This is a genomic window from Rubrobacter taiwanensis, from assembly GCF_004337705.1.
Classification (GTDB): domain Bacteria; phylum Actinomycetota; class Rubrobacteria; order Rubrobacterales; family Rubrobacteraceae; genus Rubrobacter_C; species Rubrobacter_C taiwanensis.
Genome location: NZ_SKBU01000015.1, coordinates 78,852 through 194,194, shown reverse-complemented (window position 1 = coordinate 194,194; position 115,343 = coordinate 78,852). Strand labels below are relative to the sequence as shown.

The window sequence follows — 115,343 nt, the reverse complement described above, 5'->3', positions numbered from 1 at the left end:
GCGCTCCTGGAAGCGTCCGCGGCGCTCGCCCGGGGATGCATCTCCGAGATAGACCTCGAATCCCAGACCGGTGTCCATCCCCGCATGGGCGCGCTGGACGTGCTGCCCTTCGTGCCGCTGGAGGGGGCTTCCCTGGAAGATGCCGCCCGTCTCGCGCGCGCCGCCGGAGAGTGCCTGGGCAGGATCGGAATCCCGGTCTACCTCTACGAGCACGCCGCCACGGCTCCGCACCGGCGCAACCTGGCCGACGTGCGGCGCGGCGGCTACGAAGGGCTCCGGAAGCGCATGCGCGATCCCCGCTGGCGGCCGGACTTCGGGCCTCAGGAGGTGCCGCGCTGGGGAGCGACGGCGGTGGGGGCGCGGCCGTTTCTTGTGGCGTTCAATGCCTACCTGGAGTCTGATGACGTAGAGGTGGCGCGCGAGATTGCCCGCCGCATCCGGGAGCGGGACGGCGGGCTGCCCGCCCTCAAGGCGCTCGGGCTGCTCGTGGAGGGCAGAGCGCAGGTCTCCATGAACCTCACCGACATAGAGCAGACCGGGCTGCACCAGGCACTGGAGGCCGTGCGGCTGGCCGCCCGGGATCTGGGCGTGGGCGTGCACTCCACCGAGCTCGTCGGGCTCGCACCCTTAGACGCGGTGGTGGCCGCGGCCCGGCACTATCTGGGGCTGCGGCGTCTGGAGCGGGGGAGCATCCTGGAGGTGCGGCTCTGGGAAGAGGCGGGTTTTGGTGCCTCTGGCCCGGGGTACGTCAGAGAAGATGAGGGCAACGCTTCATGACAGGATAGAGGTGTGAGAGATGACCGAGGCAGACACCATCCAGCTGCTCAGAGACCGCCTCACGCGGCATCCGGGACCGGTGCTCTCCGTGTATCTCAGCACCAACAACGCCATCCCGGAGAACCAGAAGGGCGGCTACCTGCTGCGGCTCAAGGAGGGGCTGAAGAACAGCGGAGTTCCGAAGGCGCTGGCGCGGCGGGTGCTGGAGGCCGTGGAGGGCGAGCGTCCGAAGGCCCGGACGATGATCCTCTTCGCGGACGAGGACGATCTCTTTGAGGCCTACCGGTTGCAGATCGACCTCCCCGAGAGCATCCGGTGGGGCGACCCCTTCGTAGCCCCGCTGTTCATGGCGCTGGACGAATACGAGCGGTACGGGGTCGTGCTGCTGGACGGCGAGAAGTTCCGCTTCTTCGTAGCCTCGCTCGGCGACATAGAGGAGCCGCTGGACGCGTCCAACCCCGTGGTGACTTCCGACTGGCGGGAGCTCACCATCTCACCCTCCTCCCAGACGCCGCGGGGAGGGGCCGACCGGGACTCCTTCGACGACCGGGTCGAGGAGCACGTGCACCGCTTCTACAACGAGATGGGCGAGACGACCCGGAAGCTCATCGGCCAGCACAACATCCGCCGCCTGATACTGGCCGGTCCCCGGGAGCGGACGGCCGGGTTCCGCCGGACGCTCCCGCAGGACGTGGAGAAGCGGGTGGTGGCCGACGCCTCTATCCCGACCGACGCCTCCGAGAGCGAGGTGCTGGAGCGGCTGAGCCAGCTGCGGGAGCAGATCGAGCGCGAGCACGAGGAGAGGATGCTGGACGAGGCCCGGGAGAAGGGTGTGCGGGGGTTGGACGCCACCCTGAGCGCGCTGCAGGAGGGGCAGCTCTACGTCCTGCTCATGCCGTGGCCCGTCGAGGGCGAGGTGCGCTGGGATGATGCCACCGGGATGGCCGTGACCGACCTCTCCCGGGAGAGGTCGCCCTACAGCGGAGGGCCGACCCGGGTCCGGCCGCTCGCCGATGTGCTTCTGGAGCTGGCGGAGAAGCGGGGGGCCCGTGTGGAGTTCGTGCGCGGCGAGGCCGCGGAGGAGGTTCTGCGCGGGGAGTTTGGCGGGCTCGCGGGCTTGCGGCGCTTCTAGGTCGCCTCTTCGGCGCCGACCTGCTAGGCTTAAAGCGGCAGACGGTGGTATCTGAAGAATAGGATACGGGAGCAATGACGTGAGCGAGCGCAGGGTGGTCGCCGCGGCCGTCCAGATGTCCTCGACGGTGGACAAGCAGGAGAACCTGCGGACCGCCGAGCGGCTCATCCGGGCGGCCGTGCTGGAGGGCGGGGCCGAGCTCGTGGCGCTACCTGAGCTCTGGAGCTGTCACGGGCTGGAGAGCGTCTACCGGGAGAACGCCGAGCCCGTACCCGGACCCACGACGGAGTTTCTGAGCCGGCTGGCGCGCGGGCTTAGGATCTACCTGCTCGGGGGCTCGATCCTGGAGGGCGAGCCCGGTGCGGAGCGCCTGCACAATACCTCAACGCTCTTTGCCCCGTCCGGGGAGCTCGTGGCTATATACCGCAAGATCCACCTCTTCGACGTGAAGGTGGGAGACCGGGAGTACCTGGAGAGCGCTGGCATGGCTCCGGGGCGCGAGATCGTCGCCGCCAAGGCCGCAGGTACGGTACTCGGGCTCACGGTCTGCTACGACCTGCGCTTCCCGGAGCTCTACCGCATCCTGGCCCTGCGCGGGGCCGAGGTGCTGCTCGTCCCTGCTGCCTTCACGCTTCAGACCGGAAAGGATCACTGGGAGCTCCTGCTGCGCGCCCGGGCGGTGGAGAACCAGGCTTACGTGGTAGCCCCGGCGCAGTGGGGCCGGAAGCAGGACGGGCGCTGGACGTACGGGCGCTCCATGATCGTGGATCCCTGGGGCACGGTGCTCTCCACCTGCCCGGACCGGGACGGCTACGCGCTGGCCACCCTGGATTTTGAGTATCTGGAGCGCTTCCGGCGCGAGTTCCCGGCACTCGCCAACCGCCGTCCGGAGACCTACGCCTGGGAGTAAGGGGGAAGAGGAGTGAACTGGTCTAGGATCGGAGGATGGATCGGGATCGCCGCCCTGATAGCCATCGCCGTGGTGCTGCTGATGATGATCTTCTTCGGCGGGGTCCTGGCCTGAGCGGGTCCGGCGGGGTCAGATCCAGATCGCGGCCAGTCCGTAGGCTGCCACCCCCACCAGCACGGTGATCCCCAGGTTCTGCCAGCGGACGGCCGCCAGGCAGGTGGGGACGAGGGCCACCAGCCCCCGGAGCAGCTCCCGCCAGAGATTCGGGGTCTCCGGGTCCGGGACCACGGAGATCACGAGCAGCGCCGCTATGACGGCGGGCCCGACCAGGCCCAGCGTCCGGTCGAGCCCCGAAGGGGTATCGCTCCCCTCCGGGTCCCGGCGGCGCAGCGCCGCCGAAAGCGGCAGCAGCCGGGCCAGGTAGGTCCCCGCCCCGACCACCAGGAAGAGCAGCCACAGCTCCGCGTTCACCGGTGGCTCCTCTCCAGGATCAAAGCCGCCGCCGGGCCCAGGACGCCGGCGGCCAGCACGCTCCAGCCGCCGAGCCCGGCGAGGTGCAGGACCAGAGCCGTTGCCGCGCCGGCGGCGGCCGCGGCCAGCTCCCGGCCGGGCCGGAGGAGCACCGGGACCAGCAGGGCGGCGAAGATGGCCGGCAGGGCGAAGCCCAGCGCCGGTGCCAGCGAAGGCATCAACTGCACCACCGTATCGCCCCCGGCGGCTCCGGCCCAGGTCCCGAGCGCCCAGGAGACGTACGCCCCCGCCTCCAGGCACAGGAGCCAGCCGAACCTCACCGGCTCCCCGGAGCGCCCGGAGGCCACGGCGAAGACTTCGTCCGTGAGCCCGAAGGCCGCCATCAGGGTCCGCCCCGTCCCGAAGCCCCGCAGGCGGCGGGCGAGGACCGGGCCGTAGAGTACGTGCCGCAGGCTGAGCAGGAGCGCGGTCGCCGCCGCCGTCGGGCCCGGGGCTCCGCCCGCGATCAGGCCCACCAGCGCCAGCTGACTGGCGCCGGAGAATATGATCAGGGACATGCCCACGGCCTCGACCACGCTCAGTCCGGCCTCCCGCGCCGCCACCCCGAACGCGACCGCCGCCGGCAGGTATCCGGCGACGATGGGCAGCGCCGCCCGGATGCCGGCGGCGATTTCCCTTCTGGTGTCGGGTTTCGCTCTCACACCGCGTTACGGATATTCGGGGCGGAAGACGGGGCCTTGCATACCTCCTCAGTCTAGACGAGAGACGCTGCGCCGACCACGGTCAGGACCGCCAGCGAGACGAGGACCGGAGGCGCGATCGACCGCACTATCTCGGCTTCCCGTCCGGCCATACCCACGGCCGCAGCTGCGAGCACCACCCTCTGGGGCGCCAGCATGCTCGCGTGGCTTCCCGCCACGTTCTGCAGCGCCGCGAGCGTGAGAAGGGAGGCATCCCCCGCCCGGGCCGCCTCTGCCTGGAAGGGCATGAAGAGTGCGTTCGAGGCCGCGTTGGAGCCCGTGAGCGCCCCGCCGAGAGCGCCCACGGCCGGTCCGAAGGCCGGGTACAGGCCGCCCAGCGCCGCCGCCGCTCCACCGGCCAGCAGCGCCGCCGCACCCGAGGCGGCCATGATCTGGCCGGCCAGCACGAACGCCAGCACGGCTCCGGCGACCGGCAGCCACTGCCGGAGCGTATCACCGAGCGCGGAGGTCGCTTCGGCGCGCTTGAGGCCGAGCAGGAGAGCCGCGAAAGCGGCGGAGACGAAGAGCCAGATCGCAGGCCCCGAGAAGGCGGGACCAAGCCCCTCCAGCGCTCGTTCCACCGGAGGAACGCCGCTGGCGGAGACCAGGAGCGCCAGCAGCAGCCCGTACGGAGCCAGCGAGCGCCGGGGGAGGGGCAGCTCCCGCAACCGGCTCCGGCGCGGCAGGAGGAAGGCGGCCACCGCCACCAGTCCTCCCGCCGCCCCGGCGAGCTCGGGGACCAGGTACAGGCTCGTCAGCAGCGTTCCGGCGCCCGCCGCAAGCCCGAGCCCCGCCGCCTCAGCTCCGTTTCGCCGGAGACCGGAGAAGCCCCCGGCCATCATGACCGCCGCCAGTCCGTATACGGGAAAGAGCGGCAGGTTCAGCAGGGCGCTGGCGTCCGAGAGCTCCCCGAACTGCAGCCCCGCCAGATCCGCCCCGACCACCGTGCCCACGCCCAGAGCTCCCCACGGCACGGCGCACTGGCCCCAGCTCGCCAGTGCCGCCGTGCGCACCCGGGAGAACCCTGCGGCGAGCAGTACCGGGGCTGAGATCACGACCGCCACCCCGAAGCCCGTTACCGATTCGAAGAACGGGGCCGCCCCGACCACGACCACGAGCGCCAGCGCCCCCCGGTCCGGCTCCAGCCGTCCCAGAAACTCCGAGACCCGGTCCACCGCTCCGGTCCGCGAGAGGACGTTGAAGAGCAGCAGCCCGCCGAAGAGCACGTACAGCACGTTTGCCGCGGTCCCCAGGCCGGACCACGCGGCCTCCCCCAGCCCCGCAGCCGTCAGCGCCGGACACAGAAGCGCGCCTCCCAACGCCGCCGCCAGCGCCGCCCCTCCCGCTCGCGTCGCCGGCCACCGCAGCACCAGCAGCGCCAGAGCGGCGATCAGGAACGGAGCCCCCGCCGCGACATATCCCGCTATCTCCTGTATGGACGGCACAACCGGAAAGGGTACATTAGGGATGCCGGTAGCGGGGAGGCCCCTCCTTGACGGAGGGCCGTTCGCGGGGTATAAATCCCGGTGTTGGGGAGTAGCCCTCCGCTACGGCGGAGGTGACCGGTCGTCAGTACGGAGCCTCCGGCTCCCGGCCGGCACCTGTAACCGGGAGTTACAGCGGCGAGACCACCGCAGGCAAAACCGGCCGCGGTGGCCTCGCTTTTTCGTGCGACGCCGCGGCCCGTCACCGGAGAGGAGATGGGCTATGTCGATTGAAGTTGCACCTGCTGGGCCGGGGGTGAGGGAGCGGTGACGTTCCCGGTCTGGGCCTGGGTGGCGTTCGGAGCCTTCGTCCTGCTGATGCTGGCGCTGGATCTCTTCGTCTTCCACCGGGATGCGAAGAAGGTTTCTTTCCGCGAGGCGACGCTGCTCAGCGGGTTCTGGGTGGCGCTGGCGGTGATCTTCGGCGGCTTCGTGTGGTGGTGGGCCGGTCCGGTCACGGCCGGCGAGTACTTCACGGGCTACGTGCTGGAGAAGGCGCTCTCGGTGGACAACGTCTTCGTCTTCGCCCTGATCTTCGCCTACTTCGCCGTTCCGCCGGCCTACCAGTATCGCGTGCTCTTCTGGGGCGTGGTCGGGGCGCTGGTGATGCGGGGCATCTTCATCCTCATCGGCGCGGAGCTTCTGGAGCGTTACGACTGGATCGTCTACGTCTTCGGAGCCTTCCTGATCTACACCGGGATAAAGATGGCCCGGCACCGCAGCGGGGAGGTGCATCCCGAGCGCAACCCGGTTCTGAGGCTGGTGCGCCGGCTGCTGCCGATGACCGGCGAGTACCGTGGCCAGCGCTTCTTCGTGCGCGAGCGCGGCAAGCTGCTCGCCACGCCGCTGTTCGCGGTGCTCGTGGCCGTCGAGAGCACGGATCTCGTCTTCGCCGTGGACTCCATACCCGCGATCTTCGCCATAACCCGGGATCCGTTCGTGGTCTGGACCTCCAACGCGTTCGCCATCCTGGGCTTAAGAGCGCTGTACTTCATGCTGGCCGGCATGATGGAGCGCTTCATCTACCTGAAGGTCGGGCTCTCCATCGTGCTGGTCTTCGTCGGCGTGAAGTTCATGCTCTCGGATATCGTCGGGAAGTTCCCGATCTGGATCTCCCTGCCGTTCATAACCACCGTGATAGCCGCTTCGATCCTCTTCTCCCTCTACAGGACCCGGAGGCGCTAGTCGAGCGTGTAACGGCCCGTGGCGAGCTGGTCCAGGACCCGCCGGCGCGCCGCAGAGACGTCGGCGCCTCCGGCATAGAGCTCATCCAGCGGGCGGAGAGCGTCGCGTGCGCCTTCGGGGAGCCCGGCTCCGGCAGGCACCACCCGGCGCGTGCCGTCCGGCAGCTCTGCGAGCGTCTTGCGGCCGCTCATCTTGCCGCGCTTGGCGCGGGGGCGGCCCTCGACCTCCACGATGTCTAGCGAGTAGTCCACCATCGGCGCGGCGGCGATGGGGCCGCCGATACCGTAGGCGTCGCAGACGGGGTTCAGCTCCAAGATCTCCTCCACCCCGATCCCCCCCGAAGCGAAGAGCTTGACGTGCTCGAACCCCCGGCTGTCCAGCTCCCAGCGCACCTCGCGCATCAGATCCGCGAAGTTGCCCCGGCGGTTGCCGGGCGTGTCCAGCCGGACGGCGAAGATGCTCTCCGGGATGGCCTCGGCCGCAAGAACCGCCCCGAACTTTTCATCGTCGAAGGTGTCGATGAGAATGGTGCGGGGTACGGACTCGTCCACGATCTCATCGAAGGCCCGGGCCATCTCCGCCGTCGAGCCCAGTATCAGTGCCAGCGCGTGCGGGGTGGTGCCCGTGGCCGGGATGCCGAGCTCCTTCGCTGCCAGCTCGACCGCCACCCCGTCGCAGCCCCCGAGATAGGCGGCGCGCTCTATCATGAGGCTTATGGCCGGGTGCATCCGGCGGGCTCCGAAGGAGATGAGGCGCCGCTCCCCGGCCGCTAGCCGGCAGCGGGCCGCCGCGGTCGCCACCCCGGAGGCCTGACAGAGGAAGCCCAGGATCGCCGTCTCGTGCTCGGCAAACTCCCCGTACGGGCCGTTTAGCGTGAGAACGGGCTCGTGCGGGCGGCAGATAGTGCCCTCCGGGACCGCCCGGGCCTCCAGCTCCAGGCCGTCCAGCAGGTGCGCCACCTCGTCCAGACCGGCGACCACAAACCACTCGTCCGGATCTGCGGACTTGAGGGTTACCTCGGCGTGGACGTGCGTGCGGTCCATGTTGCGGGCCTTCAGGATCTGCATCGTGCGGTGGAAGTAGACGTCCGCGACCTGAGCGGTCTTTATCTCTTCTTCGCCGGCTATGTGGAATCTGAGATCTGCGCTCAAAACCTCTCCGTCCTTCTCGCTTTCGCCGCGCACATAATAGCCGATAGCGGACCCGGAGGGGCGCCCGGATTCCGGGCCGGGAAGATCGGGTAAGGATGGCGCACCGGAAGAGATCCGAAAACGGAGGTGATAGCCGTGCTGCAGGGGATTCTCCTGGGAACGGTGGCCGGAGCCGCCGGCACGGTGACCCTGAACGCCACGACCTACGCGGATATGCTCGTCCGGGAGTCGCCCGGCGAGCAGCGTCCCGGCGGAGGTGGCGGCCCGGCCGGCCGCCGGGATCGGCGTGGACCTCTCCGGGGAGCAGGGAGGGGAGGCTGCTCAAAACCGCCAGAGCGGGCTCGAGACGCTCTTCGGGATAGCCACCGGATTGGGTGTGGATGCGGCCTACGGGCTCGTGACGGCCGCGGTCTGCGAAGTTCTGCGATGAGATGAGAGTGGCTTTGCCACAGGCCGCCCCAAGGCTGGGAGGGGAGCGACCGTGGACCAGCTCAATATAGCCCTGGTCGCCATCGGCGGGGTGGTGATGGTGATCGGGTTGCTCTCAAACCCGATCCGGCGCTCCTTCCTCTCGACCCCCCTGATAGCCCTGCTGGCGGGAGTGCTCATCGGCCCCCTGGCCTTCGACCTGCTGGAGGTGTCCCGGTGGGGGGATCAGACAACCATCCTGGAGCAGGCCACCCGCGTGACGCTGGCGATCTCACTCATGGGCGTGGCCCTGCGGCTGCCCGAGAAGTTCCCCTTCCACAGCTGGCGCTCCCTGGCGGTTATGCTCGGGCTCGTGATGCCGCTCATGTGGCTCGCGAGCGGCCTTCTGGCTTACCTCATCCTGGGGCTGCCGCTGCTGGCTGCGCTGCTCCTAGGGGCCGTACTCACCCCGACCGACCCGGTCGTCTCAAGCACCATCGTCACCGGCGAGGTCGCGGAGCGGAACCTGCCGGATCGCCTGCGGCACCTGCTCTCCGGCGAGTCGGGCGCCAACGACGGGCTGGCCTACCCCTTCGTCTTCCTGCCCATCCTGCTTCTGGCCCACCCGCCGGAGGAGGCCCTCACGCACTGGCTCGTTCACACCCTGCTCTGGGAGGTGGGTGTGGCCGTCCTCTTCGGAGCCGCTCTCGGGTATGCGGCCGGCCGGCTTGTGGAGTGGGGCAAGGCCGAGCATACCGTGGAGCAGACCTTCTTCCTGGCCTACACCCTGGCGCTCTCCCTCGTCGTGCTCGGAAGCGCGAAGCTCATCGGCAGCGACGGCATCCTTGCAGTTTTTGTCGCCGGGGTGGCGTTCGACCTGGTAGTGAAGGGGGACCGCGAGCCGCAGGAGCGGGTGCAGGAGGTGGGGACGCGCTTCTTCATCCTGCCGATCTTCGTGCTGCTCGGAATGAGCCTCCCCTGGGAGAGCTGGCTGCGGTTGGGATGGAGCGGCGTCGCGCTGGCGGTCGCGGTGCTACTGCTCCGCCGGCTGCCGGCAGTGCTGGCGCTGTGGCCTCTGGCCGGCCAGATCCGGGGCTGGCGGGATGCGCTCTTCCTGGGCTGGTTCGGTCCCATAGGCGTCGCGGCCCTCTACTACGCGAACCTCTCGCTGCGCGAGACGGGGCTGGAGGCGGTCTGGGCAGCGGGGAGCCTGATCATCTGCGCCTCGATCCTCGTTCACGGCGTTACCGCAGCTCCTTTGACCCGGCTCTACGGCCGCTCGCGCGAGAAAGAGGGGCCGTAACTCCTGACCCCCCGGCTTTCGGGGTCGGCGAATCCGGCAGGGGTGAAACTGCGTATAATTAGCCGGCTATGGACGAGCTGGGCGTGCGGGCGAGCTTTGCGGTGGCTGCCGGGACTCCGTACGCGGCGCGGGCGGCGGCGGAGGTCTACCGGGCCGGCGGGAACGCCGCGGACGCCGCCGTGGCCGCCGCGGCGGCGGTGAGCGTCACCGAGCCTTTGATGAGCTCCATCGGCGGGGGCGGTTTCGCCACCGTCCGCGCGCCCGGGGGCTCGTGCGAGGTCATAGACTTCTACGACTGCATGCCGGGGAAGGGGCTGGACCCCTCCGCGTTCGGGGCCGGGGGAAAGCCGGAGACGATCCGGCTCAAGTACGGTCACGGGATAGACTCCACCGTCGGGGCGGCCTCCTGCGCCGTGCCGGGCGCGCTGCGGGGGTGGGAGCTGCTGCAGCACCGCCACGGGAGGCTGACGCTCCGGGAGGCTCTGGCTCCTGCCGCGCGGCTGGCGCGGGAGGGCTTCCGGCTCTGCAAGACGAGCGGCATGTGGCTGGAGGTCGCGGCCGAGCTGCTCAAGCTCACCGGGGAGACCCGCAAGAACTTCTACAACGGCGACCGGCCCTACCTGGAGGGCGAGTTCGTGCGCTTCCCCGACCTTGCGGATACCTTCGACGCCGTGCGGGAGCTCGGCGCGGACCTCTTCTACCGGGGCGAGCTCGCGCAGCTCATCTCCGAGTATATCCTGGCGCGGGGCGGGATCATCACCGCCCGGGACCTGGCCGAGTACGAGGCCGTCGTGCGCGAGCCGCTCACCTTCAGGTACCGGGGCCGCACCGTCTACACCAACGGGCCTCCCTCGGCGGGCGGCGCCACGCTGGTGCAGATGCTGAACGTCATCTCCGCCTACGATATCCCGCGGCTCTCGCAGGAGGAATTCGTGCGCATCCTCTCCGGCGCGATGCGCCTCGCGCTGCACGACCGGGCCTCGGCCTACGTGGAAGCGGACGAGATCGCCGAGGTCGCCGAGCGCCTCACCAGCGACGAGTACGCCCGCGTTCAGCGGCAGCGGATCTTCGGCCCCGCCCAGACCACACACCTCTCCTGCATGGACGCCGGGGGGCTGGCGGTCTCCATAACCCAGAGCATGGGCTACGGGTCGGGGATAACGATTCCGGGGACCGGGATCTGGATGGGCAACACGCTGGGGGAGCCGGAGCTGAACCCCAAGGGCTTCCACGCCCTCAAGCCGGGCCAGCGGCTCGTCTCCAGCATGTCCCCGACCATCCTGATCACCGAAGAGGGAGATATGGTCGCGCTCGGCTCGCCCGGTGCATCCCGCATCCCAACCGCCATCCTGCAGGTGCTCATCAACGTCTTCGACCGGGGTATGGCGCTCAAAGCCGCCGTCGAGGCCCCGCGCTTCCACGCCGAGGGCCGCCTGTTTGCCTACGAAGCCGGAGCGCCCCGCCTGGAGCCGGAGGGAGGGATCGAGTACCTGGCCTACGAGGAGCCCTCCATGTACTTCGGGGGCGTCAACGCCGTGCGCCGCACCCCGCAGGGCACCTTCGAGGCCGCCGCCGACTCCCGCCGCTCTGGCGGTGTGGACTTCGGGTAGGGCGAAAGAGGGATTCTGCTATCCTGCGCAGCGGCATTCGTGCCTTCCGGAGAGCTTGTGAGGTGTGACCGTGCGTGAGATGAGGGATGTGGAGATACTGGGCGTGCCGATGGACCTCGGCCAGGATCGCCGCGGGGTGGACATGGGACCGAGCGCGATCCGCTACGCGCGCCTGCGGGGTGCGCTGCGGGAGCTGGGGCACCGGGTGACGGACCTGGGCAACGTAGAGGTGCCCATCCCGGAAGTGGTCGAGGAGGACGAGCGGGCGCGGCACCTGAGCGCCATTCTGGAGGTGTGCGAGCGGGTCGCGAAACGGGCGGCGGAGACCGTCTCCCGCGGGGCATTCCCGGTCTTTCTCGGCGGGGACCACTCCATCTCCATCGGGACCGTCTCCGGCGCTGCGGAGGCCGGGCGGACCGGCGTGCTGTGGGTGGACGCTCACGCGGACTTCAACACGCCGGAGACCTCGCCCTCCGGCAACATCCACGGCATGCCGCTGGCGGTCCTGACGGGCCGGGGACACCCCGAGCTGGTGAGCATCGGGGGTGAGGGCGGCAGCGTGAGGCCCGAAGACGTGGTTCTGCTGGGCGTGCGCTCCATAGACCGTGAGGAGCGCGATCTCCTTCTGGGGTCCGGAGTCCGCGTATACACCATGAAGGAGATAGACGCCTACGGGGCGGCGCGGGTGGTGCGGCAGGCGATCTCGGACCTCGCGCACCTGGAGCGCGTCCACCTCTCGTTCGACCTGGACGTCATAGACCCGGAGATAGCGCCGGGTGTTGGGACCCCGGTGCGAGGTGGCCTCACCTACCGCGAGGCGCACCTGCTGATGGAGCTGCTGAACGAGGCGGGAATCGTCACCTCGCTAGACATCGTGGAGGTGAACCCCATACTGGACGTCAGGAACGGAACGGCCGCTCTTGCGGTCGAGTTTGCCGCCAGCCTCATGGGCCGCCATATAATAAGCGTCCCGCGCTAGACGGCTTTGCTCCGGCGCCTCTACAGGCACCCTCACGTCCTGAGGGGGAGCGGGCTGCACGTAGCGCTTCTCTGCCTGATAGTCATCCTGGGTTCTGTGCTCCGGTTCTGCGGCCTCGGCCGCGAATCGCTCTGGAACGATGAGCTCGCAAGCTGGCTGATCGGCAACCAACCCACCCTGAGCGGGGTGCTGGACGAGGTCGCCGCGGACATCCACCCCCCCGGCTACCAGATACTGCTGTACTACGTCCAGCAGCATCTCGGGGAGACAGAGTTCCTGCTGCGGCTCCCTTCGGCCCTGGCCGGTGCGGTTGCGGTCCCGCTCACCTACCTGCTGGGCCGCAGGATCTACTCGGGCCGCGAGGGCCTGATCTCCTGCGCCATGATGGCCGTCATGTGGGCCCCGATTTACTACAGCCAGGAGGCCCGCGCCTACTCGCTCCTGCTGCTCGCCGTCCTGGCCGCAGCTTACTTCTGGGTCCCGCTGGCCCGGAGCCTGATCGAGGGGCGGATTCCGGAGCTCACCACGGTCTTCGGGTACATCTTGTGTGCCGCCGCGGCCTGCTACCTGCACTACTTCGGGCTGCTCTTCGTGGCGCTGCAGGGGGCGGTGGCCGCTCTGCCGGCGCTCCGGAACCTCAGGGGGCTCGCTCTCGCTCTGGCCATCTACGGTGCTGTGGCTCTAACCTACCTCCCCTGGCTGCCGGGGATGCTCTACCAGCTGGAGGTCTCGTCCGAGCGGGGAGGGTGGATACCCGCGCCCGAACCCGCCGCCGCACCGGACTTCGCACGGTTCCTGTTCAACGGTTCGGCGTGGTTGCTGGCCGTCGCGCTGGCGCTGTTCGGGTTTTTGCTGGCGCGCAGCCTCCTTTCGGCCGCTAAAGAAGGGAGGGTCGCCGATCTGCCGCGCTCCCCGGGCCTGCTCCTGGCGCTCTGGCTCTCAGGACCGTTCGTCATCGCGTATGCGGCCTCCGTCCTGTTCTCCCCGATCCTGACCGAGCGCAACCTCATCATCTCGCTCCCGGCCGCCTGTCTGCTGCTCGCGCGCTCCGTAACCCGGCTGCCGGGGGGCGCGATGGGACAGAGCGCGGCCGCACTCGGGCTGGCGGGCGTGTTTTTGGCGCACCTGATCTTCTCTTTAGACTACTACTCCGAGCCGCAGAAGACGCAGTTCCGCGAGGCTGCGGCCTACATAGCCGCAAACGGCATGCCGGGCGAAGCGGTCGTCGTGGGGTGTGCTCACCGTCTTGAGTACTTCAACTACTACTTCGAGCGTGGCGGCTCCCCGCTGCGGGTTCGGTTGTGGGGCTGTCGGGAGGAGCAGCTGAGGGGACTCTTCAGGACGCTTGAGGACCGGGAACCGCGGCAGATCTGGTACATCCGCGCCGACCGGCTCCCGGAGGAGGGGGTTGTGCGCGCCCTGAGGCGCGAGCTGGAGCCGGCCGGTCACAGAGAGTTCGAAGGTGCGGAGGTGTGGCTCTTCAAGGAAGGCGGCTGAGCCGGGGCTATCCGGCGTAGCACAGGCCGCCCCGCTCCAGCGGAAACTCCGCCGGGCATCCACCGCCCGGCATCGCGGGTACCGGGCCATCCCCGGGGCCTCCGGCCTCCAGCAGCCGGTCAGGCTGGCGGTACTGGTGCCGCTCGGGCGTCTGGACGGGGGTGACGGTGGTGTACTGGTCGTACTGGGGCGAGGCCGGAGAGAGGCTTTCGGATCCCCTCCCGCGGCCGGTGCAGTCCTCGACCTCCACGGACCACTCCGCGTTCGCGGAGAAGATCTCAAGGTAGAAGCGTCCCGGGCCCTCGTTCACGAAGGTGGAGTCCGAGCCCGCTCTCTCCTGAGAGGCCGAGGTGATGAACTCGTCATTCTCGTCATACACGGTTACGTCGAAAACCACGCCCTGACTCCCGTCTCCGGTGACGGTGCCGGCCGTGGTGGTGTAGGAGATCCGGAACGAGTCTCCGGTTATGTTGAAGACCGGCGTCGTCTGGTTGCCCGTGCCCGTGAACGTCTGCACAGGCGTGCACTGCTGTTGGGCCTGGGCCGATGCGAACAGCCCCGGCAGGTTGAATGAGACGGGGTTCCCGCGCTCCACCTCCCAGGCCACGCGGCCGGTGACCGCGCTCAGGAGCACCAGAGTCAGGATGGCCGCCTTCAGCGCCAGATGTTCGCGGTTCAAGACTCACCCTCCCTCTGTGGCATGTATATCCATTCTACCAGAGCCCGGTACCGGCATGGGTTCCTTTCAGCCTCCGGCCGGATACAATATCCGGGCTTCAGCTCATGCGAGTGATCACGGACATCCGCGGCTCCGGCCCGAACCTCCGGGTTCTGGTTCTTCTCTGCCTGATAGTCATTCTGGGTTCCGCGCTCCGGTTCTACGGTCTCGATCGCGAATCGCTCTGGACCGACGAGCTGGCCACCTGGCACACCGGGAGCCGTGAGAGCGTCTCGGAGGTGCTCTCGGTGGTCTACGACGGCGGAGAGGGCTCCCACCCGCCCGGCTACTACGTCTTCATGCATTTCTGGCAGCAGCTCTTCGGAGACTCTGAGTGGGTTTTACGCTTCCCGGCGGCGCTGGCGGGCGTGCTGACGATACCGGCCGTCTTCCTGCTGGGGCGGCGCCTGTATTCGGACCGTGAGGGTCTGATCGCGGCTGCCCTGACGGCCGTTATGTGGGCCCCGGTCTACTACAGTCAGGAGGCCCGGATGTACTCCCCGCTCATCCTCTTTGCGGTCCTGACGGCGCTGTTCTGGCTCGAGGTCCGGCGCGGGCTGGAGGAGGGTCGCTTCCCGCGGGGGGCCGCTGCCGGGTACGCGCTGAGCGCCGCGGTGGCGGCTTATCTGCACTACTTCGGGCTCTATCTGGTGGCGATGCAGGGGATCTGGATGCTCCTGCTCTTCGCCTTCCGGGGTCGGGCGCTGCTCCGGGTGTTTGCCCTCTATGGCTCGGTGGTGCTCCTGTACCTGCCATGGGCGCGCCAGACTGCCGAACGCCTGCTGTTCGGCAGCAACCAACCGATAGCCTGGCTGGACCGGCCGGATGCCGGCCGGCCGCTCGAGTTTCTAGAGTTCCTGTTCGGCAGGTCCGAGATGATCGCCACCGCCGTGCTGGCGCTGCTCGGGTTTCTGCTCCTGCGGGCCCTCTACGACGGCGCTCGCGGGTTTGCCGGCGGGGAAGGGGCAGACGTTCGCGGCTTCCTTGCCTCGCCGGGCGTGCTGCTGGCGCTCTGGCTGGCCGTGCCTTTCGCCGGGGCCTACGTGCTCTCCCTGCTCGGAGACCCGGTGCTCCTCTTCCGCACCCTGCTCATCTCGGCCCCGGCGGCGTACCTGCTCACGGCCCGGGCGCTGGCGCGCCTGCCGCTCCCGGCCGGAGCGCAGGCCGCCGCTACGGCTGCCGCGGCGGCGCTGCTCGTTTTGCACCTGGTGTTCTCCATGGACTACTACTCCGAGCCCGACAAGCACCAGTACCGGGAAGCAGTCGCCTACATGGCCGGGAATACCCCCGTTCCCGAAGAGACGGTCGTTGTAGGGTGCGGCTACCGGCTGGACTATCTAGAGTACTACTTTCGGCGAGAAGGTCTGCCGCTGAAGTTCGCGCACCGGGCGTGCAGCGGGGAGCATCTGCCGGGGGCCATGGAGGCGATCTCCGAGAGGAACCCCCGGTGCGTCTGGTACGTCAGGGCGCACATGCGGCCCAACTGGCGGGTCATCGGGAGCCTGGCGAAGGAGTTTGAGCTAGAACGGGTCCACCGCAAGAAGTTCAAGGGGGTTGAGGTGTGGATCTTCCGGAGCGAGAGGCTCCCCGGCGATCTCGCCGGGGAGCGGGGCTCGCCCGGCAAGCCCGGTTAGTCCCTGCCGCGCCGCAGCGCCCAGCTCATCCGCCAGAAGCCGTAGGCGATCAGGACGACGCCGAAGACCAGATTGAGCGCCGGGGAGAGCCCGATGCCGGAGGCTGCGAAGAGCAGCAGGCCCACCCCGAGCAGGATGGTGATCGTGGACGAAGCCAGGCTCAGGCGCCGGAAGATCCTCTCTCTGCGCTCCGGGTCTTCGGGCACGCGGCGCTCCTTAACCCCTGCTCAGCGCGTCGGCGACAAGCTCGGCGACCTGGCTCGGGTTCTCGGCGGCCGGGATGCCCACCCGCCGCAGGGCCTCGCTCTTGGCCTGGGCGGTAGACTCACCACCGGAGACTATGGCGCCCGCGTGACCCATCGTTTTGCCCTCCGGGGCGGTGAAGCCCGCTATGTACGCCACTACGGGCGTCTGCATCTCGCGCCGGATGTACTCTGCGGCGCGCTGCTCCGCGTCGCCCCCGATCTCGCCGACCATGACCACGCACTCGGTCTCGGGGTCGGCCTCGAACTTCTTGAGGATCTGAATGAAGTCGCTGCCGATGATGGGGTCGCCGCCGATCCCCACCGCCGTCGTCTGGCCGATCCCGCGCTGGGTCAGCTCGTTTACGATCTGGTAGGTCAGCGTCCCGCTGCGGGAGACGATCCCCACGTTGCCGGGGGTGAAGATCTCGCGCGGCATGATGGAGACGTTAGCCTTCTCCGGCGAGAGCACGCCGGGGCAGTTCGGCCCGATCAGGGTCGCCTCGTTCTCCGATATGTAGTTCGCCACCCGCATCATGTCGTGCACCGGCAGGCCCTCGGTGATGCAGCAGATGGTCCTGATACCGGCGTCCAGCGCCTCGAAGATGGCATCGGCCGCAAAGGGCGCGGGGACGAAGATCACGCTCGTGTTCGCTCCGGTCTCCTCCACCGCTGCTGCGACGGTGTTGAAGACCGGGACCTCATCCCGGAACTTCTGCCCGCCTTTGCCGGGCGTGACGCCGGCCACGACCCGGGTGCCGCTCTCCAGCATCCTTCCGGCGTGAAAGCCGCCCTCGCGGCCGGTTATGCCCTGGACCAGTACCTTGCTGCTCTCGTCTACGATGATCGCCACTCTCTACCTCCCCTGGGCCAGCTCCACGGTGCGCCGGGCCGCATCCAGCATCGTCTCCTCGGTGTGCACGTTCTCCGGTGCGTTCTGCGCCAGAAGCTCCCGGCCCTCCTCGGCGTTCGTGCCGTCCAGGCGCACCACGATCGGCAGCTCCACGTCCACCCGGTCCAAGGCGGCGAGCAGGCCCTTGGCGACCTCGTCGCCGCGCGTGATGCCGCCGAAGATGTTGAAAAACACGCTCCTGACCCGCTCGTTGGAGACCACGATCTCGAGCGCGGTCGCGATCTTCTCAGCATCCGCGCCGCCGCCCACGTCGCAGAAGTTGGCGGGGGAGCCTCCGGCCTGGGCCACCACGTCCAGCGTGCTCATAACCAGGCCCGCGCCGTTGCCCAGGATGCCTACGTCACCGTCCAGCTTCACGTACTGGAGCCCGACCTCTTTGGCGCGCCGCTCCTGCGGGTCCTCGGCCTCTACGTCTCGAAGGCCGGCGAGATCCTCGTGCCGGTACAGGCTGGAGTCGTCTATGGTCACCTTGGCGTCGAGCGCGATCACCTCTCCCTCTTCGGTGACGGCCAGGGGGTTGATCTCCACGAGGCTCGCGTCGCTGCCGCAGAAAGCTTCGTAGAGTCCGTTCAGCACCCGGCCCAGCCCCTTGGCCGTCCCGCCCTCCAGGCCGGAGGCGAAGGTGATGCGCCGGACCTGATACGGCAGCAAGCCCAGCAACGGGTTGACGTGCAGCCGGACTATGGCCTCCGGGTTCCGCTCGGCAACCTCCTCGATATCCACGCCGCCTTCGGTGGAGAAGAGGATCAGGGGCTTCTTCTCCCGGCGGTCCACCGTGATCGAGAGGTACAGCTCCCGCGCTATCTCCGCCCCGGACTCCACGAGTACCCGGCGCACCCGGTGGCCCCGGATATCCATGCCCAGGATCTCGCGCGCCGCCCGGGCGGCCTCCTCGGGACCGCCGACCACCCGGATACCGCCGGCCTTACCGCGCCCGCCGGTCAGAACCTGCGCCTTGATCGCCACGGTGCCGCCGAACTCTCCGGCCACCCGGGCGGCCTCCTCAGGGGTCTCGACGACCCTGCCGCGCAGGGTCGGGATGCCGTAGCTTCTTAACACTTCCTTCCCTTGGTATTCGTAGAGATCCAAGCCTTCCCTCCGCTGAAGATCGCCGGTTGCCGTCCCGGATTATACGGAAGAGTGTGTGCTTCCGCTTCCCGCTATACTTCTACCCGTGAATGCCCGGGAGCTCTCATCCCTGAGCGCCGCCGCCGGTTTTCCCGTCTTCCACGTCGGGGCTGTGGGCTCGACGCAGGACTGGGTGAAGGCGCGCCTCGCCGAAATCCCCCCGCCCTTCGCGGTTCTGGCCGACCACCAGACCGCAGGCCGGGGCCGCCGCGGCAGCCCCTGGTACGACGAGCCGGGGGCTTCGCTCATCCTGAGCGCCGCCCTGAACCTGAGCGGCCTGCCGTTCCGCCCGGAGCTTTTGCCGCTCGCCGTCGGGCTCGCCGTGGCGCGGGAGCTGGAGGGGCTCGGTGTGAAGGGGGTGCGGATAAAGTGGCCGAACGACATCCTCGTCGGCGGGGAGAAGATCTGCGGCATCCTGGTGGAGACCGTGTTCTCCGGCGGTTTGCGGGTGGCCGTGGCCGGCATGGGGCTGAACGTGGACCGGGCGCCCTTCGGCACGTGCCTGCGGGAGCACGCTCCGGACGCCGACCGCCTGCAGCTGGCCGGTGACCTGCTGAGCGCTCTCCCGGAGTTGGGGTTCGATCCCGCAGCGTACGCCGCCCGGGACTACCTGCGCGGCCGGCGGGTGCGGGTGGGCGAGGTCTCCGGCGAGGCCGCCGGAATAGACGCGTCCGGGGCGCTCGTCGTGCGGCGGGATGAAGGGGGTTTCGAGCGCGTCCACGCCGGCGAGGTGCGGGTGGAGCATTGGTAGGGCTCGGAACGCTCATCAATATCGTCGCCGTGTTGGTCGGGGGCGGCCTCGGGGTCTTCGTCGGGAGGCGGCTCCCGGAGCGGATGCGCCGGACGGCCATGCACGCCATCGGGCTGGTGACCGTGCTGATCGGGGTCTCCTACTTCCTGGATTTCAGCAATCCCCTGGTGCCGCTGGTGAGCGTCGTCGCGGGTCTCGTGATCGGGGAGGCGGTCGGGATCGAGGACCGCCTCCGGGCCTTCGGAGACTCGCTGGAGCGGCGGTTCTCCGGCGGCAAGAGCCCGGTCAGCCGGGCGTTCGTGACCACGAGCCTCCTCTTCTGCGTCGGGCCGCTTACCGTGCTCGGCTCGCTGCAGGACGGCCTCACCGGGGACTACGGCCTGCTGGCTCTCAAGAGCTCGCTGGACTTCGTGGCCTCCCTCTCCTTCGCAGCGGTTCTGGGGTGGGGCGTGATGCTCTCGGCCGGGACCGTGCTCGTGGTGCAGGGGAGCATCACGCTGGGGGCGAGCTTCGTGCAGGGTCTGATCTCGGAGGCCATGATCTCCGCCATGGCCGCCACCGGCGGCGTTCTCATCCTGGGGCTGGGGCTCGGGTTGCTGGAGATCCGGGAGATCCGGGTCGCCAACATGCTCCCCGGGCTCCTGGTGGCCCCGGTGCTGGTGGCTGCGGCTCCGCTGTGGCCGTTGTAGAGTAAGGGAAGTACGTTTCCTGTAAACTCTTATGGACCCGCTAGCGTGTGTGAGGTGATGTGATGGAGAGCAGGCAGGAGAGCGCGAACCGGCGCCGGATCTCCGGCACCCCTCTGGACCTGCGGTACGATGTCAATCCGCGGGGCATCCGGGAGGTGGTCATAGACTACGGCGAGGAGACCCGGGAGGTCTGGCGGCCTCAGGGCGAGAAGCGGGAGTTCGAGGCCTACGAGCTCTTCCAGATGGCCACCTACCTGAAGGATCTGGCGGTTCAGCAGCGTCGCAAGCAGTAGCGAGGGAGGCACGGTTGGCGAGGTATCTGCACGGCATAAAGTGTGATCTCGAGGGGGCTCCGAACCCCTCTTCCATCAGGAATATCCGCAAGATAGTCGTGCGCTACGCCGACGGCGGCGAGATGCACTTCGAGCCCGAACCGGGGCTCGACTCGCTCGGGGAGGACGAGATTCTGGAGCTCTCCAAGATCTTCTTCAAGGCCGCCGAACGCGTCGAGTGGGCCGAGCACACGGGCAAGGGCTGACAAGAAGTGAAGAGAGCCCCCGCGGGGGCTCTCTCATTACCGGGCTATTCAGAATCTCTCCACGACGGTCTTGGCCTGCATGTGCAGCGGCAGGTAGTCGGGGCCTCCGGCCTTGGAGTCGGTCCCGCTCATGTCGAAGCCGCCGAAGGGCTGCACCCCGACCAGCGCGCCCGTGATCTTGCGGTTGAAGTAGAGGTTGCCGGCCTTGAACTCGTGGCGGGCGCGCTCCAGGTGCTCGCGGTCTCCCGAGTACACACCCCCGGTCAGACCGTAGGGGCTGTCGTTGGCGATGCGCAGGGCCTCGTCGAAGTCGCGGGCCCTGATGACCGAGAGCACGGGACCGAAGATCTCTTCCTGCGCTATCCTGGCGCGCGGGTCCACCTCAGCGTAGACGGTGGGCGGTATGAAGTAGCCTTTCTCGGGGCTGTTGGGGTCTTCGCCCAGGACGCGCTCGCCCTCCCCCTTGCCGATCTCTATGTAGCCTGTGACCTTCTCGAACTGCGGCTCGCTGATGACCGGTCCCACGAACACCTCCGGGCTCTCCGGAGCGCCGACGTTCAGCGCCCGCGCCTTCTCCACGACCTTCTGGAGCACCTCGTCGTAGACGTCCTGGTGGATGATGGCGCGCGAGGCGGCACTGCACTTCTGGCCCGCATAGCCGTAGGCGCTGATGATGAGGTCTTGAGCTGCGCTCTCCAGGTCTGCCGAGGCGTCCACGATCATGGCGTCCTTGCCGCCCATCTCGGCGATGACGCGCTTGATCCAGCGCTGAGCGGGTCTCTGGCGGGCGGCCAGCTCGTTGATCCTGAGCCCTGTCCTCATCGAGCCGGTGAACGAGATGAAGCGCGTCCGGGGGTCGGAGACGAGGTAGTCGCCGATCTCGGAGCCGTAGCCCGGGCAGAAGTTGCACACGCCCTCCGGAAGCCCGGCTTCGCGGAAGATGTCTGCCACCTGCGCCCCGATGACCGATGTGTACTCCGAGGGCTTCATCACGATGGTGTTGCCGGTGACGATGGCCGCGCTGGACATCCCGGTGAGGATGGCGGTCGGGAAGTTCCAGGGGGCGATGATCACGCCCACCCCGAGCGGCTGGTAGAAGTACCGGCTCTCCTCGCCCGCCACGGAGTAGACCTCCTTGCCGTCTTTGAGCCGGAGCATCTCGCGAGCGTAGTACTCCAGGAAGTCGATGGCCTCGGCGACCTGTGCGTCGGCCTCGGCCCAGGGCTTGCCGCCCTCGTATACCTCCCAGGCCAGCAGCTCGAACCGGCGGCGCTTCATGATCGCCGAAGCCTTCAGCAGTATGCGCGCCCGGGCCTCCGGATCGCTCCGGCTCCACCACTCGAACGCCCGGGTGGCCGCCTCGAGCGCCCGGTCGGCCTCCCGTTCGGTGGCGCGCCCCACGCGGCCCACCACCTGCGGGGGATCGGCCGGATTCACGGAGACGATCTCGCCCTCGGTCTCGACCGGCTTGCCCCCGATGATGAGCGGGTAGCTCTCTCCTAGCCGCTCCCCGACCTTCTTCAGGGCAGCGCGCATCTTCTCGACGTTCTCTTCGTCCGACCAGTCTAGATAGGGCTCGTTTCTGTAGGGCGGGAGTCCCATCTTCCCGTTCCTCCTTGTTAGGAATACCGCAACCTGTCTCAAGTGTTATTTTACAGGTGTGTAACTGGCAGCGGGCTTCACGTATGAGGAGCGTATCGGATGCTGAAGCGCATATACCATCTGGGGTACGCCGTAGAAGACCTGGAGGTCGCCGCCCGGTTCTACCGGGAGAATCTGGGGGTAGAGATAGAGGAACCGGAGGAGGTAGAGGAGCAGGGCATCCGGGCCGCGATGTTCCGGGTGGGGGACTCGGCGGTCGAGCTGGTCGAGCCCACCTGCCCCGACTCGCCGGTCGGGAAGTTCCTGCGAAAGCGGGGGGAGGGCTTCCACCACGTGGCGTTCGAGGTGGAGGATCTGGAGGCGGCGCTGGCCGAGCTGAAGGAGCGGGGCGTGGAGCTCATAGACGAGAGGCCGCGGGTAGGGGTGGGCGGCTCGAAGATGGCCTTCATCCACCCCAAGGGCGCGCACGGGGTGCTGACCGAGCTCGTGGAGCTGCCGGAGAAGGAGGCGTAGCTGTGGGCAGGAAGACCGGAGACGAACGCAGGACGGAGTCCGGCATCGAGATAAAGCCCGTCTACCGGCCCGGGGACCTGGAGGACTTCGACTACGAGGAGAGGCTGGGCGATCCCGGCGAGTATCCCTACACCCGCGGGCCGTACCCCACCATGTACCGCGGGCGGCCCTGGACCATCCGCCAGTACGCGGGGTTCGGCACCGCGAGGGAGACCAACCGGCGCTTCCGCTACCTGCTGGAGCGTGGCCAGACCGGGCTTTCGGTCGCCTTCGACCTCCCCACCCAGATGGGCCGCGATTCGGATCACTACCTGGCTGCCGGCGAGGTCGGCAAGGTCGGGGTGGCCATAGACGCGCTGCCGGACATGCGGGATCTCTTCGAGGGCATCCCCTTGAAGGAGGTCTCCACCTCCATGACCATCAACGCCACGGCCGCCATCCTGCTCTTGCTGTACTCGCTCGTCGGCGAGGAGCAGGGTGCGGACCCCGCAGAGCTCGCCGGGACCACGCAGAACGACATCCTCAAGGAGTACCTGGCGCGGGGCACCTACATCTACCCGCCCGCGCCCTCGATGCGCCTTACGACCGACATGTTCGCCTACTGCGCGCGGGAGATGCCGCGCTGGAACACGATCTCAATCAGCGGCTACCACATCCGGGAGGCGGGCTCCACGGCGGTGCAGGAGCTGGCCTTCACGCTAGCCAATGCAATAGCCTATGTGGAGGGCGCGGTGGAGGCCGGGCTGGAGGTGGACAGCTTCGCCCCGCGTCTCTCGTTCTTCTTCAACGCCCACAACAACCTCTTTCAGGAGGTCGCCAAGTACCGGGCGGCACGGAGGATGTGGGCGAAGATCATGAAGGAGCGCTTCGGGGCCAGGGATGAGAAGAGCATGAAGCTGCGCTTCCACACCCAGACGGCGGGCTCCTCGCTCACCGCCCAGCAGGCAGAGAACAACATCGTAAGGACCGCCGTGCAGGCGCTCTCCGCCATTCTGGGCGGCACGCAGAGCCTGCACACCAACGCATTTGATGAGGCGCTGGCGCTGCCCTCGGAGCGGAGCGCGACCATAGCGCTGCGCACGCAGCAGATCCTGGCGCACGAGGCCGGGCTCATGGACACGGTGGACCCGCTGGCCGGCTCGTACTTCATCGAGGCGCTCACCGACGAGCTGGAGGAGAAGGCGTGGGAGAAGATCCGGGAGATAGACGAGCTCGGCGGGGCCGTGCGCGCGATCGAGGAGCGGCACATGCAGCGCGAGATCGAGGAGGCTGCCTTCCGCTACCAGCAGGAGATCGAAAAGGGCGAGCGCGTGGTGGTCGGCGTCAACCGCTACGTAACCGAAGAGGAGGATCTGGACGTAGAGCTGCACTCGGTGGACGAGGCGATCCGCGACCGGCAGATCGAGCGCCTGGAGGAGCTGCGTGCCGGCCGCAGCGAGAAGGAGGTCCGGCGCGCGCTGGAGCGGGTGAAGAAGGCTGCCGCGGGCGAGGAGAACCTGCTCTACCCGATGAAGGACGCTCTGGCCGCTTACGCGACGCTCGGCGAGGTCTCCGACGCTCTGCGCGAGGTCTTCGGGGAATACCGGCCGTAGGCCGGACTCCCCGGGCTGGTGTGGTAAGATCGAGACGCATTCCTGATAGGCGAGCTGAAGCGGAGGTCTGGCACAAGATGGGGCTGTTTGGCTGGCGCCGACGGAAGAGGGAGGACCGGCGGCCGGAGCATCAGGACGCAGCGGGGGATCCGGTCGGCGGGGCGGCTTCGCAGGGGCGACCGGAGCCACTCTCGGAGGCCGGCATCCGGGAGGCGCTCAAGGACGTACGCGATCCGGAGATCGGGCGCGATCTGGTCTCGCTGAACATGGTCCGGGAGGTCCGGATCGAGGGCTCGCGCGTCACCGTCGGGGTGGCGCTCACCACCGGGGGCTGTCCCATGCAGCACCGGATCACGCAGGACATCCGGGACCGGCTGAGTGAGATCGAGGGCGTCGAGGATGTTGAGGTGGACTTCGGCGTGATGACCGACCGGGAGCGGCAGAACCTCTTCAGCACGGTGCACGGCGGTCCGGACGAGCTGGCCCCGGCCTTCCGGGACGAGTCCAGGACGCGTGTGATCGCCGTGGTCTCCGGCAAGGGCGGCGTCGGGAAGAGCACGGTGGCCGTCAACCTGGCCGCCGCGCTCAAGAGCGCCGGGCACTCGGTCGCCATCCTGGACGCCGACGTATACGGATCCTCGGTGCCGGTCATGCTCGGCTCGCGCGAGCGGCCGAACGTGGTGGAGGGTGTGATCTTCCCGGTCGAGGCGCGCGGGCTCAAGTTTATCTCCATGGGCAACCTCGTTGAGGAGGGGCAGGCCATAATCTGGCGCGCCCCGATCGTGAACAAGGCGCTAACCCAGCTGATGCGCGACGTCTACTGGGATGAGCCGGACTTCGTCGTGGTGGACATGCCGCCCGGCACCGGGGACGTGGCGCTCACCATCGCCCAGCGCATTCCGAAGGCCGAGGCGCTGGTGGTCACCACGCCGCAGGCCGACGCTGCCCGCGTGGCGGTGAAGGCCGGCAGGATGGCCGTTCAGGCTCACCTGAAGGTCATCGGGGTGGTCGAGAACATGAGCTACGCCACCTGCCCGGACTGTGGCAAGGAGCTGCAGATCTTCGGGGGCGACGGTGGCCGTGCGGTGGCCGGAGCACTGGAGGTGGACGTGCTGGGGCGCATCCCGATCCTGCCAGACGCCTCCGGCGAGCCCGGCAACGCTCTCTACCCGGAGGATTCCGGGCCGGGCCGGGCGTTCGCCGAGATCGCGCACCGGCTCGCCGGGATGAAGGCCCGCCGGCGGCTCAGGGTGCTGTAGTCGGTACTCCGGGAGTGCGGCTTGGACGTCTTTGAGGCCATAGAGACCCGGAGGAGTATCGGGAGGGTCCGGCCGGACCCGGTGCCGCGGGAGCACATAGAGAAGATCCTGGAGAGCGCCGTCCACGCTCCGAACCACAAGCTGACGGAGCCGTGGGAGTTTCACGTCTTCGTGGGGAAGGGCCGGGGAGAGCTGGCCCGGGCCCGGGCGGAGCTGGCCCGCATCCGGGCGGCGGCGGAGGGAGAGGACGGGGAGATGGCGGCCGGCCGCATCAGCCGGGAGCGCAAGAAGGCCTTCCGGGCCCCGGTGGTCATCGCGGTCATCTCCAAAGCCGGCCGGGACGAGGTGGAGACGCTGGAGAACTACGGGGCCTGTTGCGCGGCTATCCAGAACATGCAGCTCGCCGCCCACGCGCTCGGGCTGGCCTGCATGTGGCGCACCGGGCCGCCATCCTATGATGATTACATGCGAAAGTTCTTCGGTCTTGGCAAGGGGGATGTTATCGCCGCCTACCTGTATATCGGCTACCCGGACATGCCGCTCGTGCGTCGGCGCAGAACCCCGGTTGAGCAGAAGACCGTCTGGCATGAAGAACCGGAGCGTTAGCCGTTCGGTGCGCCCCGGGAGGAGGTATGCGTTGCTCGTCAACATGATGCGGGAGGATCTTATATGCGCTTCATAGTCCGGAGGCTCCTGATTCTGGCCCTGCCGTTCATCTGGCGCAAGTTCAAAGAGCGCCGGAGGCGGCGCTAGCCCTCGAACGGGACGCCCTTGAACCCGCCCTTCTCCGTGCGCAGGATGCGGGCTACGGCGAGGGTGGGTTCGTGGTAGAGGAAGACGGGCAGCCGCCGGCGCTCGGCTTCGGAGAGGATCTCGGCCCGGTTGCGGCGGGCGGCCTCCGGGTCGGTGTCGGCGCTGCTGATCAGGTCCGGATTCAGGAAGATGTTGCTCGGGGCCAGATCCCCGGTGAAGAGGGCGGCCTCGCCCCCGGACTCTATCCAGACTATCTGGTGTCCGGCAGCATGTCCCGGCCGCACCTCCACGCGCACGCCGGGGACTATCTGCACATCTCCCTCCAGAAGCACGGCCCAGTCCTCCTCTGCGGCGTGCCGGGCGGAGGCGGCTACCTCGCGCCGGGGATGTCCTGCGGGCATCCCCGCGGCTTCCTCGAGTGCCGCTCGCTGCAGGTAGACGGTGGCGTTCGGGAAGTGGCGCTCCTGCAGGGCCCAACCCGCGTGGTCCGGGTCGAGGTGGGAGAGGACGATGTGGGTTACATCCTCGGGTTCGTAGCCGGCCTCGCGCAGGCTCTGCGGCAGACTGCGCTCGCGCCGGAGGGTGTAGCTCTCCTTCAAGCCCGGTGGGATCTCCGGTCCGAAGCCCGCATCCAGCAGCACGATGTGCTCCGCCGTGACGGCCAGAACGGGTTGCAGGGCGCCCCGGATCCTGGCCCGCAGGCTGTCGTCACCTAGCAGGTTCCCTGCGGCCGTGGTGAAGATGCCGTCCTCCAGCGCGCGCAGCTCTACCTCGCCGATTCTCAAGCTTTCTCTCGCCAAGTCTCCCACCGCCTCGCCGTAGTTTTCCGCGCCCGGAAATGATAACCCCGGGGTTCGCCCCGCACTATATTGACACCGCCCTCTGAGGCGGATTAACTTAAAGCAGGCCGGGAGAGAGGGGAGAGAGGTTGCAGCCCGGTAGATGGATGCTTCTGATAGCTTTGCTGGTCCTCCTCGGAGCGGTCGCCGTTCGGGGTGAGAGCGCGCGGGCGCAATCGTACGATGCCGAGGAGCTGCGTTTCCTGGAGCTGATCAACGAGTACCGCCAGACCAACGGCCTCGACCCCCTGCTTCTCTCCGACACGCTCTCGGTCGCCGCCGAACGGCATTCGGAGGACATGGGCCGCTACGGCTTCGTGGCCCACGACACGCTGGCCAGCTCTTACTACCCGGCCGGGACGAAGTTCCACGAGCGCATGGCCGCCGAGGGATATGCGTACAACACCTACAAGGCCGAGAACATCGCGGCCGGGTTGAGGACCGCCGGGGAGGTCTTCGCGGGCTGGCGCGATTCTCCGGGGCACGACGCCAACATGCTGGACCCGAGGCACCGGGTGATCGGGATCGGGCGGGCGTACGTGCCGGGGTCGCGCCACGGCTGGTACTGGACCACGAACTTCGGTGCCGAGGCCGATCCCTCGGTGCGGGGACGGGCGGACGGCGCTCTGGACCCTGCGGATTGGGTGCAGCGCTCCGCGGGAGCCCGCGAGCTCATAGCGGACGGCAGGGCGCATCTCGGGGGCTACGCCGCCGGGCGGGATGTGTTGCAGCGGAGGGTGGAACTGCCCGGGGACAGGCCGCGTCTCTCCTATCGAGTGCGCGTCGCGGGCGGTGAAGAGAGCTCGGGCGAGCTGCGGGTTCAGATCCTGAACCGCAGGGGAGAGCGCCTGGCCACCCTCAGGGCCTACGGCGCGGAGGACGCCGGGCGGGTCATAGAGGAGGACATCGGGCTCTCCAGATTCGCGGGCCGGGAGGTCGTGCTGAGGTTCGAGGCCGTCACCGGGGAGGGGCCCGCCGCCCGCTTCGTGCTCCACCGCGTACGGGTGGGAGCGCCGGATCTTGAGAGCGAGCCGCAGCCCGCTGAGGAGGAGCTAATCATCAGCCGCGACTAGCGGCGATCGCGCGCAGCGTGCGCACCAGAGCCGCCGGGTGCCTGATTAGGCCGTAGACCGCGGTATCCCCGGTGAAGCTGGCCACCAACGTCCGGCGCAGTTCAGGGTCCTTCTCGCACTCCTTGAAGAGGGGCTCCATCATCGAGAGGCTGGGCACCAGGTTGGTGAGCGCGTACCCGGAGAAGTGCTCGCGGGCGCGCTGGCGCCGCAGCTGGCGCTCGTAGCCCGAGAGCAGCCGGGCGGAGAAGTCCCGGCGGGCGTGTGCCTCGTAAGCCCAGGAGGCTGCCAGCCGGCCGCTCTCGAGGGCGTACCCCACGCCCTCGCCGCTGATGGGGTGGATCATGCTCCCCGCGTCTCCGGCCATCATCACGCCCTGTGCGTAGCGCTTCGCGCCCCACATGCCCATCTTTAGCGACCAGCTCCTGGGCAATCCTTCGGGCTCGGCCCCGGCGAGCTGCCGCCGGACTTCGGGCTCTTGCAGGAAGCGGTCGTAGATCTGGTGCAGGGTGTGGGGGTGGCGGGCGAGCGTCTTCGTCGAGACCCCGGCCCCGACGTTGGCGCGGCCGTCGCCGAAGTAGAAGATCCAGCCGTACCCCGCTCCGTGCTCGTTCATGTCCTTGGTGATGAAGACCTGCAGGTATTCCCCGTCCGGATTCCGCACGTTCCGGAAGTACTGCCGCCGTGCAACGGCGTTCTGGCGGGCCTTTAGCCCCTCATCCTGGCAGAAGCCTCCCCCGGAGCCGTCGGCCACGATTACGAGCGGGGCTTCGTAGCGGACGGCTTCGCCGTTCGCCGCGGCCTCAAGTCCGGTAACCTCCCCCGCGGCCGAGCGCGTAAGCCCGGTGGCCCGCACGCCGGCATGGAAGGCTGCGCCGGAGCTGCGGGCCCGCTCCAGGATCTTGGCGTCGGTCTCTTCCCGCGGCACCACGTACCCGTACGGTCCGTGCAGGGTGGTGGGGCAGAGCTCCCGGAAGGCCGCCGTGTGGGTGTGGATGGCGAAACCCTTGAACCTGCCGTGCGCCGGTTCATCCAGCCAGTCGCCGAGGCCCATGAGCCGGAGCTCCGAAGCCGCGTGCGGCATCAGGCCGTCACCGCAGGGCTTGTCCCGGGGAAATTCCTGACGGTCGAGCAGGATCACGCTCAGCCCCGCCCGGGCTGCGTAGTAGGCGGCGGAAGACCCGGCGGGCCCCGCTCCTACCACCAGTACATCAGCACGCTCGGTCAAGTGGCTCGCACCCCTTCTCCATATCTGCCGCAACGAACCGGACTCTACCTAGAAACCCTCATCGGAGGTGACGCTCATGTAGGCGATGTCGACGAGGGGCACGCCGCTCTCCAGCGCCCGCTCGACCGAGCGGTGCAGGGCCTCGGCAGCGACCCCGGCGTCCGGAAGGTGACCGTCCAGCAGCCGGGCGGCGCGGGCTATCTCGTAGAAGGAGAACCGGCGGTGCTCGCCGGTGAGCCGCTGAATCGCCTGCAGCACCTCCGGCCGCAGCGAGACGAGCTGTTCCAGCCGCCAGCGGATCTCGTCCCCCGTAAAGCTGAGCGTCTGGTAGAGGCGGGCTATCTCCGAGACGGCGATGAGGGCCGCCGGCTCCTTCTGCAGGCGGCCGACCGTGACCTCGTCCAGGTACCGCCGGACGGTTATGCGGGCCAGCGAGAGCCGGCCGGCCTCGGTGTCTTCGCCCCTCAGCGGCCGGAACCGGTCCGGGAGGCCGGTCCCCGACAGGCTGCCGGGGGGCAGCTCTTCATCCCCGACGAAGACGCGTGGCGTGTGGCCGCCGGCGTAGTAGGAGATCTGGCGTACCAAGGTCCCGAGCGCGCATGTAGATTCGGGAGCCCGGATCTCGACCCACCGCCGCACCGTGCCGGAGTACAGCCGCTCCAGCGCGCGCCAGGTGGAGTCTCCCCGCAGATCCACCTCGCCGGGATTCTCGGTGACTATGGAGATCTCTACCTCCGGCAGCTCTCCGGCATAGGCCTCCCGGACGGAGTTCAGGAACTCGTGGAACTCCTCGTCCACCTCTCCGGAGAGGTAGCGGCGGCGCTCGGCGGGCAGCACGTACATCAGGCGGCTCTTTATCCGGCGCTCCTTGCCCTCGGCCGCTTTCAGGCGGTCTATGGCCTCGTAGAGCTCCCGCCGCCGCCGGTAGACCAGCCGGGAGAGCTCCTCGACCTCGGGGTCGTCTATGGAGCTGCCGGCCCACGCCTCATCCCGCGCGGCGCAGGCCGCTTCGTGGGCGTTCTCGGCCCGGAGCACGGCCTGTTCCTGCCGCTCGCGCTCGCGCTGGGCCTCGCCGAGTTCGCGTTCCAGCGTCTCTATCGTGGATGACACGAAGCGATTCACCCCTCTGGCTCTTCTGAAGATCCTCTCCCTCAATTCTATCCTAATCTAGTCCCGGACCGCAGAAGGTGTAACGGTCTGCGGAGGTCTGGCTGTCTACTCAGATAGATGGAGAGAGCAAGACGGGTTCGCGTCTTGCCGGAGAGGCGCAAAGAGTAACGGGAAGGATGGTGTGTATATGGGATTCAGATCCAGTAGTGATCCGGCCTCCGGAGTGGAGTTTGTGGCGAGCGACCCGCGGAGCTTCGTTCCGGCCGTAAGAAACGTAGTCCTGAGGCCGGCGAGGTTTTTCACCGGCATCCGCCGGAGGGGCGACTTCGTAAGCCCGCTGGTCTTCGCCGCAGTCTGCTACTTCGTATGGGTCCTTATCGGGGGGATACTTACGCTTACGGGTGTGGGAGCCGCCGAAGCGGGTCTCCTCGGGGAGGGGATTCTGGGCTTCATCGGGGGGCTTGTGATCTCCCCGGTGGTGGCGGTGATCCTGGCTCTGGTCTTCGCCGCCATCCTGCACGCCGCCGTCAGCTATCTGGTCCGGCCCAACTCGGGGTTTGAGGCCACCTTGCGGGCGATCTCCTACGCCTTCGTGGTGTATCTGGTGGCCTGGATCCCGGTGATCGGTTGGATACTCGCCCTGTACGGGCTCTACCTGATCTTCGCGGGTGTCCGGGGGATGCACGGCGCAGCCCCGCGCGAGGCTCTTATCTCGCTCGTGGTGCTTGTCGTGGTGGCCATCATACTGTTCGCGATCCTTGGCGGCGCCGCCTTCGGCATCTTCCTGGGTCTCTAGCGAGGGCTGTTTCGGAGGGCGGCTCTTTGGGGATGTAATTCCCTGATGAGGGAGTTTAAAGAACAGCGCGCCCCGCGGGCCCTAAAAGTCGGCCTCACCGCCGGGTGGGCGCTGCTCTTTCTGGCCGGCATCACGGCTGCCGTCTTCCTGGGCAGGATCCATCTCGGGGTGGTGCTCTTCGCTCTGGGAGCTATACTCTTCGCCATCCGGGGCTATCTGAGGACCGGGGACAAGGTGGTCGCCGGAGCCCTCATCTTCGTGGCGCTGGTGGCCATGGGGATCGAGGCCATAGTCTTCCTGCTCGGGCCGTAGATTAGCCCGCGCACCGCCTTCTCGGGTATAGTACATCCCGATTGGATGGCATCAGAAAGGAGTTCAGAGTTGGCCACACGCACCGTTTCGCTAATACCCGGGGATGGGATAGGGCCGGAGGTGACCGACTCCGTCAGAGCCGTGATAGAGGCTCTGGATGTGGGCATAGAGTGGGAGGTAGTGGAGGCCGGGGAGAAGGTCATTGAGAAGGAGGGCACGCCGCTCCCCGAGTACGTGCTGGAGTCCATCCGGCGCAACAAGGTCGCCCTCAAAGGTCCTTTGACCACGCCGGTCGGCACGGGGTTCCGCTCGGTCAACGTGGCGCTGCGCAAGGAGTTGGATCTCTACGCCAACATCCGGCCCAGCCAGAGCCTGCCGGGGATAGATCTGCCCTACAAGGATATAGATATCATCGTCTTTCGGGAGAACACGGAGGATCTGTACGCCGGCGTGGAGCACATGGTGGGCAGGAACGCTGCCGAGTCCATTAAGGTCATAACCCGCGAGGGCTGCGAGCGCATCTGCCGCATGGCGTTCGAGCAGTCGGTGGCCATGGGCCGGCGGCGCATAACGGTGGTCCACAAGGCGAATATCATGAAGTTCACCGACGGCATGTTCCGGGACATCTTCTACGAGATCTCCCGGGATTACGAGAATCGCTTCGAAGAGATAGACGACCGTATAGTCGACAATATGGCGATGCAGCTCGTCATCCGGCCGAATGAGTACGACGTGCTGGTCTGCCCCAACCTCTACGGCGACATCCTCTCGGACCTGTGCGCCGGTCTGGTCGGCGGGCTCGGTGTGGCTCCCGGGGCGAACGTGGGCGACGGTATCGCGCTCTTCGAGCCGGTGCACGGATCTGCGCCGAAGTACGCCGGGCAGAACCGGGCGAACCCGCTGGCTACACTGCTCTCGGCCAAGAACATGCTCATCTACATGGGGCTGCAGGAGGACGCGGAGAGGATGCAGCGGGCGATCAACGAGGCGCTGGCCTCCGAGAAGACCCGCACCAGGGATCTGGGGGGCACGGCGGGCACCAAGGAGTTCACGCAGGCCATAATAGACAACCTTCGGTAGGACTCTCTAAAAGACGGGGGACGACTCTTGCGTATCATCGTTGCAGGGGGAGACGGATTCTGCGGCTGGCCTACAGCGCTGCACCTCTCCGCCCGGGGCCACGAGGTCCTGATAGTGGACAGCCTCGTCCGTCGCGAGTGGGACCGCGAGCTCGGCACCGACTCGTTAACGGACATCGCTCCGATAGAGGACAGGGTGGCGCGCTGGAAGGAGGTCTCCGGCCGCGAGATCGGGGTCGCCATCGGGGATCTGAACGACGAGGAGTTCGTATACCGGACCCTGGACGGGTTCCGGCCGGAGGCGCTGGTGCACTACGCGGAGCAGCGCTCGGCGCCCTACTCGATGATAGACCGCAGCCACGCAGTGTTCACCCAGGTGAACAACGTCGTAGGCACGCTGAACCTGCTGTTCGCGATCCGGGAGCTGGTGCCGGAGTGCCACCTGATCAAGCTCGGCACCATGGGCGAGTACGGGACCCCGAACATAGATATCGAAGAGGGGTACATAACCATCGAGTACAAGGGGCGTACCGACACGCTGCCCTATCCCAAACAGCCCGGTTCGTTCTACCACCTCTCCAAGGTCCACGACTCGCACAACATAATGTTCGCCTGCCGCACCTGGGGGCTGAGGGCCACGGACCTGAATCAGGGTGTGGTCTACAACGTCGAGACGCCGGAGACCGCCTCAGACCCGGTGCTCACCAACCGCTACGACTACGACGGTGTCTTCGGCACGGCCCTGAACCGCTTCATAGCTCAGGCTGCGAGCGGGAACAGGATCACGGTCTACGGCAGAGGCGGCCAGACCCGGGGCTTCATAGACATCCGGGACACGGTACGGTGCATCGAGCTGGCGGCGCTGCACCCGGCGGAGCCCGGGGAGATGCGGGTCTTCAACCAGTTCACCGAGCAGTGGTCGGTACTGCAGCTGGGCCGGCTGGTGGAGAGGGTGGCCCGGGAGCTGGGCCTCAAACCCGAGCTTGTGCATCTGGAGAACCCGCGGGTGGAGAAGGAGTCTCACTACTACAACGCCGCCAACACCAGACTTAGAGATCTCGGGCTCAAGCCGCACCTCCTGACCGAGGAGACGGTGGAGAGGCTGCTCCTGATCGCCCTGGAGAACCGGGACCGGATCCATCCGGAGACCTTCGATCCGCGGGTAAACTGGCGCCGTTCGCGCTACAGGTAGGGGGGCGTTGCGCGTAGCGTTCTTCACGGAGACCTTCCTGCCTAAGGTGGACGGGGTCGTCACCCGTCTCCGGCACACGCTGGAGCACCTCTCGCAGATGGGAGACGAGGCGCTCGTTGTCGCTCCGAAGTATCCCGAAGGGGGACCGGGGTCTTACGCCGGAGCCCGGATACACCGGGTCGCCAGCGTGCCTTTCCCGCCGTACCCCGAGGTCAGGATAGCGCCCGCCAATCCGGCGGTCGGGCGCGCCCTCCGGAGGTTTGATCCCGACCTGATCCACGCCGTGCACCCGTTCGTTCTCGGGATGAGCGCACCCTACTACGCCCGGCGCCTGGGGGTGCCGCTCGTGGCCTCCTATCACGCCCACGTGGCGGCCTACGCCCGCTTCTACGGTCTCGGGTTCCTGCATGAGGCTGCGCGCTGGTACACCAGAGCCATCCACAACAGAGCCCGCCTCAACCTCTGCACCTCGGAGGCGACTATGCGGTACCTCCTCGCCGAGGGAGTGGAACGCGTGCACTTCTGGCCCCAGGGCGTGGATGCCGGCTTCTTCCGTCCGGATCGGGCCTCGAAAGAGTGGAGGCTGCGGCTCTCCGGCGGGAACCTTGAAAGCAGGCTGCTGCTCTTCGTGGGCCGGCTCGCCCCGGAGAAGGGTATCGAGCGGCTGAAGGCGGTGCTGCGGGAGGTGCCGGGGACGCGGCTCGCCGTGGTGGGGGACGGGCCCGCCCGGAGGGATCTGGAGCGCGAGTTTGCGGGTTCGCCGGTCGTGTTCACCGGGATGCTGCACGGCGAAGACCTGGCCGCGGCTTACGCCTCCGCCGACATCTTCGTCTTCCCTTCGACGACCGAGACGCTCGGGCTCGTGATGCTGGAGGCGCTGGCCTCCGGGCTGCCGGTGGTCGCAGCCGACGCCGGGGCGACGAGGGAGGTCGTGGAGGACGGCGCCTGCGGCCTGCTCTACGATCCGGACTCAGACGGGGCGCTCGTGCGGACCGTCGGCCGGTTGGTGAAGGATGACGTTCTGCGGCGGCGCATGGGCCGGGAGGCCCGCGCCACGGCCGAGAGGCGGAGCTGGCAGAATGCTACGGAGGCTCTGCGCGGGTTCTACGAGCTTGCGCGCTCCGGGAAGGGAGCAGAGTGACCGCCCGGCGGCGCGCCGTCCGGGGCGGCATCCGCTACTCCAAGTTCTCCGCGGTGGGAGCCGTCAACACGGCTGTGGACGTGGGGGTGCTGAACCTCTTGATCTGGCTTTTCCCCGCCGAGGAGAACCTCCGGCTCGTCGTCTACAACCTCGTTGCGCTGGTGGCTGCCAACCTCAACAGCTACCTCCTGAACAGCCGCTGGACCTTCCGGGAGCGGGCACGGGGAGATCTGCGGCAGAAGGTGCTCTTCGCGGCGCAGGCGGTAGTGAACGTGGGGGTCGCCACGGCGCTCTTCTGGCTGATGGTGCGCGTCCTGTTCGGGGCCACGGCGCTGCCTCCCGTCCTGGAGGCCAACATTGCCAAGGCGGTCTCCATGGTCGGAGCCTCGACGCTCAGCTTCTTCATCATGCGGTATGTGGTCTTCCGCGGCCGGAAGCCGGGGAGATGGTTGTAAGTCCGGCCGGAGCGTGGTACCATCTTCACCGGCTTGCGGAAGTAGCTCAGCTGGTAGAGCATCACCTTGCCATGGTGAGGGTCGCGGGTTCGAATCCCGTCTTCCGCTCTTAACGGCCGGTGGCGGCCAGACTCCTGGCGGCATGGCCGAGTGGTTAGGCAAGGGTCTGCAAAACCCTGTACCCCGGTTCGATTCCGGGTGCCGCCTCTCGGACGCGGCCGCCCGGACAATGTGGGCGATTAGCTCAGGGGGAGAGCGCTTCCTTGACGCGGAAGAGGTCAGTGGTTCGAATCCACTATCGCCCACTGCTCCTGCGGCTTCGAACTACCTGACCCCCGGCCGGTCCTTGTCTCTTCTATCCCTGGATCTCGTGAAGGAAGGTGCGTACGCATGGCTGCTGTCAGGCTCCCCGACGGTAAGGAGCTAGAGGTAGAGCCCGGCGAGCGGGCGAGGGACGTGGCGCAGAGAATAGGGCCGCGGCTCGCGCGGGACGCCGTCGTCGCGAAGCTCAACGGCCGTCTGATAGATCTGGACGCCCCGCTGGACGGCGGCGGGGACTTCGAGGTGGTGACGAAGGATTCGCCGGAGGGGCTCTACGTGTTGCGTCACTCCACGGCGCACGCGATGGCGCAGGCGATTCTGGAGCTCTATCCGGGCAGCAAGCTGACCATCGGACCTCCGGTGGAGGACGGTTTCTACTACGACATCGAGGTGGCCGGGCGTATCTCTGAGGATGACCTGCCCAGGATAGAGGAGCGGATGCGCGAGATCGTGGAGCGGGATCTGCCCATCCGGCGCGAGGAGATCTCCAAGGGGGAGGCCGAGGAGCTCTACCGGGACAACCCGTACAAGCTGGAGCTCATCCGGGAGCTGGAGGACGGGGAGATCTCCATCTACCGCCAGGGCGACTTCTTCGACCTGTGCCGGGGGCCGCACGTTCCGAGCACGGGCCGGCTGGGAGCGTTCAAGCTGCAGAGCGTCGCGGGGGCCTACTGGCGCGGCGACGAGAAGAACCCGATGCTCACACGCATCTACGGCACGGCCTTCCCGACGGAGAAGCAGCTCAAGGCACACCTGCGGCGGCTGGAGGAGGCCAGACGCCGCGATCACCGCAGGCTCGGCAAGGAGCTCGGTCTCTTCACATTCTCACCCGACGTGGGGGCCGGGATACCCCTCTTCCTGCCGAAGGGCGAGACGCTGCGGCACCTGATGGAGAGCTACGTGCGCGAGGTTCAGACCCGGCACGGCTACGAGCACGTCTGGACCGGGCACCTCGTCAACGAGCGTCTCTACGAGAAGAGCGGGCACATCGAGCACTACAGCGACGCCATGTTCCCTCCGATGGTGGAGGGTGAGACGCGCTACCGGCTCAAGCCGATGAACTGCCCGAGCCACATGACGCTCTTCAACTCGCGGGCGCACAGCTACCGGGATCTGCCGGTACGCTATGCGGAGTTCGCGACGCTCTACCGCTACGAGAAGAGCGGCGAGCTCAGCGGTCTCACGCGGGTGCGCAGCCTCACGCAGGACGATGCGCACGTGTTCTGCACGGAGGATCAGATCCAGGAGGAATTCGCCCGGGCGCTGGAGATCATCCGCGAGGTACTCGACACCTACGGGTTCTCCGACTACCGGGTGCGGCTGAGCCTGCGCGATCCCGAATCGGAGAAGTTCGTCGCCGACGACGAGAAATGGGCCCGCGCCGAGCAGGCCCTGCGGGACGCGCTGGACGCCGCCGGCATAGACTATCATCCGGAGGCCGGGGAGGCTGCCTTCTACGGTCCGAAGGCGGACTTCATGGCCCGGGACGTCCTGGGCCGCGAGTGGCAGCTCTCCACCATTCAGGTGGACTTCATCCAGCCCGCCCGACTGGGCTGCGAGTACATCGGAGAGGACGACAGGCCTCACACGCCGGTCCTGCTGCACCGGGCCGTCACCGGGACCACGGAGCGGTTCATGGCGGTTCTGATCGAGCACTACGGCGGGGCTTTTCCGACCTGGCTCGCGCCGGTACAGGCGGTCGTCATCCCGATCGCCGACCGGCACCTGGAGTACGCCCGCAGGGTGCGGGAGACCCTCGCAGAGGCCGGCTTCCGGGTGGAGGTGGACGAGTCGCTGCAGACCATGCAGAAGAAGATCCGGGAGAACGCGCGGCAGAAGATCCCGTACCTGCTCGTGGTCGGGGACAGCGAGGTCCGGGCGGGGGCCGTCAACGTCCGGCGGCGCGGCGAGAAGACCCAGGAAGAGGTGCCGCTGGAGGAGTTCGCGCGGCGGCTTGCAGAGGAGGTCGCGTCGCGGAGATCGGATAGACGATAGAGATGAAGGCGGGTATACTTCAGGTAAGGGATAGTTCCTTTTACCTGCCCCCGCACGAGCATTCTGCGGCGGGCGAGTGGTCCGCAGGCGAGAACAGAAGGAGTGTTTAGCCGTAGCTGTAGACGAACAGATCAGGATCAACGGTCAGATCCGGGCCAAGCAGGTGCGCCTGATCTCTCCCGAGGGAGAGCAGCTCGGGATCAAGCACATCCGCGACGCGATGCGCTACGCGGAGGACCGGGATCTGGACCTGGTGGAGGTGGCGCCCAACGCCAACCCGCCGGTAGTCCGGGTGATGGACTATGGCAAGTACAAGTACCAGAAAGAACAGGCCCGCAAGGCTGCCCGCAAGAAGCAGACGACCATCAACGTGCGGGAGATCAAGCTCCGGCCCAAGATCGGCGATCACGACTTCGCCACCAAGCGCGGCCACGTGGAGCGCTTCCTCCGGGGTGGCGACAAGGTGAAGGTAACGATCATGTTCCGGGGCCGGGAGGTGCAGCATCCCGAGCTGGGGGAGCGGCTGCTGCGGCGGCTCTATGATGAGGTCAGCGAGTTGGGCCGCATCGAGAGCCAGCCCAACCTGGACGGCCGCAACATGGTCATGGTGCTGGCGCCGCACAGGGACCGGGCGTCTCAGAAGGGGAAGAAGAGCTAGCAGCTCGGCGGCACTCTGCTATAATCGCGCGGGTTCGGGAGCGAAGCGGTTCTCTTGCGTGCCGCCAGCCCCGGTTTTGCGGTTGTGTCCCAAAAAACGCGGAGGAACCACGTATATGCCCAAGATGAAGACCCACAAAGGCGCTGCCGGGCGCTTCGAGCTGACCAAGAAGAACAAGCTCAAGCGCCGCAAAGCCTACTACAACCATCTTCTGGAGAAGAAGTCTCCCGGGCGCAAGCGCCGGCTGAAGAAGTACGACTACATCGCCGAGGGCGCGGAGGAGAAGCGGATGAAGCGCCTTCTGGGGGTGAAGTAGGATGGCCCGGGCAGCGCGCAGCGTCCACGCCCGCAAGAAGCGCCGCAAGGTTCTGGAGCAGGCCAGGGGATACCGCGGCGCGAAGAAGAGCTCTTACCGGCGGGCCAAGGAGCAGGTCTGGAAGAGCGGCGTCTACGCCTACGAGGGACGCAAGCAGAAGAAGCGGGACTTCCGCCGGCTCTGGATCCAGCGCATAGGCGCAGCCTCCCGCCAGCATGGCCTCTCCTACTCGCGGTTCATGCACGGCCTCCGGCTGGCCGGGGTGGACCTGGACCGTAAGGTGCTTGCGGATCTGGCCGCCACCGAGCCCGGGGCTTTCGCCGTGGTCGCGGAGAGGGCCAGAGCGGCGCTGGAGAAGGCGAGCTAGGCGGCGAGTGGTTCACGCAAGGGCCCCGGCTACCCGGCCGGGGCCTCTTTCGTGCCGCTTGAGAGCAGGAGCAGGCCGAGCAGCATCCACGCCAGCAGGGCGGCCGGCGGCAGCAGCTGAAGGAGTACGGAGGTTGCGGGACCGAAGCTCGCGTCTGCGCCGCTAACCGGCCGCAGCAACAGCAGCGCGTAGACCGCGTCCGACTCCAGAACGGCGATGACAAAGAGCAGGACTCCCGGCCGGACCAGGCCCTGCGCCAGCAGAGCGGCGACGCCCGCCAGCAGGATGCCCGCGAGCCGGAGCGTGTCGGCCGAGTTGAAGACCGCGGAGAGGAGGTAGGGGACCGGGGTAGCGCTGTCTCCCCGGCCCAGCGCATAGAAACCCGAGCTGACGAGCACCACCACCGCCGCCAGGACCAGGATCACCCCCAGAGCGGAGACCTTGGGCGGCAGCTTCCCGCCGGAGCGGTGCAGGAGCAGGACGTGGACGCCCACGACGCCCGCTGCGGTGAGGACGAACTGTGCGTGTCCGAGCACCCCGATGGCGGTAACATACCGCGGGAGGGGCAGAAGGTCCGAGAGAAAACCTAGCCTCAGGGCCAGGAGCGAAGAGCTGGAGTAGAGCGGATGCAGGAGGGAGATGAGGAATCCCAGGAACCCCAGCGCGCCGCCGGCGGCGGCTGCGGCTCCGCTCCAGCGGATGATCCGGGTTGCGGGCACGCGAGACTCCTCTCCTCTGGCCGGCAGCCGCCATGATAACACCGGGGAGGTGCGGAGGTGATCTCGCTCAAGCGCCTGGCAAAGCTCAAGCAGAAGAAGTACCGGGAGCGGGAACGGCGCTTCCTAGCCGAGGGGGCCCTCCTCGTGCGCGAAGCTCCGTATCCGCCGGAGCACCTCTTCGAAGATGAGGCGTCCGTCCGGCGGCTCTCCTCGCTCACCACCCCTTCCGGGCCGGTCGCCGTCTTCCCCTTCCTCGACCTGTCACAGGAGGAGCTTCTGCGGTGCCGGGACCGGCTGGCGCTGTTGCACGGCGTGCAGGACCCGGGGAACGTCGGGACCGTGATCCGCTCGGCGCACGCCTTCGGAGCAGGCGTCGCGCTCTCGAGAGGCTGCGCCGACCTCTACAATCCCAAGACGGTGCGGGCCACGATGGGCTCCATCTTCAGGGTTCCCCTCGCCCGCGAAGTGGAGCCGCCGGAGTTTTTGAGGCGGGCGCGGGAGGCGGGGTTTGCGCCGGTCGCCGCGGTCGCTGCGGGGGGAGCGTCGCCGGGCTCGCTCCCGGCCGGGAGGCTCGTGATCGTGGTCGGCAGCGAGGGGAGCGGGTTGCCAGAGGAGGTCGTCTCCGCCTGCGAGACGAGCGTCACGATCCCGGCCGAGGCGCACTCGCTGAACGCGGCGGTAGCGGCTTCCATTCTGCTCTACGCGGCCTATTCCCGTGTGCTAACATAGCCCACTACCATGCCGGTTACCGACCGTATAGAGGAGCTGCAGAAAGAAGCGCTGGAGGCCGTCGCCGCCGCCCGTTCCACGGACGAGGTGGAGCGGGTCCGGGTGAGGTACCTGGGGCGTTCGGCGGAGCTCACCGGGATCAAGAAGAACATCGGGCGGCTCTCGCCCGAAGAGCGCCGGGAAGTCGGCCGGGCGGCCAACCTGGCCTCCAGGGAGATAGAGGCGGCGCTTAAAAAGAGGGCGGAGGTGCTCGCGGAGGCCGAGCGGGAGGAGCGGTTGCGGTCCGAGGCGGTGGACGTAACGCTGCCGGGCGCGCCGTACCCGCGGGGTCATCTGCACCCCACCCGCCGCGTCATAGACGACGTGGTGGACTTCTTCGTGGGGCTGGGGTACAGGGTCGCCGAGGGGCCGGAGGTGGAGACCGACTACCACAACTTCACCGCGCTGAACATCCCGCCCGGGCACCCGGCGCGCGCCATGCAGGCCACCTTCTTCCTGGACGAGGGGCTGGTCTTGAGGACGCACACCTCGCCGGTGCAGGTGCGGACGATGCTGGTGCAGCGTCCGCCGGTGTACGTGGTGGTGCCCGGAAAGACCTTCCGCCGCGACTCCGACCCCACCCACACCCCGATGTTCCACCAGATCGAGGGCCTGGCCGTGGACCGGGGCATCACGCTCGCGCACCTGAAGGGCACTCTGGCAGCGATGGCCCGCCACGTCTTCGGAGGAGGGGTTGGCATCCGGCTCAGGCCCAGCTACTTCCAGTTCACCGAGCCCAGCGTGGAGCTGGACGTGAGCTGCTTCCTCTGCGGCGGGGGAGACCCTGATTGCCGCATCTGCAAGGGAGCCGGGTGGCTGGAGATGGGCGGCGCGGGGATGGTGGACCCCGACGTGCTCGAAGAGGTCGGCTACGACCCTGAGGAGTACACGGGCTTCGCCTTCGGCTTCGGTCCGGACCGGATGGCGATGGTCAAGTACGGCATCCCCGACCTCAGGCTCTTCTTCGAGGGCGACCTGCGGTTCCTGAATCAGTTCTAGGAGGAGAGGGGTAGGACTTGCGCGTTCCGCTGAGCTGGCTCCGGGAGTACGTGGACTTCGACCAGTCCCCCGAGGAGCTCGTAAGCCTCCTCTCGCTGCGCAGTCAGGAGGTGGAGGGTGTCTACCGCTACGGCGTCGCCGATGGCGAGGTCGTGGTGGGGGAGGTGCAGGAGTTCGGCCGCCACCCCAACGCCGACCGGCTCTTCGTCGGAAAGGTGGACATCGGAGGGCGGGTAGTACAGATCGTGGCCGGGGCCTCCAACCCTTATCCCGGTGCCCGCGTGCCGGTGGTGCTGCCCGGCAGCGTAATGGCCGACGGCACGAAGCTGAAGAAGGCCCGGCTGCGCGGGCTGGAGTCCTACGGCATGATGATGAGCGAGCGTGAGCTCGGCATCTCAAACGACCACGAGGGCATCCTATTGCTGGAGGGGGACTATGAGGTGGGGCGGCCTCTCGCCGACTACTTCCCGGTAGGGGAGGTGGTGCTGGACGTGGACGTGATGCCGAACCGTCCCGACCTCTGGGGCATGATCGGGGTCGCGCGCGAGCTGGCCGCGATCCTGCGCACGGACTTCCGGGTTCCGGAGGTTAGATTCCGGACCGGCGGCGCGCCCACCGGCGAGTACACGCTGCGGGTGGAGGATGAGGATCTCTGCCCCCGCTACGACTTGCGCCGGGTCTCCGGGATGCGTCCCGGCGTGCGGGCTCCGATCTGGATGCGGCGGCGTGTCTTCACCGCCGGGATGCGTCCGATAAACGGCATCGTGGACGCCACCAACTACGTGATGCTGGAGACCGGGCAGCCCATCCACGCCTTCGACGCCCGCAGGATAGTAGGGGGCATCGTGGTACGCCGCGCCCGCCCCGGCGAGAGACTCGCCCTCATAGACGGCTCCGTGCGCGAGCTGGATGGAGAGATGCTCGTGATCGCGGACGAGGAGCGGGGCCGGGCCATCGCCGGCGTGATGGGCGGCGAGGACTCCGAGGTGGAGGAGGGGACCACGGACGTTCTGGTCGAGGTCGCCACCTTCGCCGGGCGCAACATATTGGAGACCTCCGCCCGGCTGGGGCTGCGCACCGACGCCTCCGGCCGCTTCGAGCGCGGCCTGGACCCCAATATGGTGGGCTTCGCCCGCGACCGGGTGGTGCAGCTCCTGGCCGCAAACTGCGGCGGCTGGGTCGCCCCGGACGTCCTGAGCCACTACCCCGAGCCGGTGGAGCCCCGGAGCGTGCCGCTGCGCCCCGAGCGGGCGGAGCTGCTGCTCGGGATGCCGGTGGACCGGGAGGAGGCGGCTGAGCTGCTCGCCTCGCTCGGCTGCGAGGTAGCGGGCTCGGACGGCCGGCTGGAGGTGGTGGTGCCCACCTTCCGCCGGGACCTGGAGCGCGAGGCGGACCTGATCGAAGAGATCGGGCGCCTCAAGGGGCTGGAGCACGTCCCCGAAGAGCTGCCGGCCATCGCCGAGCCCGGCGGACTCGCGCCGGAGCAGCAGCGGGAGCGCCTCGTCCGCCGCACGCTGGCCGACCTCGGTTTCGCCGAGGCCATACTCTACCCCTTCGGGCCGGACCGCTGGGTGCGGGATCTTTTGCTCCCGGAGGGAGATCCCCGGCACCGGACGGTGCGCCTGCGGAACCCGCTCAGCGGGGAGCAGGCCGAGCTGCGCACGACCCTGCTGCCGGGGATGCTGGACGCCGCGGCGCGCAACCGGGCCTTCGGCGTACGGGGTGGGGCGCTCTTCGAGGTCGGGCGCGTCTTCCTCGCCCGGGAGATCCCGGCCGGGCAGCAGGAGTACGCCGTGGCCTACCGCCTGCAGGGCAGGCGGGGGCTGGAGCCGGTTGCGGAGGAGCTCTTCCCCGGCCGCCCGCTCGAAGAGCTGAAGCCCGGGGAGCTGGACTTCCTCTCCGGTGTGGAGGAGCTTCCGAAGGTTGGGGGGCTCTTGGCCGGCGAGGTGCGCCCGCAGGCGTGGAACGCTCCGGCTGTGAGCGCGGGCTTCTTCGAGGCCAAGGGCGTGGTGGAGCGGCTCGTCCCGGACGCGGAGTTCGAGCCGGTGCGGGAGCCGTTCCTGCACCCGGGCCGATCCGCCCGGGTGCTGGCGGGCGGGGAGGCTGTCGGCTGGGTCGGCGAGGTGCACCCGCAGGTGGTGGAGAGCTTCGGGCTCGGCAGCTGGCCGGTGGCGGCCTTCGAGCTGAGCCTGTGGCACTGCGACCCCGATCGCGTAGAGCAGTTCCGGCGCTTCGTGAACGTCCCGGCGGTGGAGATGGACCTCGCCGTCGTGGTGGACGAGGGGGTGCGGGCCGGAGATATGCTGAGGGCCATCTCGGAAGTGGAGAGTCCGATCCTGGCCGGCTTCCGCATCTTCGACGTGTACGCCGGTCGTCAGGTCCCGGAGGGCAAGAAGAGCGTCGCGTTCTCCTTCACCTTCCAGGGCGAGGAGACCCTCACCGACGAGCGGGTCAAGCGGGAGCTGGACCGCATCGCCGCCCGGCTCGGGGAGAGCTTCGGCGCGCAGGTGCGGCGCGGTTGAGCTAGCCGCCGGACTCTCTGCGCTCCCACTCGGAGCGGAGCAGGCTCATGAGGATGGCGTCGTGCCAGGCGCCGTTGCGCCGGACCGCCTGACGCATCCGCCCTTCGCTGCGGAAGCCGAGCTTCTCGTAGGTCCGGATGGCCACGTGGTTGAAGTCGAAGACGGTCAGACCGACGCGGTTCAGCTGCAGCTCCTCGAAGCCGTAGCAGAGGAGGGTGCGTATGGCGTCCGTTCCGTAGCCGCTGCCCCGGTACTCGGGCTCACCGATTAAGATGGAGAGGTCCGCCGAGGCGTTCGCCCGGTTGAGATTGATGAAGCTCACTATGCCGAAGGGTTCGGGCTCTCCGGGGAGGTGAATGGCGAACGAGTCGGAGAGGCTGGAGTTCTCCCGCTCCTCGAAGATCCGCTCCACGGCCACCGGTGACATGGGCTCCGGAGTCCAGCTGGTCAGGTGCCAGATCTCGCGGTCGCCGTACCAGCGGGCGTACAGGGGGTAGTGTTCGCGGGAGTGCCGCCGGAGCTCGACGCTCTCCCCGAACAGTACCTGCGGTCTCCGGGCACTTTGCACGTTTCCCATGATACCTCCCCTTTCGGTTCGCCGCGCTGCTTCGCTGCCACGGAGCGGCCTTGATGTGGTGGGGTGTCTCCAGGGCATCGGGGGTCGGCGGTACTGTGCTAAACTTCCGCTCACCATGAAGGTGGTTCGGGATCGGCTGGTCGCTTTGGGTTTCGGGAAGTACGCACGCGCGGATAAGATCGTTGCGCTCATCCCCATCGAGGAGAACCGGGGCAGCGGCCGGCGCACGCTGGTCTACGTGGAGGGTGTGGATGAGCCGCTCGTCGCCGGACGCACCGAGGCCACCATCCTCCGCGACATGGTCGGAGCCGAGAGCGGGGCCCTGGAGCTGCTCAAGGAGCTGCAGGCCCAGATAGGCCAGGTGCGGCCGCTCCTGAAGTCCTCCATCCGCTCCGAGGCGGGCCTGGACCTCGACCGCCTCAGCCGGCGCATCTCCGAGCTCACCGGCGAGTAGTGATCCTTCCGGCCGAATTCTACGACCGGGATCCCCGGCAGGTCGCCGTGGACCTCCTCGGCTGCGTGCTGGTGCACGACTCGTCCGAGGGACGCGCCTCCGGCGTGATCGTGGAGACCGAGGCCTACAGGCCGGATGATCCCGCCTGCCACGCCTACAACGGCCCGACCCTGCGCAACAGCAGCATCTTCGGGCCACCGGGCACGGCCTATGTCTACCTCTCCTACGGGATGCATGTGCTGCTCAACGCGGTCTGCGGGGCCGAAGGGGTGGGGAGCCCGGTCCTGATCCGGGCTCTGCGGCCGCTCGAAGGGGTGGATCTGATGCGGTACCGGCGCGGCCGGGGCTCGAACCTCGCCGGAGGCCCGGGCCGGCTCACGCAGGCACTGGGCGTGTCGCTGGAGTACGACGGAGCGAGTCTCGTTGAGGGGCCGCTCTTCATCTCGTGGGGGGAGAGTGCGGGCGGCGAGATCGTGGCCACCACGCGGGTTGGGATCAGCCGGGGAGCGGAGCTGCCCTGGCGCTACCTGCTCCATGGCGAAGAGAGCGTTTCGGTGAAACCGAAGGTTATTGCCCGCCGGAACTTGCAACGGAGGTGGGGGCGGGTTCGTGATCGAAGCGCTCGACGGGCTCGCCCTGCATGACCTCGCTCATGTAGTCGCGCCAGATCTCCAGCGGGTAGCTCGTTCCCACGATGGGCGAGCCGTAGGCGGCTTCCTCCAAGGTCTTGCCCCCCTCGGCGTATCCCAGCCACACGCTGGTGACCAGCTGGGGAGTGAAGCCCACAAACCAGGCGTCGAAGAAGCTCTCCGTCGTGCCGCTCTTGCCTGCTACGGGCCGGTCGCCGCCTAGCGCGGCCTTCCTCGCTATACCCTCGGTGACGCCGTCCTCCAGGATCCGGATCGTCTCCCGCGCCACCTCCGGGTCGAGCACCTGCTCGCCCTCCATCGGGGGGGCTTCGTAGAGAACCTTCTCGTCCTCGGTGCCGTGGTTCTCGATCACCCGGGTTATCGCCCGGGGGGTCACCCGCTCGCCGTAGTTGGCTATCGTGGCGTAGGCGGTCGCCATCTCCAGCGGGGAGACCTCCTGAGTGCCCAGCACGATCGAGGGGAGCGGCTCAAACTCCGAGGTTATGCCCAGACGGTGCGCCACGTCTATCGTCGCCTGCGGCCCGTTTCTGAGCCCGTTCCCCTCGGCGTTGGTGATCAGGTCCGTGAAGACCGTGTTATCCGACTCCCAGAGCGCTTCCTCCAGCGTTATCGGGCCGCGCTCCGCGCCCCGGTAGTTCTCCACCTCCCATTTCTCCTCGCGGCCGTTCTCCATGGGTACCACGTACTCCTTGTCTTCGGAGACATAGATCTCCTGCGGCGAGATCCCCTGCTCCAGGGCCGCGATGAGCGCGAAGGTCTTGAACGTGCTTCCCGGCTGGCGCCGCCCCTGGGTTACCAGATTGAAGTCTCCGTCCTGATCTCGGGCTCCGACCATCGCCCGGATATAGCCGGTCTCGGGTTCGATCGAGACTATCGCGCCATCAGGCGAGCTCTCGTAAGGCAGGTAACCCGTGTCTCCGTACAACGTCTCTTCGGCCGCGAGCTGCGCTTCGGGGTCCAGACTGGTGTATACGGTCAGCCCGCCGGCCTGCACCGTGTTGGCACCGTACATCTGTGTCAGCTCCCCGCGGACGTATTCCACGAAGTCCCGGGTTACCTCCGGACCCGTAAGTCCCGTCTCCAGCATCGGCGCCAGCGGCCACTTCTCAGGCAGCTCCTCAGAGAGCGCCCGATCGTAGTCCTGCTGGGTTATATATCCGTTGTTGAACATGTTGCGGAGCACCAGATTGCGCTGCTCTCTGGCCGCGTCCCGGTCGCTGCCCAGCGTCGAGGGCGACCAGAGCAGGCCCACGAGCGTGGCCGATTCGCTCAGCGTCAGCTCCTCGGTGGGCTTGTTGAAGTAGGTCTGGGCGGCGGCCTCCACCCCGTAGGCGTTGTTCCCGAAGTACACGGTGTTGAGGTACATGCCGATGATCTCGTCCTTGGTGTACCGGCGCTCTATCTCGATCGCTATGGCAGCTTCTTTGAGCTTGCGGGTGATGCTCACCTCGCCGGAGAGGTAGGCGTTCTTGACGAACTGCTGCGTTATGGTGGATGCGCCCTGCACGGCCTGCCCGGCCCTCAGGTCCACGTAGAGAGCCCGCATTATGCCCCACAGGTCTATGCCGGCGTGCTCGCGGAAGCGCTCGTCCTCTTTGGCCACCAGCGCGTCCAGAAGGTAGCCCGGCATCTCCTCCAGCTTCGCCGTCTGGCGATTCTCCCCCTGAAAGATCGTGCCGATCACCCGCCGCGAACCGTCGGTGTCGCCGAGCGGCGCAGAATATATATACGTGGGGCGGGCCGTGGTGCTTAACGGCTCGGGGAGCTCGTTCACCACCCGCACCAGCCCCAGATACCCGCCGGCCAGCGCCGAGACCCCCGCCACGCAGGCGAGGATCGAGGCGGCGACCAGCCAGCTCAGCAGGCGCCCGGAGCCCCCGCCCTTCCCGGCGCGGGCGGGGCGCCGCTTCCGGGGGCGCTTCCCGAGCGTTGCGGCTCCGGTCGCCGATCTCCCCCGCGCTCCAGACCTTCTTGGGTACGCCCGCGCCATCAAGCGGGTATGGTACACGAAACCGGCTTGGGTTACATTTTGGTTATGGAAACCGAACGGAATCTTAACTCAATCTACCGCAACGCCGTAGACGTCATCCCGCGGGAGGAGCTGGACCGGCGCCTCCGCAGCGGTGAGACGCTGCGCGTCAAGCTGGGCATAGACCCCACGGCTCCGGACATCCACCTCGGCTTCACGGTCGTGCTGAGGAAGCTGCGGGCGTTTCAGGAGCTGGGGCACACGGCGGTGCTCGTGATCGGGGACTACACCGCCCGCGTGGGGGACCCCTCCGGGCGCTCCAAGACCCGTCCCGTGCTGCCTCCGGAGGAGATCCAGGCCAATACCCGTACGTATCTGGATCAGGCCTACCTCATCCTGGACCGCGACCGCGCCGAGGTACGCTTCAACTCCGAGTGGCTGGCCCCTCTGACCATGGAGGAGGTCATACACCTCACCCGGGCCACCACGGTCGCCCGTCTGCTGGAGCGCGATGACTTCCAGAAGCGCTTCCGGGCCAGCGATCCCATCACCCTCACCGAATTCCTCTACCCGCTGATGCAGGCCTACGACTCGGTCGCCGTAGATGCCGACGTCGAGCTCGGCGGCACCGACCAGCTCTACAACCTGCTCATGGGCCGCCAGGTCATGGAGTACTACGGCAAGCGGCCGCAGTGCATCCTCACCACCCCCCTGCTCGTGGGCACCGACGGCAGGATGAAGATGAGCAAGTCTCTCGGGAACTACATAGCCGTCGCCGACCCGCCGGAGGAGATCTTCGGCAAGACCATGAGCATCCCCGACGAGGTCATGCCAGACTACTACGCGCTGCTTCTAGAGGAGCCCATGCCCGCGGCCGAACCGGTCGAGCAGAAGCGGGAGCTCGCCCGGCGGCTCGTACGCCGGTACTGCGGCGAGCAAGCCGTCGCCGCCGCCGAACGCCACTTCAACTCCGTCACCCGGGGCGGCGTGCCGGACGATATTCCCGAGGTCCGGATCCCGTCCGGAGGTCCTGTGTGGATCGTGGACCTCCTCTCCCGCGCCGGATTCGCCCGGACCAACGGAGAGGCCCGCCGCTTCATCCGGGGCGGAGCGGTCAGAATAGACGCCGAGCGTATCACGGACGAGGAGGCCAACCTCGCTCCGGAAGAGCTCGCCGGGAAGGTCCTGCAGGTCGGCAAGCGGCGCTACGCCCGGCTCGTACCCCCCGCAGAAGAGACCCCTTGACGGCCGCGGGCGGGGCGTTAGAATGTTCTCCCGCCGCCCGCGGAGGCTTCGGAGCAGAAATTCTTCCGAAAGTTCTCCCAAAACGCTTGACACCGGGATCGGGCGGGGTACAATATTCGGTGCTGATGGTTGAGGCGACGTTGATAACGGAGGTGAGGAGCCCCGGCTAACGATCCCCGACAGGCTGGGGAAGTGCCGGGCCCGCCGAAGCCGGCGGGTTTTCTCTCGCCTTGAGAGTCTCGACCGGGTCGGCTCCGCCGAGAGGCAAGGGGCTTGAGACCTTGAAAACTGAATAGCAGCGAAAACCCCGTCATCGAATGCCGGGACCGACTCTCTGCGATCCGGGAGTCAAAACGCGGATCGCCGCGCGGGTAGCGCCCGCACATCTGGCTGGTCTTCGATCCGGGCCCTTAGGTCCGGTGAGAGCGATTAGTTCGGAGAGTTTGATCCTGGCTCAGGACGAACGCTGACGGCGTGCCTTAGACATGCAAGTCGAGCGAGAAAGCCCTTCGGGGTGAGTAAAGCGGCGAACGGGTGAGTAACACGTGGGTAACCTGCCCCTCGCAGGGGGATAACCGGGGGAAACTCCGGCTAATACCCCGTACGCTTGCCGGGGCGCATGCTCCGGCAAGGAAAGGTAGCTTCGGCCATCCGGCGAGGGATGGGCCCGCGGCGCATTAGCTAGTTGGTGAGGTAACGGCTCACCAAGGCGACGATGCGTAGCTGGTCTGAGAGGATGATCAGCCACACTGGGACTGAGACACGGCCCAGACTCCTACGGGAGGCAGCAGTCGGGAATCTTGCGCAATGGGCGAAAGCCTGACGCAGCAACGCCGTGTGAGCGAAGAAGGCCTTCGGGTTGTAAAGCTCTGTTGTCGGGGACGAAGGGCGAAGGGTTAATAGCCCCTAGCCTGACGGTACCCGGCGAGGAAGCCCCGGCTAACTACGTGCCAGCAGCCGCGGTAATACGTAGGGGGCGAGCGTTGTCCGGAATCATTGGGCGTAAAGAGCGCGTAGGCGGCCTGGTAAGTCTGCTGTGAAATCTCGGGGCTCAACCCCGAGCGTGCAGTGGATACTGCCAGGCTAGAGGGTGGTAGAGGAGAGTGGAATTCCCGGTGTAGCGGTGAAATGCGCAGATATCGGGAGGAACACCAGCGGCGAAGGCGGCTCTCTGGGCCACTCCTGACGCTGAGGCGCGAAAGCTAGGGGAGCGAACAGGATTAGATACCCTGGTAGTCCTAGCCGTAAACGATGGGCACTAGGTGTGGGGGGAGTCGAATCTCTCCGTGCCGAAGCTAACGCGTTAAGTGCCCCGCCTGGGGAGTACGGCCGCAAGGCTAAAACTCAAAGGAATTGACGGGGGCCCGCACAAGCAGCGGAGCATGTTCTTTAATTCGATGCAACGCGAAGAACCTTACCTGGGCTTGACATGGGGCTGCAAGCGCACGGAAACGTGTGATCCTTCGAGGGTGCCCCACAGGTGCTGCATGGCTGTCGTCAGCTCGTGTCGTGAGATGTTGGGTTAAGTCCCGCAACGAGCGCAACCCCCGCCCTGTGTTGCCAGCATTGAGTTGGGGACTCACAGGGGACTGCCGGTGACAAACCGGAGGAAGGTGGGGATGACGTCAAGTCATCATGGCCCTTACGCCCAGGGCTAGAAACGTGCTACAATGGCCGGTACAATGGGCTGCGATGCCGTGAGGTGGAGCGAATCCCATCAAAGCCGGTCTAAGTTCGGATTGGAGTCTGCAACTCGACTCCATGAAGGCGGAGTTGCTAGTAATCGCGGATCAGAATGCCGCGGTGAATACGTTCCCGGGCCTTGTACACACCGCCCGTCACACCACGGGAGTAGGCAATGCCCGAAGCGGGTGCGGCCAACCCCTTTTCAGGGGAGGCGGCTCGCGAAGGTAGGGCCTGCGACTGGGGTGAAGTCGTAACAAGGTAGCCGTACCTGAAGGTGCGGCTGGATCACCTCCTTTCTAGGGAGTAGGTTAGAGCGGAGACGCTCGACCGGACGGACGCCCAACTTCGGGAGAGAGGCTTGAGTGCAAGCTCGCCGCTTCCGGGGCGATCCGCCCTAGGATACTTCGACCGGTTCCGGTGAGGGTGAGTAGCTGCTGTTCAGTTTTCAGGGTCTTTGAGCCCTGGAGCCGACTTCTTTTGCACCCGCGAGAGCGAAGGTGCCTGGTCTTTGAGAACTGCATAGCGCGAGCATCCAGAGCATTAAGATACTAAGGGCGTATGGTGGATGCCTTGGCACCGGAAGCCGATGAAGGACGTGGCAAGCTGCGATAAGCCACGGGGAGCCGCAGGCGGGCTGTGATCCGTGGATCTCCGAATGGGGAAACCCGGCGGGAGTCATTTCCCGTCACCCGCACCTGAACGCATAGGGTGCGAGGAGGGAACCCGGGGAACTGACACATCTTAGTACCCGGAGGAAAAGAAAGAAAGCCTCGATTCCCTGAGTAGTGGCGAGCGAAAGGGGAGGAGCCCAAACCGACCCTCGTGGAAGCCTGCGGGCGTTGCGAGGGCGGGGTTGTAGGGCCGGGCGTGGCCGCTCCGCAGGGCGGCCGGGGAGTTACAAATCGCGCGGGTAGCCGAACCGGGATGGATAATCTCGGCCGCAGAGGGTGAAAGCCCCGTAGGCGAAACTCGGGCGACTCCCTGTCCTGGTACCTGAGTAGGTCCGGACACGTGAAACCCGGATCGAATCCGCGGGGACCACCCCGCAAGGCTAAATACTAACGGTGACCGATAGTGAACCAGTACCGTGAGGGAAAGGTGAAAAGTACCCCGCAAGGGGGGTGAAAGAGTACCTGAAACCATACGCCTACAAGCGGTCGGAGCAGCGGTTCTACTGCTGTGACGGCGTACTTTTTGCATAACGGGCCAGCGAGTTGCTGGTGCCTGGCGAGGTTAAGCTTTACGGAGCGAGCCGCAGCGAAAGCGAGTCTGAACAGGGCGTCTAGTCAGGTGCCGCAGACCCGAAACCGGGTGAGCTATCCATGGCCAGGCTGAAGCGGGGGTAAGACCTCGTGGAGGGCCGAACCGACTCGGGTTGAAAACCGGGCGGATGAGCTGTGGATAGGAGTGAAAGGCTAATCAAACCCGGCGATATCTGGTTCTCCCCGAAATATATTTAGGTATAGCCTGGCGTGTTTCGTCGCGGGTGTAGAGCACTGTTTGAGTGCGGGGCCCTACAAGGTTACCAATCTCAGACAAACTCCGAAGACCGTGGACGTTAGAGCGCCGGAGTCAGGGGCCGGGGGATAAACTTCGGTCCCGAGAGGGAAACAACCCAGACCGCCGGCTAAGGCCCCTAAATAACGGCTAAGTGGCAAAGGATGTGGCGCTGCACAGACAACCAGGATGTTGGCTTAGAAGCAGCCATCATTTAAAGAGTGCGTAATAGCTCACTGGTCAAGTGGTGTTGCGCCGAAAATTCAGCGGGACTTAAGCCGTTTGCCGAAGCCGCGGACTTCGGCCTTGTGCTGGAGTGGTAGGGGAGCATCCTGTCGCGGATGAAGCGGCGGCGTGAGCTTGAGCCGTGGACGCATCAGGAGAGAGAATGCTGGCATGAGTAACGAAAGACAGGCGAGAAACCTGTCCGCCGAATGCCCAAGGGTTCCTGGGTAAAGCTAATCTGCCCAGGGTTAGTCGGGACCTAAGCCGAGGGCGAAAGCCGTAGGCGATGGACAGCAGGTTGATATTCCTGCACCACGGGCGTGGCGTCTGAGCGATGGAGGGACGGAGAAGGGTAGGCCAACCGTGGCGCTGGTCGACCACGGGCTTGCTCGTAGGGCGGGGACCAGGAAAATCCGGGCCCCGTTACAGGCCTGAGGAGTGAGCCGAAACCCTTCGGGGCGAAGTGGCTGAACCCATGCTTCCGGGAAAAGCTTCTAAGCGAGTCACGCACGTGCCCGTACCCCAAACCGACACAGGTGGGCGAGTGGAGAACACTAAGGCGATCGAGCGAACTCTGGTCAAGGAACTCGGCAAACTGTCCCCGTAACTTCGGGAGAAGGGGAGCTCTGGACGGTGAGGGTCCACGCGGCCCAGAGCTGTCCGGAGCCGCAGAGAATAGGCCCAGGCGACTGTTTATCAAAAACACAGGTCTCTGCTAAGTCGAAAAGACGACGTATAGGGGCTGACGCCTGCCCAATGCCAGAACGTTAAGGAAGGGGGTTAGCCTTCGGGCGAAGCTCCCGACCGAAGCGCTGGTCAATGGCGGCGGTAACTATAACCGTCCTAAGGTTAGTAACGCTAGCCTTAGTAAAACCGAACCATATGCGGGGAACTCCTAAAGCCGTCCGGTACTAGCCGGTATACTTATATCGGCAGTAAAAATCCGGCGGATACATGGACAATCCGCAGGGAAGGCCCGCAGCTGCAGCGGGAACCCTCAGAGACTTTACGTTCGGGGTTGGCCGATGAAGCTTGACGCAGGGTGGATAACAGGCTTCGTGGATGGTGAAGGTTGCTTCTTCGTCGGGATCAACGAGCATCCCGAGATGAGCGCCGGATATCAGGTTCTGCCTGAATTCACTGTCGTGCGGCACGAGCGCGATGTGCAGCTTCTGTACGCGCTGAAGGCTTACTTCGGTTGCGGCGTGGTTCGCAAGGACCACGGTGACCGGATGGCCTACCGCGTGAGGGGTAAGGAGCATCTGCTCCGGCACATCGTTCCATTCTTCGTTAAGCACCCGCTGAAGTCCAGGAAGCGCGTGGAATTTCAAAAGTTCCGCCGCATCCTGTTGATGATGGAGGCGGGCGATCATCTGACAGCGGAGGGTGTTGAAGAGATTCGACGCCTCGCCGCGCAGGTGAATCGAGGCCAGCTAAGATAAAGTCCGGCCCTTCTGGAAACAGTTGGGAGTGTCCGAGCGAAATTCCTTGTCGGGTAAGTTCCGACCTGCACGAAAGGCGTAACGATCTGGGCGCTGTCTCGACCAGAGGCTCGGTGAAATTGTAGTATCGGTGAAGATGCCGATTACCCGCGGAAAGACGGAAAGACCCCGTGAACCTTTACTGTAACCTGGCATTGGATGCTGACACACCTTGTGCAGGATAGGAGGGAGGCTGGGAAGCCGGGACGCCAGTCTCGGTGGAGCCGTCCTTGAGATACCTCCCTGGGTGTGTTGGTGTTCTAACCCCGCGCCGTGATCCGGGTGGGGAACAGTGTCAGGCGGGCAGTTTGACTGGGGCGGTCGCCTCCTAAACGGTAACGGAGGCGCCCAAAGGTTCCCTCAGCACGGTCGGAAATCGTGCGCAGAGTGCAAAGGCATAAGGGAGCTTGACTGTGAGACCGACGGGTCGAGCAGGGACGAAAGTCGGGCTTAGTGATCCGGCGGTAACGAGTGGAAGTGCCGTCGCTCAACGGATAAAAGGTACTCCGGGGATAACAGGCTTATCGCTGCCAAGAGTTCACATCGACGCAGCGGTTTGGCACCTCGATGTCGGCTCAGCGCATCCTGGGGCTGGAGTAGGTCCCAAGGGTTGGGCTGTTCGCCCATTAAAGCGCTACGCGAGCTGGGTTCAGAACGTCGTGAGACAGTTCGGTCCCTATCTTCCGTGGGCGCAGGAGACTTGAGGGGAGCGACTCCTAGTACGAGAGGACCGGAGTGGACGCACCTCTGGTGTACCGGTTGTCCTGCCAAGGGCACCGCCGGGTAGCTATGTGCGGAAGGGATAACCGCTGAAGGCATCTAAGCGGGAAGCCCACCCCAAGATGAGGTCTCCCCCCCTTCTAGGGGGTAAGGCCCCTGGTAGACCACCAGGTTGATAGGCCACAGGTGTAAGTGCGGCGACGCATTGAGCCGAGTGGTACTAATAGGCCGAGGGCTTAATGCTATTGCTCGATGCGCTATGCAGTTCTCAAAGCTCAGGCGCCTCTCTCGCGGGGGATTTACAAGTAAATATTTTAGAAAGGGTGGCGATAGCGGCGGGGATACACCTCTTCCCATTCCGAACAGAGAAGTTAAGTCCGCCAGCGCCGATGGTACTGCAGGGGGGACCCTGTGGGAGAGTAGGTCGCCGCCCATTTTTATTGCCCGGAGATTGCTCCGGCGCAGCAGCTGCGCCGGGGCGTTGTTTTGTGTGTGAGGAGTGGTAGGGGAGCGTCCCGACATAGAGCCGCTGGTGGCCCAATTGCGGCGGTGCGCGGGCTTGGCGGGAATAGCTCTGGTCGGTTCGTTCGCCCGCGGCGAGGCGCGGTCGGGGAGCGACCTGGACATGGTGGCGCTGGTTGAAGGGGAGAGCCCCGAGCGGGTAGAGACGTTCCTTTATCACGGGTGGCCGGTGGAGGTCCTCTTCAAGAGCGAGGTGGAGGTCTGGAAGGCCGTGGAGGAAGAGACTCTGCCTGAGAAAGTGGTCCCGGCCTGGGCGGAGGCCCGGATACTGTACGACCCGGAGGGGCGTTTCGCGCGCCTGGTGGCGGAGATCCGGCAGCTCTACCGCAAGGGACCGCCCCCGATGAGCGCGGAGGAGCGGCGGTACGCGAGCTTCGAGCTGGAGCACCTGCGGAGACTGCTGCTGGAGCGTGCGCAGAGCGAAGAGCTGGATGAACGGGCGACGCTCGCGCTGCTGCTGGCGCAGGCCGTCCGGTTCGGGGCGGACGCCCTGATCCGGCTCAAGGGCGAGTGGCCGGCGAACCCGCGCAGAACCGTCCCCGCGCTGCGAGAGGTAGACGGCGAGTCGGCGGAGCTGGCGGTGCGGGCTCTCGCCGGGGGCCGAATGGATCTCGCCCGCGCCTTTCTGGAGCGGGTGCAGGGCGAGCTCGGCGGGCCGCCGCGGGAGCTGGGAGGCGTTCTTCCGGATCCGAAGCGCGGGCCGTCCCCCTTTACGTAGCGCGGTTCTCTTCCGGCAGCCCGGCACGCACGAGCTGCCGGGTGTAGGGTTCTTTCGGCTTCCGGATAACCGACTCCACCGGGCCGCGCTCCACAACCCGTCCCCGGCGCAGCACCACCAGCCGGTCGCAGAAGGCGCGGGCGAGGAGCAGGTCATGCGTGATGCACAGGTAGGAGACTCCAAGGTCTTCTTTGAGGCGCTCCAGCGACTCTAGCAGATCTTTGCGCAGCCCGGCGTCGAGCATGGAGGTGGGCTCATCCAGCACGACGAGGCGTGGCTGCAGCACCCCGGCGCGGGCGAGGGCCACGCGCTGGCGCTCGCCGCCGGAGAGCTCTGAAGGGTAGCGTTCGGCGTAGCGAGCGGGGTCCAGGTCCACCTCTCTCAGAGCTTGTTGCATCCGGTCTTCGACCTTTGGCTCGCCGTGGATGCGCAGGGGTTCGGATACTATCTCACGCACCCGCAGGTGTTCGGGCAGCGACTGGTAGGGATCCTGGAAGACCAGGTGCAGGCGCTTGCGCGCGGCTCGCAGCTCGCGCCGGGAGAGGTCGTTGAGAACTCGGTTTTCGAACCGTATCTGTCCTGCATCCGGGCGTTCGAGGCCCAGGATCATGCAGGCCAGGGTGCTCTTGCCGGCCCCGCTCTCTCCTATGAGGCCCACTACTTCTCCTTCCCGGACCTCGAAGCTTATTCTGTCGGCTGCAATGGCGTTCCGGTAGGCTTTGGAGACGCCTTCGAGCCGGAGCAGCGGTGTCCTGTCGGTAGAGGTGAGTGGGGGGCGGAGGCGCTCAGGCCGGGCGGCCTGCAAGAGACGGCGGGTGTACGGGTGTTGGGGGCGGGAGAGGATCTCATCCGCCGGTCCCGCCTCGACTATCCTGCCCTCTTGCATCACCGCCAGAGTGTCCACCGTGCGGCTCACTACCGGCAAATCGTGGGAGATGAGGAGGATGGCGAGGTTCATCTCTCTCTGGAGGCGTTTGAGGAGTCGGAGGATCTCGCCCTGTATGCGGGGGTCGAGGCCTGTGGTGGGCTCGTCCACGACCAACAGGTCGGGCTCGTTGGCCAGCGCCATTGCGATGACGGCGCGCTGGCGCATGCCGCCCGAGAATTCGTGCGGGTAACTTCCGGCCCGCGCGCGCGGGATGCCGACCGCCTCCAGCATCTCTAGCGCCCGCTCGCGGGCGGTCTTACGGCTCACCGGGCGGTGGAGCCGGATGGCCTCGGCGATCTGGTTCGCGACGGGGAGGATGGGGTTGAGCGCGTTCATCGCTGTCTGCGGGACGAGCGCCACCCGGTCGCCGCGCAGCTCGCGCAGCCGCTTCTCCGGGGCTCCCAGCAGATCTTCCCCGGCGAGCAAGACTCGGCCCGAAGTGATACGTGCCGGGGCCCGCAGCAGGCCCATGACCGCAAAGACCAGCGTGCTCTTGCCGCTACCCGAAGCCCCCACGACGCCGAGCGTACGTCCCCGGGGCAGCTTCAGGCTTGCCCCGTCTACGGCCCGCCGCTCTCCGTACTCTATTGTGAGGGCTTCGATCTCGAGCAGGCAGTCTCCCCGGCGCGGACCTTGGGCCGGGAGGCTGCGGCGTACCTGAGCAGGGGCGAGCGCGTGCAACCGGGGCCGGGTGCGCTCCTCCAGAGCGAAGCCTATAAAAGCAAAGGACAGGACCGCGAGGGCGATACAGAGCCCGGGCGGGACGACCCACCAGATCCAGGCGTCCGTAAGAAAGGCGCTGCGGGCGTTGGCGTAGAAGAGGATCGTGCCCCAGCTCTGCTTGATGGGGTCCCCGAGGCCCAGAAAGCTCAGGGAAGCCTCAAGCAGGATAGCTATATTCGCGGCGCGGACGAACTGGGGGATCACGAGCGGGAAGACCGCCGGCAGGAGGTGGCGGCGGAGTATGTAGGTCCCTCCCGCACCCATCGCCCGGGCGGCCCGGACGTGGTCCCGCTGGCTGACCGAGAGCACCTGGGAGCGCAACTCCCTGGCCGCTCCGGCCCAGATGACGCTGGAGATCACGATGATCTCCGTCGAGAGCCCCGGTCCGAGGAAGACTCCTATCACGATCATGAGGGGCAGGAAGGGCAGGGATAGCGCGACATCCACCAACCTCATCAGCACCGCGTCTGTTACGCCGCCGAAGTACCCGGAGGCCAGTCCGACCGCGGTGCCGATAACGGTCGCGGCTACCGCTGCCGCGACGCCCACGACGAGCGAGATGCGGGTGCCGAAGATGAGGCTGCTCAAGAGATCGTTCCCGACGTCGTTAGCCCCGAGCGGGTGGGCGAGGCTCGGCGCGGCGAAGGGCGGCGCTACCCGGGCGCTGGGGTCGTAGGGGGCGAGAAGCGGCGCGAGTACGGCCACGAGCGTGAAGAACCCTATTATCCCGAGCCCGACCACGCCCAGAGCAGGTATCCTGCGCCGGTCCGGGATCCACGAGCCGGGCGTTGCTCCGGACTGCTTCACCGGTTCGCTCCCGGCCGGCGCACTCTGGGGTCCAGCAACGGGTAGGTGAGGTCCGCCAGGAGGTTGGCGGAGATCACGCCCACCGTGACCAGGAGGAAGGCCCCCTGCAGCAGGGGGTAGTCCCGGGCGAGCACACCCTCGTAGATGAGCCGTCCCAGCCCCGGGTAGGCGAAGACGGTCTCTATGACGACCGCGCCGCTGACCAGCGTACCCAGGCTCAGCGTGAAGTTGGTGTAGACGGGCAAAAGCGCGTTGCGCAGGGCGTGGCGGAAGACGACGCCGCGCTCGCTGACGCCTTTGGCCTCGGCCATGGTCGTGTAGTCCTCGCCCAGCGTCGTGAGCATGGAGGCCCGGGAGAGCAGGAAGACGCTACCGCTGGTCGCCAGCGTGATGGCGATGACGGGCAGGACCAGGTGGCGGGCGACGTCCCACACGTGCGCCAGCCCGTCGAGACTCACGAGCGAGACGGCGCCGTACGTCGGGAACAGCCCGAGGGTGACCGAGAAGACGGAGATCAGGATCATCCCGATCCAGAACCCCGGCATGGCCTCCAGAGAGAGGATGCCCACCATCAGGCCCGTGTCGCGGGCACTGCCGCGCTTCCAGGCGGCTATGGTGCCGGCCGTGATACCGATGAAGGTGCTGAGTACCGTCGCGCAGCCTACCAGGAGCAGCGTCCACGGCAGGCGGTCTATGAGCACGTCGGCTACCGGCTGCCCGAACCGGACCGAGGTGCCGAGCTCGAACCGGGCCACGTTCACCCAGTACATGCCGTACTGCACGAGCAAGGGCTCATCGAGGCCGTACTGGCTCAACACCTGCTCCCTCTGCTCCGGCGTGAGCGCGTTGACCTCGTCGCCGAGGAGGTAATTTATGGGGTCTCCGGGGGCCACGCGGGTCAGGAGGAAGTTGAGCGTCAGCGCAACCCAGAGGACGAGGACGTACTGTCCTATTCGGTTTCCTAATCTTCCCGGAGGCACCGCCAGGCCCTTCGGTGCGCTCTCACAGCAACTCTCTGACCACCCACGGCAAGAACCCGTCCAGGAAGCGTTCGGTTGCGGGCATGAAGTAAGAGCCGAAGTGGTACAGCGGGTCCAGGGTGGTGACGAGCAGCGTGCCGGGCGTACTGACCCGGTCTATGTAGAGCAGCGCGCCCTCGTCTCGCAGAGCGATGAGGGTCTCCGCTCCTTCTGGTGGGTGTAGCAGGCCGTGGTAGTGCCAGGTGGCGTCGTCGAGTTCGATGTAGCCGAAGAGGCTGTGGTCCGGGTTGTGGCAGACTAAGCCGAGGTCTGCACCCGGCTCCAGCCACCACCAGAAGTTTGTGGGGCGGTGCTCCCATTTGAGTCCGGGTAGCCACACCGGAGGATGCTCCCCGCCGCTGAAGACGAGCACGGTGCCGCCGCGGTCCAGGTAAGCGAGCACGGAGCCCGCCGCTTCGTCGAGCTTGCCTCTGTGGAGGCGTTCGGGGATGAGAAGGCCGTCGAAGCCGTCGAGGTCGGCTCCGGGAAGGTCGGGCAGGTAGATGAGCCCGGAGAGCCAGCGGCGGTACTTGGGCTCGTTGAGGGCGCGGTGGTGTGGGGCGGAGCCGCCGTAGACGGCGGCGAGCTTCTTCATGAGGTCTCCTTCTCGATCCAGGCCAGAAGCTGCGGCGCGATGAGGCTCGCCGTGGTCTCCGGGGCGTCGTCGCTGTATAGCCTGTCGAGTCCGAAACCGAGAAGGTCGTAACAGGCGGAGACGAAGATGACACCCCGGGTGCTCCGCCGGTCCACGTAGACCACCGGCTCCCCGCCGGGGAGCGTGAGGATCACCTCGACTCCTTCGGGCGGCGGGTTGTGCCCGCGGGCGAAGAAGCCTGCGACACCGCGGCGGAAGGTGAGGTCTTTTGTCTCCACGCCCTCGAAGATAGGGTGGTCCTTGGCTTTGTGGATCTCGTAGTCTTGGAAGGAGCGGATCTCCTTCGGCACGAATGTTCCGGCTCCGGGCAGCCACTCACGCGAGAGGTGGCCGCTGAAGACGAGGACTTTCCCGGAGTCGAGGAAGTCCTGGATCCTCTTCCGCTCCCGATACAGCAATTCCTGGTCCACATTGCCCGTGATCATGAGGGCGACATAGGGGCTCAGTTCTGCCTCCGGTAGTTCGTACATGTCGAGAGACTCGACTCTCTCACGGATGAAGTCGTATTTCATATGGGGCATCGTGCCGAGCCCGGTGTCGAGCATTGCGATGCGGGCGGACTTGCTCGGCGAACTAGAACCGCTCGGTGATCGCGTTGGCTTCATTGCCGACCTCCTCGGGCAGGAACGACCATTTGTGCACGATGCCGTAGCCCGGCGACTCCACCCAGCCGTCGTGGGCGTCGGGACGGTAGGCCCACCGCTCTTCGGGGTAGTACAGGACGATGGATGTAGGCTGACTATTGAAAAGCTCCTGCATCTCGAAGGAGATGCGGGTACGCTCCTCTACGGTCGTGGCTTGCATCCACTCCTCGATCAGGGCTTCCATCTCGGGATATGGAACCTCTGGCAGGTTCCAGAGGTATCCCGAACGGTGGGACATGATGAATTGGGTGGGATCGGCCACGCCGTGAGCCGTGATCGTGCCCAGGCTGGTGTCAAAGTCGCGCGAGGTGAAGAGCTCTCCCATGGCGCCGGGATCCAGGGTCTGAACCGTCATGGAGATGCCGGCCTCGCCGAGCTGCTTCACTACCAGTTCGGCGGCGCGTACCTGCGAGGGTTCGGTCCCGGCGACCTTGATGGTGAACTCCAAGGGATTCCCGTCCGGCGTCTCGCGTACGCCGTCGCCGTCGCGGTCAACGAACCCTAGACCATCGAGTATCTGCCGGGCACGCTCCGGATCGTATGGCTGCCGGTTGTCTGGACTGGTCCAGGGAGAGTCAGGGTGTGGATACCCCTGCGTACCGGGACGTCCCTGTCCGAGCAAGACCGTGTCCAGAAGCTCCCGGCGATCGACCGCCAAAGAGAATGCCTGTCGGAACTCCGGTATGTCGAAGGGCTCGCGCTCGTAGTTGATCCTTATCTCATCGAATTGCAGCGGGGCGGTCTCGGCCAGCGCTATGGCCCGCGAGCTCTCGAACTCCGGGACCAGCTCCGGTGGAACGTTGCGCGCGGCGGCGTCGAGCTCGCCGGATCTGAGCGCCGTGAAGGTCGCCGCTGTATCCTCGATGATCGGCATCACCAGCTCGTCCACAAGCGGCCTGCCCGCGAAGTAGTCCTCGTTGGCCTCAAATCGGTATCCCCGCTCGGCGCTGTACTCGACCAGCCTGTACGGTCCGGTTCCGACCGGCAACTCGTTATAGGTCGCCGCCCGATCCCCAGGCACATCCTCCCAGATGTGCTGGGGCAGGATCGGCAGATCCGCCAGCGTCACCGGCCCCAACTCCGGACACGGGTAGGCGCACGAGAGCCGCAGCGTGTTCTCATCTACTATCTCAACCTCCTCGACGTGCGGAACCTCGCTGATGTGATGCGTCCAACGCCCGGTCGGAGCTTCAAGGAAATACTCAAAGGTGAACTTTACGTCCCCGGCCGCGAACGGCTCTCCATCGTGCCAGGTGATCCCGTCTCTGACGGTAACCTCCCACGTCTCGGGATCTATCCGCTCCACACTCTCCGCCAGCCATGGCCGCGGCTCCTCCACATAAGGTGACGGCGCTAACAGCTTGTCATAGACCAGCTCCGTCAGCGGCTCCTCGTGCTGAGCGAAGATGTTGAGCGGACCAACGTCCTGAGGTACAGCGATCGTAAGCCGGTCCGCCTCCCCAGAACCTCCTCCACAACCGAAGGCGAATATCAGTAGCGCAACCCCCACCCCCAGAAGACCACCAGACCTCAACACCTCCGCAACCTCCGATTGTTAGTAATGAGATCCAATGTCAATAACATGCGAACAGCTTACATGCGGGGTGTTCGAGTTGTCAAGCATTCGCAAGAGGGTATGTTTTGTGGAATTGCTGTCTCTGGTGTGGGAGTGGGGCGGGCAGTAGTATCATGGGCCTGTGAGCGAGCCTCGGGATACGCTGGCGCGGCGCAAGAAGGAGCACATCCGGGTGTGCCTGGAGGAGGATGTGCGGCATCCGGTGCTGACCACCGGTTTTGAGGCGGTACGGCTGCCGTATGCCAGTCTGCCGGAGGTAGACTTGGAGGCGGTGGATCTCTCGTGCGAGATGTTGGGGCGGCGGCTCTCGATGCCGTTCATGGTCTGCGGGATGACCGGTGGGGCGCGGCTCTCCGGCACCATAAACCGCAATCTGGCGCGGGCCGCTCAGGAGTGCGGGGTGGCGCTCGGTCTGGGCTCCATGCGGGTCGCTCTGGAGGTTCCCGAGGCTGCGGAGAGCTTCCGGGTGCGCAAGCTCTGTCCGGACGTGCCGCTGTGGGCGAACCTGGGGGCCGTGCAGCTCAACCGCGGATGTGGGGTCGGGGAGTGCATGAGGCTCGTGGAGATGGTCGAGGCCGACGGGATATGCCTGCACCTCAACGCGCTGCAGGAGGTGGCCCAGCGCGGGGGGGACACGGACTGGAGGGGGCTGGCGGAGAAGATCGGGGAGGTCGCCGGGGCGCTGCCCGTTCCGGTGATCGTCAAGGAAGTGGGGTTCGGGATCGGGCAGAGGATCGCGGAGCTGCTGGGGAAGATGCCCGTGTGGGGCGTGGACGTTGGGGGAGCCGGGGGGACCTCCTGGCTGGAGGTGGAGAAGCGCGTTTGGGGGAGGGAGGATCTGGATGCCTTCGACGAGTTCGGAACCCCGACGGCCGAGAGCATCCGGGTGGTGCGCGAGGCGTGCCCGGAGAAGTTCGTCATCGGGGCTGGTGGTGTGCGAACCGGGGTGGATGCGGTCAAGGCGCTGGTTCTCGGGGCGGACATGGCCGGAGCTGCGATGCCGCTGCTCGCTCCCGCAACAGAGTCGGCGGGAGCGGTCGTGCGGTGGCTGGAGCGTTTCCGGCGCGAGATGCAGGTTGCGGCGTTCGCCGTGGGAGCTGCGGATGTGCGGGCGCTGCGGCTGGCGGGCGTCTGAGATAGTCTAGAATGCGGTAAGACCGGCTATTCTGGGAGAGAGGTGTGGCCTGTGGCTAACCCGGAACTGGATCAGGAATTCATTGTACGGCAGCGAAAGAGGCTGGAGCAGATGCGGGAGGAGATCCTGCGCATGCATACCGAGCAGGCGCAGCAGGAGGAGTGGGAGAACCTCGCCGACCGGGGGGATATAGGGCAGCACCTGCACGCCCGTCAGATGGAGGCCACGGTCGGCCGCCAGCTCGCGCGGCGGCTGGAGAACATAGAGCGGGCCCTGCAGAAGATCGAGGAAGGGACCTACGGTATCTGTGACGAGACCGGAGAGCCCATCCCCCGGGGACGGCTGGAAGCCGTCCCGGAGGCCGTATACACCATCGAGGCCCAGCGGCGCAGAGAGTAGCGCCGGCGGCCCGGCTCCGGGATAGAATCCCGTTATGAGGACGATTCTCTACACCGGCAAGGGCGGTGTCGGGAAGACGAGCGTCGCTGCCGCGACGGCGCTGAAGGCCGCGCGCGGCGGAAAGAGGGTGCTCGTGATGAGCACCGATCCTGCGCACTCGCTCGCAGACGCCTTCGATGCGCCCATCGGGCCGGAGCCCAAAGAGATGGAGAGCGGGCTGTGGGCTCAGGAGATGGACCGGTCGGTCATGATCGAGGAGTACTGGGGCGAGATCCGGAACTATGTCACCGCGGTCTTCGAGTGGCAGGGCACCGCAGACGTGGCCGCCGACGAACTGGCGATGCTCCCGGGGATGGACGAGGTCTTCGGACTCCTCGCGGTACGCCGGCACCACCGGGAGGGCCGCTACGACGCCCTCATCCTCGATGCCGCGCCAACCGGGGAGACGCTCAAGCTCCTCAGCCTCCCGGACCAGATGAGCTGGTACGTCGAGAAGATCATGCCCGTCCACCGCCGGGTGGCGAAGATTGCGCGCCCCTTCGCCCGCCGCACGAAGGCCCTGCCGCCGCTACCGGAGGACAGCGTCTTCGCCGCCGGTCAGAGGTTCTATGAAGCGATAGCCGGGGTCGAGGAGATCCTCACCGACAGAGAGAACGCCAGCGTGAGGCTGGTCACGAATGCGGAGAAGATGGTGATCGCCGAGGCCCGCCGGGCCTATGCCTATCTGAACCTCTACGACTACGGGGTGGACGCTGTGGTGGTAAATAAGGTGCTCCCCGAAGAAGTGTCGGACCCGTACTTCGCGCGCTGGCGTGAGGCCCAGGAGCGCCATCTGCGCGCCATCGAGGAGTCCTTCGCTCCGATACCGATCCTCAAAGCCCGCCTCTTCGAGCGCGAGATGTATGGGGTGGAGGCCTTATCGGCGCTCGCGGAGGACATTTTCGGCGGCATAGAGCCGCTGGGGATGCTCTTCCGGGGCGCGACGCACGAGATCGTCAAGAACGGTGCCGGCGGGTATGAGGTTGTCCTGAACCTGCCGCTGGTTGAGAAGGGAGAGGTTTCTCTCTCTCTAAGCGCGGGGCAGAGCTCTTCGTACGCGTCGGTGGGCATCGCAGGAACATCCTGCTGCCCGATTCCCTGGCGCGCCTGCAGGCCGTAAGAGCGAAGCTGGAAGAAGGAAAGCTGAGGGTGAGGCTGGATGAGAAACAGGCGTAGCGGACATCCCCTTCTGGGGCTCATAGCATACGCGCTGGTGCGCGGCGAGCGGCGCAGGAAAGCGGAGGATCACTTCCGCCGGGCCGGGTTCGAGGTGCTGAAGGGCGTGCGCGAGCTCGCCCTTCCGAAGCGCACCGAGGAAGTTCCGCATCCGCAGCGCAAGCGCATAGACATAGAGTAGCGGGGCGATTGGTTGCCGCCGGACGGAGTAGTAGAATAATCTCCGAGAATCCCTGATAAACCCCTGATAAATCCGGGAGTGGATATGGCGGAGAACGCGCAGTCGACCGGGACGTTCCGGGTCAAGAGCGGCATGGCTCAGATGCTCAAGGGCGGCGTCATCATGGACGTCACCAGCGCCGAGCAGGCGAAGATAGCCGAGGAGGCCGGCGCGGTGGCGGTAATGGCGCTCGAAAGGGTGCCGGCGGACATAAGGGCCGAAGGCGGCGTGGCACGGATGGCCGATCCGGAGAAGATCGCCGAGATCCAGGCCGCCGTCAGTATCCCCGTCATGGCCAAGGTGCGCATCGGGCACTTCGTCGAGGCGCAGGTGCTTGAGGCGCTGGAGGTGGACTACATAGACGAATCGGAGGTGCTGACACCCGCCGATGAGGCGAACCACATAAACAAGTGGGCCTTCAAGGTGCCCTTCGTGTGTGGGGCTACGAACCTTGGGGAGGCGCTGCGGCGCATCGGCGAGGGGGCGGCCATGATCCGCTCCAAGGGTGAGGCCGGCACCGGCAACGTGGTCGAGGCGGTCAGGCACATGCGGGCGATCACCGGCGAGATAAGGCGGCTTGCCACCCTCGGGGAGGAGGAGCTGATGTCGGCGGCCAAGCAGCACGGCGCTCCCTACGAGCTGGTGAAGTGGGTTGCGCAGAACGGGCGGCTGCCGGTGGTGCTCTTTACCGCCGGGGGTATAGCCACGCCGGCGGATGCGGCGATGATGATGCAGCTCGGGGCGGACGGCGTGTTCGTCGGCAGCGGCATCTTCAAGAGCGGAGATCCGGTAAAGCGGGCGGCCGCGATAGTCAGGGCCACGACCAACTACAAGGATCCGCGGGCCATCGCCGAGGCCAGCAAGGGGCTCGGCGAGGCGATGGTCGGGCGCAGCGTGGGAGAGCTGGAGGAGCGGCTGGCGGTCCGTGGCTGGTAACGGGGACAGAGTAGGGGTTCTGGCCCTGCAGGGGGACTTCCGGGAGCACGTCCAGATCCTGCAGCGGCTGGGCGTGGAGCCCGTGGAGGTACGCCGGCCGGAGGAGCTGGAAGACCTGGCAGGCCTCATCATCCCCGGCGGCGAGTCCACCACCATCGGCAAGCTGATGCTGGAGAACGGACTCCTGGACGCGGTGCGCAGCTATTACTACCGGAACGGGAAGGTGTGGGGCACGTGCGCCGGGATGGTGCTGCTGGCCTCGGCCACTACGGGGCCGCCGCAGCCCCTGATCGCGCTCATGAACGCCCTGGTGGAGCGCAACGGCTTCGGGCGGCAGGTGCACTCCTTCGAGCGGGAGCTGGACGTGAAGGGCTTCGACGAGCCGTTCCCCGGCGTCTTCATCCGCGCCCCGTTCTTCGAGGAGGTCGGGCCGGGCGTCGAGGTGCTGAGCGAGGTCCAGGGCCGCATAGTGGCCGCCGCCGGCGAGCGGGTGCTCGCCACCGCCTTCCACCCGGAGCTGACGGACGATACCAGGTTCCACGAGTACTTCCTGCAGGAGGTGTGCGGCATATGAGCGGTCACTCCAAGTGGTCTACCATAAAGCGCAAGAAGGGCGCTCAGGATGCCCGGCGCGGTGCGCTATTCGCCAAGCTCTCGCGGGCCATCTCCGTCGCGGCGCGCGAAGGCGGGGGAGATCCGGAGGCCAACCCGGCGCTGGCTCTGGCAATCCAGAAGGCCAAAGACGCCAACATGCCCAATGACAACATAGAGCGCGCCATAGCCCGGGGCATCGGTGCGGGTGCCGAGGGCGAGGCGTACGAGCGCATAACCTACGAGGGCTACGCCCCGGGTGGGGTTGCGGTGCTGGTCGAGGTGCTCACCGACAACCGCAACCGGGCGGCCTCGGACGTGCGCTACCTCTTCTCCAAGCACGGCGGCAAGCTGGGGACCAGCGGCTCGGTCTCCTACCTCTTCGAGCGGAGGGGCGTGATCCTGGTCCCTGCCGGCAGCGTGGGCGAGGATGAGCTGATGGAGGCCGCCCTCGAAGCCGGAGCCGAGGACGTGGAGCTGGACGGGAGCCACTACCGGGTAGTCACCGAGGCGAGCGACTTCATGACCGTGCGCCGGGGGCTTGAGGAGGCCGGGATAGAGTACGAGAGCGCTCAGCTCTCGATGGAGCCCATGAACACCGTGGAGCTGGACGCATCCACCGCGAGGCAGACCCTGCGCCTGATAGAGGCTCTCGAAGAGAACGACGACGTGCAGGAGGTCTACGCCAACTTCGACATATCCGAAGAAGTAATGTCATCCGTCGTGAGCGAAAAATCCTGACACCCTCCGGGTGGTTGCGCAGCTCCGGTGTGCCCACCAGATATTGTGCCCCGTGCAGAGCGCGCTCCGGCGCGCTAACCTCTAGGGCATGGAGGGCAGGCGCGGCATTACGGTGCTCGGCGTAGACCCCGGCACGGCCCGGATGGGTTGGGGGGTGGTGCGTCAGGAGGGGAGGAAGCTGCGGTATCTGGATCACGGCACCATCACCACCCCTGCGGGCTGGATCATGCCGCGGCGGCTCAACCGCCTCTTCGAGAGCGTTACCGAGCTGGTGCGCTCCTTCCGGCCGGACGCGGTGGCCATCGAGGAGCTCTTCTTCAACACCAACGTAACCACCGCCATCACCGTCGGGCAGGCGCGCGGGATGGCGATCCTGGCCGCCTACCGGTGCGGGGCCGAGGTCTACGAGTACACGCCGCTGCAGGTCAAGCAGGCTATAACCTCCTACGGTCGGGCGGACAAGCGGCAGGTGCAGGAGATGGTGCGAACGCTGCTGAACCTGAAGGAGATCCCCAGGCCCGACGACGCGGCCGACGGGCTCGCCATAGCCGTCTGCCACGCTTTCTCGACCCGGATGAACGCCAGGATGGCGGTGGGAAAGTAAGGGATCATGCCGGATAATTGGGGCATGATACACCGTCTGCGCGGAGAGCTGGTAGAGAAGAGCGGTGAGGGGGCCGTCCTAGACGTGGGCGGGGTAGGATATTACGTTGCCACGCCGCTCTCCACCCTGAGAAAGCTGCCGCGGGTGGGGCAGGAGTGCGTCCTGCACACCCGGATGGTCGTCCGGGAGGACGCCATCCAGCTCTTCGGGTTTGCTACGAGGGAGGAGCGGGCTTCGTTCGACGCCCTGACCGCCGTGAGCAAGGTGGGGCCGAAGCTGGCGCTCGCGGTGCTCTCGGCGCTCTCTCCGGCCCAGATCTCGGAGGCAGTGGGGCGCGGGGATGTGACGAAGCTGGCCTCCGTGCCGGGGCTTGGGAAGAAGACGGCCGAGCGGCTGGTCTTGGAGCTCAGGGGGAAAGACTTCGTCCCGTTCGAACCGCAGGTCTCGGGCAACGGCGCAGGAAGCGCGTACTTGGAGGCGCGGGAGGCGCTCACCGGTCTGGGATACTCGCTGGAGGAGGCCGAGCAGGTACTCCGGGATGTGCCCGAGCAGGACTCGGTGCAGGAGTACGTGAAGGCGGCGTTGCGCAAGATAGGGAGCGAGCGCTAGGTGGAAGAGTTCCAAAACGGCGTGGACCCGCTGGACCCGGAGCTGCACGCCGGGGACGACGACCTCTCGCTCCGGCCGCGCACGCTGGAGGAGTTCATCGGGCAGGAGCAGCTCAAAGAGAACCTGCGCATCTTCGTGGAGGCCGCCCGGCGGAGGGGGGAGCCACTGGACCACGTGCTGCTCGCCGGCCCACCGGGGCTCGGGAAGACCTCGCTCTGCCGCATTCTGGCCAACGAGATGGGGGTTAACATCTCCATCACCAGCGGTCCCACACTGGAGCGCGCGGGCGACATCGCGGCGATCCTCACCTCGCTTGAGGACGGGGACTTCCTGTTCATAGACGAGATCCACCGCCTCAACCGCGCCGTCGAGGAGGTGCTCTACCCGGCGATGGAGGACTTCGAGATAGACATCGTTCTCGGCCAGGGGCCTTCGGCGCGCACGATCCGCATGGACGTGCCGAGGTTCACCCTGGTGGGAGCGACCACCCGCACCGGCCTCATAACCTCGCCGCTGCGGGACCGCTTCGGGTTCTCCAGCCGGCTCGACTACTACTCGGCCGGAGAGCTGCAGCGGTTAGTGGAGCGCAATGCCGGGATCCTCGGCATCCCGATAGACGAGGGCGGGGCGCGGCAGCTCGCCGGCCGCAGCCGGGGGACGCCGCGCATCGCGAACCGGTTGCTCAAGCGCGCCCGGGATTACGCGGAGGTGCGGGGCGGCGGCTTCATAGACGAGGCTACCGCACGGGCTGCGCTGGAGATGCTTGGGGTGGACGAACTGGGCCTGGACCGGGTGGACCGGGAGTACCTGGAGCTGGTAATCCGGAAGTTTGACGGCGGGCCGGTGGGCCTGGGAACCATCGCGGTTGCTCTCGGTGAAGCCCGGGACACCGTGGAGGACGTCTACGAGCCTTACCTCCTGCAGTCCGGCCTGATCCAGCGCACCAGCCGGGGGCGAATCGCCACGCGCCGCGCCTACGACCACCTCGGCGTGCCGGTTCCGGAGTAGGGGCTCGCTTAGAGATCCGGGTTCGTGACGGCTCCTTCGGAGGCCGAGCTCACGAGTGCGGCGTACTTGGCCATCACTCCCGTCCGGTAGCGGGGTTCCGGAGGCACCCACTCCCGCAGCCGGGCTTCGAGCTCCCGGTCTGGTATCTCAACGCTGAGCGTCCGGTTCTCGATGTCGAAGACGACGGTATCTCCTTCGCGCAGGGCCGCGATGGGGCCGCCGTGCGCCGCCTCCGGGGCGACGTGCCCGGCCATGAGCCCGCGGGTGGCTCCGGAGAACCGGCCGTCCGTCAGGAGCGCGACCGACTCTCCGAGCCCCTGGCCGACCAGCGCGGCGGTAACCCCGAGCATCTCGCGCATTCCGGGGCCGCCCTTCGGGCCTTCGTACCGGATCACGACCACGTCGCCGGCGTTGATCCGGCCGTGGGTGACGGCTTCCATCGCCTCTTCTTCCGACTCGAAGACGCGGGCCGGGCCCCGGTGGTAGAGGCGCTCGTGGCCGGCGACCTTGATCACGCACCCCTCCGGAGCCAGGTTGCCCTTCAGGATCACGAGCCCGCCGGTCTGCTTGAGCGGTTGCTCGACGCTCACCACCACCTCCTGCCCCGGCGTCTCTTCGGCCCCGGCGGTCTCCTCTTCCAGGGTGCGCCCCGTGGGGGTTAGCTGCGCGCCGTCTACGAGCCCGGCGTCTACCAGGCGCTTGCCGAAGAGCTTCGTGCCTCCGGCCCGGTCCAGGTCGAAAGCCGTGTAACGCCCGCCGGGCTTGAGGTCCGCGATGATAGGGGTGCGGCGGCTGATCCGGTCGAAGTCCTCTATCTTCAGCGGTATTCCCGCCTCGCGGGCGAGCGCCAGCAGGTGCAGCACACCGTTGGTGGAGCCGCCGCTGGCGGCGATGGCCGCGATGGCGTTCTCGAACGATTGCCGGGTGAGGTAGTCCGAGGGCTTGAAGTTCCGCTGTAGCAGATCCATCACCAGTTTTCCGGCTTCCACGCAGACCTCGTCCTTGCGCGGGTCGGTGGCGGGCGGGCTGGCCGAGCCGACCGGCGAGAGGCCCAGGAACTCCAGCGCCATGGCCATCGTGTTGGCGGTGTACTGGCCGCCGCAGGCCCCGGCCCCCGGACAGGCGGACTCCTCCAGCTCCCGGAGGTCCTCGTCGGTCATCTTGCCCGCGGCGTGGGCTCCCACGGCCTCGAAGACGTCCTGGATGGTGACGTCCCGGCCCTTGAAGCGGCCCGGAGCTATGGAGCCGCCGTAGACGACGATGCCCGGTACGTCCAGCCGCAGGAGCGCCATCGCCGCTCCGGGGATGGTCTTGTCGCAACCCACGATGGCGACCACGGCGTCGAACATGTGGCCCCGGCCCACGAGCTCGATGGAGTCGGCGATCACCTCCCGGCTTATGAGCGAGGTCTTCATGCCTTCGGTGCCCATCGTGATGCCGTCCGAGATGGAGATGGTGTTGTACTCCATCGGGGTGCCGCCCGCGGCGCGCACGCCCTCCTTTACGCGCTCGGCCAGTCTTCGCTGATTGAAGTTGCAGGGCATGGTCTCGGTCCAGGTGTGCGCCACCCCCACGATGGGGCGCGAGAGATCCTCGTCCGAGAACCCAATGGCCCTGAGGAACGAACGGGCCGGAGCCCGGTCTCTGCCTTCCAGTATCCTGCGGCTGCGCCGGCGCGTGTCTATAGTATCCATGGAATCATTGTGCAGCGTCGGGCGGCTCTCCGCAACGGTGATCTCCGCATCGGGGGGCGCTACCCTGAAGTAGAGGCGATGTACGCGGAAAGGAGAAGATGCAATCCGGTGAGAGGAAGCGGATCGCGATAGCCTGCCAGGGCGGTGGAAGCCATACCTCGTTTACGGCCGGAGCTCTTAAGGGGCTGCTCGCCCGGGGACACGAGAAGTACGACTTTGTGGCTTTCAGCGGGACCTCCGGAGGGGCGGTGTGCGCTCTTCTGGCATGGTACGCCCTGCTGGAGCGCGGCGCGGGAGAGGCCGGAGCGCGGGAGGCGGGCCGGCTGCTCGACGGTTTCTGGCTCCGGGATAATGCCGCCACGGACCTGCCGGAACGGCTCCTTAACGACTGGCTTGTGGGGTGGATGCGCTGGCAGAAGGCGACCGGTGTGCTGATCGAGGGTAGCCCCAACGCCTTCTCGGACTACTGGCAGCGCCGGCTGCGCCGGTCGCTCGAGCGCAATGTCCTCTTCGAGCGGATAGACGAGAGGCTCGTCACGCCCGTGAGCCCCATGCTCTTCATCGGAGCCGTGGACGTCCTCTCCGGGGAGTTTAAGGTCTTCAAGAGCCATAGAAGACGCCCCGGGGAGCCCTCCTGGGTCTTCAACGACGAGCCCGGGGACGGCATAGGGGTAGAGGCCGTGCTCGCCTCGGCCGCCATACCCCCGATCTTTCGGGCCGTGCGCATCGGCGAGCGCGTCTACTGGGACGGCCTGTTCTCCCAGAATCCCCCGATCCGTGAGCTGCTCGACGCCCGCCCCGACGAGGTGTGGGTGATCCAGATAAACCCCAGCAGGATGGCACCCCGGCCGTGGAGCCCGCGTCCCGGCGACGAACCCGCCTCGGTGGTGGATGTCATGGATCGGCGCAACGCACTCGCAGGTAACATCTCGCTGAACCAGGAGCTGCACTACGTCGAGAAGATCAACGAGCTCGTGCAAGAGCTGGGCGAGGGCGAACGCCCCCGCGACCGGCGGCTCCGCCTCAAGAACGGCAAGGAGTACCGCCCGGTCGTGCTGCGGCGGATCGAGATGTCTTGGCCGCTGGGCGCCGCCTCGAAGCTGGACCGGAATCCCGCCTTCATCCGCCGGATGATGGCCTACGGCGAAGAGCGCGCCGGGGAACTGTTCGCAGCACTGGCCTTCGAGAGAACGTGGGCCTCACGCGATCCCCGCGCCGTGGCCGGGCTCTTCACCGGGGACGCCGAGATCCACCTAGAGCGGCCGCTCTTCGGAGAGCACAGTACTTACCAGGGACGCCGGGAGATCGAGCAGTTCGCCCGGAGATACCTGGCCGGAGATGAGAGCGTGCGTCTCGACCTGACCAGAAAACAGGTGGCAGGCGAGACCGTAACCTGGACCGTGAAGGTCTCTCCCCAACACTCCGGCGGAACAGAACCCAGGCCGACAGAGGGAACGGCCGAGGCCGTCTTCGAGAGAGAACGGGTGAGAAAACTTACCTTCTCCCCGAACCCGCCAGACTCCCACCGGTAGCCCGGGGAGACCTCCAGCGCCTCCGCCGCCGAGACCCACCACAGGAATTCCAGAAAAAACTCCACCGGTTTGTTGCAGGTGTTTCTTTAATGTGACAAAATTATTTACCGTAAAGTTTTGTGCAAGTAAAACAGCTGGGGAAGGGAGGGCGGGTGTCATTGACGAGGGGTTCCGGCCACGATACGGGCGGTACTGGGCGCGAGGAGGAGATCCGGGCCATTGGGGCGGCGATCCGGCGGCGGCGGAAAGAGCGGGGGATGTCCTTGAAGGAGCTGAGTGAGCGGTCGGGGCTTTCGAGCGGGTTCCTTTCGCTGGTCGAGCGGGGGCGTTCGGCGTTGGCTATCACCTCGCTTTACAACGTGGCGCGGGCGCTTGACGCCGACATGGCCAGTTTTCTACCGGGTGAGCGGGCGATGGAGGAGAGGCATCCTCTGCCGCACGTAGTTCGGGCTGAGGAGAACAGCAAGCTGGAGATGATCTCCAGCGAGCGCACGTACAAGATGCTCTCTCCGCGGGGGCCGGGGCTGGTTTTGGAGCCTCTGCTGGTCACCGTGCAGCCCAGCGAGGATTTCGAGGAGCCGTATACTCATGAAGGGGAGGAGTTCGCGTACGTGTTATCGGGGGAGTTGATCTACCTCGTAGACGGCCGGGAGTACCGGCTTGGTCCCGGCGACAGCATCCACGTGAAATCCACGGTGCCGCACGCGATTCACAATCCTTCGGACGAGCCGGCTCAGGTGCTGTGGGTCCTGACGCCGCGGCTCTTCAGGTAGTGGTTCTAGAGGGGATTAGAAAGGGGGAGGCGATGATCTGCGTTCCGCTTCTGTGGCGCGGGTGCGTCTCAGGTCTGCTGCGGCGGTTCAGGTAATTCCGGTGACGCTCTCTTGCCGGTGGTCCGGCGGGGGCGAATACATCCGATCAAGGAGCGTACAGAAGTGCAGTCTACAAGGCAGACCGAGCTCGTCCAGCGCCAGCCCATCCTGAGTGCGCGGCAGGTGGCGATCACCGTGATCTTCGGTGCGATAGCCGGCGCGTTCGAGTTGTTGCAGATCACGATCCCCGGGTATCTGCCGGGCGTCAACTTCAGCCTGAGCGGGATCTGGATCTCGCTCGCCACCATGATCGGCGGCCCGATAGTCGGGACGATAGTGGCCTTCGTGGACGCCATCACCGGGCAGGTGGGAATTCTCGGCTGGCCGGGGTTCACGATCCACGTCCTGATCCTGGCCGCGCTGTACCCGAGGGTGTACAGGATCCAGAACCCCACCCGGCGGCTCGCGGGATACCTGGTGGCGACCATGATCGCGCTCTTCTTCCAGTACTGGTGGTGGATCGCGCTCTACTCGTTCGTGCTGGAGATAATCCCGTTCCGGGCGCAGCTCATCCTGCAGTTCGGCTACGCCTACTGGGTCTACCTCGCCATCTACTTCCTCATCCCGGCCATCGTGCTGGCGCGGGCCCCGCAGTTCGTCGCTCCGGAGTGGCGCTGGCCCTGGCAGAAGCCGGAGGATGCCGGGGATGAGGGCGGGCGTGTAAGGTAGCCGGCCGTGCCGGGCGGCGAGCGGCAGCACCCGCTGGTATACGACCGGGTCGCCTACGCCTACAGAGGCGGGGAAGAGGCGGTTCGCGACGTATCGATCCGGCTGGAGGAGGGGAAGGTGGTTCTCATTACCGGGCCCAGCGGCGCGGGCAAGACCACCGTCTGCCGGATGGCGAACGGCCTCATCCCGCACGAGTTCAAGGGCCGGCTCGCAGGCAGCGTCACTATCGCGGGGCGCTACGACTCGCGCAAGTTGAGCGTCAGTGCCCTATCCAAGATCGTTGGGGTTCTCTCGCAGGACCCGGAGACGCAGCTCTTCAACCCCACGGTGGAGGAAGAGATCGTATTTGGCGCCTGCAACTACGGGCTGCCGGTCGAGACAATCCGGGAGCGCACGGAGAGGCTGCTGGAGCTAACCCGGCTCAAGCCGCACCGGCACAAGAACCCGCACAACCTCTCCGGCGGCCAGCAGCAGTCCTGCGCGCTGGCCTCGATCCTGGCCTTCGACCCGCTGGTGCTCGTGCTCGACGAGCCCACCTCGAACATAGATCCGATCGGGAGCCAGCAGGTCCTGGAGCTGGTGGCCCGCCTCGCGCGCGAGGAGAACCGCACCACGCTGCTGGTGGAGCACAAGATCGAGGAGCTGGCAGACCTCGTGGACGAGATGATCGTGCTGCATGAGGGCGAGATCCTGCACCGCGGACCGGTCCGGGAGGTGCTGGAGCACGTGGAGTATATAGACTCGGTCGGCCTCTCCGTCCCGCAGGTGACGCTGCTCTGTGCGAAGCTCCGTTCGGCCGGCTGGCCGATAGAGAGGCTGCCCATCGGGATAGAAGAGGCCGTAGAGGTGCTTGCGCCGCTGATCGACCGGGAAGCGCTCTCCCGCGCTCCGCAGCTCCCGCCGCGGCGCGTGCAGCACGGCGAGGAGGAGGTCGTGGTTGAGATCACGGGCCTCTCGCACGTCTACCGCGACGGCACCCGGGCACTGAGCGGCGTGGATTTGGAGATCCGCCGGGGAGAGTTCGTCGGAGTGCTGGGCCAGAACGGCTCCGGCAAGACCACGCTCGTCAAGCACCTCAACGGGCTCCTGAAGCCTACCGAAGGGACGGTCACGGTGGCGGGGCTGGACACCCGGAAGGCCACGATCGCTCAGATGGCGCAGACCGTCGGGTACATCTTCCAGAACCCGGACTCCCAGATCTTCAAGATGAAGGTCGGGGACGAGCTGGCCTTCGGCCCGCAGAACGTGGGGTTGTCTGAGGAAGAGGTCGCAAAGCGCGTCAGGGAGGCGGCCGGGGACCTGGAGATCTCGCACCTTTTGGAGAAGAACCCATTCTTCCTGAGCAAGGGCGAGAAGCAGCGGATCGCGGTCGCCGCGGTGATGGCGATGAAGCCGGACATCCTGGTGCTCGACGAGCCGACCACGGGCCAGGACTTCAAGCGCGCCCGGGAGATCATGGACCTCGCCGTGCGCCTGCACGCCGAGGGGCAGACCGTGATCGTCATAACCCACGACATGAACCTCGCCGCCGAGTACTGCGACCGGGTCGTGATCATGGAGGGGGGACGCGTCCTCCTGGACGCGCCGGCCCGGGAAGCGTTTCTCGCCCGCAAGAAGCTGGAGGCCTCGTCGCTCCGGCCGCCGCAGGTGACGGTGCTGGGCGAGGCTCTCGGCTACCGAGAGGCGTGGCTGACGGTGGACGAGGCGGTGGAGATGCTGGGGGCGTCAGGTGGCGTATGAGGTAGCGTACCAGGACCGGGGCACGATCATCCACCGGCTGGACCCCCGGGTCAAGCTGCTGTGGTGGCTCTCCATCAACGTGACGCTCGCCACCTGGAACGACCCCCTCTTCCTGGCGCTGCTGCTGGGGAGCGTCTTCGCCTACGGGCGGGTGGCGGGCATACCCTTCGCGGAGAACGCCAGGCACCTCCTGCCGGTGCTGCCGTTCGTCGCGTTCGTGCTGGTGGCGAACATCGCTTTCTGGCGGCCGCCCGACCCGGCGGCGGCGAACCTCATCGGGCACCTGTTCGGCGAGGGCGTGCCGGTGCTCCCGGCGATACCGGTCTACTGGGAGACCCTGATCTTCTCGGTGGGGACGCTGTTGCGGCTGCTCACCCTCGTGCTGAGTGCCCTGATCCTCATCAAGACCGTCTCCCCGTCGGAGCTGGCGCTAGCGGTGGTGAAGATGGGGGTGCCGCCGGAGATCGGGATGGCGCTCTCGATGACGATAGCCTACATCCCGGTCGTGATCGGGCAGCTCACCGCCGTTATGGAGGCGCAGCAGTCCCGGGCCTGGAACACGAAGGTCTCAAACCCCATCGCCCGCTTTAGGGCCTACGTCCCCATAGCCATCCCCACGTTCTTCCGCTCCTTCCAGGCGGCGGAGGCGATGGCCTCGGCGATGATGTCCCGCGGCTTCGGCTACGACGTGGACAACCGCACCGAGCTGAACCCGCTGCGGTTCCGGCGGAGGGACTGGGCGGCGGCCGGAGCGTTCACGGCGGCGCTGGTGATCGGGGTCTCTTTGGGGTTCGCGGGGATAGCGAAGTACACGTTCACCGCCGGTTTGCTGGGTTTGTGAGCCAGAGAAGGAGGAGAGGTGATCCGGCTGACCGTTCTGTACAACCTGCCGCCCGGCCAAGACGAGGACGCGTTTCTGGAGTGGCGGCTGGGCGAGCACCAGGAGGCGAACATGGCGCTGGAGGGGGTCGTGGCCTCCGAGTTCCACCGGGTTCTGAAGCAGGAGCGCGGGGGCGGCGGCGGGTACCGCTTCATGACCACGGTGGACTGGCCGGACCGGGAGAGCTTCGAGCGCGGCTTCTACGACCCCGGGGTGCAGGCGAAGCTGGAGAAGGATCTGGAGAGGGTCTCGGACCCGGTGATGTTCGTGTCCGAGTGCCTCGTCCGGGAGCGGAGCGAGACGGGAGGCTAGCATGGCAGACTACCGTGTATCGATAGACATCGGCGGGACGTTTACGGACTTCGTCGTCTACGATCAGGGGAGGGAGCGGGCGTTCACCGGGAAGGTCCTGAGCACCCCGGACGATCCGGCACGCGGGGTCGTTTCGGGGCTTGCGGACCTGATCGCGGACCTGGAGGGCATCTCCTTCCTGGTGCACGGCACCACCGTCGGACTCAACGCCTTCCTGGAGCGGCGCGGCACGCGCGTTCTCCTCATTACCACCGAGGGCTTCCGGGACGTCTACACCATAGCCCGCGGCGACCGCAAGAAGCTCTTCGCCCTCCAGTACCGCAAGCCCCGGGGGCTCGTCCCGCCCGAGGACATCCACACCGTGCGGGAGCGGATGCTGTACGACGGTTCGGTGCAGGAGCCGCTGCGCGAGGAGGACTTCGGCCCCATCATCGAGCGCATAGAGCGGGAGGGGATCGACTCGGTAGCGGTCTGCTTCCTCTACTCCTACCTGAACCCCGAGCACGAGCTGCGGGCGCGCGAGATCCTGCGCGAGCGCGTGCCCGGCCTCTCCGTCACGCTCTCGCACGAGATCGCCAGCGAGTGGCGGGAGTACGAGCGGTCCTCCTCGGCGGTGCTGAACGCCTACATTGCGCCGACCGTCGAGCGCTACCTGAAGAGCCTCGACGGCCAGCTGAAAGACCGGGGCGTACCCGCCCGGCTGCACGTCATGCAGTCCAACGGCGGCGTCATGACGGCCGCGGCGGCCCGGGAGCTCCCGATTCAGACCCTGCTCTCCGGGCCGGTGGGGGGCACCATCGGTGGCCAGGCGCTGAGCCGCACGCTAAACCGGCCGAACCTGCTCTGCGTGGACATGGGCGGGACCTCCTTCGACGCGAGCCTCATCGTGAACGGCCGGCCCTCCGTCTCGACCGAGACGGAGCTGGAGGGGCTGCCGGTTCTGATGTCGCTGGTGGACATACACACCATCGGGGCCGGGGGCGGGTCGCTGGCCTACCTTGAGGCGGGCGCCTTGCGCGTCGGGCCCAGGAGCGCCGGGGCGGACCCCGGCCCCGTCTGCTACGGCCGGGGCGGCACACAGCCCACCGTCACCGACGCGAACCTCCTGCTCGGGCGCATGAACCCGGACTACTTCCTCGGCGGGGCGATGGCGCTGGACCGGGCGGCCGCGGAGCGGGAGATAGGCCGGGTCGCCCGGGAGCTCAACCTGGGTGCCGAAGAGCTGGCCGAGGGGATGCTGGCGATCATCAACGCCAAGATGGCCGAGGCGATGCGCACGATCACGGTCGAGCAGGGGGTGGACCCGAGGGAGTACTCGCTCGTGGCGTTCGGCGGCGCCGGGCCGATGCACGCCGTCGCGCTGGCCGAGGAGCTGGAGATCGGCGAGGTCATAGTGCCCTGGGCGCCGGGGACCTTCTCCGCCTGGGGGATGCTCCAGACCGACATCCGCCACGACGTGACCCGCACCTTCTACCGGCCGATGGAGGCTTCGGTGGCCGGGGACCTGGAGTCTGCCTACACGGAGCTGGAGGAGCAGGCGCGCGAGATCCTGCGCGACGAGGAGGTGCCGGAGGGCCGGATGCACCTGCTGCGCACGGCGGACATGCGCTACGTGGGGCAGGAGTACTTCGTGAACGTGGAGCTGCCCGGAGGCGGATTCGACGCGGAGACTCTGGAGGAGATCGCAGACCGCTTCCACGCCGCCTACCGCACCCGCTACGGCCACTCCACGCCGGGAGCCCCGGTCGAGTTCGTGAACCTGCGGGTGGCGGCGCTCGGCGAGCTGGAGCGGCGGGTGATAGGCTTCCGACCGCCCGCGGGGGGCGGTCACGAGGAGGTGCGCGGGGTCGTCTTCGAGGGCGAGCGGGTGCCGGCCAAGATCTTCCGGCGCGACAGGCTGCCCACCGGCTCCGGGGTGTCGGGTCCGGCGGTGGTGGAAGAAGAGACCTCAACGACCGTAATCCCGCCCGGCTGGAGAGCCCGGGTGGACGAGCTGGGGAACATGATCATCACGCCGGAGGAGGAGTAAGAGCATGGCCGAGACGCGCACCGACCCGATAACCACGGAGATCATCCGCAATCTCTTCCTCTCCTGCGCGGAGGACATGAACGCGACCCTGATCCGGTCCGCCTACACCCCGATCATCTACGAGGGCAAGGACTGCTCGGTCGCGCTGCTGGACGAGAACGGAGACGTCCTGGGGCAGTCCTCGGGGCTGCCCATCTTCCTCGGCAACCTGGAGGTCTGCGTCAAGCTGGCGATAGAGGAGTTCGGGCTGGAGGCCTTCCGGCCCGGCGACGTGTTCTACATGAACGACCCCTACCTGCAGGGCACCCACCTGAACGACTCCACGATCTTCGCCCCCATCTACCACGGGGACGAGCTGGTCGGCTTCTCCGCCACCCGCGCCCACTGGCTGGACGTGGGGGCCAAAGACCCCGGCACGCCGATGGACTCGACCGAGATCTACCAGGAGGGCTTCCGCTGGGGGCCGACCAGGATCTACGCCGGCTACGAACAAAGGGAGGACGTCGTCGATCTCCTGCGGCGCAACGGCCGGTTCGGCTACTCGCTAGTTGGGGACATGAACGCCCAGGTCTCGGCCTGCTTCACCGGCGAAGAGCGGTTCCGCTCCATCGTGGACCGCTTCGGGATGGAGACCATCCGGGCAGCAAGGGAGGAGATCTTCCGCCAGTCCGCCCAGCTGGACCGGGAGGCGGTCGCCGCCATCCCGGACGGCACCTACACCGCCGAGGGCTGCCTGGATAACGACGGCGTCGGCGAAGATCCGGTCTGGGTCCGGGTGCGGGTGGACGTCTCCGGCGAGGAGATGACGATAGACCTGGGAGGGTCCTCGGAGGCCGCCCGGGGCCCCGTCAACTGCGGCATTGCGCAGACGATCTCCGCCTGCCGCGTGGCGTACAAGCTGCTCATAAACCCCGACCGCCCGGTGGACGGCGGCACGTTCCCGACCCTGACGGTGAGGGCGCCGGAGGGCTCCATCTTCCACGCGCAGGAGCCTGCTCCCTGCGGCTGGTACTTCACCCCGCTCGGGCTGCTTATAGACCTGATCGTAAAGGCTCTCGCGCCTGCCGTGCCGGACGAGGCAGCCGGAGCCCACTACGGCGACTCGATGGTGATCTACCTCGCCGGCCTGGACCCCAGGAAGGGCAACGCTCCCTTCCTGGCCCTTGAACCTACCCCCGGCGGCTGGGGCGCGTTCGCGAGCGGCGACGGGCAGGACGGGCTCATCAACAACGTCAACGGCGGCTTCAAGGACATCCCCGTCGAGGTCTACGAGACGAAGTACCCGATCCAGATCAGACGCTACGGCTTCCGGCCCGACTCCGGCGGCCCCGGCCGGACCCGCGGCGGCTGCGGGCTCTTCCGGGAGTACCGGCTCCAGACGGACGCGAGCCTCTACCTCTGGTTCGAGCGCTCGAAGACCCCGGCCTGGGGGCTCGAAGGCGGGCGCGACGCCCGCGGCCCGCAGGTCGTGGTGCGCCACAGCGACGGCTCCGAGCAGACGCTGCTCAAGGTAAACAACCTGCCGCTTGAGGCCGGGAGCTTGGTCACCACCTACACCGGCGGGGGCGGCGGGTACGGCGACCCCCTGGAGCGCGACCCGGAGCGGGTCCGGCGGGACGTGCTCGCCGGCTATGTGACCCGTGAGGGAGCCGAACGCGACTACGGCGTCGTCCTGGACGAGAAGCTGCGCGTGGACGAGGCGGCCACGGCCCGCCGCCGGAGAGAGAGGAGGACCTGATGGGCTTGGAGGAGCGCTACCGGCGACGTATAGATAGCGTCCGGAATGCCCTCCGGGAGCGGGGGCTCGAAGCGCTCTGGGTCGAGCCCTCCGTCGGCCTCTTCTACCTCACCGGGCTCGAGCCGGTCAGCATGGAGCGGCTCTTCGGGCTCGTGGTCCCCGCCTCCGGCGAGCTCAGGCTGGTGGTGCCGCTGCTCTTGCGCGACGAGTGCGGGCACGTGGCGGCGCCGATCGTCTGGGACGACGCGGAGGGACCGGAGGAGGCGGCCCGTTCTGCTCTGAAGGGCGTCTCCCGGCTCTGCGTCCAGGGCTCCCTGCCCGCCTGGGCTCTCTTCCTCTTGCAGAAAGTCTGCCCGGACCTCCGGATCGAGCAGGACCCGGGCATCCTCGCGGGCCTGAGGGAGCTGAAAGACGCGGGCGAGGTGGAGCTGCTGCGGAAGTCCGGCGCCGTCACCGACGAGGTGGTTAAGTGGGCCGGGACGCTGCCGCTGGGCGAGCTCACCGAGCTGGAGCTGGCCGGCAGGATTCAGGCCCGCTACCTGGAGCTCGGCTACAGGCCCACGCCGGAGCCCCTGATCGCATCCGGTCCCAACGCCGCCATGCCGCACTACACCGGCGGGGATGTGCGCATCCGCCCCGACCGTCCGCTCCTGATGGACTTCGGCTGCGCGGTGGATGGATACTGGTCGGACATAACCCGCCTCTACTTCCCGCGCGAGCCCGATCCGGAGGTGAAGGCGGCCTACGAGCTCGTCTGCGAGGCGTACGACGCGGCCTTCGCCGCCATAGAGCCGGGGATTTCATGCGAGGAGGTGGACCGGGCGGCGCGGCGCGTCATCGAGGAGGCCGGGTACGGCGAGAACTTCCTGCACCGTACCGGGCACGGGCTCGGGCTGGAGATGCACGAGCCGCCGTACATCAGGAGCGGCAACCGGCGCCCGCTGGAGGTCGGGCACGTCTTCAGCGTGGAGCCCGGGATATACGTCAGGGGGAAGTTCGGGGTCAGGTACGAGAACATCGTCTACCTCGGACCGGAGGGGCCGGAGCCGTTGAACCGGAGCCCCCGCAGACACTACTTCAGAGGGGAGGTGTAAAGGTGAACTCGGGACGGGGTAGGGACTGGAGCTGGATCCTGCTCGTCGTTGTCGTGCTGGCGATCGGGGCGCTTGCGTTCTTCGTCGGGCCGAGCATCGTCGGCGGCTAGAGGAGGCGTCCGGCGGCTCGCAAACGGCGTATACTCTGGATCGTCGTGGCACGGATTCTTATATGAGGCAGGAGGTCGTTATGGAGACTCCGCGCGTACATCCAGAGGTGAGGATCGGGCACGTGCACCTGAAGGTGGCGGACATCGAGCGCGCGCTGCGCTTCTACCGGGATCTTCTGGGCTTCGAGGTGATGCAGTGGTACGGCGAGGAGGCCGTCTTCCTCTCCGCCGGGGGCTACCACCACCACATCGGGCTCAACACCTGGCAGAGCAAGGGCGCTCCGCCCGCGCCGGAGCGCTCCGCCGGGCTCTACCACTTCGCCATCCTCTACCCGGACCGGAAGGAGCTGGCGAAAGCGGTCAAGCGCCTGCTGGAGGCGGGATATCCGCTGGATGGTGCTTCAGACCACGGGGTCTCTGAGGCTATCTATCTGCGCGACCCGGACGGAAACGGGGTCGAGCTCTACCGCGACCGCCCGCAGAAAGAGTGGCCGCGTCCGGAGAGCGGCCGGGGAGTCGCCATGGTCACCCGGCCGCTGGACCTGGGCGGTCTGCTGGCCGAGGTTGGATAGTGCCCGCCCGGGTCATAAAATAACCGCGTGAACATGGAGGCTATCGGGAAGATCCTGATCGGCGGCGCGCTCGTGCTGCTCGTCATCGGCGGGCTGCTGTTGTTGCTCGGCCGGTTCGGTGTAGAGCGCCTGCCGGGGGACATAGTGTGGCAGCGGGGGAACTTCACCCTCTACTTCCCGCTGGGGCTCATGATCCTGCTCTCGATAGTCCTGACGATCCTGCTGAACATCCTCTTCCGGCGCTAGCGTGCGGATCTCAGAGCTCGACTACCACCTGCCAAAGGACCTGATCGCCCAGAGGCCCGCCGAGCCCCGGGACTCCTCGCGCCTGATGGTCGTGGACGCGAAGAACGGGAAGATAGAACACCGTACTTTCCGGGATCTTCCGGAATATCTGCATCCCGGCGACGCCGTGGTGCTCAACGAGACCCGTGTACTCCCGGCACGGCTCTTCGCCCGCAAGCCCACCGGCGGGGAGGTGGAGCTGCTGTTTTTGCGCGACACCGGGAACGGCTGGGAGGTCCTGGCCCGCCCCGGCCGGCGGCTGCAGGAGGGCATGACGCTCTCGGCCAACGGCCGTCCGCTCGAACTGGCGCGGCGTCTGGGGGAGGGGAAGTGGCTGGTGCGGGCGGAGAACGTGCCGCGGCTGCTGGAGGAGCGGGGGCACATGCCGCTCCCGCCGTACATCCGGCCCACGCCGGAGGCCGAGCGGTCCTACCAGACCGTCTACGCCCGCCGGCCGGGTTCGGCCGCCGCTCCCACGGCCGGGTTCCACTTCACGCGGCGGACGCTTGAGGAGGTGGAGCGCGCCGGGGCCGAGCTCGTACGCGTGACGCTGCACGTGGGTACCGGGACCTTCCTGCCGGTGCGCACGGAGAAGATCGAGGAGCACCGGATGCACGCCGAGTACTACTCCGTGCCGGAGGCGGCGGCCGCTTCCATCGAGCGGGCGGAGCGCGTGGTGGCCGTCGGGACCACGGTGGCGCGCACGCTGGAGAGCTGGGCCCAGAGCGGCGAGCGCGAGGGGGAGACCGAGATCTATATCTACCCCGGCTACCGCTGGCGGGCGGTGGATGCCCTCATAACCAACTTCCACCTGCCGCGCTCCACGCTGCTTGCAATGGTGATGAGCTTTGCGGGCGTGGAGCTCATCCGGGAGGCGTACCGGGTCGCGGTCGAGGAGCGCTACCGTTTCTACTCCTTCGGGGATGCGATGCTGCTTCTCGGCGGGGGGAGGAGTTTGCCGTAGGCGCTCCGGTCACGATAGAGGTCGTCGCCACCGACGGGGAGGCGCGGGCCGGGGTCCTCCGCACCCCGCGCGGCGAGGTCGAGACCCCGACGTTCATGCCGGTCGGCACCAAGGCCACGGTCAAGGGGCTCACGATGGAGGAGGTGAGGCGGACCGGGGCCGGGATCGTGCTCGGCAACACCTACCACCTGTACTTCCGGCCCGGGGTGGAGGTCGTGCAGGAGGCGGGGGGGCTGCACGCCTTCTCCGGCTGGAAGGGGCCGATGCTCACCGACTCGGGCGGGTTTCAGGTCTTCTCGCTGGCGAAGACGCGCCGGATCTCCGAGGAGGGGGTGGCGTTCGCCTCCATCTACGACGGTTCGCCGCACTTCTTCACGCCGGAGCTGGTGGTGGAGGTGCAGGAGGCGCTCGGAGCGGACATCGCGATGGTGCTGGACGAGTGCCCGCCGCACGACGCAGACTACGGCTACCACGCCGAATCCCTGCGCCGGACGGCGCGCTGGGCGGAGCGCTGCAGGACGGCGCACACTCGCGAGGACCAGGCGCTCTTCGGGATCGTGCAGGGCGGGCTGCACAGGGAGCTGCGGCTAGAGAGCCTCAAGCGGACCGTGGAACTGGACTTCCCGGGATATGCCATCGGGGGGCTCTCGGTCGGGGAGGAGCGGGGTGCCATGCTGGAGGCGCTGGCGTACGTAGCGTCCGGGCTCCCCGCGGACAGGCCCCGGTACTTCATGGGTATCGGGGACCCGGTCGGGGTGGTAGAGGTCATCGGGCTCGGGGTGGACATGTTCGACTGCGTGCTGCCCACCCGGCTCGCCCGGCACGGCTCGGCGCTGACAGCCGCCGGCAGGCTCAACCTCAAGAACGCCCGCTTCCGCCGGGATTTTTTACCGCTGGACCCGGAGTGTGGCTGCGAGGTCTGCGCGGAGTATACCCGGGCGTATCTTGCGCACCTCGTGCGGGAGGACGAGCTGCTGGGCCACCGGCTCGTCACCTTCCACAACGTGTACTTCATGGAGGAGCTCTGCCGGCGGGCCCGGGCGGCGATCCTGGAGGGCCGCTACGCCCGGTGGGCCGCGGAGTGGAGAGGGCGGTATGCGGGTTCCTAAACTCTTCTCTCTCAGATGTTAGAATTCGCACGGTAATTCCAGCGGCAAGGGACTCTTTTCAGCCCGATGAAGAACAGAAGGAACAATATGATCATCCTCGGGGCTGTGGTCGTGCTCATCGCGATTGCGGCCTACGTGATCTTCCTCCGCCAGCCGGTGACCGAGGCGACGCAGCTCGGGCTGGATCTGAGCGGGGGGGTCAGCGTGACCATGGAGGGCTACAGGACCGACGGCACGCCCGTCACCCGCGAGGAGATGGAGACCGCGGCGGGGGTCATCAGCCAGCGCGTGGACCGTCTGGGCGTGACGGAGCCGGAGATCCAGATCCAGGGCGAGGATCAGATCGTGGTCAACATACCCGGCATCACCGACGCCGAGCAGGCGGTAGAGGTCATCGGGCGGACCGCCCAGCTGGGCTTCTACCCCGTGCTGGCCGCGGACTTCCAGCAGGCCGTCCCGGAGGGCGAGGTGTACCAGGTCCGGGAGGAGATCCAGAACCGCTTGGAGAACGACCCGGCCTACGAGGAGGGGGAGACCAAGATCCTCTTCGAGGTGAGCGAATCCCGCACGGGCGAGGGGATGGACGTGATCGGCTACGTACTGCCGGAGCAGCCCGCGCTCACCGGTGCGGGGCTGGAGCGGGCCTTCCTGGACCGCGACGAGGCCGGCCGGCTGCGGGTCGGCATGGAGCTCAACAACGAGGGAGCGCGGGAGTTCGGGGATCTCACGCAGCAGATAGTCAGCGAATCGTTGGCGCGGGGGACCCCGGGGCAGCTCGCCATCGTGCTGGACGAGGAGGTGGTGAGCGCCCCGACCGTGAACGAGCCGATCTACGGAGGCCAGGTAGTCATCGAGAATACGGGGCTGCCGGGCGGCCTGCCGCAGGACGAAGCACGGGAGCTGGAGGTGGTGCTGAACACCGGCGCGCTGCCCATCAACATGGAGGTCCTGCAGGTCTCCACCATCGGGCCGACGCTCGGGGCCGACTCGCTGAGGGCCGGGCTCACGGCGGCGCTCGTGGGATTCGGGCTGGTGCTCCTGTTCTTGCTCTTCATCTACCGGGCGCTCGGGGTCGTGGCGGACCTGGCACTCCTGATCTACGCCTTCCTGCTCTGGGGGCTCATCGTGGCGATCCCGATCACGGTCACGCTGCCGGGTATTGCGGGCATCGTGCTGGCTATCGGGGTGGCGGCGGACGCCAACATCGTCATCTTCGAGCGGATCAGGGAGGAGGTCCGCCGGGGCAAGACGACCCGGACGGCGATCCAGATCGGCTACCAGAAGGGCTTCCGGGCCATCCTGGACGGGAACATCACGACGCTTATTGCGGCCTTCATCCTGTTCGCGCTCTCCAGCGGGCAGGTGCGGGGGTTTGCGGTACTTCTGACGCTCGGCGTGCTGCTCTCGATGTTCACGGCCGTCGCGGTCACGCGGGCGCTGCTGGGCGTGATCTCCAGCCGGGGCATCCAGCTCTCTCCGGCGGCGATGGGCGTCCGGAAGGACGCTATCGAGGCCCCGCCTAAGACGCCCGGACCGGCGGGGGTGCGCTAGCGTGCTGGACCGCATCTTCAGCCGGGTGGATTTCGTCGGCAACTGGCGGGTGTGGTTCGCCCTCTCGGGCGTCATGCTCGCGCTCGGCATCGGAGCCCTGGCCGTCAACGGCCTGAACTTCGGCATAGACTTCGAGGGCGGGGCCAAGTTTACCGCCCAGGGGGCGGGCGGCGCCAGCGTGCAGGAGGTGCGGGAGGCGCTGCCGCAGGAGTACCAGGGGTCGGCCATCATCCAGCAGCTCGGCGGCGAGAACTACGAGATCCGCACCCCGCCCATAGACACGCAGGAACAGACGCAGATACAGCAGGCTCTGCAGCGGGAACTGGGGGCCGAGGTGAGCGTCACCACTATAAGCCCCACGTTCGGGCTCCAGATCCGGGACGAGGCGTTGCAGGCCGTGGCGGCGGCGCTGCTGATCATCGTGGCGTTCATCAGCTTCCGGTTCGAGTTCGCCTTCGCGATCGCGGCGCTGGCAGCGCTCACGCACGACATCCTGATAACGCTCGGCGTCTACGCGCTGGTGGGCCGGGAGTTCAACCTGGTGACGGTGGTGGCGCTGCTGACGGTGCTGGGCTACTCGCTCTATGATACGGTCATCATCTTCGACCGCATCCGGGAGAACGCTCCGGCGCTGGGCTACAACCGGCGGCGGTTCGACGCCATGATCAACACCTCCATCCGGCAGGTGGTGCGGCGCTCGCTGTACACCTCGATGTCCACCCTCATCCCGATCACGGCGCTTCTGATCTTCGGGGAGGCCACGCTGAGCGACTTCGCGTTCGCGCTGCTGGTAGGCATCGTGGCCGGGACGTACAGCTCCATCTTTATCGCCTCCCCAGTCCTCTCGTTGTTCAAAGCGTGGCGCGACCGGCGGGCGAAGGCGGCGAAGGCCTCGGCCTGACGCCTACCGTTGCGTTCGGATCTCCGGCGGGCATAATAGCGGGGAGAGCGAGTCGAAAGGAAGGTTCTCTGATGGCGGTAAGGGATACGCTGGAGAAGCTGGTTCTCCTGCAGATAGGCGCTGCCGCGATAACCCAGGAGCGGGTGGAGCGGGCCATAAACGAGCTGATCGAGCAGGGCCGCATGACGCGCGAAGAGGGCCGGAGCGTGGCCCGGGAGGTGCTGGAGCGGGCCCGCCAGCGTTCGACCAACGCCCGGACGCTCGTGGACGCCTCGCTGCAGCAGGGCATGCGGCAGGTGGGTGTGCCGACCCGGCAGGACTACGAAGACCTGCTCTTCCGGGTGGAGCAGCTGGAGCACAGGATCCGGCTGCTGGAGGACCAAGCCGCGGGCTCCCGGCCCGAGCCGCCGACCCCGCCGCCCGGCGGACCGGAGCGGCCGCCGACCGGACCGTAGCGGGAGCACATTGAGGGGCGGCGGGGCCCGGGTGGACCCGTGACCCGCGCCGAGAACCTGGCGCGCTTCTCCCAGATCGGGCGGGTTCTGGCCCGGCACGGCTTCGGCTTCGTCTTCGACGTGCGGCGGAGCCGCCGGCAGCGCGGGGCCGAGGAGGTGCTCGCGCCCAGCTTCGGGGTGCGGTTGCGGCGGGCGCTCGACGATCTGGGCCCCACGTTCGTAAAGTTCGGGCAGATGCTCAGCACCCGTTCCGACCTCCTGCCCGAGCGGGTCCTGCAGGAGCTGCGCAAGCTGCAGGACGAGGTCGCTCCCATGCCGCTGGAGACCGTGCGCCGGGTGATCGAATACGAGCTCGGGGCTCCGGTAGAGAAGCTCTTTGCGCATTTCGACCCCCAGCCCCTGGGATCGGCCAGCATCGGGCAGGTGCACCGGGCGGTGCTGCCCGGCGGGGAGGCGGTCGCCGTGAAGGTGCAGCGGCCCGAGGCCGCACCGCGGGTGGAGGCCGACCTGGAGCTGATGAACCGGCTTGCGGCGCTCATCAACCGGCGGTTCGGCGACCGGCTGTTCATCGACGTGGAGCGGCTGGTGCTGGAGTTCGAGGATGTGATCCGGCGCGAGCTGGACTACGAGACCGAGGCCCTGAATGCCGAGCGCTTCGCGGCCAACTTCGCGGGTACGCCGGTGGTCATACCGGGGGTGTACCGGGAGCTTTCGACCCGCCGGGTGCTCACGCTGGAGTACGTTGAGGGCCGGAAGTTCTACAGCATCAACCCGCTGCTGCTGGAGCCCGAGGAGCGGCGCCGGATCGCCACGATGGGGGCCGAGGCCATCTTTCAGATGGCCTTCGAGCACGGGTTCTTCCACGGCGATCCGCATCCGGCCAACCTCATCCTCACCCCGGAGGGCAACCTGGCGCTGCTGGACTTCGGGATGGTCGGGTACATGAGCCGGGGAGAGATGGAGGCCCTGAGCAACCTCTTCATAGCCGTCATCCAGCGCGACGCACCCGCGGTGGTGCGGGGGCTGGAGCGGCTCGGGCTGACCTACGACGTCGAGGTGCGCAGCGAGCTGGTGCAGGAGGTGCGGGAGTTCCTCTTCAAGTACTCGGGTCTCTCCGTGGGCGAGGTGACGCTGGGCGACGCTCTGGGCGAGATCATCGGCGTCGCCCGCCGCTACCGGGTGCGCGTGCCCCCTGTCTACCCGCTGCTCACCAAGGCGCTCATCACCGCCGAAGGGCTGGCGCGCTCCATAGACCCCTCTCTCAACGTATACGAGGTGGCCCGGCCCTTCGCTGACCGGCTCCTCTGGGACCGTCTGCGGCCCGAAGCGCTCGCCGAGCAACTGCAGGAGCGCTCGCTCGAGTACGCGCGGTATCTGGAGGACTACCCCGAGCAGATCCGGCAGTTTTTGAAGGAGCTGGAAGACGGGGAGCTGGAGGTCAGGTTCAACCATGAGGGTCTGGACGATCTGATCGGGGAGGTGGACATACTCGCCAACCGGCTCGTGTTCGCCGTGGTGACCGGGGCGCTCCTGATAGGTTCGGCCGTCATTGGGGGGTTCGCGACCGGGGGACCTCAGGTCCCCTATCTGGGGGTGCCGGTGGTGAGCTTCGTGGGGTTCACGCTCGCCTCGGTTCTCGCGGCGATCCTCATGGTGGTCATCTTCCGGGGCGGCAGGCTCTAGGATGTTAAAATCTCCGGCGTGGAGACCGCGCGCACCGACATAGAGTTCGAGGGGCGGGCGACCCCGGCGGTGACGATCTCGTCGCTGCTGGAGAAGATCGCCTCCTACGACCCGGAGGCGGACGAGGAGCTGATCGCCAATGCCTACCGGGTGGCGCACCGGGCGCACACCGGTCAGGTGCGCAAGAGCGGCGAGCCCTTCATCTACCACCCTCTGTGCACGGCGGACATTCTGGCCAATCTGAAGCTGGACTCCACCACTATCGCCGCGGCGCTCCTGCACGATGTCATCGAGGACACGGGCGTAACGCGGGAGGAGCTCGAGGAGGAGTTCGGCGAGGAGATCGCGCTGATTGTGGACGGGGTGACCAAGCTGAAGCGGCTCCCGTCCGGGAACCTGGAGGAGGCGCAGGCCGAGTCGCTGCGGAAGATGATCGTGGCGATGAGTCGGGACGTGCGCGTGATCATCATCAAGCTGGCCGACCGGCTGCACAACATGCGCACGCTGGACTACCTCAAGCGCGAGACCCAGCTCAAGAAGGCGACGGAGACGCTGGAGATCTACGCCCCGCTCGCGCACCGCCTCGGCATCTACTCGCTCAAGTGGGAGCTAGAGGATCTGGCGTTCGCCACGCTGCATCCGCGGCGCTACGAGGAGATCAAGCGCCTGGTGGCGGCCCGGCGGGAGGAGCGCGAGGCGTTCATCAACCGCATGCGGGAGGAGCTGGCCGGGCATCTGAAGCGGTCCGGCATCCGCAACTTCAAGGTACAGGGCCGGGCCAAGCACTTCTACTCCATCTACAACAAGATGGTGCGGCGCAACAAGGAGTTCAACGAGATCTACGACCTCACCGGACTCCGGGTCATCGTGGAGAGCATCCGGGACTGCTACGGGGCTCTGGGCGTGATCCACTCGATCTGGAAGCCGATACCCGGCCGCTTCAAGGACTACATCGCCATGCCCAAGTTCAACATGTACCAGTCGCTGCACACCACGGTGATGAGCAGCGAGGGCAAGCTGCTTGAGATCCAGATCCGCACCGAGGAGATGAACGCGACCGCCGAGTACGGGATCGCGGCGCACTGGATGTACAAGCAGGGCGCCGAGGCGGATCCCGACCGTCCCGCCTGGCTGAAGAGCATGCTCGAGTGGCAGCAGGAGACGCAGGATTCCGCGGAGTTCATGGAGTCTTTGAAGGGCGAGCTCTTCGTGGACGAGGTCTACGTCTTCACGCCGAAGGGCGATGTCGTGAGCCTGCCCTCCGGCGCGACCCCCATAGACTTCGCCTATCATATCCACACCGAGGTGGGTCACCAGTGCGTGGGGGCGAAGGTGAACGGCCAGATCGTGCCGCTGGACTCCGAGCTGGTATCCGGCGACCGGGTGGAGATCATAACCAGCAAGTCCAGCTCCGGGCCGAGCCGCGACTGGCTCTCGGTGGTGAAGAGCGGCCGGGCCCGGAACAAGATCCGGCAGTACTTTAACCGGGCCGACCGGGAGGACAATCTGGAGCTGGGGCGCGAGAAGGTGCAGGCGCTCCTGAAGAAGCACCGGGTGGAGCGGGTTCCGGCGCGTGTGTGGGACGAGGTCGCCGAGACCACCAACTACAACACGCCGGATGACCTGTTGACCGCCGTCGGTGCGGGGGTGGTCTCGGCGGAGAGCGTCGCGAACCGCATCCTGGAGAAGATCCGGCCGCACGAGGAGGAGGAGAAGGAGCCGGTACCGGCCCTGGCTCCGCTGCCGATCCCCGAGGAGCAGGACGGGGCGGGCTCCGATACGGGGGTGCGGGTGGTGGGCTCCAGCGGCATTCTGACGCGGCTGGCGCGTTGCTGCAGCCCGATGCCGGGCGACGAGATCGTGGGCTACGTCTCGCTCGGGCGGGGGGTGGTGGTGCATTCGGCGGGCTGCCTGAACGCCATCTCGCTCAAGTCCCGCAATCCGGAGCGATTCGTGGAGGTGGAGTGGACCCCGGGCAGGGGGCGCCTCTTTACCGTGGAGCTGCAGGTGGAGGCTCTGGACCGGATGCACCTGCTGCGGGATGTCACCTCGGCGATCTCGGACTGCAACGTGAACATCATCTCCGCCCGGGTGGACACGATCGAGGAACGCACGGCCTTGAGCCGCTTCGCGTTCAAGGCCGCCAGCCTGGAGCACGTGGAGGACGTGATCCGCAAGATCCGCAGCATCCCAGACGTCTACGACGTGTACCGCGTCTCCCGCGACGGGACGCGCGTCAGCCAGTAAAGGAGGGACGTGGCCGATATAGAACAAGTGCGCCTCGACATGAACGGCTTCGAGGTCAACTCCTACGTGGTGCACGGCTCCGGGGGCGACATCATCGTGGACGCGGGCGCGGAGCCGGAGAAGATCCTGGCCGCCGTCCGCCGGCCGGTGGAGGCCGTCCTTATCACGCACGGCCACGCGGATCACGTGAGCGCGCTCGAGGCGGTGCTGAGGGAGACCAACGCCCCGCTCTACGTGCACCCCGATGACGCGGAGCGCACCGGCGTCGAGGTCTACGAGCCGCTGGACGACGGGCAGGAGCTGCGTTTGGCCGGGGAGCTGATCCGGGTCCTGCACACGCCGGGCCACTCGCCCGGGGCGGTCACGTTCGTGCTGGGGGACGACCAGATCGTAGGCGATCTCATCATGCCGGGCAGCGTGGGCCGCACGGATATCCCCGGCGCCTCCTGGCGCGAGATAGAGGTCTCCATCCGCAAGGTCATGGAGCTGTGGAATGCGAACACCCGGCTCTACCCGGGGCACGGGGGCGTGATCTTTGCAGCCGAGGAGGTAAGGACCAACCCCTACCTTCCCCCGGTGGCGCTTTGAGCGGATTCAGGGGGCCGAAGGGAACCTACGACGTGATCCCCGGCGGCCGGGAGCCGCACGAGCGTCCGGAGCTCTGGGAGCTCGTAGAGGGGCTGGCCCGCGCGACCTTCGAGCGGTACAACTACACGCGGGTGAGCACGCCGGTCTTCGAGGAGACGGAGGTCTTCGTCCGTAGCAGCGGCGAGGCGTCGGACATCGTGCGCAAGGAGATGTTCAGCTTCCGGGACAAGGGCGGCCGGGAGCTTACCCTGCGGCCCGAGGGGACGGCGGGCGTGGTGCGGGCCTACATCCAGCACGGCCTGTACAAGCTGGCCCAGCCGGTGAAGCTCTGGTATATGGGCCCGATGTTCCGCCACGAACGCCAGCAGAAGGGCCGCTACCGGCAGCACACCCAGATCGGGGCCGAGGTCCTGGGCTCCGAAGACCCGCTGCTGGACGTGGAGGTCATAGCCCTGCTGTACGAGCTGCACCGGAGCGTGGGCGTGCGGGATGAGGTCTTCTACATCAACAATATCGGGGACTTCGAATCGAGGCGGCGGTACTTTCCGGAGCTGCGGGCGTTCCTGGAGAAGCACCGCTCCGAGCTGGACCCGGACTCCGTCGAGCGCATAGAGATCAACCCCATGCGCACCTTCGACTCCAAAGATCCGAACACCCAGGCTGTGCTGGAGGAGGCGCCCACGATCGGGGAGTTCCTGAGCGAGCCGGCGAAGGAGCACTTCGAGCAGGTGAAGGCGGGGCTGGAGGCTTTGGAGATCCCTTACGAGGTGGACGAGCGGCTGGTGCGCGGCCTCGACTACTATACCCTGACCGTCTTTGAGGCCAAGAGCGGCGCGCTGGGGGCGCAGGACACGGTGGGAGCGGGCGGCCGGTACAACGGGCTGGTCTCGCTGCTCGGCGGGCCGGACGTCCCGGGGATGGGCTTCGGCACCGGGATCGAGCGGATCCTGCTCGCTGCGAGCGCGCCCGAGGAACGGGCGGCGGTAGACGTGTTCGTCGTGACGCTGGTCCGGGAGGCACGGGCTCCGGCCCTGCGTCTAGCGACGGAGCTGCGGCGGGAAGGGATCTCCTGCGATCTGGACTACGCAGGCCGGAGCGCCAAGGGGCAGTTCAAGCAGGCCGACCGGCTCTCGGCCCGCAGGGTGCTGGTGCTGGGAGAGGACGAGTTGAGCGGCGGTTACGTCACCCTGCGCGACATGGATTCCGGCGAGCAGCGGGGCGTGCCGCTCTCGGACGGCTCCGCGGCGCTGCTGCGCGAGCTCGCCCGCTAGCCGACACCCCCACCGTAGCCGGTAGACCGGGACAAATGACCTATATGAGGCGCCATCCGGCCGTCGTATAATCCAAGCTGGTGAAACCGGGTGGCTGTCCTTAGACCGGAAGCCTTGTGGTCTACCGCCCGGTCTCCAAACCTCATACAGCCGGGCCGACCTTTCTAATCCCCCCTCCTACTAAGCCGACCCGGCTGTTCTTCTCTTGCGGCGGGGAGCGGTCAATCCCCGGCAGCTCTGCCCGCGAGCCGGATATGCAGCTCCTCGAGCTGCTCTCTGGCGACCGGGCTCGGGGCGTTCATCATCTCGTCGCGGGCGGCCTGGGTCTTGGGGAAGGCTATGACCTCCCGGATGTTGGGCTCGTCCCGGAGCACCATGACCAGCCGGTCGACGCCCGGCGCGATGCCGCCGTGCGGCGGGGCCCCGTAGCGGAAGGCCTGCAGAAGGGGCCCGAAGCGCCGTTCGGCCTCCTCTGAAGAGAGGCCGATGATCTCGAACACCTTCTTCTGAAGCTCCGGGCGGTGGATCCTGATGCTGCCGGAGGCGAGCTCTATCCCGTTTGCGACCAGGTCGTAGAGCTGGCCGGTGACCTGCAGGGGATCGGAGTCCAGCAGGGGGATGTCCTCCTCCCGCGGCATGGTGAACATGTGATGCATCGGCTCTATCCTCCGCTCCTCCTCGTTCCACTCGAAGAGCGGGAAGTCCGTGACCCAGAGGAAGGCGAGCTCGTCCCGGTTTGCCAGATCCAGCCGGTCCCGGAAGTGCAGCCGCAGGCGGTTCAGGCTCTCGAAGACCACCGGGTCGGCGTCGGCGACGAAGAAAAGCCAGTCGCCGGGTTGGGCCTCCAGCGCCTCCCGCAGCGCGGCCTGCTGCTCTGCGGAGAAGAACTTGGCCACCGGGCTCTTCAGCCCGCTCTCGGTGACCTGGAAGTGGGCGAGACCCTTCGCGCCGCCGAGCGCCGCCACGCCGGTCAGCTCGTCCAGCTCCCGGCGGCTCAGATTTCCGAGGCCGGGGACCGCTATCCCGCGCACCGAGCCGCCGTCCCGCACGGCATTGGCGAAGACCTTAAACCCGGCGTCCCGGCCGATCTCCGAGACGTCCCTGAGCTCCAGGCCGAAGCGGATGTCCGGCTTGTCGGAGCCGTAGCGGTCCATGGCCTCCTGGTAGGTGAGGCGGGGGAAGGGCCTGCGGGCGATGCGCTTGCGTGTGAGATCCTCGACCAGCCCTGTGTAGAGACCCTCTATGAGGTCGAGAACCTCGTCCTGGGTCGTGAAGCTCATCTCCAGGTCCAGCTGGGTGTGCTCCGGCTGCCGGTCGCCGCGCTGGTCCTCGTCCCGGAGTGCGCGGGCGATCTGAAAGTACCGCTCGAAGCCGGCGACCATCAAGAGCTGCTTGAACTGCTGCGGCGACTGGGGCAGCGCGTAGAACTCGCCCGGATAGAGGCGGCTCGGGACCAGGAAGTCCCGGGCACCCTCGGGGGTGGAGGCCGTCAGCAGAGGGGTCTCTATCTCCACGAAGCCCCGCTCCGTCAGGTAGTCCCGCATGTACTTCACGACCCGGTGGCGGAAGAGTATGTTCTCCCGCATCCGGGCGCGGCGGAGATCCAGGTAGCGGTAGCGGAGGCGCAGCATCTCCTCCACGGGCCGCTCGCGCTCTATCTCGAACGGCGGCGTCTCGGAGGTGCTCAGGATCTCTAACTCGTCCGCGAGAACCTCGATCTCCCCCGTGGGCAGCTCCGGATTCTCGTTGCCCGGCGGCCGGCGGGCCACCTCACCGGAGACTGAGACCGTCCACTCCGGACGCAGCCGCTCGGCCAGCTCGAAGGCGGCCTCGTTGTCCGGATGGAAGGTTGCCTGGGTTATCCCCCAGCGGTCGCGCAGGTCTATGAAGATGAGCCCGCCGTGGTCCCGCCGCCGGCTCACCCAGCCGGCCAGCCTCACGTGCCGGCCGGCATGCTCGGCGCGCAGCTCTCCCGCCGTGTGCGTCCTGTAGGGGTTGGTGTGCGTCAAGTCTTCCTCCGCTCGTCGCCCTTAGATCGCCGGATGTGCCGGTTCGTAACGTGGTCGGTCGCTGCAAGTATAAGGGAGAGCGGGGAGGGCGCAAGCTCTGTTGCTTACCCGCCCCGCCTGTGGTAACTTACCCTTACAGGCTCGACCCTGTGCGTTAGCGGCGAAGACATTTTGGGCCAACACCCTAACTGACGAGGGAGTCTCCATTAAGGGCCTTGCTGCTCCGGACGAGCGCACCGTCCTCTGGGACACCCACCTGCGAAGCAGGTTCAAAAAATTCGCCGCGACGGCAGGGTGGAGCCTTTTATGCGCGGAGGTGTAAGGGGTTGTTATCCAGACTCGCGGTCCTGGTGCTGGTACCGGCCGTTCTCCTGGTTATCGGGTGCGGGATTGAGGAGCCGGCTCCCGAGCCGCCACCGGAGCCCGTGGAGGTAGAGGCGGCTCCCTTCGGGACTCCGGAGGATGAGACGGCGGTGGCCGAGACGCAGGTAGAGGCGCTGGAGGGCACGCCGTTCGAGCTGAATCTGAACCAGCCCGTGCCTCCGGACTTCCGGGCGGCCTACCAGCGCCGCGCGATCATCGTGGTCGGATTCTTCAAACCGGAGGCAGATTTCACGCAGGGTGAGCGGGTGAACTACCCGCAGGGGCTCACCGTCGACCGGGAGGTAAGCTCTGCGCTCGAGTCCCTGCGCCCGGAGTATCCGGGGGTCGAGTTCTTCACCTACGACATAGGCCGGCCCGGGCCGGCGGCCCCAGCGGGCGGGTTGCGGAGCGGGGAGTACGGGAGCCTGGCGGCTCAGCTGAACGTGGGGTTCACGCCGTTTGTGGCCGTGCTGGCTCCGCGCGCCGGCGGCTACCACATCGAGAACCTCTGGCAGGGCTATGTGGAGGCGGGTGTCATGGATCAGGCACTCTTCGACGTCACCACCGACGAGAGCGTCCGGACCAACACGAGCGAGTTCGCCGTCACGCTGGAGAGCGTGCGGCTCACGTCCGCGGGGGGCGGCATCGAGTACTTCACCGTCACGAACGAATCTGCGGAGGACGTGAACCTGCGGGGCTGGAGCCTGCGGGTGCTCGATCCGGAGCTGGGCGAGCCGGGGGAGGATTCGCCGGGGGTTCAGATTCCGGACTCCATCCCGATCGCGCCGGGGGAGACGGTCTCGGTGGGCCGGGTGCCCGGCATAACCGACGAGCGGGGGGACCGGGTCGCCGGCACCTTCCGGGGCGGCCGGGAGATGAACCTTGTGGCCGGGGATCAGGTTGCGCTTGTGGACCCCTCCGGCGCGGTCGCCGGGTCCGCAGTGATCTAGTAACGCCCTGAAATCCCGGGTAGATGGGTTAAACTAGATCTGGTATGGGCATCTACCTGGATCACGCAGCTACGACCCCTCCCGACCCGCGGGTTCTGGAGGCCATGCTGCGCCACCTCCGGGAGGTGCGGGGGAACCCGTCCTCGATCCACTCGGGCGGTGTTGCGGCGCGGAACGCGATCGAGGAGGCCCGGGAGGAGGTCGCCCGGCTGCTCGGGGCGGAGCCGCAGGAGATCATATTCACCGGCGGCGGCACCGAGGCCGACAATCTGGCCGTCTTCGGGCTGGCGCGGGCGGCGGGAGAGAAGAGGCACATCGTTGCCGCGCCCATCGAGCACCCGGCGGTCCGCAACGCGGTGAAGCATCTGGAGGCCGGGGGGTACGAGGTGACCTGGCTGGAGGTAGACGCGTACGGCGTGGTGGACCCGGAGGCGTTCCGGCGGGCGCTGCGGCCGGACACGGCGTTCGCCACCGTCATGTGGGCAAACAACGAGGTCGGGAGCGTGCAGCCGGTGGCGGAGCTGGCGGAGATCTGTCGCGAGTGCGGCGTGCCGTTCCACACCGACGCCGTGCAGGCGGTGGGACATCTGCCGGTGAGCGTCGAGGAGGCGCCGGTCTTTACGCTGGCCTTCTCCGGGCACAAGCTCTACGGCCCGCCGGGTGTGGGAGTACTCTACGTCCGGGAGGGCGTGGAGCTCGCACCCGTCTCGTTCGGCGGCGGCCAGGAGCGGGGGCTCAGGAACGGAACGGAGAACGTGGCCGGCATCTGCGGGCTGGGGGTCGCCTGCCGTATCGCCCGCGCAGAGCTGGAGGAGCGGATGCGCCACGAGCGCGAGCTCCGGGACAGGATCATCTCCGGGCTCACGCGGATACCCGGCGTGAGCCTGAACGGGCACCCGGAGCGGCGGCTGCCCAACAACGTGCACGTGAGCGTCGACGGGGTGGAGGCCGAGGGGCTGGTGCTGGTTTTGGACGCGCAGGGGTTCGCCGTCGGGAAGGGCTCTGCGTGCTCATCCGGGGAGCACAAGGCATCTCCAGTGCTGCTGGCGATGGGGCTGGGCGAGCGCGAAGCGTTCTCGGCTGTCAGGATCTCCGTCGGGCGGGAGAACACCGTGGAGGAGGTAGACCGGTTCGTGGAGGCGTTCTCCGGGGCCGTAGCGGGGCTGAGGGAGCTCTCACCTCTGCGGACGGGAGGCTGAGATGTACCGGCCCGAGCTCATAGAGCACCTGGTGCGTCCCCAGAACGTGGGCGAGCTCTCCGAACCGGACGGCTTCGGGGAGTCGGGGCACGCCGCCTGCGGCGATGTGGTGCGCTTTACGGTGCGGATCTCGAACGGAACGGTGGCCGCGGTCGGCTACAAGGCCTATGGCTGTGCGCCGTGCATTGCGGCCGGATCGGCCATGACGGAGCTGATCCAGGGCGAAAGCATAATCCGGGCGGCGGCGATCTCCCGGGAGGATCTGCGGCGCGCTCTCGGTGGCGAGCTGCCCGAGGGCAAGGAGCACGCGCTCACGCTGGTTTTGGACGCGCTGCACAGGGCGCTTGAAGACTACTGGAACCGGGAAGCCGAGGAGGCCGATCTGGTGGAGGGATACCGTGGCTAAGACCGTCGTGGCGGCGATGAGCGGCGGCGTGGATTCGGCCATGACCGCGCTGCTGCTGAAGGAGGCCGGGTACGAGGTGGTCGGCGTCACCTTCCGGTTGCACGACGGCGAGAAGGGCAGCCGCTCGTGCTGTTCGCCGGACACGGTGCTCTTCGCCCGGGACACGGCCCACCGCGTGGGCATCCCGCACTTCACGCTCAACCTCAAGGAGCTGTTCGGCAAGCGCGTGATGCAGGACTTCATAGGCTCTTATGCAAGGGGCCGCACGCCGAACCCCTGTGTGGCGTGCAACGCGCACGTCAAGTTCCACGCTGCGGCGTTTCTGGCCGACAGGCTCGGCTACGAGCACATAGCCACCGGGCACTACGCACGGGTCGTGGAGGGACCGACCCTGGCGCGGCCCACGGACCGGGCGAAGGACCAGACGTACGTGCTCTGGCCGGTCCCGAAGGAGCTTCTGGCGCGCACGGTCTTCCCGCTCGGGGAGTACCTGAAATCCGACATCCGGAGGATCGCGGCCGAGCGGGAGCTGGCGGTCGCGTACACGCCGGAGAGTCAGGACATCTGCTTCATCCCGGACGGGGACTACCGGAGCTTCATCCGCGGGCGCGTGCCGGTCGAATCCGGGGAGATAGTGGATCGTGAGGGCCGGGTTCTGGGGCGGCACGGGGGAGTTGTGAACTTCACCATCGGGCAGCGGCGGGGGCTCGGAATCTCCGCCGGGGAGCCGCTGTACGTAACCGAGGTGCGGCCGCAGAGCCGGCAGGTCGTCGTGGGGCGCAGGCGCGATCTGGAGGTGGACGAGATCCGGGTCTGCGGCCTCAACTGGTTCCTGGAGCCGGAGCTGGCAGAGGCGGTGCAGGTCCGCTACAACAGCCGCCCCGTTACCTGCCGGGTAGAGCCGGCAGGTAACGGGGCGTGCCGCGTGCGGCTGGGGGAGAAGATTCCGGGCGTCGCGCCGGGGCAGTCGGCCGTCTTCTACGCTGGCGATCGGGTGGTCGGCGGCGGGATCATACAGAGGCCGGACGCCGCGGGCGGTTATAATGGGGGGTGACCGGATCCGAGCTTCGCTGGAGGTGTAGAGAAGGTTGGAGATCTTCGTTGAGGTTGCGCGCGGCGCGCTGTTCATCGCCATAGCGATAGCGTTTCTGTTGCTAGCCTACACGTTTCTGAGGCTGGCCCGCATCTTCTCGACCACAGAACAGACGATAAAAGAGGTTTCCAGAGAGCTCGTCCCGCTGGTCGGCAAGACGCATGTTACGGTGGACAACATAAACAGCCAGCTCTCCCAGCTGGACACCGCCGTAGGTGACGTCACGGACATAACGGGCGAGCTGGACCAGACCACCACCGCGATAACCCAGAGCATCCGGGGGGGCGTCATCAAGGTCTCCGCGGCCGCAAGCGGGGTGTCGCGCGGGATCGGGGAGTTCTTCCGCGGGCGGGAGGCGAGGTAGATGGCCGATTGGGGCAAGCTTATCGTGGGGGCCGCGCTCGGCGTGGCCGGGACGCTCTACGCCACCAATGAAGAGCTGCGCCGGAAGCTGCCGGAGCAGCTGCGGGAGCTGCCCGAAGACGTACGCGACCGTTTCCGGCGGGCGGTGGTGGCCGGCAGGGCTGCTGCCGCGCAGCGGCGGGAGGAGATCCTGCGGGAGCTCAGCCGGCACGGCGGCGAGGCGAGCCGGGCCGGGAAGACCAGCGCTGCGGACGTCAACGTTCCGCAGCCCGACCCGGACACTACCGAGCGCCTGGATCGCGTGGAGGGGTAGGCAGTTTGGCCTCCCGCGGCGGGGACTTCGTCTACCTGACGCTGCCTCCGGGCGCGGAGGTGCGCTCCTGCCTGGGGCTCGTGGTGGCGGGCATGTCGGCCCGGGCCCGGATCGGGGTTGGGAACATGGACGAGTTCGTGCAGGCGCTGGAGCGCCTGCAGGTCGAGAGCGGCCGGACGCTGAGGTTCAGATTCCTCTGCGAGGAGGAGAAGATCACGGCCGAGGTGGAGTCGCCCGAATCCGGCGGGTGGCGGACCGTGGCCGAGCTGGTGGCATGACGCGCAGATACCGCCGCCCGGACAAGCGCCGCACCCGCGAGCTGCTCGAACGCTACCACAGGCGGGGCGACGAGAAGGCGCGCGAGGCCATAATACAGGAGCATCTGCCGCTCGTGGAGTTTCTGGCCCGCAAGTTCACGGGCCGTGGCGAGCCTTTGGATGATCTGATACAGGTCGGCTCCGTGGGGCTCATCAAGGCGGTGGACCGCTTCGACGTGGACCGGAACATAGAGCTCTCCACCTATGCCACGCCCAACATCCTGGGGGAGATCAAGCGCCACTTCCGGGACAAGGGGTGGGCGATGCGCGTGCCCCGGGGACTGCAGGAGCTGCGGCAGGCCGCCAAGGAGGCCGTGCGGGAGAGCACGGTCAGGACCGGCCGCTCGCCCACTATGGAGGAGCTGGCCGAGCATCTGGACTCTGATGTGGAGAGCGTGGCCGAGGCTCTGGCGCTGGGGCGGGCGTACAACACGGTAAGTCTGGACGCTCCCGTCAATCAGGAGGAGGACGAGGGCGACACGATCATGGACCTGCAGCCGGATGAGGACGAGGATATCGCCGGCACCGAAGATCGGGTGCTGCTGCAGAGGGCCATGCAGGCGCTGCAGGGGCAGCAGCGCCGGATACTGGAGCTGCGCTTCAACGAGGGGAAGACGCAGACCGAGATCGCGAAGGAGATCGGGGTCAGCCAGATGCACGTCTCGCGGCTCATGCGCCGGGCGCTCGGAGAGCTGCGCAAAGAACTGGAAAACGGCGGCTGAAAAAGTAGAATACGCCCAATGAAAAGTCATGAGATACGCCGGAGATTCCTGGATTTCTTCGTCGAGCGGGATCACAGGCTCTACCCGAGTTCGTCGCTCATCCCGCACAACGACCCCACTGTCCTGCTGACCACGGCCGGGATGCAGCAGTTCATAACCTACTTCCTGGGGCAGGAGAAGCCGCCTGCGCCGCGGGCCACCAGCGTGCAGAAGTGCTTCCGCACCCAGGATCTGGAGGAGGTCGGCGATCCCTCGCACCTCACCTTCTTCGAGATGCTCGGGAACTTCTCCTTCGGCGACTACTTCAAGAAGGAGGCCATCGAGTGGGCCTGGGAGTTCCTCACCCAGGAGCTGGGCATCCCCGGAGACCGGCTCTGGATCACGATCTTCGAGGGCGACGAGAGCGCGCCCGAGGACGTGGAGGCCCGGGAGCACTGGATGGCCGTCGGGGTGCCGGAGGAGAGGATCTTCGGACTGCCCAAGAGTGAGAACTGGTGGGGTCCGCCGGGCGACTCCGGCCCCTGCGGGCCGTGCTCCGAGGTCTACTACGACTACGGCGAGGAGTACGGAGCGGGCGACCCGCTCAAAGATCCGAAGTACGGGCCGGGCGGTGATGAGGGCGACGGCCGCTTCCTGGAGATCTGGAACCTGGTCTTCAACCAGTACGAGCAGCTCAAGGACGGCACGCTCAGACCGCTCGCCAAGACCGGCATCGATACGGGCATGGGGCTCGAGCGCACGGCGGCCGTGATGCAGGGCGTGCGCACCGTCTACGACACCGATCTGTATGCCCCGATCTTCGAGCGGGCCGCCGAGTACGTTGGCATCCGGCGCGGGGAGTCGGAGGCCGCCGACCGGGCGCTCTACATCCTGGCCGATCACGCCCGGGGCATGGCGTTTCTCATCGCCGACGGCGTGCGCCCCGGCAACCAGCATCGTGAATACGTTCTGCGGCGCATAATCCGCCGGGCGACGCGGGAGGCGTACTCGCGGCTCGGCATGAGCGCCGGACAGGTCGCGGGTCTCGCGGAGGCCGTTGTGGACTACATGGGCGAGCACTACCCCGAGCTCAAAGGGGCCCGGGACGAGATCGGCCGGGTGGTCACGCGCGAGGCGCAGCGCTTTATCGAGATCTACGAACAGGGTGCGCGCCTGCTGGAGGGCGAGCTGCAGCGCCTGCAGGGCGGCAGCTTCCCGGGCGAGGTGGCCTTCACGCTGCACGACACCTACGGCTTTCCGGTGGAGGTTACGCGGGAGATCCTGGCGGAGCGCGGCGTCTCGCTCGACGAGGCGGGCTTCGAGCGGGCCATGAGGGAGCAGCGGGAGCGGGCCCGGGCCGCCCAGCGGGGCTACGAGCGTGCGGTAGCCGCTTTCGGAGACCTGGAGGTTGAGAGCCGGTTCGTGGGCTACGAGCGGGAGCAGGTCGAGACCCGCATCCTGGCTCTGGAGCCGGCGCCGGACACCGGGGGAGAGTTCTACCTCGTGCTGGAGGAGAACCCGTTCTACGCGACCGGCGGCGGTCAGGTCGCGGACGTGGGCTGGATCAGCGGCGAGGGCGGGGAGCTGGAGGTCGTGGACTCCATACCCGCCGGGGACTACCAGGTCCTGCGAGCCCGCGTCAAGGAGGGGGAGCTGCGGCCGGGCGACGTGGTCACGGCTTCCATAAACCGGGTCCGGCGGCAGCAGATAGAGGCCAACCACACCGCCACCCACATCCTGCACTGGGCGCTCCGGGCGGTGCTCGGCAAGGAGGTCGTGCAGGCCGGGAGCTACGTGGGGCCGGATCGGCTGCGCTTCGACTACCGCTACTCCGGGCAGGTTACTGATGAGGACATAGCGCGCGTGCAGGAGCAGGCGGTGCTCAAGATCACGGAGAACCAGCCCGTCCGCTACTACATCACCACGCTGGAGGAGGCCCGCAACCTCGGCGCGATAATGCTCTTCGGGGAGAAGTACGGCGATCTGGTACGGGTCGTGGAGATAGACGGCTTCTCACGCGAGCTGTGCGGCGGGACGCACGTGAGCCGCACGGCCGAGATCGGTGCTTTCAAGGTGCTCTCCAACCGCAAGCACGGTGCGGATCTCTACCGGATAGAGGTGATCACCGGCCGGGAGGCGATCTACTACCTGCTGCGGACGGCCGGGATCGCCGAGCGGCTCGCCTCCGAGCTGAACGTGGAGCCCGCGAGGCTGCCGGAGGTCGTCTCCGGGTTGCGGCGAGAGGCGCAGGAGGCCCGCAGGGCCGCCGAGCGGCAGGTGCTCCGGAGCGGCCTGGAGGCCGTCGGCGAGCTGGTGCAGAACGCCGAGACCGTCGACGGAGCCCGGATAGTCGTCGGCAAGGTCGTGGCTCCCGACGTGAAGGCGCTGCGGCAGCTCACGGACGACGTGAAGAACCGGGTGGGCGGGCCGGCGGCCGCGGTACTGGCGGCCGAACTGGACGGCAAGGCCGTCGTCGTCGCCAACCTGCACGACGAGGTCGCCCGCAAGGTCAGGGCCGGGGATCTCGTGCGGGCGATGTCGGAGATCCTCGGCGGCGGGGGCGGCGGTGGTCCTACCATGGCTCAGGGCGGCGGGGGCGATGCCGCCGCCGTTCCCCGGGCACTGGACCGGGCTCGCGAGCTCCTGCGCGAGAGGCTCGCGTCCGGAGCGTAGTGCCTCTCCGGGAGAGAATCCTCGCTCTGGACCTCGGGGAGGTGCGCACCGGCGTTGCCATCTCCGATCCCGGGGGCGTGATCGCACGGCCGCACGGGATAGTGACGCGTGACGAGCTGGTCCCCCGCCTCCGGGAGCTGGTCCGGAGGGAGCGGATACGGGAGATCGTGGTCGGGGTGCCGAGGAACCTCCGGGGCGAGGCCGGCTTTCAGGCCCGGCGAACCATGGAGGTGCTCTCCGAGCTGCGAGGGGCCCTGCCCGGGGTGAGGTTCGTGGAGTGGGACGAGAGGTTTACCACCCGGCTCGCCGCGGGGAGCCGGAAGCGGGGCCCGGTGGACGACGTAGCCGCTGCTCACATGTTGCAGGAGTATCTGACTCTCAGGAGGGGGAGCGTTGGATCGCCACGGTAGTTACAGCAGGCGAAGGTACCGGGACCCGGAAGATCTGGAAGAGCGCCTTGAGGTTCTGAAGAGGAGCGACGCTGTCCGGGTCCGCCGGCGGAGGAAGCGCCGGAGCCCCGTGATCCCGCTGTTGCTGGTGGCTCTGCTGATCTTCGGCGGGGTGTACCTGATCTCTCAGGCGTTCGGCGGCGGGGAGGAAGCCGGCGGGGAGACCGCGCGGGTGGTCATCGAGGAGGGCGACTCGCTCTCGGAGATAGCCGGGAAGCTGAAGGAGGCCGGTATCATCGGGAACGCCACGCTCTTCACGCTGGAGGTTCGGCTCAAGGGCGCGGGCACGGATCTCAAGCCGGGTGAGTACGAGCTGTCCCGGAGCGCCGGCACGGACGAGATCATCGAGACCCTCTCCGCCGGACAGCCGGTGCAGGTGTACCGGGTTACCATCCCGGAGGGGCTCACCCTGGAGCAGACGGCGCAGGTGATCGGGGAGGAGACCTCCGTCTCCGCTGAGGAGTTTGCCGAGGCTGCCCGCCGGACGGACTACGGTTACGCCTTTCTGGAGGGAGCCCGCACCACCGAGGGCTTCCTCTTCCCCAAGACCTACGAGTTCGAGGAGGGGACCACGGCCCGGCAGATGGTCAACCGGCTGCTGGAGCAGTACCTGATCGAGACGCAGGGGCTGGATTTCGAGGCGGCCGAGCGGCGCACGGGGCTCAACGAGTACGAGCTCATAACCGTGGCCTCCATGATCGAGCGTGAGTCGGCCAACGACGCCGAGCGTCCCCTCGTCGCGTCCGTGATCTACAACCGTCTAGAGGAGGGGATGCCGCTGCAGATAGACGCCACGATCCAGTACGCTCTTGGCGAGAACCGGGAACGTCTCTCCATCCAGGACACACAGATAGACTCACCGTACAACACCTATCAGAATCGCGGTCTGCCCCCCGGCCCGATAGCGAGCCCGAGCTTGGGTTCCATAGAGGCCGCGCTCAACCCGGCCGACACCAACTACCTCTACTACGTTATCAGGCCGGGCGGCGGGGAGCACTTCTTTACCGACGACTACGATGAGTTCCTGCGGGCCAAGGCCGAAGCGGGTCTGTAGCGGCTAAAGCGGCGTGGGCCAAGAGCCGACAACCATCGTAGAAGGGACCGCCATGTTCTTTAGCGGGAGGGCGACGCTGGTCGGGATCATCGGCCACCCGGTGGGGCATACCCTGAGCCCCCGGATGCACAACGCCGCCTTCGCGGCGGACGGGCTGGACTATGTCTACGTTCCCATGGACGTGGAGCCCGGACAGCTCGCCGCGGCGGTGGAGGGTTTGCGGGCCCTGGGGTTCCGGGGCTTCAACGTCACCATGCCGCACAAGGGCGCGGTCATCCCCCTCCTGGACTCGCTGGACGCGGCGGCCGAGGTCTCCGGGGCCGTCAACACCGTCGTGATCGAGGACGGGAGGATGCTAGGCTTCAACACCGACGGCGCGGGGTTCGTGGACGCCTGCCGGGAGTCCGGGGTGGAGTTCGGGGGGCGGAGGGTCCTGCTGCTGGGGGCCGGGGGGGCGGCCGCGGCGATCGCGGTAGAGGTGCTGCGCGAGGGAGCGGGGGCGCTCTACATCGCCAACCGCACGCGGAAGCGGGCCGAGGAGCTGCGCCGGGTGCTCAAGGAGCGGAGGCCGGAAGGGGGGATGGAGGTTCTCGATTGGGAGGAGGCGGGCGAGGTTGCCCGCATCTCGGACGTCATCATCAACTCCACCTATCTGGGAATGGAGCCGGAGGATCCGCTCCCCGTCGCCGCGGAGGTTCTGGAGGGGAAGGCGGTCTGCGATGCGGTGTACCTGCCGGGGCGGGAGACCCGTCTCATTCAGCGGGCGCGCGAGCTAGGGTGCAGGGTGGTGCCGGGGGGTCTGATGCTGCTCTACCAGGGGGTGCGGGCGCAGCGGATGTGGACCGGCCGGGAGCCCAACGTGGAGGTCATGCGGCGTGCGGTACTTTGACCGGGGCGAGCGGCCCGCGCAGGCCAGCAGGATCGGGGACATCCTGATCGCGCAAGGGAAGCTGACCGAAGAGCAGCTCGCAAGGGCGCTCGAGGTGCAGCGCCGGACGCGCAAGAGGCTCGGGAGCATCCTCGTCTCGATGGGGTACATCTCCCCGGCGGATCTGGCACGGGGCATAGCCCGGCGGCTCAACCTGGAGTACGTGGAGCTCTCCGAGGATCAGGTAGATCTGGCGATGGCCGGCATGATAGGGGAGAAGCTGCTCCGGCGGTACGGTGCTCTGCCGCTCGGGATGAAGGACGGGCGTCTCCGGCTGGCGATGAGCGACCCCACTAACGTGCACGCGCTCGACGATGTCAAGATGATCTCCGGGCATCCGGTGGTGCCGGTGGTCGCCTCCGAGGAGGACGTGCGGCGGGTTCAGAACCGGCTCTTCGCCGTGGGCGGCGAGGTTTCGGAGTTCCTGCGAGAGGCGCAGGAGAGGAGCGCTCCGGATGAGGAGCCGGAGCTCGCCTCCGAGGCGGAGGTCGGGGACGCACCCATCATCCGGCTGGTGAACTCGATCCTGCAGCAGGCCGCCTCCGACGGGGCGTCGGACATCCACATCGAGCCGTGGGCGAGCGAGATATCGGTGCGCTTCCGGGTAGACGGGGTCCTGCGGGAGATCATGTCCATCCCGCGCAAGCTGCACGGCGAGATCGTGGCCCGCGTCAAGATCATGGCCGGGATGAATATCGCCGAGCGGCGCGTGCCACAGGACGGGCGGTTCTCCCTCAGGCTCGGAGACTCCGGCGCGGACCTGCGGGTGGCCTCGCTGCCGACCGTGTACGGGGAGAAGCTCGTGCTGCGCATTCTGGACGGGGGCGGGGCGAGGATGGAGCTGGAGAAGCTCGGCTTCGAGTCCCGGATGCTGGAGCTCTACCGGAAGGCTTTCGGCAGGCCGCACGGTGCCATCCTGGTCACCGGACCGACCGGGAGCGGCAAGTCCACCACGCTGTACGCCACCCTCAACGAGCTCAACTCGCCCGAGCGGAGCATCGTGACGGTGGAGGATCCGGTGGAGCACCGGATCACGGGCGTCAACCAGATCCAGGTCAATCCCCGGGTCGGGCTGACGTTCGCCTCAGGGCTCAGGAGCATCCTCCGCAGCGACCCGGAGGTGATCATGATCGGCGAGATCCGGGACTACGAGACGGCTAAGATCAGCGTCGAGTCCGCCCTGACCGGGCATCTGGTTCTGGCCACGCTGCACACGAACGACGCGCCCGGCGCTCTCAACCGCCTCACGGACATGGGGGTGGAGCCCTTCCTGACGGCCTCGGCGGTGGACTGCGTGCTGGCCCAGCGGCTGGCTCGGCGCGTCTGTGACCGCTGCTCGCGCCCGGCCGAACCGGACCGCCGGACTCTGGAGGAGGTCGGATTCCCCTTCGAGCTGTCCGGGGTCGGGGAGCCGGATTTCCGGGAGGCCGTCGGCTGCCGGCACTGCGGCGGGAGCGGCTACCGGGGCCGGGTCGGGGTCTACGAGCTAATGCTGGTGAGTGAGGAGATTCGGGAGATGGTCGTCCGCCGGACGCCGACGAGCGAGATCGCGCAGGCCGCCCGGAGCCAGGGGATGATGCGGCTCCGGGAGGATGGCCTGCTGAAGGCCGCCCGCGGTGTGACCACGATCGAAGAGGTGCTCAGAAGCACGGTCTGAGCGCCTCCCTCCCGGCGGCGCGGTACAAGTGTCCACCCGGCAGAGGGGAAATGCCCGGATGGCATATGGGCGCGCCTTACAAAGTATTACATACTCCCGGCATGACGATCTCTCCCCCCGTCAGCACAGGGAAGGACCGGGTCTTCCGGCTGCTGGAGGCGTACCGGGAGCGCGGCGACCGGCGGGCCATGGAGCGCATCTTCACCCTGCACGGCGGGATGCTCAGGCGGCTGGCCGGCCGGTACGCGGCCGCCTCCGGAGAGCCGTATGAGGATCTGCTCCAGGTGGCTCATCTGGGCCTGATCAAGGCCATCAACGGATACAAGGGCGAATCCGGGGCGCAGTTCGGCTCCTACGCGTACGCGACCATAGACGGCGAGCTCCGGCATTACTTCCGCGACACCGAGCTGGTGAGGAAGCCCCGGTGGGCGCGCAGCCTGTACGCGAAGCTCAAGGAGGCCAACTTGCGGCTCACCGCGAAGCTGGGCCGGCCGCCGCTGATCGAGGAGCTGGCGGAGGAGGTCAACGTCGCACCGGAGGGTGTGCTGGAGCTTATGAAGCTCTTTCTGGAGACCGATGTGGTGTCGCTGGACGGCGGTGAGGGGAGTGCGGACCTCTCGGCCATCAGGAGCATCCGGCATGAGAGCTTCACCCTGCCGGTGGAGGACCGCATTCAGCTTGAGCAGTCCCTGGAGTCCCTGACCGAGCTTCAGCGCAGGATCGTCCATCTCTTCTTCTACGAGGATCTCTCCCAGACCGAGATCGGTGGCATGCTCGGGCTCTCCCAGCGCAAGGTCTCGCGCGCCCTGGCCTCGGCACTAAAGGCGCTCAGGGGCCTCTACGGCGCGGACGGCGGGAGCGTGGAGTGCCCCGGCTGAGACTCTGCGAACGGGGATTCACCCTGTCAGAGGTGCTGGCCGTCCTGGCTATCGCGGGCATCCTGTTCGCTCTGGCCGCGCCCGTGTGGTGGAGCGTATCGGAGAGCCGGGCGGTGGACTCGGCCGCCAACCAGCTGGCCGCAGATCTGCGCCTGGCCCACATCGGGGCCACGAACCGTCTGGAGGACCGGGTGGTCGTTCTGACCTCCGGTGGTGCGACCTACACGATAGGCCCCGCCGGTGAAACCCCTGCCGTACGCACCCTGCCGGAGGGCACCCGGGTGGCCACCGGGGCCGCGCTGATCTTCACCCCGCGGGGCTCGGTGGAACCTCCGGAAGGCACCATCACGGTCCGGGTCCGTTCGGTCGACGACCCGGAGAACTACCGCGATGTGGAGATCAACACCACGACTTCGAGGGTGAGGATCGTTGAGTAGCGGACGCTTCGGAAGCGAAGCCGGCTACTCGCTGGCCGAGGTGATGGTGGCGATCATGATCCTGGCCATCGCCGTAATCCCGATGGTCGGCATGTTCGATGCGGGCCTCCGGGCAGCGCTGCTGGGCGGCAACTACGACCGGGCCCGGGCGCTGGCAGCCGCCGAGCTGGACGGCATCCGGGCTCTGCCCTACCATGCTCCGGACGGCCCGGCCGGAGGCGTGCGCGAGCTCTACCCGCCCCCCGGTCCGCACGCCTGCCGGACGGGGGTGGAGATACCTCCGGGCTTCACCTGCCGGGTCAGGACCGCCTTCGTCTCGGTAGGGCCTCCCGGCAGCCCGGAGGTGGTGGAGGACCCCGCCGCCCGGACCATGATGAGGGTGGAGGTGACGGTCGTCTGGAGCGGCGGCCGGTCTTACAGCACCACGGGACTGGTGGCCAGATGAGAGCGGTGCGGCGGCTGCGGCGGGAGGAGGGCGGGTTCACGCTCCCGGAGCTGTTGGTGGCGATGATGCTGATGCTCACCGCCATGTTCGCCCTCTACTCCATCTTCGACATGAGCCTGCGGATCTTCAGCTTCGGCAACGACAGGACCGAGGCCGTGGAGCAGGCCCGGGCGGGGCTGGAGCGGATGGACCGGGAACTGACGGCCGCCCATCCGTACGACAGGGCCGGGGGGGACGAGACGCTACTCCCCTCCTACGGGCCGGAGCACATCTCCTTCGGCAACGACCTCGACGGGAGCCGGAAGGTCGCACCCGGGGAGGAGATCATCTACGAACTGAACGGCTCCACGCTCATGCGCAACGGGCTCCCGATGGTGGAGTTTGTGGACGACCTGAGCTTCGAGTACCTGGACGCGAGCGGGGCTGCAGCCACCGGAGAGTCCGACATAGCGATGGTGAGGATAACGCTGGATATCGAGGTGCGGCGCGGCCCGTGGGCCGGCACCCAGACGCTCTCCACCGAGGTTGCGCTCAGGAACCGGACGGATAGAGGGTAGCGGGTGTGTCGGTCGGGTTCGCAAGAGACGAGGCGGGAGTAGCGCTACCGCTGGCCATCATGGTCATGGTCATCGTGGGCGTGATGGGCGCGGGGCTGCTCGTCTTCGTGCGCAGCGATCTGGAGGCCGTCGTCGAGGTGAACCGGGGCCAGCGGGCCGCCGACATAGCGGAGGCCGGGGTGCAGGCCGCCAAGCGGCAGCTCCTCTCCGATGCCAACCGGAGGCACTATGATCTAGAGCTCTCCAACGACTGCACAGGCGGCGACCGGCGCGTCATCGCCGAGGACTGGTCTCCGCTCACCACCGTCTACAGCGATCCGGCCGACTGCACCAGCGGAACGGTGACCCGTTCTGAGGGCGGCATCAGCCGGAACTTCGCCGGCGGCAGGTTCAACGTGACCATCCAGTGCCTGAGGCAGCCGGGCGATGACGCCGATGAATGCGCCGGGGTGGAGGAGGTGGCTCCCGAGAACGTGGAAGCCACGGAACGGGCCTTCTTCAAGATAATCTCCACCGGTTACTACCCGGCGGACGGCAGCGGCGCGGTGCGCAGGGTCGAGGCCGTCTATCACACGGTTGATCTGGGCGTACCCCGCGCCTACTTCACCCCGAGCAACATAACCCTCCGGGGCACAGCGGACATAACCGGTGTGAGCCTCTTCAGCCTCGGTAATGTAGAAATCAACGGCGGAGCGCAGGTGCGGGGCGAGGACCGGGCCTACGGAGACTGGGCGAACGAGCCCTACAACACCACGGCGCGTCCCACGAACGCCGCGGGGATCGGGGCGGTGGGCAGGATCACGGGCTCTGACAAGATGGGGACGCGGGACTTCCACGGCGACCTGTCGAAACCCACAACCCCCCGCTTCGTCGAGAATCCCTCCAGCCCGCAGGGCAGCGGTGAGATCACATTCCCCTTCGAGCACGAAAGCCAGCTCGGCCAGCAGGACGGGGTCCAGATAGAGTTCCTGCGCGAGGAGGCCATCCGGCAGGGCAACTACATAGAGTACGCCTCCAGCGGGAACAAGACCCTGAGCACCTGGCCCGCGAACTCGACCTCCAGCACGGTGGTTTTCGTGCGGTTCCCCGATTCGCCTAGCTCCAGCACGCTGACCTGGAGCGTGGGGAAGAGCTGCAACGATCCTCCGGTGAGGGGAACGCTGGTGATCACGAACGGCGACTTCAAGATGGGACAGCACACCACGCCCCTTCAGGGCACGGTGATCGTGCGCGGCGGGATCTACCAGGACGGCGACTCAGACGATGCCGGAGGCAACACCTGCCTGGACGGTTTCGTGAACGCCTCGGGCAACATAACGATCCGCGGCTCGGTGCAGCCGCTCGCCAGCGAGGAGGCTCTCTACCGCCCCGGCTTCTACGGCGTGGAGCTCTGGAGCTGGCGGGAGCTCTACCAGTAGCCGGTTTCCGGCCGTGGCCGGAAACCGGAAAAATCTCCGGAAAAAGACTGCCGGAAGTGTCTAAAACACGGAGAAACGGGCCTAACAGTAAACAGAGGCAAAAGAGCAGCGAGCAAGTAAGGAGAAGAGATGCTGCACTGGTTCGGAAAGATGTTGCGCCAGATCAGGGAGGCGCAAGAAGATCAGCGGGGATTTACCCTCATCGAGCTTCTGGTGGTCGTGATCATTATCGGCGTCCTCGCTGCCATCGCTATTCCGGTGTTCCTCAACCAGCGTACCAAAGCTCAAGTGTCTACAACCAAGTCGGACGTGCGGAACGCCGTGACGATGGATACTGCTATGGCAACAGAAACCGGTAGCGGTATCTCCAACGGCACGTACAACTCCGGGCAGCAGATCGGCTCCGGTGACAACTCCTTCCGCGTTTCTGAGGGTGTAACCATTACCGTCACAGACGAGAGTATACAGGGCAGCTACGATGGTCTTGAGGGAACGTGGACGTACTACAAGGCCGGCGAAAATGCGGGTAGGTATATAGGAGATGGCGCTTTCGAGTAGGCTGAGGCAAGTAACTGTAAAATCCCAAGCGCCCCCTCCGGGGGCGCTTCTCTTTGCCGCCGCATAACCCGTCCGGTGGGTTGCGGCTCCGCGCGTTAAAGATTTCTCTCCGTCCTTCCGATAACTGATACACATACACTGTCTGAAAAGCAGGGAGAAGCCCGCGACCTTCGCCGTTTGGAGGGAGGGTGGTTTTTCCGATGTTCCGTGTAACCGGCCATCACGAAGGGAACGGCCGGGGGGAGACCCGGCGGCCGCGGCGTGCGGCGTACGGACTGCTCATAGCGGACGATCACGAGATAGCCAGAGAGGGTTTGAGGGCGGTGCTGGAGGGTGAGGAGGACTTCGAGGTGGTCGGGGAGGCTAGGGACGGCCGGGAGGCTCTGAGGCTGTGCCGGGCTCTTGGGCCGGATCTGGTCTTGATGGATGTGCGCATGCCCGGGATGGACGGGCTTGAGGCCACGCGTGCGATCAAGCGGGAGTTTTCTGAGGTGAGCGTGGTGATGGTGACCATGCACGAGGATGCGGAGTACCTGCTTGAGGCGATAAGGGCTGGGGCTTCGGGGTATGTTTTGAAGGAGGCTTCGGCGGGGCGGGTGGTTGAGGTGGTGAGGAGGACGCTTTGCGGGGAGATGCCTCTGGATGAGGGGCTTGCCGCCCGCCTTCTGAAGCGGCTGGCGAGCGAGGAGGAGCCGGACCCGGGACCGCATCCGCCTCTGGAGCGCCTGACGGACGAAGAGCTGGAGGTGCTGCGGCTTCTGGCGCGGGGGTACACCAACCCCCAGATCGCGCGGGAGCTGCTCTTTAGCGTGAGCACCGTAAAGGCGCGGGTGCGGAGCGTGATCTCCAAGCTGGGCGTCTCCGACCGCACGCAGGCGGCGGTGTGTGCCCTCGAGCTCGGGCTGGCCACGTCCGGGATCGAGGATCGGGAGAGGGGGCGCGCTTAATGAGCGGCGCCCCGGACTCCGAACAGGAGCCCTGGGCTTCGCTCTGGGAGCTCGTTCACGACGCCGTGGTGGTCTTCGATGCCGGAAGCCGGCGGGTGATCTACGCGAACGGCCGCGCCTGCCGGATGTACGGGGCTTCCGGAGAGGAGCTTGCCGGGCGCAGTCTTTCAGACCTCTGGCCGGAGTGCGGGGGCGATGAGCGGTGTCTGAGGGAGGTCTGTCGGGACGTCAAGGCCGTCCACCGCCGCCGTGACGGGAGTCCCATCGAGGTTTCGGTCAGCTCGTCCCCGATCCGGTTCCGGGGGCAGCCGGCCGTTGTGATCGCCGCGCGCGAGCTCTCCGGGCGCAGCCGGGACTACTTCCGGGCACCGGACATCGCGAACGTGCTGGAGGCAAACGGCACCATCCACTATGTAAGCCCGGTGGTCGAGGGGACGCCCGGGGACATCCATCCCGGGGACCGTGATGAGGTGATGTCCGGGCGCGTCCGCGCCGAGAGGAGCGGCGAGCCCTTCAGGATGGAGTACCGGCTGATAGCCGGCGACGGCCGAACCGTGTGGGTCCGCGACGAGGCCGAACTCGTGCGTGATGAGGGGGAGCGACCCATCTTCTGGCAGGGCCTGATCTACGATATCTCCGAGCAGAGGCGCATGGAGGAGAGACTCCGGAGCGCCCTCAACTCGCTGCTCACACTCCACGAAGGTGGCAGGATACTAAGCTCCACGCTCCGGCGGGATGAGATCTGCGCCTGGCTGCTGGAGATCGTACAGCGGAGGTCGGGTATCGAGGCGAGCGCCGTCCTTCTGAGCGGCTCCGGAGGTGCGGAGCGCCTGCAGGACACCGCCGGACCGGAGGAGATCTGCAGGACAGCCCGGTCCGATCCGGCGGCACAGGAGGCGCGCGGGCGGGCGCTGAAGAGCGGAGAGCGCCGCCTGTTCCGGATGCGGGAGGCCGGCGTGTCCGTGGGACTGCATCTGCCGCTGCGGGCGGGAGGCCGGGTAGTCGGGTTGCTGGAGCTCTACGGAACGGAGGCGCTCGCTCGGGAAGACGCTCTGGAGACGCTCACCAGTCTGGCCGGGCAGGCGGCGGGCGCGCTGGAGAACGCCCGCCTGTACGAGGAGCTCGTCGAGCACGAGCGGCGGCTGCGCCAGCTGGTCAGGCAGGTGCTGAGAGCGCAGGAAGAAGAGCGGCGGCGGGTCGCCTACGAGGTGCACGACGGGCTCGCGCAGACGGCGGCAGGTGCGCATCAGATCCTGCAGGCCTTCGCCCGGCGGCACAGCTGCGAGTCTCCCGGGGCCCGGGCGCAGCTCGAACGGGCTCTGGAGCTGATCCAGCAGACCGTCAGGGATGCCCGGCAGGTGATAGCTGATCTCAGGCCGACCACGCTCGACGACTTCGGGCTGGCGGCCGCCGTTCAGGAGCAGGTCAAGAAGCTGGCCGGCGAGGGGCGGCAGGTGGAGTACGAGGAGACGCTGGGAGACGAGCGGCTTCCGGAAACCGTGGAGACCGCTCTCTACCGGGTAGCGCAGGAGGCGCTGTCGAATGCCGCCAAACACGCACCTTCCGCCCGGGTCCGGGTGACGCTGGAGCGGCTGGAGCGCTCCGTCAGGTTGCGGGTCAGGGACTGGGGGGATGGGTTTGACCCGGACGAGGTTCCGGTCAGGAGCGGTCCGGGCGAGAGGGTCGGGCTCTCCAGCATGCGCGAGAGGGTTGCTCTTCTCGGCGGCCGGTTCGAGATACGCAGCAGGCCGGGCACCGGTACCGAGGTTGAGGCCGAGGTCCGCGTCTCCGGAGGGGACGGGTGAGCAGGGGGAGGAGGGCTTTGCGGCGAGATGCGTATGGACCCCGCAGACTGCTCATAGCGGACGATCACGAGATAGCCAGAGAGGGTTTGAGGGCGGTGCTGGAGGGC

Annotated in this window: 110 protein-coding genes, 3 tRNA genes, 3 rRNA genes and 1 other RNA gene (1 of these 117 only partly in view); 95 read left to right on the top strand and 22 right to left on the bottom strand. The window is 67.2% G+C overall.

Annotated features, from left to right (window positions below):
- The 3 genes from ftcD to E0L93_RS08615 all read left to right on the top strand — a co-directional run.
- Nucleotides 1-777 carry the 3' portion of a glutamate formimidoyltransferase gene (gene ftcD / locus E0L93_RS08625; protein WP_132690948.1) on the top strand. The gene continues 162 nt to the left of window position 1, outside the view, so 777 of the gene's 939 nt are visible here — the last part of the coding sequence; the start codon falls outside the window, past its left edge; its stop codon occupies nt 775-777.
- Nucleotides 778-796: 19 nt separating this feature from the next.
- On the top strand, nt 797-1,909 hold the full coding sequence (locus E0L93_RS08620) for a VLRF1 family aeRF1-type release factor (RefSeq protein WP_132690946.1): 1,113 nt from the start codon (nt 797-799) through the stop codon (nt 1,907-1,909).
- Nucleotides 1,910-1,988: 79 nt separating this feature from the next.
- Complete coding sequence (locus E0L93_RS08615) at nt 1,989-2,819, top strand: carbon-nitrogen hydrolase family protein (RefSeq protein WP_207890384.1); 831 nt, start codon at nt 1,989-1,991, stop codon at nt 2,817-2,819.
- A 129-nt stretch (nt 2,820-2,948) separates the two neighbouring features.
- Here the strand turns inward: E0L93_RS08615 and E0L93_RS15800 are convergent, their stop codons facing one another.
- From E0L93_RS15800 to E0L93_RS08600, 3 genes are read right to left on the bottom strand one after another with little or no spacing between them, the layout of a single operon-like run.
- Nucleotides 2,949-3,290: an AzlD domain-containing protein gene (locus tag E0L93_RS15800; protein WP_165874253.1), complete on the bottom strand. Its 342-nt coding sequence runs from the start codon at nt 3,288-3,290 to the stop codon at nt 2,949-2,951.
- A complete protein-coding gene (locus E0L93_RS08605) occupies nt 3,287-3,991 on the bottom strand; it encodes an AzlC family ABC transporter permease (RefSeq protein WP_132690942.1) in 705 nt (234 codons plus the stop codon). The genes E0L93_RS15800 and E0L93_RS08605 overlap by 4 nt, the downstream gene beginning before the upstream one ends.
- Before the next feature lie 53 nt (nt 3,992-4,044).
- A complete protein-coding gene (locus E0L93_RS08600) occupies nt 4,045-5,475 on the bottom strand; it encodes an L-lactate permease (protein ID WP_132690940.1) in 1,431 nt (476 codons plus the stop codon).
- A gap of 306 nt (nt 5,476-5,781) precedes the next feature.
- Between E0L93_RS08600 and E0L93_RS08595 the strand changes: the two genes are divergently transcribed.
- A complete protein-coding gene (locus E0L93_RS08595; protein WP_132690938.1) occupies nt 5,782-6,699 on the top strand; it encodes a TerC family protein in 918 nt (305 codons plus the stop codon).
- On the opposite strand, the gene E0L93_RS08590 is transcribed toward E0L93_RS08595, so the two are convergent.
- The gene (locus tag E0L93_RS08590; RefSeq protein WP_132690936.1) at nt 6,696-7,850 is read right to left on the bottom strand and encodes a nicotinate phosphoribosyltransferase; all 1,155 of its coding nucleotides are present in this window, start codon (nt 7,848-7,850) and stop codon (nt 6,696-6,698) included. The two genes, E0L93_RS08595 and E0L93_RS08590, sit on opposite strands and share 4 nt — an antisense overlap.
- Before the next feature lie 256 nt (nt 7,851-8,106).
- Here E0L93_RS08590 and E0L93_RS15795 point away from each other — a divergent pair, with 256 nt between their 5' ends.
- The 5 genes from E0L93_RS15795 to E0L93_RS08570 all read left to right on the top strand — a co-directional run bounded on the left by E0L93_RS15795 (nt 8,107) and on the right by E0L93_RS08570 (nt 13,647).
- Nucleotides 8,107-8,280: a hypothetical protein gene (locus tag E0L93_RS15795; protein WP_165874252.1), complete on the top strand. Its 174-nt coding sequence runs from the start codon at nt 8,107-8,109 to the stop codon at nt 8,278-8,280.
- A 51-nt stretch (nt 8,281-8,331) separates the two neighbouring features.
- A complete protein-coding gene (locus tag E0L93_RS08585) occupies nt 8,332-9,561 on the top strand; it encodes a cation:proton antiporter domain-containing protein (protein WP_132690934.1) in 1,230 nt (409 codons plus the stop codon).
- A 68-nt stretch (nt 9,562-9,629) separates the two neighbouring features.
- Nucleotides 9,630-11,171, top strand: coding sequence for a gamma-glutamyltransferase family protein (locus E0L93_RS08580; RefSeq protein WP_132690932.1), 1,542 nt, complete (start codon nt 9,630-9,632; stop codon nt 11,169-11,171).
- Nucleotides 11,172-11,250: 79 nt separating this feature from the next.
- Complete coding sequence (rocF, locus tag E0L93_RS08575) at nt 11,251-12,150, top strand: arginase (RefSeq protein WP_132691336.1); 900 nt, start codon at nt 11,251-11,253, stop codon at nt 12,148-12,150.
- Between the two features lie 6 nt (nt 12,151-12,156).
- A complete protein-coding gene (locus E0L93_RS08570; protein ID WP_132690930.1) occupies nt 12,157-13,647 on the top strand; it encodes a glycosyltransferase family 39 protein in 1,491 nt (496 codons plus the stop codon).
- A gap of 7 nt (nt 13,648-13,654) precedes the next feature.
- On the opposite strand, the gene E0L93_RS08565 is transcribed toward E0L93_RS08570, so the two are convergent.
- Nucleotides 13,655-14,326 (bottom strand): hypothetical protein, encoded by a 672-nt coding sequence (locus E0L93_RS08565; RefSeq protein ID WP_132690929.1) that lies wholly within the window; start codon nt 14,324-14,326, stop codon nt 13,655-13,657.
- 104 nt (nt 14,327-14,430) lie between these two features.
- Between E0L93_RS08565 and E0L93_RS08560 the strand changes: the two genes are divergently transcribed.
- Nucleotides 14,431-15,999 carry a glycosyltransferase family 39 protein gene (locus E0L93_RS08560; protein ID WP_132690927.1) on the top strand — a complete coding sequence of 523 codons (1,569 nt, stop codon included), beginning with the start codon at nt 14,431-14,433 and terminating at the stop codon, nt 15,997-15,999.
- Here the strand turns inward: E0L93_RS08560 and E0L93_RS08555 are convergent.
- From E0L93_RS08555 to sucC, 3 genes are read right to left on the bottom strand one after another with little or no spacing between them, the layout of a single operon-like run.
- The gene (locus tag E0L93_RS08555) at nt 15,996-16,205 is read right to left on the bottom strand and encodes a hypothetical protein (protein WP_132690925.1); all 210 of its coding nucleotides are present in this window, start codon (nt 16,203-16,205) and stop codon (nt 15,996-15,998) included. The two genes, E0L93_RS08560 and E0L93_RS08555, sit on opposite strands and share 4 nt — an antisense overlap.
- 10 nt (nt 16,206-16,215) lie before the next feature.
- Nucleotides 16,216-17,094 carry a succinate--CoA ligase subunit alpha gene (gene sucD / locus E0L93_RS08550; protein ID WP_132690923.1) on the bottom strand — a complete coding sequence of 293 codons (879 nt, stop codon included), beginning with the start codon at nt 17,092-17,094 and terminating at the stop codon, nt 16,216-16,218.
- A gap of 3 nt (nt 17,095-17,097) precedes the next feature.
- Nucleotides 17,098-18,243, bottom strand: coding sequence for an ADP-forming succinate--CoA ligase subunit beta (sucC, locus tag E0L93_RS08545; RefSeq protein ID WP_132690921.1), 1,146 nt, complete (start codon nt 18,241-18,243; stop codon nt 17,098-17,100).
- Between the two features lie 85 nt (nt 18,244-18,328).
- Between sucC and E0L93_RS08540 the strand changes: the two genes are divergently transcribed.
- The 4 genes from E0L93_RS08540 to E0L93_RS08525 are packed head-to-tail and all read left to right on the top strand — an operon-like array spanning nt 18,329 to nt 20,260.
- On the top strand, nt 18,329-19,033 hold the full coding sequence (locus E0L93_RS08540) for a biotin--[acetyl-CoA-carboxylase] ligase (RefSeq protein WP_165874251.1): 705 nt from the start codon (nt 18,329-18,331) through the stop codon (nt 19,031-19,033).
- On the top strand, nt 19,027-19,722 hold the full coding sequence (locus tag E0L93_RS08535; protein WP_132690917.1) for a DUF554 domain-containing protein: 696 nt from the start codon (nt 19,027-19,029) through the stop codon (nt 19,720-19,722). The genes E0L93_RS08540 and E0L93_RS08535 overlap by 7 nt, the downstream gene beginning before the upstream one ends.
- 59 nt (nt 19,723-19,781) lie before the next feature.
- The gene (locus E0L93_RS08530) at nt 19,782-20,015 is read left to right on the top strand and encodes a hypothetical protein (protein ID WP_207890383.1); all 234 of its coding nucleotides are present in this window, start codon (nt 19,782-19,784) and stop codon (nt 20,013-20,015) included.
- 14 nt (nt 20,016-20,029) lie between these two features.
- Nucleotides 20,030-20,260: a hypothetical protein gene (locus E0L93_RS08525; protein ID WP_132690913.1), complete on the top strand. Its 231-nt coding sequence runs from the start codon at nt 20,030-20,032 to the stop codon at nt 20,258-20,260.
- 48 nt (nt 20,261-20,308) lie between these two features.
- Here the strand turns inward: E0L93_RS08525 and pruA are convergent, their stop codons facing one another.
- Entirely contained in the window at nt 20,309-21,862 is a 1,554-nt protein-coding gene (gene pruA / locus E0L93_RS08520) for an L-glutamate gamma-semialdehyde dehydrogenase (RefSeq protein ID WP_132690911.1), read from the bottom strand.
- A gap of 99 nt (nt 21,863-21,961) precedes the next feature.
- On the opposite strand from pruA, the gene mce reads away from it, so the two are divergent.
- The 4 genes from mce to E0L93_RS08500 all read left to right on the top strand — a co-directional run bounded on the left by mce (nt 21,962) and on the right by E0L93_RS08500 (nt 25,832).
- Nucleotides 21,962-22,375: a methylmalonyl-CoA epimerase gene (mce, locus tag E0L93_RS08515; RefSeq protein WP_132690909.1), complete on the top strand. Its 414-nt coding sequence runs from the start codon at nt 21,962-21,964 to the stop codon at nt 22,373-22,375.
- A 2-nt stretch (nt 22,376-22,377) separates the two neighbouring features.
- Complete coding sequence (locus tag E0L93_RS08510) at nt 22,378-23,967, top strand: acyl-CoA mutase large subunit family protein (RefSeq protein WP_132690907.1); 1,590 nt, start codon at nt 22,378-22,380, stop codon at nt 23,965-23,967.
- Between the two features lie 77 nt (nt 23,968-24,044).
- Entirely contained in the window at nt 24,045-25,226 is a 1,182-nt protein-coding gene (locus tag E0L93_RS08505; RefSeq protein ID WP_132690905.1) for an Mrp/NBP35 family ATP-binding protein, read from the top strand.
- Nucleotides 25,227-25,247: 21 nt separating this feature from the next.
- Nucleotides 25,248-25,832, top strand: coding sequence for a nitroreductase family protein (locus tag E0L93_RS08500; RefSeq protein WP_132690903.1), 585 nt, complete (start codon nt 25,248-25,250; stop codon nt 25,830-25,832).
- A 143-nt stretch (nt 25,833-25,975) separates the two neighbouring features.
- Here E0L93_RS08500 and E0L93_RS08495 read toward each other — a convergent pair whose 3' ends face one another.
- A complete protein-coding gene (locus E0L93_RS08495; RefSeq protein WP_165874250.1) occupies nt 25,976-26,764 on the bottom strand; it encodes an MBL fold metallo-hydrolase in 789 nt (262 codons plus the stop codon).
- A 143-nt stretch (nt 26,765-26,907) separates the two neighbouring features.
- Between E0L93_RS08495 and E0L93_RS08490 the strand changes: the two genes are divergently transcribed.
- Nucleotides 26,908-27,891: a CAP domain-containing protein gene (locus E0L93_RS08490; RefSeq protein ID WP_132690899.1), complete on the top strand. Its 984-nt coding sequence runs from the start codon at nt 26,908-26,910 to the stop codon at nt 27,889-27,891.
- On the opposite strand, the gene E0L93_RS08485 is transcribed toward E0L93_RS08490, so the two are convergent.
- The gene (locus E0L93_RS08485; protein ID WP_165874249.1) at nt 27,878-29,116 is read right to left on the bottom strand and encodes a geranylgeranyl reductase family protein; all 1,239 of its coding nucleotides are present in this window, start codon (nt 29,114-29,116) and stop codon (nt 27,878-27,880) included. The two genes, E0L93_RS08490 and E0L93_RS08485, sit on opposite strands and share 14 nt — an antisense overlap.
- A gap of 48 nt (nt 29,117-29,164) precedes the next feature.
- Entirely contained in the window at nt 29,165-30,238 is a 1,074-nt protein-coding gene (locus E0L93_RS08480) for a hypothetical protein (protein ID WP_132690895.1), read from the bottom strand.
- A 175-nt stretch (nt 30,239-30,413) separates the two neighbouring features.
- Between E0L93_RS08480 and E0L93_RS08475 the strand changes: the two genes are divergently transcribed.
- The 13 genes from E0L93_RS08475 (at nt 30,414) to rplT (ending at nt 38,858) form a co-directional block, all read left to right on the top strand.
- Nucleotides 30,414-31,022, top strand: a complete 609-nt coding sequence (locus E0L93_RS08475; RefSeq protein WP_132690893.1) for a YIP1 family protein — start codon at nt 30,414-30,416, stop codon at nt 31,020-31,022.
- Nucleotides 31,023-31,067: 45 nt separating this feature from the next.
- Entirely contained in the window at nt 31,068-31,334 is a 267-nt protein-coding gene (locus E0L93_RS08470) for a hypothetical protein (RefSeq protein WP_132690891.1), read from the top strand.
- 69 nt (nt 31,335-31,403) lie between these two features.
- Nucleotides 31,404-32,414, top strand: a complete 1,011-nt coding sequence (locus E0L93_RS08465; RefSeq protein WP_243638164.1) for an isocitrate/isopropylmalate dehydrogenase family protein — start codon at nt 31,404-31,406, stop codon at nt 32,412-32,414.
- 27 nt (nt 32,415-32,441) lie between these two features.
- Complete coding sequence (locus E0L93_RS08460; RefSeq protein WP_132690887.1) at nt 32,442-33,605, top strand: NAD-dependent epimerase/dehydratase family protein; 1,164 nt, start codon at nt 32,442-32,444, stop codon at nt 33,603-33,605.
- A 7-nt stretch (nt 33,606-33,612) separates the two neighbouring features.
- Nucleotides 33,613-34,746: a glycosyltransferase family 4 protein gene (locus E0L93_RS08455; RefSeq protein ID WP_132690885.1), complete on the top strand. Its 1,134-nt coding sequence runs from the start codon at nt 33,613-33,615 to the stop codon at nt 34,744-34,746.
- On the top strand, nt 34,743-35,201 hold the full coding sequence (locus E0L93_RS08450) for a GtrA family protein (protein ID WP_165874248.1): 459 nt from the start codon (nt 34,743-34,745) through the stop codon (nt 35,199-35,201). Before E0L93_RS08455 ends, E0L93_RS08450 begins: the two co-directional genes overlap by 4 nt.
- Nucleotides 35,202-35,236: 35 nt before the next feature.
- Nucleotides 35,237-35,309, top strand: a tRNA-Gly gene (locus tag E0L93_RS08445).
- 28 nt (nt 35,310-35,337) lie between these two features.
- A tRNA-Cys gene (locus tag E0L93_RS08440) sits at nt 35,338-35,408 on the top strand.
- 26 nt (nt 35,409-35,434) lie between these two features.
- Nucleotides 35,435-35,506, top strand: a tRNA-Val gene (locus E0L93_RS08435).
- A gap of 85 nt (nt 35,507-35,591) precedes the next feature.
- On the top strand, nt 35,592-37,517 hold the full coding sequence (thrS, locus tag E0L93_RS08430; RefSeq protein ID WP_132690881.1) for a threonine--tRNA ligase: 1,926 nt from the start codon (nt 35,592-35,594) through the stop codon (nt 37,515-37,517).
- Between the two features lie 76 nt (nt 37,518-37,593).
- Nucleotides 37,594-38,175 (top strand): translation initiation factor IF-3, encoded by a 582-nt coding sequence (gene infC / locus E0L93_RS08425; RefSeq protein ID WP_165874247.1) that lies wholly within the window; start codon nt 37,594-37,596, stop codon nt 38,173-38,175.
- A gap of 115 nt (nt 38,176-38,290) precedes the next feature.
- Nucleotides 38,291-38,491 carry a 50S ribosomal protein L35 gene (gene rpmI, locus E0L93_RS08420; RefSeq protein ID WP_132690879.1) on the top strand — a complete coding sequence of 67 codons (201 nt, stop codon included), beginning with the start codon at nt 38,291-38,293 and terminating at the stop codon, nt 38,489-38,491.
- Between the two features lies 1 nt (nt 38,492).
- Complete coding sequence (rplT, locus tag E0L93_RS08415; protein WP_132690877.1) at nt 38,493-38,858, top strand: 50S ribosomal protein L20; 366 nt, start codon at nt 38,493-38,495, stop codon at nt 38,856-38,858.
- A gap of 29 nt (nt 38,859-38,887) precedes the next feature.
- Here the strand turns inward: rplT and E0L93_RS08410 are convergent, their stop codons facing one another.
- Nucleotides 38,888-39,577: a hypothetical protein gene (locus E0L93_RS08410; RefSeq protein ID WP_132690875.1), complete on the bottom strand. Its 690-nt coding sequence runs from the start codon at nt 39,575-39,577 to the stop codon at nt 38,888-38,890.
- Nucleotides 39,578-39,634: 57 nt separating this feature from the next.
- On the opposite strand from E0L93_RS08410, the gene E0L93_RS08405 reads away from it, so the two are divergent.
- The 3 genes from E0L93_RS08405 to pheT are packed head-to-tail and all read left to right on the top strand — an operon-like array spanning nt 39,635 to nt 43,866.
- Nucleotides 39,635-40,306 carry a TrmH family RNA methyltransferase gene (locus tag E0L93_RS08405; protein ID WP_132690874.1) on the top strand — a complete coding sequence of 224 codons (672 nt, stop codon included), beginning with the start codon at nt 39,635-39,637 and terminating at the stop codon, nt 40,304-40,306.
- A gap of 9 nt (nt 40,307-40,315) precedes the next feature.
- On the top strand, nt 40,316-41,344 hold the full coding sequence (pheS, locus tag E0L93_RS08400; RefSeq protein WP_132690873.1) for a phenylalanine--tRNA ligase subunit alpha: 1,029 nt from the start codon (nt 40,316-40,318) through the stop codon (nt 41,342-41,344).
- Nucleotides 41,345-41,361: 17 nt separating this feature from the next.
- Complete coding sequence (pheT, locus tag E0L93_RS08395; protein WP_132690871.1) at nt 41,362-43,866, top strand: phenylalanine--tRNA ligase subunit beta; 2,505 nt, start codon at nt 41,362-41,364, stop codon at nt 43,864-43,866.
- A 1-nt stretch (nt 43,867) separates the two neighbouring features.
- Here the strand turns inward: pheT and E0L93_RS08390 are convergent, their stop codons facing one another.
- Nucleotides 43,868-44,443: a GNAT family N-acetyltransferase gene (locus E0L93_RS08390; RefSeq protein WP_165874246.1), complete on the bottom strand. Its 576-nt coding sequence runs from the start codon at nt 44,441-44,443 to the stop codon at nt 43,868-43,870.
- 55 nt (nt 44,444-44,498) lie between these two features.
- Between E0L93_RS08390 and E0L93_RS08385 the strand changes: the two genes are divergently transcribed.
- Together E0L93_RS08385 and E0L93_RS08380 are read left to right on the top strand one after the other, a co-directional pair.
- Nucleotides 44,499-44,897, top strand: a complete 399-nt coding sequence (locus tag E0L93_RS08385; protein WP_243638163.1) for a hypothetical protein — start codon at nt 44,499-44,501, stop codon at nt 44,895-44,897.
- Nucleotides 44,897-45,541: a DNA-3-methyladenine glycosylase gene (locus E0L93_RS08380; RefSeq protein ID WP_132690865.1), complete on the top strand. Its 645-nt coding sequence runs from the start codon at nt 44,897-44,899 to the stop codon at nt 45,539-45,541. The genes E0L93_RS08385 and E0L93_RS08380 overlap by 1 nt, the downstream gene beginning before the upstream one ends.
- Here the strand turns inward: E0L93_RS08380 and E0L93_RS08375 are convergent.
- Nucleotides 45,465-47,537, bottom strand: a complete 2,073-nt coding sequence (locus tag E0L93_RS08375) for a transglycosylase domain-containing protein (RefSeq protein WP_132690863.1) — start codon at nt 47,535-47,537, stop codon at nt 45,465-45,467. The genes E0L93_RS08380 and E0L93_RS08375 overlap by 77 nt on opposite strands.
- A gap of 45 nt (nt 47,538-47,582) precedes the next feature.
- Here E0L93_RS08375 and tyrS point away from each other — a divergent pair, with 45 nt between their 5' ends.
- From tyrS to E0L93_RS08350, 5 genes are all read left to right on the top strand, one after another.
- Nucleotides 47,583-48,761: a tyrosine--tRNA ligase gene (gene tyrS, locus E0L93_RS08370; protein WP_132690861.1), complete on the top strand. Its 1,179-nt coding sequence runs from the start codon at nt 47,583-47,585 to the stop codon at nt 48,759-48,761.
- A gap of 431 nt (nt 48,762-49,192) precedes the next feature.
- A 16S ribosomal RNA gene (locus E0L93_RS08365) occupies nt 49,193-50,743 on the top strand.
- Nucleotides 50,744-50,985: 242 nt separating this feature from the next.
- A 23S ribosomal RNA gene (locus E0L93_RS08360) occupies nt 50,986-54,614 on the top strand.
- Nucleotides 54,615-54,689: 75 nt separating this feature from the next.
- Nucleotides 54,690-54,806: ribosomal RNA gene (gene rrf / locus E0L93_RS08355) — 5S ribosomal RNA — on the top strand.
- Together the 16S, 23S and 5S rRNA genes form the textbook arrangement of a ribosomal RNA operon.
- 63 nt (nt 54,807-54,869) lie before the next feature.
- Entirely contained in the window at nt 54,870-55,610 is a 741-nt protein-coding gene (locus E0L93_RS08350) for a nucleotidyltransferase domain-containing protein (RefSeq protein ID WP_132690859.1), read from the top strand.
- Here E0L93_RS08350 and E0L93_RS08345 read toward each other — a convergent pair.
- The 5 genes from E0L93_RS08345 to E0L93_RS08325 all read right to left on the bottom strand — a co-directional run bounded on the left by E0L93_RS08345 (nt 55,603) and on the right by E0L93_RS08325 (nt 61,923).
- Nucleotides 55,603-58,068 (bottom strand): ABC transporter ATP-binding protein/permease, encoded by a 2,466-nt coding sequence (locus E0L93_RS08345; RefSeq protein WP_132690857.1) that lies wholly within the window; start codon nt 58,066-58,068, stop codon nt 55,603-55,605. The two genes, E0L93_RS08350 and E0L93_RS08345, sit on opposite strands and share 8 nt — an antisense overlap.
- On the bottom strand, nt 58,065-59,048 hold the full coding sequence (locus E0L93_RS08340; RefSeq protein ID WP_132690855.1) for an ABC transporter permease: 984 nt from the start codon (nt 59,046-59,048) through the stop codon (nt 58,065-58,067). Before E0L93_RS08340 ends, E0L93_RS08345 begins: the two co-directional genes overlap by 4 nt.
- 22 nt (nt 59,049-59,070) lie before the next feature.
- The gene (locus tag E0L93_RS08335; protein WP_132690853.1) at nt 59,071-59,682 is read right to left on the bottom strand and encodes a hypothetical protein; all 612 of its coding nucleotides are present in this window, start codon (nt 59,680-59,682) and stop codon (nt 59,071-59,073) included.
- Nucleotides 59,679-60,254: a phosphate starvation-inducible protein PhoH gene (locus E0L93_RS08330; RefSeq protein WP_132690851.1), complete on the bottom strand. Its 576-nt coding sequence runs from the start codon at nt 60,252-60,254 to the stop codon at nt 59,679-59,681. Before E0L93_RS08330 ends, E0L93_RS08335 begins: the two co-directional genes overlap by 4 nt.
- Before the next feature lie 61 nt (nt 60,255-60,315).
- Nucleotides 60,316-61,923, bottom strand: a complete 1,608-nt coding sequence (locus E0L93_RS08325; protein ID WP_132690849.1) for an ABC transporter substrate-binding protein — start codon at nt 61,921-61,923, stop codon at nt 60,316-60,318.
- Nucleotides 61,924-62,083: 160 nt separating this feature from the next.
- Between E0L93_RS08325 and fni the strand changes: the two genes are divergently transcribed.
- The 11 genes from fni to ruvB all read left to right on the top strand — a co-directional run bounded on the left by fni (nt 62,084) and on the right by ruvB (nt 69,420).
- On the top strand, nt 62,084-63,097 hold the full coding sequence (gene fni / locus E0L93_RS08320) for a type 2 isopentenyl-diphosphate Delta-isomerase (protein WP_132690847.1): 1,014 nt from the start codon (nt 62,084-62,086) through the stop codon (nt 63,095-63,097).
- A gap of 51 nt (nt 63,098-63,148) precedes the next feature.
- Nucleotides 63,149-63,496 carry a TraR/DksA family transcriptional regulator gene (locus E0L93_RS08315; protein WP_207890382.1) on the top strand — a complete coding sequence of 116 codons (348 nt, stop codon included), beginning with the start codon at nt 63,149-63,151 and terminating at the stop codon, nt 63,494-63,496.
- 34 nt (nt 63,497-63,530) lie between these two features.
- Nucleotides 63,531-64,655 carry an ArsA family ATPase gene (locus tag E0L93_RS08310; protein WP_165874245.1) on the top strand — a complete coding sequence of 375 codons (1,125 nt, stop codon included), beginning with the start codon at nt 63,531-63,533 and terminating at the stop codon, nt 64,653-64,655.
- Entirely contained in the window at nt 64,616-64,711 is a 96-nt protein-coding gene (locus E0L93_RS16575; protein WP_424511426.1) for a hypothetical protein, read from the top strand. The genes E0L93_RS08310 and E0L93_RS16575 overlap by 40 nt, the downstream gene beginning before the upstream one ends.
- The gene (locus E0L93_RS08305; RefSeq protein WP_132690845.1) at nt 64,695-64,892 is read left to right on the top strand and encodes a hypothetical protein; all 198 of its coding nucleotides are present in this window, start codon (nt 64,695-64,697) and stop codon (nt 64,890-64,892) included. Before E0L93_RS16575 ends, E0L93_RS08305 begins: the two co-directional genes overlap by 17 nt.
- A gap of 84 nt (nt 64,893-64,976) precedes the next feature.
- Nucleotides 64,977-65,867 carry a pyridoxal 5'-phosphate synthase lyase subunit PdxS gene (pdxS, locus tag E0L93_RS08300; RefSeq protein ID WP_132690843.1) on the top strand — a complete coding sequence of 297 codons (891 nt, stop codon included), beginning with the start codon at nt 64,977-64,979 and terminating at the stop codon, nt 65,865-65,867.
- Nucleotides 65,857-66,441 (top strand): pyridoxal 5'-phosphate synthase glutaminase subunit PdxT, encoded by a 585-nt coding sequence (pdxT, locus tag E0L93_RS08295; protein WP_132690841.1) that lies wholly within the window; start codon nt 65,857-65,859, stop codon nt 66,439-66,441. The genes pdxS and pdxT overlap by 11 nt, the downstream gene beginning before the upstream one ends.
- On the top strand, nt 66,438-67,199 hold the full coding sequence (locus E0L93_RS08290; RefSeq protein WP_132690839.1) for a YebC/PmpR family DNA-binding transcriptional regulator: 762 nt from the start codon (nt 66,438-66,440) through the stop codon (nt 67,197-67,199). The genes pdxT and E0L93_RS08290 overlap by 4 nt, the downstream gene beginning before the upstream one ends.
- Before the next feature lie 106 nt (nt 67,200-67,305).
- Nucleotides 67,306-67,803, top strand: coding sequence for a crossover junction endodeoxyribonuclease RuvC (gene ruvC, locus E0L93_RS08285; RefSeq protein WP_132691332.1), 498 nt, complete (start codon nt 67,306-67,308; stop codon nt 67,801-67,803).
- 24 nt (nt 67,804-67,827) lie between these two features.
- Nucleotides 67,828-68,412 (top strand): Holliday junction branch migration protein RuvA, encoded by a 585-nt coding sequence (ruvA, locus tag E0L93_RS08280; RefSeq protein ID WP_132690837.1) that lies wholly within the window; start codon nt 67,828-67,830, stop codon nt 68,410-68,412.
- A complete protein-coding gene (ruvB, locus tag E0L93_RS08275) occupies nt 68,413-69,420 on the top strand; it encodes a Holliday junction branch migration DNA helicase RuvB (protein ID WP_243638162.1) in 1,008 nt (335 codons plus the stop codon).
- 8 nt (nt 69,421-69,428) lie between these two features.
- On the opposite strand, the gene ilvD is transcribed toward ruvB, so the two are convergent.
- Complete coding sequence (gene ilvD / locus E0L93_RS08270; RefSeq protein WP_132690835.1) at nt 69,429-71,114, bottom strand: dihydroxy-acid dehydratase; 1,686 nt, start codon at nt 71,112-71,114, stop codon at nt 69,429-69,431.
- A 98-nt stretch (nt 71,115-71,212) separates the two neighbouring features.
- On the opposite strand from ilvD, the gene E0L93_RS08265 reads away from it, so the two are divergent.
- The 20 genes from E0L93_RS08265 (at nt 71,213) to hisS (ending at nt 93,716) form a co-directional block, all read left to right on the top strand.
- A complete protein-coding gene (locus tag E0L93_RS08265) occupies nt 71,213-72,646 on the top strand; it encodes a patatin-like phospholipase family protein (RefSeq protein ID WP_132690833.1) in 1,434 nt (477 codons plus the stop codon).
- Nucleotides 72,647-72,804: 158 nt separating this feature from the next.
- Nucleotides 72,805-73,419, top strand: a complete 615-nt coding sequence (locus tag E0L93_RS08260) for a cupin domain-containing protein (RefSeq protein ID WP_132690831.1) — start codon at nt 72,805-72,807, stop codon at nt 73,417-73,419.
- 162 nt (nt 73,420-73,581) lie between these two features.
- Nucleotides 73,582-74,187, top strand: a complete 606-nt coding sequence (locus E0L93_RS08255; RefSeq protein WP_132690829.1) for a hypothetical protein — start codon at nt 73,582-73,584, stop codon at nt 74,185-74,187.
- 6 nt (nt 74,188-74,193) lie between these two features.
- The gene (locus E0L93_RS08250) at nt 74,194-75,927 is read left to right on the top strand and encodes an ABC transporter ATP-binding protein (protein WP_132690827.1); all 1,734 of its coding nucleotides are present in this window, start codon (nt 74,194-74,196) and stop codon (nt 75,925-75,927) included.
- Nucleotides 75,917-76,768 carry an energy-coupling factor transporter transmembrane component T family protein gene (locus E0L93_RS08245; RefSeq protein ID WP_132690825.1) on the top strand — a complete coding sequence of 284 codons (852 nt, stop codon included), beginning with the start codon at nt 75,917-75,919 and terminating at the stop codon, nt 76,766-76,768. Before E0L93_RS08250 ends, E0L93_RS08245 begins: the two co-directional genes overlap by 11 nt.
- 18 nt (nt 76,769-76,786) lie before the next feature.
- Nucleotides 76,787-77,119, top strand: coding sequence for a hypothetical protein (locus E0L93_RS08240; protein WP_132690823.1), 333 nt, complete (start codon nt 76,787-76,789; stop codon nt 77,117-77,119).
- Nucleotide 77,120: 1 nt separating this feature from the next.
- On the top strand, nt 77,121-79,148 hold the full coding sequence (locus tag E0L93_RS08235) for a hydantoinase/oxoprolinase family protein (RefSeq protein ID WP_132690821.1): 2,028 nt from the start codon (nt 77,121-77,123) through the stop codon (nt 79,146-79,148).
- 4 nt (nt 79,149-79,152) lie between these two features.
- Nucleotides 79,153-80,886, top strand: a complete 1,734-nt coding sequence (locus tag E0L93_RS08230; protein ID WP_132690819.1) for a hydantoinase B/oxoprolinase family protein — start codon at nt 79,153-79,155, stop codon at nt 80,884-80,886.
- On the top strand, nt 80,886-81,980 hold the full coding sequence (locus tag E0L93_RS08225) for a M24 family metallopeptidase (protein WP_132690817.1): 1,095 nt from the start codon (nt 80,886-80,888) through the stop codon (nt 81,978-81,980). Before E0L93_RS08230 ends, E0L93_RS08225 begins: the two co-directional genes overlap by 1 nt.
- Before the next feature lie 190 nt (nt 81,981-82,170).
- Complete coding sequence (locus E0L93_RS08220; protein WP_132690815.1) at nt 82,171-82,662, top strand: VOC family protein; 492 nt, start codon at nt 82,171-82,173, stop codon at nt 82,660-82,662.
- 33 nt (nt 82,663-82,695) lie between these two features.
- Nucleotides 82,696-82,908 carry a DUF2905 domain-containing protein gene (locus E0L93_RS08215; protein WP_132691328.1) on the top strand — a complete coding sequence of 71 codons (213 nt, stop codon included), beginning with the start codon at nt 82,696-82,698 and terminating at the stop codon, nt 82,906-82,908.
- A gap of 1 nt (nt 82,909) precedes the next feature.
- On the top strand, nt 82,910-83,911 hold the full coding sequence (gene queA, locus E0L93_RS08210) for a tRNA preQ1(34) S-adenosylmethionine ribosyltransferase-isomerase QueA (protein ID WP_132690813.1): 1,002 nt from the start codon (nt 82,910-82,912) through the stop codon (nt 83,909-83,911).
- Nucleotides 83,912-83,925: 14 nt separating this feature from the next.
- A complete protein-coding gene (tgt, locus tag E0L93_RS08205) occupies nt 83,926-85,020 on the top strand; it encodes a tRNA guanosine(34) transglycosylase Tgt (protein ID WP_132690811.1) in 1,095 nt (364 codons plus the stop codon).
- A gap of 87 nt (nt 85,021-85,107) precedes the next feature.
- Nucleotides 85,108-86,571 (top strand): protein translocase subunit SecD, encoded by a 1,464-nt coding sequence (secD, locus tag E0L93_RS08200; protein WP_165874244.1) that lies wholly within the window; start codon nt 85,108-85,110, stop codon nt 86,569-86,571.
- 1 nt (nt 86,572) lies between these two features.
- The gene (secF, locus tag E0L93_RS08195; protein WP_132690807.1) at nt 86,573-87,472 is read left to right on the top strand and encodes a protein translocase subunit SecF; all 900 of its coding nucleotides are present in this window, start codon (nt 86,573-86,575) and stop codon (nt 87,470-87,472) included.
- 71 nt (nt 87,473-87,543) lie between these two features.
- Nucleotides 87,544-87,927 carry a phasin family protein gene (locus E0L93_RS08190; RefSeq protein ID WP_132690805.1) on the top strand — a complete coding sequence of 128 codons (384 nt, stop codon included), beginning with the start codon at nt 87,544-87,546 and terminating at the stop codon, nt 87,925-87,927.
- 39 nt (nt 87,928-87,966) lie between these two features.
- Nucleotides 87,967-89,610 (top strand): ABC1 kinase family protein, encoded by a 1,644-nt coding sequence (locus E0L93_RS08185; RefSeq protein WP_132690803.1) that lies wholly within the window; start codon nt 87,967-87,969, stop codon nt 89,608-89,610.
- An 18-nt stretch (nt 89,611-89,628) separates the two neighbouring features.
- Nucleotides 89,629-91,857: a RelA/SpoT family protein gene (locus E0L93_RS08180; RefSeq protein ID WP_132690801.1), complete on the top strand. Its 2,229-nt coding sequence runs from the start codon at nt 89,629-89,631 to the stop codon at nt 91,855-91,857.
- A 9-nt stretch (nt 91,858-91,866) separates the two neighbouring features.
- Complete coding sequence (locus tag E0L93_RS08175) at nt 91,867-92,445, top strand: MBL fold metallo-hydrolase (protein ID WP_132690799.1); 579 nt, start codon at nt 91,867-91,869, stop codon at nt 92,443-92,445.
- Entirely contained in the window at nt 92,442-93,716 is a 1,275-nt protein-coding gene (gene hisS, locus E0L93_RS08170) for a histidine--tRNA ligase (protein WP_165874243.1), read from the top strand. Before E0L93_RS08175 ends, hisS begins: the two co-directional genes overlap by 4 nt.
- Before the next feature lie 221 nt (nt 93,717-93,937).
- Here hisS and aspS read toward each other — a convergent pair whose 3' ends face one another.
- The gene (gene aspS / locus E0L93_RS08165; protein WP_132690795.1) at nt 93,938-95,725 is read right to left on the bottom strand and encodes an aspartate--tRNA ligase; all 1,788 of its coding nucleotides are present in this window, start codon (nt 95,723-95,725) and stop codon (nt 93,938-93,940) included.
- A 136-nt stretch (nt 95,726-95,861) separates the two neighbouring features.
- Between aspS and ssrS the strand changes: the two genes are divergently transcribed.
- The 22 genes from ssrS (at nt 95,862) to E0L93_RS08055 (ending at nt 115,236) form a co-directional block, all read left to right on the top strand.
- A non-coding RNA gene (gene ssrS, locus E0L93_RS08160) (6S RNA) lies at nt 95,862-96,030 on the top strand.
- A 21-nt stretch (nt 96,031-96,051) separates the two neighbouring features.
- Nucleotides 96,052-97,038 carry a lamin tail domain-containing protein gene (locus E0L93_RS08155; protein ID WP_132690793.1) on the top strand — a complete coding sequence of 329 codons (987 nt, stop codon included), beginning with the start codon at nt 96,052-96,054 and terminating at the stop codon, nt 97,036-97,038.
- A 44-nt stretch (nt 97,039-97,082) separates the two neighbouring features.
- Nucleotides 97,083-98,237, top strand: a complete 1,155-nt coding sequence (locus tag E0L93_RS08150) for a cysteine desulfurase family protein (protein ID WP_132690791.1) — start codon at nt 97,083-97,085, stop codon at nt 98,235-98,237.
- 1 nt (nt 98,238) lies between these two features.
- Nucleotides 98,239-98,643 (top strand): iron-sulfur cluster assembly scaffold protein, encoded by a 405-nt coding sequence (locus E0L93_RS08145; protein ID WP_132690789.1) that lies wholly within the window; start codon nt 98,239-98,241, stop codon nt 98,641-98,643.
- The gene (mnmA, locus tag E0L93_RS08140) at nt 98,636-99,697 is read left to right on the top strand and encodes a tRNA 2-thiouridine(34) synthase MnmA (RefSeq protein WP_132690787.1); all 1,062 of its coding nucleotides are present in this window, start codon (nt 98,636-98,638) and stop codon (nt 99,695-99,697) included. Before E0L93_RS08145 ends, mnmA begins: the two co-directional genes overlap by 8 nt.
- A gap of 34 nt (nt 99,698-99,731) precedes the next feature.
- Nucleotides 99,732-100,100 carry a DUF948 domain-containing protein gene (locus E0L93_RS08135; RefSeq protein ID WP_132690785.1) on the top strand — a complete coding sequence of 123 codons (369 nt, stop codon included), beginning with the start codon at nt 99,732-99,734 and terminating at the stop codon, nt 100,098-100,100.
- Nucleotides 100,101-100,412: a hypothetical protein gene (locus E0L93_RS08130; RefSeq protein WP_132690783.1), complete on the top strand. Its 312-nt coding sequence runs from the start codon at nt 100,101-100,103 to the stop codon at nt 100,410-100,412. It abuts the gene before it with no gap.
- A 5-nt stretch (nt 100,413-100,417) separates the two neighbouring features.
- Nucleotides 100,418-100,690 carry a hypothetical protein gene (locus E0L93_RS08125; protein WP_132690781.1) on the top strand — a complete coding sequence of 91 codons (273 nt, stop codon included), beginning with the start codon at nt 100,418-100,420 and terminating at the stop codon, nt 100,688-100,690.
- Nucleotides 100,687-101,451 carry a SigB/SigF/SigG family RNA polymerase sigma factor gene (locus E0L93_RS08120; protein WP_132690779.1) on the top strand — a complete coding sequence of 255 codons (765 nt, stop codon included), beginning with the start codon at nt 100,687-100,689 and terminating at the stop codon, nt 101,449-101,451. Before E0L93_RS08125 ends, E0L93_RS08120 begins: the two co-directional genes overlap by 4 nt.
- 18 nt (nt 101,452-101,469) lie before the next feature.
- A complete protein-coding gene (gene alaS, locus E0L93_RS08115) occupies nt 101,470-104,103 on the top strand; it encodes an alanine--tRNA ligase (protein ID WP_132690777.1) in 2,634 nt (877 codons plus the stop codon).
- The gene (gene ruvX / locus E0L93_RS08110) at nt 104,103-104,513 is read left to right on the top strand and encodes a Holliday junction resolvase RuvX (protein WP_132690775.1); all 411 of its coding nucleotides are present in this window, start codon (nt 104,103-104,105) and stop codon (nt 104,511-104,513) included. Before alaS ends, ruvX begins: the two co-directional genes overlap by 1 nt.
- A complete protein-coding gene (gene mltG, locus E0L93_RS08105; protein ID WP_132690773.1) occupies nt 104,497-105,606 on the top strand; it encodes an endolytic transglycosylase MltG in 1,110 nt (369 codons plus the stop codon). The genes ruvX and mltG overlap by 17 nt, the downstream gene beginning before the upstream one ends.
- 52 nt (nt 105,607-105,658) lie before the next feature.
- Nucleotides 105,659-106,495, top strand: coding sequence for a shikimate dehydrogenase (locus E0L93_RS08100; protein WP_132690771.1), 837 nt, complete (start codon nt 105,659-105,661; stop codon nt 106,493-106,495).
- The gene (locus tag E0L93_RS08095) at nt 106,482-108,191 is read left to right on the top strand and encodes a GspE/PulE family protein (RefSeq protein ID WP_132690769.1); all 1,710 of its coding nucleotides are present in this window, start codon (nt 106,482-106,484) and stop codon (nt 108,189-108,191) included. The genes E0L93_RS08100 and E0L93_RS08095 overlap by 14 nt, the downstream gene beginning before the upstream one ends.
- A 101-nt stretch (nt 108,192-108,292) precedes the next feature.
- On the top strand, nt 108,293-109,069 hold the full coding sequence (locus E0L93_RS08090) for a sigma-70 family RNA polymerase sigma factor (RefSeq protein WP_165874242.1): 777 nt from the start codon (nt 108,293-108,295) through the stop codon (nt 109,067-109,069).
- Nucleotides 109,057-109,506 carry a type II secretion system protein gene (locus E0L93_RS08085; protein ID WP_132690765.1) on the top strand — a complete coding sequence of 150 codons (450 nt, stop codon included), beginning with the start codon at nt 109,057-109,059 and terminating at the stop codon, nt 109,504-109,506. Before E0L93_RS08090 ends, E0L93_RS08085 begins: the two co-directional genes overlap by 13 nt.
- Nucleotides 109,499-109,951 (top strand): type IV pilus modification PilV family protein, encoded by a 453-nt coding sequence (locus E0L93_RS08080; RefSeq protein ID WP_132690763.1) that lies wholly within the window; start codon nt 109,499-109,501, stop codon nt 109,949-109,951. The genes E0L93_RS08085 and E0L93_RS08080 overlap by 8 nt, the downstream gene beginning before the upstream one ends.
- Nucleotides 109,948-110,508 (top strand): PulJ/GspJ family protein, encoded by a 561-nt coding sequence (locus tag E0L93_RS08075; RefSeq protein ID WP_132690761.1) that lies wholly within the window; start codon nt 109,948-109,950, stop codon nt 110,506-110,508. The genes E0L93_RS08080 and E0L93_RS08075 overlap by 4 nt, the downstream gene beginning before the upstream one ends.
- A 5-nt stretch (nt 110,509-110,513) precedes the next feature.
- On the top strand, nt 110,514-111,926 hold the full coding sequence (locus E0L93_RS08070) for a hypothetical protein (RefSeq protein WP_132690759.1): 1,413 nt from the start codon (nt 110,514-110,516) through the stop codon (nt 111,924-111,926).
- A 129-nt stretch (nt 111,927-112,055) separates the two neighbouring features.
- On the top strand, nt 112,056-112,484 hold the full coding sequence (locus E0L93_RS16440; RefSeq protein ID WP_279387464.1) for a pilin: 429 nt from the start codon (nt 112,056-112,058) through the stop codon (nt 112,482-112,484).
- A 200-nt stretch (nt 112,485-112,684) separates the two neighbouring features.
- Nucleotides 112,685-113,431 carry a response regulator transcription factor gene (locus tag E0L93_RS08060; RefSeq protein ID WP_132690757.1) on the top strand — a complete coding sequence of 249 codons (747 nt, stop codon included), beginning with the start codon at nt 112,685-112,687 and terminating at the stop codon, nt 113,429-113,431.
- Complete coding sequence (locus tag E0L93_RS08055) at nt 113,431-115,236, top strand: sensor histidine kinase (RefSeq protein WP_132690755.1); 1,806 nt, start codon at nt 113,431-113,433, stop codon at nt 115,234-115,236. The genes E0L93_RS08060 and E0L93_RS08055 overlap by 1 nt, the downstream gene beginning before the upstream one ends.
- The last annotated feature ends 107 nt before the right edge of the window (nt 115,237-115,343 follow it).

Bases quoted from the DNA above. Each gene is read 5' to 3' on its own strand.
- E0L93_RS08265 (WP_132690833.1), top strand. From the start codon at position 71,213: ATGCAATCCGGTGAGAGGAAGCGGATCGCGATAGCCTGCCAGGGCGGT.
- E0L93_RS08225 (WP_132690817.1), top strand. From the start codon at position 80,886: ATGGGCTTGGAGGAGCGCTACCGGCGACGTATAGATAGCGTCCGGAAT.
- E0L93_RS08470 (WP_132690891.1), top strand. From the start codon at position 31,068: ATGAGGGAGTTTAAAGAACAGCGCGCCCCGCGGGCCCTAAAAGTCGGC.
- alaS (WP_132690777.1), top strand. From the start codon at position 101,470: ATGAAAAGTCATGAGATACGCCGGAGATTCCTGGATTTCTTCGTCGAG.
- tyrS (WP_132690861.1), top strand. From the start codon at position 47,583: ATGGAAACCGAACGGAATCTTAACTCAATCTACCGCAACGCCGTAGAC.
- E0L93_RS08090 (WP_165874242.1), top strand. From the start codon at position 108,293: ATGACGATCTCTCCCCCCGTCAGCACAGGGAAGGACCGGGTCTTCCGG.
- E0L93_RS08505 (WP_132690905.1), top strand. From the start codon at position 24,045: ATGGGGCTGTTTGGCTGGCGCCGACGGAAGAGGGAGGACCGGCGGCCG.
- E0L93_RS08390 (WP_165874246.1), bottom strand. From the start codon at position 44,443: ATGGGAAACGTGCAAAGTGCCCGGAGACCGCAGGTACTGTTCGGGGAG.
- mce (WP_132690909.1), top strand. From the start codon at position 21,962: ATGCTGAAGCGCATATACCATCTGGGGTACGCCGTAGAAGACCTGGAG.
- E0L93_RS08305 (WP_132690845.1), top strand. From the start codon at position 64,695: ATGAGAAACAGGCGTAGCGGACATCCCCTTCTGGGGCTCATAGCATAC.
- E0L93_RS08060 (WP_132690757.1), top strand. From the start codon at position 112,685: ATGTTCCGTGTAACCGGCCATCACGAAGGGAACGGCCGGGGGGAGACC.
- rpmI (WP_132690879.1), top strand. From the start codon at position 38,291: ATGCCCAAGATGAAGACCCACAAAGGCGCTGCCGGGCGCTTCGAGCTG.
- E0L93_RS08235 (WP_132690821.1), top strand. From the start codon at position 77,121: ATGGCAGACTACCGTGTATCGATAGACATCGGCGGGACGTTTACGGAC.
- E0L93_RS08220 (WP_132690815.1), top strand. From the start codon at position 82,171: ATGGAGACTCCGCGCGTACATCCAGAGGTGAGGATCGGGCACGTGCAC.
- pdxS (WP_132690843.1), top strand. From the start codon at position 64,977: ATGGCGGAGAACGCGCAGTCGACCGGGACGTTCCGGGTCAAGAGCGGC.
- E0L93_RS08100 (WP_132690771.1), top strand. From the start codon at position 105,659: ATGTTCTTTAGCGGGAGGGCGACGCTGGTCGGGATCATCGGCCACCCG.
- E0L93_RS16440 (WP_279387464.1), top strand. From the start codon at position 112,056: ATGCTGCACTGGTTCGGAAAGATGTTGCGCCAGATCAGGGAGGCGCAA.
- E0L93_RS08150 (WP_132690791.1), top strand. From the start codon at position 97,083: ATGGGCATCTACCTGGATCACGCAGCTACGACCCCTCCCGACCCGCGG.
- rplT (WP_132690877.1), top strand. From the start codon at position 38,493: ATGGCCCGGGCAGCGCGCAGCGTCCACGCCCGCAAGAAGCGCCGCAAG.
- pruA (WP_132690911.1), bottom strand. From the start codon at position 21,862: ATGGGACTCCCGCCCTACAGAAACGAGCCCTATCTAGACTGGTCGGAC.
- E0L93_RS08190 (WP_132690805.1), top strand. From the start codon at position 87,544: ATGGCGGTAAGGGATACGCTGGAGAAGCTGGTTCTCCTGCAGATAGGC.
- E0L93_RS08375 (WP_132690863.1), bottom strand. From the start codon at position 47,537: ATGGCGCGGGCGTACCCAAGAAGGTCTGGAGCGCGGGGGAGATCGGCG.
- E0L93_RS08290 (WP_132690839.1), top strand. From the start codon at position 66,438: ATGAGCGGTCACTCCAAGTGGTCTACCATAAAGCGCAAGAAGGGCGCT.
- E0L93_RS08075 (WP_132690761.1), top strand. From the start codon at position 109,948: ATGAGAGCGGTGCGGCGGCTGCGGCGGGAGGAGGGCGGGTTCACGCTC.
- E0L93_RS08580 (WP_132690932.1), top strand. From the start codon at position 9,630: ATGGACGAGCTGGGCGTGCGGGCGAGCTTTGCGGTGGCTGCCGGGACT.
- E0L93_RS08335 (WP_132690853.1), bottom strand. From the start codon at position 59,682: ATGAAGAAGCTCGCCGCCGTCTACGGCGGCTCCGCCCCACACCACCGC.
- E0L93_RS08310 (WP_165874245.1), top strand. From the start codon at position 63,531: ATGAGGACGATTCTCTACACCGGCAAGGGCGGTGTCGGGAAGACGAGC.
- E0L93_RS08145 (WP_132690789.1), top strand. From the start codon at position 98,239: ATGTACCGGCCCGAGCTCATAGAGCACCTGGTGCGTCCCCAGAACGTG.
- E0L93_RS08215 (WP_132691328.1), top strand. From the start codon at position 82,696: ATGGAGGCTATCGGGAAGATCCTGATCGGCGGCGCGCTCGTGCTGCTC.
- E0L93_RS08230 (WP_132690819.1), top strand. From the start codon at position 79,153: ATGGCCGAGACGCGCACCGACCCGATAACCACGGAGATCATCCGCAAT.
- secD (WP_165874244.1), top strand. From the start codon at position 85,108: ATGATCATCCTCGGGGCTGTGGTCGTGCTCATCGCGATTGCGGCCTAC.
- E0L93_RS08130 (WP_132690783.1), top strand. From the start codon at position 100,101: ATGGCCGATTGGGGCAAGCTTATCGTGGGGGCCGCGCTCGGCGTGGCC.
- thrS (WP_132690881.1), top strand. From the start codon at position 35,592: ATGGCTGCTGTCAGGCTCCCCGACGGTAAGGAGCTAGAGGTAGAGCCC.
- E0L93_RS08560 (WP_132690927.1), top strand. From the start codon at position 14,431: ATGCGAGTGATCACGGACATCCGCGGCTCCGGCCCGAACCTCCGGGTT.
- ruvA (WP_132690837.1), top strand. From the start codon at position 67,828: ATGATACACCGTCTGCGCGGAGAGCTGGTAGAGAAGAGCGGTGAGGGG.
- E0L93_RS08055 (WP_132690755.1), top strand. From the start codon at position 113,431: ATGAGCGGCGCCCCGGACTCCGAACAGGAGCCCTGGGCTTCGCTCTGG.
- E0L93_RS08475 (WP_132690893.1), top strand. From the start codon at position 30,414: ATGGGATTCAGATCCAGTAGTGATCCGGCCTCCGGAGTGGAGTTTGTG.
- ilvD (WP_132690835.1), bottom strand. From the start codon at position 71,114: ATGGATACTATAGACACGCGCCGGCGCAGCCGCAGGATACTGGAAGGC.
- E0L93_RS08120 (WP_132690779.1), top strand. From the start codon at position 100,687: ATGACGCGCAGATACCGCCGCCCGGACAAGCGCCGCACCCGCGAGCTG.
- rocF (WP_132691336.1), top strand. From the start codon at position 11,251: ATGAGGGATGTGGAGATACTGGGCGTGCCGATGGACCTCGGCCAGGAT.
- pheS (WP_132690873.1), top strand. From the start codon at position 40,316: ATGCCGGTTACCGACCGTATAGAGGAGCTGCAGAAAGAAGCGCTGGAG.
- E0L93_RS08620 (WP_132690946.1), top strand. From the start codon at position 797: ATGACCGAGGCAGACACCATCCAGCTGCTCAGAGACCGCCTCACGCGG.
- E0L93_RS08330 (WP_132690851.1), bottom strand. From the start codon at position 60,254: ATGAAATACGACTTCATCCGTGAGAGAGTCGAGTCTCTCGACATGTAC.